This window comes from Nocardioides sp. NPDC004968 (assembly GCF_040608935.1).
Lineage (GTDB): Bacteria > Actinomycetota > Actinomycetes > Propionibacteriales > Nocardioidaceae > Nocardioides.
Window position 1 is genome coordinate 339,610 of sequence record NZ_JBEXJF010000002.1, and the last position, 102,134, is coordinate 441,743.

The window sequence follows — 102,134 nt, forward strand, 5'->3', positions numbered from 1 at the left end:
GCGCCACATCCACTGGCGCTCCTCGGCACGCCACGGACAGCTGCTGGTGCGCCAGTTCCTCGACACCCGCCGCTCCCACATCGTCGTCATCGTCGACTCCTCGCCGATGTCCTACGACAGCGAGGACGAGTACGAGACCGCGATGTCGATCGCGGGCTCCCTGCTGCGCCGCGGGATCCTGGACGAGTTCGACGTCTCGTTCGCGACCGGCGACGTGCTGATGGTGCGCGCCACCGCAGCGAGCGGGGGAGGGCGTACGGCCCTGGACGCCTGCTCCCGGGCGAAACCGCAGCAGACCAACCTGATCGAGACCACCGCCGAGGCGGCCCGGCAGGCGCCGGACGCGTCGCTGGTGATGCTGGTGACCGGGCGCTACCCGGAGTTCGTCGCGCTGCAGCGCGCGGCCGGCCAGTTCTCGGTCGATGCCACCACCGTCGCCGTCCGGGTCGACTCCTCGCAGCGTGCCGGCTTCAAGGCCGTCGCCGACCTGCCGATGATCACCCTGCCCGACCTGGACCAGCTGCCGATCGTGCTGTCGAAGGGGTTGTCCGGATGAAGAAGCACCACGCCGTAGACGGCCTCCTCCTGTTCCTTCTCGGCACCATCGCCTTCCTCGGCTTCGACGACACCTACGCCGGCTGGACCTACCTGGTCGCCGGTGTCGCCGGGCTGCTGCTCGGGATCCTCATCGCCTTCGTCGGCCGCGGGCAGCCGGTGGTCGTGCTGGCCGTCGGGCTCCTGGCCGCCTTCTTCGTGCTCGGTGGCGCAGTCGCGCTGCACGGCATCGGCGATCTCTCGTTCCTCCCCGTTCCCGACACGATCGGCACCCTCGCCGACAACTCCGTGCACGGCTGGAAGCGACTGCTGACCACGCTGCCGCCGGTCGACGGCGGGGCGCTGCTGACGATCCCCTACATCCTCGGCCTCGTCGCCGGCTGTGTCGGCTTCGCGCTGGCGGTGCGGACGAAGGCGGCGCTGCCGCCGGTGCTCGTCGCGTTCGCGCTGATGGCCGGCGTGATCCTGCTCGGCGTACAGGACCCGTCCAAGACCGCTCTGCTCGGCGCGCTCTTCGGAGCGATCGCGATCACCTGGCTGTGCATCCGTGGCATGCGGGCCCGTGCCCTCGCCGCCGGCGGCCGCCGTCTCTCGCGGACCGCCATCGGAGCCGGCCTGTGCCTGGGTGCGGCCGGGCTGGCGTTCCTCGCCGGGCCGCTGCTCCCGGGTCTCGCGCCCGAGCGCACCGTGCTGCGCGGCGAGATCGAGCCGCCCTTCAACGTCGGGCAGTACCCATCGCCCCTGGCCGGCTACCGCGTCTACACCAAGGGCTACCAGACGCCGGAGGACGACCGCCGGCTCTACGAGAAGGACCTGTTCACCGTCTCTGGCCTCCCTGAAGGAACCCGGGTCCGGGTCGCCGCGATGGATTCGTACGACGGCACCGTCTGGCGTGCGGCCAACGACTCCGGCGAGACCGAAGGTCCCGACGACACCTTCCAGAAGATCAGCTCGACGCTGCGCAACCCGCTCGCCGACGGCAAGCAGGTGCGCGGCACGATCACGATCGGCGAGGACTTCGGCGGCGTCTGGGTGCCGCTTCCGACCGCGCTCACGCACATCTCGTTCGACGGCCCCGACTCCGACTCGTTCCGCTACAACCTGGCGACGTCCACCGGTGTCCTGCCGTCGGCGCTGAAGCCCGGCGACTCGTACTCCTTCACCGCCTCGGTCGTCGACGAGAAGGTCGGGGAGAAGAGCGAGAACTGGTCGGGCGGGTCGCCGATCGGCGACGAGGCCGCCCAGTTCCAGGCGCTCGCCGCCGAGTACGCCGGCGGTGGTGACTCACCGATCACCAACGCGCTGGCGGTGGCGGAGAAGCTCAAGGAGGAGGGCACCTACACCGACGGGGAGCCGCCCAACCAGCAGTACCCGGCCGGTCACTCCCTGCGTCGTCTCGCCGACTTCACCGCCAAGGGCGGCCAGCTCGCCGGCAACGACGAGCAGTACGCCGCGCTGATGGCGATCCTGGCCAACCAGGTCGGCGTCCCGGCCCGGGTGGTCCTGGGTGCCGTCGTCGGCTCCGACGGCGTCGTCGAGGGCAAGGACATGCACGCCTGGGTCGAGCTGCGGATGTCGGACGGGTCCTGGGCCACCCTGGACTGGTCCGAGTTCATGAACACCGAGAAGCCGCCCGAGCAGAACGCCCCTCAGCCCGAGGAGCTCGTCACCGGCAAGGTCGTCCCGCCGCCGGCGCCCGTACGCCCGCCCGCGACCTCCGGCGACCCGCTGGACGAGTCGGTCAACCAGAAGGCCAACTCGCGGCCCGACGGGTTCACGCTGCCCGGCTGGCTGATCGCCGTCTTCACGTACGTCGGCATCCCGCTGCTGCTCATCGCAGCCGTGTGCGGGGCGATCATCGGCGCCAAGATCTGGCGGCGACATCGCCGGCGGACACGTGGGACCCCGGTCGCGCGTCTCTCCGGTGGCTGGCGCGAGACCCTCGATCACGCCCGTGACTTCGGGGTCGGGGTGCCCGTCGGCGCGACTCGCCGCGAGCAGGCAACCGCGCTGTCCGGGTCCCCGGGCATGGACGGTGCGCCGGGGCTGGCGCTGCTCACCGACACCACCATGTTCGCCGAGGCGGGGCCGCAGGACGACGAGGTCGCCGCCTTCTGGGAGCAGGTCGGGACGCTTCGCTCATCGATCTCCGACTCGCGCACCAGGTGGCAGCGCATCCGGGCGGCGATCAACCCGCTCTCGCTGGTGCCCGCCCGGCTGTTCCGGAAGCGCTGAGTCAGTCACCCAGTCCGTAGTCCCTGATCGAGTCCGCCGTGATCCGGAGGACCTCCCGTGAGGTCCCCGGCATCGGCGGGTCCACGTCCGTGAGTGCCTCGGCCGTGCCGCGGATCTCGACCATCCGCGGCTTCCACGGGTTGGTGGACTCGAGATCGTCGACCACGAAGGCCACCTTGGCGTGCTTCTGGGCGTTCCGGAACTTCCGTGATCGGCCCATCTCGTAGCCGCCGATCACGATCCGGTGCTCCTCGTCGATCGTGAACCCCACGGGGTTGTTCTGGAGGCCCCCGTCGGGGGCGAGGGTCGCGAGCCTGCCCAGCGGCTGGGTGCGGAGGTAGCGGAGCTGCGTGTCGGTGAACTTCATGCCCCCAGCCTCGCGGCTCAAGTCGAGTTGAGGTCAAGGAGAGGCGTAAGCGGAAGGCGTACGTCCGGAACCCGGCCTAGCGTGGCGTCATGACCACCACCGACGTCACCCAGCCGGTCGAGATGACCCCGGTCATGGACGAGACCGGCACGCTGCTCAGCACCCTCGACCGCATCCGGCGTACGTTCGCGTGGAAGTGCGGTGGCCTCACCGACGAGCAGCTGCGCCAACGGCTCGAGCCCTCGAAGATCACGCTCGGCTGGCTCCTCAAGCACCTCGCGTTCTGCGAGGACCACTACTTCACCGCGGTCCTCGCCGACGACGGCTACCCGGACGTCTGGGTGCCCTACGGCCCGGATGAGGAGGGCTGGGACTGGAAGACCGAGGCCGAGGACACCGCCGATGGGCTGATGGAGCTGTGGGAGGGTGCGGTCGCCAGGTCCCGCCGGTCGATCGCCGAGGCCCTCGACAGGAACGGGATGGACACGCTGGCGCCCAACCCTGAGTGGCAGCTCGAGGCCAACGCCCGCCGCTACGTCGCCGACATGATCGAGGAGTACGCCCGCCACACCGGCCACGCCGACCTCATCCGCGAGTCCATCGACGGTCTCGTCGGCGAGGACCCCGGGGACGGTGAATGAGATGGCCGGGATCAGGGGCGCCACCGGATGGATCGGTGTCAACGTCGCCTGTACCGACCCGCTCGCACTCGCCACCTTCTATGCGGACCTGTTCGGCTGGGAGGTCAGCAGCTCCGAACCGACGTACGCCACCGTTCTCATCCGTGATCCGTCGGGCAACGCAACTCACAGCAACCTCGCCTTCGAGTTCGACCGCCGCTACCGGCCGCCGGTCTGGCCGAGCGAGCCCAACGCCCAGCAGCAGATGGTCCACCTGGACATCGGAGTGACCGACCTGGCCGCGGCAGTCAACGACGCCGCCGACCTGGGTGCGCAGCTCGCGGACTTCCAACCCCAGGACGACGTACGCGTCATGTTCGACCCCGACGGCCACCCTTTCTGCCTCTACCTCGATCAAGGCTGAACGACGCGGAAACGTGACGCCGAGCGAGCATGCTGTCGCAGACTCGAGTGACGCCCTGGGCTGACCCTGCTGATCAGCCCAGGGCGACGGTGAGGGCGAGGAGCATCGCGGGATCGTCCAACCGGTCCCCGTACACGTCGCGCAGCTGCCCCATCCGGTAGCGGACGGTCTGGGGGTGGATGAAGAGGTCGGCGGCAACCTCGTCGCGCCGGCCCTGGTGGAGGAGCCAGGAGCGGAGGGTCTCGGTGAGCTTCTCGGCGGTGGCGGGGCGCATGTCGGCCAAGGGGGCGAGGACCTGGGCGCGCAGGTCCTCGCGGGCGTCGGTGTCGGCGGAGAGGACCAGCTCGACCAGGTGCTGCTCGGTGTCGGAGCCGAGACCCGCGTCCTGGGCGCGGCGGGCGCGCTCGTACGAGACCCGAGCCTCACGCCAGGGCTTGGCGGGACCGGCGACCGACCGGCGACCCTCCAACGCCTTCATCAGCGCCCGGCGCCGGCGACCGTGCGCGTCGGGGACCAGCAGAAGAGTGTGGTCGTCGAGGTCGCGCAGGTCGTCGTGCTCCAGGGTGCCCTGGTTGACCTTGGCGAGAATGGTGCCGACCTGGGAGTTGGGGACGAGCACGGCGGTCAGCGTGCTCGGCGGGGTCCATTCGGCCCGTACGGCCGCGTCGTCGAGCTCCTCCGGGGTCGTCTCGGCCAGCAGCTTGCGGGCGAGCCGTTCGCGCAGCTGTCGGCGTACGCGTCCGGTCGTGGCGCGCTCGTCGGCATGCCCGGCCGCCGAGGCCTCCGAGATCTCGTCGATCCAGGCGAAGACCAGTGCGGAGAACTCCACCAGCATCGCCGGTGCCATGCCGCCCTCGACGGCCTTGCCTGCGAGCTCACGCCAGGCCACGCGGGCGCCTATGCGGTAGGCGGCCAGCAGGGCCTCCATGGTGCGCCCGCTCCTGGCCTCGCCTCGCCCCAGGTCATAGGCGCCCTGGACCGCAGGCGGCGTCGCGGCCGACACGTCGGAGGCCAGGCCCGCCCCGGAGGCGAGCGACAGGAAGCCGCCCAGTGCTACGCCCACGGCGTTCCGGATGGTCTCGCCCATGTGTCCCGAGAGCGCGTCCTGATACGGCGGCACCTCGGCGATGATCGCCGCGACCACGTCCTCGCCGACCTGGGGGAGCACGGCACGGATCGAGGCGACGACCTCGGGCGTCAGGTGGACGTCATAGGACGAAAGATCGGGCACATCTCGGGAACTTTTGTTCGTCACGTATAAATCCGCCTATCAGATTCACGTCGCTAACACAGGAGTTTACCTCGCATAAGTAGCACTATGGATACATGGCTGAGATCTCTACATCCCCCGCCCTGTTCGCCCCGGGCGAGGCCAGGCGACCCGCGCTGCGGGAGAGGCTCTCCCGCAAGGTGTGGGGAGTCGCCGAGAAGATCGCCACGCCCTTGGCGCCGGCCGACTACCTGGACATGTTCAACCCCCTCCGACCCGGCGCTGACCTGCGCGGACGCGTCGTCAAGGTCACCCCGGAGACCGCCGACGCGGCCACCATCGAGATCAAGCCGGGCGCCGACTGGAACGGCCACACCCCGGGTCAGTACGTCCGTGTGGGCGTCGACGTCAACGGCGTACGCCACTGGCGGGCCTACTCACTGACCCACGGCCCCCGCAAGGACGGCCTCATCTCGATCACCGTCAAGGCCGTGCCCGACGGCAAGGTCTCCAGCCACCTGGTGCGCCGCCTGAGCCCCGGCAAGATCGTCCACCTCGAGCAGGCAGCCGGCGACTTCGTCCTGCCCAGCGACCTGCGCGGCCACAAGTTTCTGATGGTCACCGCCGGCTCCGGAGTGACCCCTGTCATCGGGATGCTGCGCAACCTCTTCCCGGTCACCGACGAGGGCGTCGTCGAGCACCAGCGGCTCGACGTCACCGTCGTCCACGTCGCCCCCAGCCGCCCCGACTCGATCTTCATCCGCAACCTCGAGTCACTCGCCGAGGCCGGCGCGATCCGCCTCGTCACCCGCTACACCGGCTCCGAGGGCCGCATCGACATCGACACCCTCACCGAGCTCGTCCCCGACCTGAGGGAGCGCAAGGCGTACGCCTGCGGTCCCGCCGGTCTCCTCGACAACCTCCAGGCCTGGTACGACGAGGCGGGCCTGCCGCTCCAGACCGAGCAGTTCCGGCTGGCCACCGTGGTGACCAGCGAGGGCGGCACCGTCGCCTTCACCGGCAAGACCGTCGACGCACCTGGTGACAGGCCGATCCTCGACGCCGCCGAAGAGGCCGGCGTCCTCATGCCGAGCGGTTGCCGTATGGGCATCTGCTTCGGCTGTGTGCTTCCGATGAAGGAGGGCGCCGTCCGCGACCTCCGCAACGGCGAGCTCACCGTCGCCCGCCCGGGTGAGACCGGCCCCGAAGGGGTACCCATCCAGACCTGCATCTCCGCCGCCGCCGGCGAGTGCGTCATCGACCACCCTGCCTCCTGAGGCAGCCCCCACAAGACGAGAGCGAGACAGCCATGACCATCGCACCCGATGCCCCGGCCTACACCGGCCCGATCGCCCACCTGACCCGCGACGACATCGAGCAGCTCGGCCGCGAGCTCGACGCCATCCGCCAAGAGGTCATCGACACCCGCGGTGAGCGCGACGCTGCCTACATCCACAAGGTCATCAAGGTCCAGCGCTCGCTGGAGCTCGGCTCCCGTGCCGTCCTGCTCGCGAGCATCTTCCCGCCGGCGTTCGTCGTCGGCACCGTCGGTCTCTCGATCGCCAAGATCCTGGACAACATGGAGATCGGCCACAACATCATGCACGGCCAGTGGGACTGGATGCGTGACCCGAAGATCCACTCCACCGTGTGGGAGTGGGACAACGCCTCGACGAGCGAGGGGTGGAAGCACTCCCACAACGAGCTGCACCACACCTACACGAACATCGTCGGCAAGGACAACGACCTCGGCTGGGGCATCATGCGCGTCGCCGAGGATCAGCGCTGGACCCCGTCGAGCCTGTTCCAGCCCGCGATGAACTTCATCAACATGTGCATCTTCGAGTATGGCATCGCGATGTACGACCTCGAGCTCGGCCGGGTGATCCGGCAGAAGAAGAAGGGTCGCCGCCCGTCCGCCGAGTGGCAGATGTCGGCGAAGCGTACGCTCGCCAAGATCCGCCGCCAGGCGTTCAAGGACTACGTCGCCCACCCGCTCGTCTCAATGGTGACCCTCTCCGGTCCGACCACGCTGCTGGCCAACGTGATCGCCAACTTCACGCGCAACGTCTGGACCCACTCGGTGATCATGTGCGGCCACTTCCCCGAGGGCGTCGAGACCTTCGAGCTCAAGGACATCCCGGAGAACGAGACCCGCGGTGAGTGGTACGTCCGGCAGATGCTCGGCTCGGCCAACATCTCCGGCTCGAAGTTCCTGCACGTCATGTCCGGCAACCTGTCCCACCAGATCGAGCACCACATCTTCCCGGACCTGCCCTCGAACCGCTACGCCGAGATCGCGCCGAAGGTCCGCGCGCTCTTCGAGAAGTACGACCTCAACTACCACTCCGCGCCGATGCCGCAGCAGGTCGCTTCCGCCTGGCACAAGGTCCTGCGACTCTCGCTGCCCAACGGCTTCCTCGAGTCCACCAACGTACGCAACGCCCCCTCGCAGGCCGTCAAGCTCGTCAAGGCGGTCCGCGGCGACACCCGCACCCGTCGCCGCCTGCTCAAGGAGTTCGAGGCGGCCGGCGCTGCCTCCATCGGCAAGGCACTCTGACCAGCTGATACGACGGGACGTTCTCGTCGGTTACCTACGGGTAGACCGACGAGAACGTCCCGTCCTATCTGTCAGGCGTCGTAGGCGCCCGAGTGCCGCTGGTGAACACCTCGGCCACACCTGGACCACGGTGACGAATGTCGTATGGACATCACCCGCCAGGACCGGTAGACAACTAGCCACTATGGAGAACGAGTTGATTCCCGGAACCGGGTCGCCGACCGCGGTGCGCAGCTATGTGACCGCCAACAAGCCGAACCCGTCGGCGCTCGCCGAGGGTCTGTGGGTGCTTCCTCCCGACGTGCTCTCCAGCGGTGACCGCGCGGTCCTCTTCGACCAGTACAAGCTCTATGTCGCCGAGGCCGAGCGGCTCAGCGTGCGGCGTACGCTGACCAGCGCGTTCCTGCTGGTCCTCAACGTCGGGCTCCTGGTCGCGGGCACGGCTCTCGTGGCCAGCTCGCCCGAGCGGCCTTGGATCTTCACGGTCGCCCTGATCGCCGCCCTCGGCTCGTGCCTCGGCTGGTTCTGGATCATCCGCTCCTACCGGCAGATGGCGAGCGGGAAGTACTCCGTCATCTCCCACCTCGAGAAGCAGCTCCCCGCGGCTCCCGGCGTCGCGGAGTGGTCGGCCGTCGGCCTCGGTCGCGACAGCTCGCGCTACCTGCCGATGAGCAACATCGAGGTGTGGGCGCCCGCGCTCTTCGGGTTCTGCCACCTCGCGACGTACGCCCTGCTCTACCTGCCGTAGAACCTGCCCTAGTCGAGCACTCTGACCTCGAGCGGGGTCTCCCCGTCCGGCCCGACGGCGAAGGCCACTGCATCGGGCCGCTCACTGATCGCTTCGACCAGCTCGCCGTCGCGCCACAGCAGGGCGACGCCGTCATCGGCCGCGTAGCCCGACGGCAGCGCCCCGGAGCCGACGAACCGGACGTACGTCTCGCGCCGGTCCTCCTCGCCGAGGTAGTGCGGGCAGAACGAACCGGGGAGGAAGCCCAGTCCGTCGGGGAGCGGCGCGGTGGGGCCGAAGGAGTCGGTCGAGGACGCCTCGTACCAGCAGTTCGCCCCGGCCGAGATCCCGGCCAGGATCGTCCCGCCGGCGGCGGCCTTCTCGAGCAGGGCGGGCAGCCCGTGCAGGCGCCACACCGCGAGCAGGTTGGCCGTCGACCCGCCGCCGACGTAGACGATGTCCTGGTCGAGCAGCTGCTCGAGGTCGTTGATCGGAAGCTCGTGCCCCTCGGGCGCCTTGTTGAACAGCGACAGCACCTTCGCCTCGGAACGGCCGGCGTACGCAGCGAGGAACCTGTCGTGGTAGCTGTCCGCGTCCCCGCTCGCGGTGCCGATGAAGCAGACCTTGGGCCGCGGCTTCCCGCTCAGCCGGTTCAGCTCTGCATCGAGGGGAGAGACCTCCCGCCCGTGCACCTCCGGCATCGAGAAGCCGCCACCGCCCATGGTCAGGATCGTTCCGCGCATGGCGTGAGTGTAGGGACACAGAGGGCCCCGCCGAACTGGATTGTTCGGCGGGGCCCTTGAAGGTGTGACGGCTACTTGACCCTGACGGTCACCGTCTCGGTGATCGCCTCGTTGTTCCGGTCACCCGAGTAGACCACCTTGTAGGTGTGGGTGCCTCGGAACGCCCGGAAGGTCGCCTCCTCCTTCTTCAGCCGGAAGCGGCCGACGCGGATGCCCTTCTCACTGACGACGATCTCGCCGGAGGCGCGCTCGCCGTCGACGGTGATCTCGACCTTGCCCCACTTGGGCGAGGTGGCGGAGATCTCCGGGACCGCCTTCTCGGTGCAGTAGCTCACCGAGACGTTGTCGACGGCCCAGCCCTCGACGCCGTTGCAGCCGTCGCGACCGAGGTCGAAGCGGAACTTCACGGTGTCACCGGCGTCGGCGATCGCATCGAGGTCAACGATCGTCGTGCCCCACTGGCCGGTGAACTTGCCACCGTCGGTGCCCGTCCAGGCGGGCTCGCTGGCGAGGTAGCCGCTGTCGGGGTCCATCGTCGCGCCCGGCGCGTTGAACAGGTACGCAGCCTGGTCGACGAGCGTGAAGTCGCCACCGTTGACCGACACCTTGACGTTGCCGCCGTCCCAGCTCGACTCGGTGCGCACCGAGTGGTCGAACGTGAGGCGAGGCGTCTGGCCCGCGGGCACGGTGATCTCCGGGGAGATCAGGCCGTTGCGGCTGGTGATGTCACCAGTCGCGTCACCGCACTGGCCCTCGACGGGGTCGGGGCCCCACGCCGCCTTGGTCTCGTTGCCCTCGACGCCGCTCAGGGTCTCCCAGGGGTAGTCGTTGCCGGGGACCAGGGACTCGGCGTCCTGGGTCCAACCGGTCAGACCGTCCTCGAAGTCCTCGGTGTAGGTGGTGACCTCGTTGGTGCCCTCGCCACACAGGGCGGGGGTGTTCGGGTCGAGCATCGGGCCGAAGTTGCACTGAACCGGCTCGTCGGCGAGCTCGGTGGCCGTGTTGGCCGCCGCGACCGCCGCACAGTCAGCGGCCGTGATCGGCTCCAGAGCCGGAGCCGCCGCCTCGCCACCCGGAGTCTCGCCGCCGCCGGTCTGCGGCGTCGAGGTGCCCAGGGTGAGCTTCTTGAGCGAGTTCACGCCGGTCAGATCGGCGCACGAGGAGACCATCGCCTGGGCGTACTCGGGGAAGCCCGAGGTCGGCGTCAGGTAGTTGGTCTGGGCGTGCCAGATCAGGTTGGCCGCCTTGTCCAGGCCGATGCCGGCCACGGTGACGTCGTTGTAGGCGCCGCCGTCCACGAGCAGGGCGTAGTGGTGGTTGATGACACCCGAGTTGGAGTGCACGCCGCCGGAGTCGTCGGTGGTGCAGTGGTACTCCTCGTCGGAGACCTTGCCCGGGTCGCCGTAACAGGTCGGGTTCCACATGTCGCGGATCGCGCCGCCGAAGGCGGTGGAGTCCTCACCCATCAGCCAGCGTACGGACTCGTCCTTGGACTCGGCCGAGGCGTCCTTGATGGTGATGTTGACCGCGCCGGTGGCGTTCTTGATCTTCTGACCGGTGGCGTAGTCGGTGGTGGCACCGTAGATGTCGGAGTTGCCGGCGATGCTGCCGAGCGGCTGGCCCTCCAGGAACGCGATCACGACGCCCTTGGCGCCGGCGTTCTTGGCGTTCGCGACCTTCTGGGTGAACGGGCAGGTGCCCCGGTCGACGAGCACGAACTTCCCGTTGACCGCAGCGGCGTTCTCCAGCGGCGAGCAACCGTCGGTGGTCGTCGGGCCACCGGCGTCGGCAGCGTCGAGGCCGACCACGATGTCGCTGGTCACTCCGGCGGTCGGGAACACCGGACCGAAGCTGGCAGCCGCGGCCGGACAGTCTCCGGCCACGTCGGCCGGCGAGTTGATCGTCAGCGTGATGGCGCCGCGGGTGGAGGAGGAGCAGTGCCCATCCGTACGGGCCACGTCGTCGGTGGTGTTCTCACGAGTGTTGAGGAAGTCGAGCGTGTTGCCCCACATGTCGGAGTACGCCTCGTTGAGCGCACCCGGCTGCCACTGGTAGATGAGGCCGGAGGTGTGCTCGGTGTAGGCGTGGCCCCACTCGTGCGCCACCACGTCGTCGGAGGTGACCCCGGAGCAGTAGTTGGTGGTCGCGCCGTTCCAGTTGGCGTTCGGGCACGAGATCGCCGGGTCGTTGTTGACCGTGACCATCTTCGAGCCGGAGCCGTCGTAGGAGTCGCGGCCGAAGGTGTTCTTGAAGAGCCAGTAGGACTCGCCGGTGGTGGCGACCTCGTTCTGCTGGTCCTGGTCGAGGGTGCCCGGGAAAGCGTCGTTCTCGACCCAGACGGTCGCGTCGTCGCCGGTGTCGGGCGTGTTGTGCTTCTCGACCAGCTCTCGCTCGTTCGCCGAGTGGATCATCGAGTAGCGGTTGACCGGCTTGCCGCTGGCGGCGTCGATCACGACGGTCTCGCGCACGGTGGACCGGTTGGACACCTCGATGACCCAGGCGAGCAGGCTCTTGCCGCTCACGCCCTGGGCGGCGCCCATGCGGTAGATGTTGAGGTCGGCCTTGACGACCTCGACGCCGGCGGTGTCGACCTTGCTGTCGGTGTGGGCCTCGGCCGGCTTCGCCTTCACCAGCTCGAGCGCCTTGGCGCTGGCCTTCTCCTTCGACCACTTCGGGGTCGTGCTGAGGTCGAGGTTCGGGGCGGCGAAACCGTTGACCGAGGTCAGGTCTCCGGCCTTGTCGACGTGGGCCTTCAGGACGCCGCCGAAGACCGGCACGTCCTTGTAGGCCTGCTCGAACTCGACCGTCCACCCCGCCGGGGTGGTGCTGACCTTCGACTGGTCGAGCTGGCCGGCCTCGGCGCCGAAGACCGGGGCGTACTTGTCGAGATACTCGCGTGCCTTCGCGGCCGCCTCCGACTTGCTGTCAGCGGCGACGCCGGGCAGCAGGTCGCCCTTGGTGGACGCGTAGCCGATCAGGCCGGTGGCGCCCTCCTTCTTGAGCGTGACGGTCTGATCGGCCGCGGCCTTCAGTTGGTCGATGCCGCTTGGATCCGGTTCCGCGGCGAAGGCGGCGATCGGTGTGGCCACCAGGCCTGCCGCGACGAGCGCAAGGCTGATTCCTTGCTTTCCGAGCTTCACGGGTTGCTCCTCTCGGGGTTCCGCCGCGTCGAGTCGCGGCGATTTCGCATCGTAGAGAGATTTGCGATGAAGAAGGGTGCAAACGCGAAACACGAGTCCGAAACGATTCGCCCTCGGGAGATTCTCAGTGGAAGCTCCTCAGGGGAGATCTAAGGTAGTTTCCCGATGTGCGGGCCTACCTCAGGCGCAGATTCTCAAGGGGTGCCCTTGGAGATCATCCCGCCTTTGTACGCCGCCGGCCTTCCGTGCCACGGAGACGACTCTGCGTTGTGGTTCTCAGAGTCCCCTGCCGCCCTCGAGGTGGCGAAAGATCGCTGCCTCGACTGCCCGGTGATGCGTGAGTGTCTCTCCGGTGCTCTGGCCCGCTCCGAACCCTGGGGCGTCTGGGGCGGCGAGATCGTCGAACGCGGCCAGGTGGTCACCCACAAGCGTGGCCGCGGCCGACCCCGCCGCCAGGCCGCCTAGGCCTGGCCGTGCGCTGACTCCAGCCCCAGGCTCGCGGCGAGCTTCGCGACCTGGGCAGGGGCGGCGTACGCCTCGATCTCGGTGATCCGCCCGTCGACCACGGTGAACGCCATGACGCTGTAGAGCTTCCCGTGGAAGGTGATCGCGACGCCGGCGGAGCCGTTGACGAGGGCGGAGTGGGTGACGCGGTCGGCGTGGGCGTACATGACGGCGTTGCCCGCGACCTTGGCCGCGCCGCGGTAGGTGGTGATCCCGGAGCCGAGATCGGCGTGCAGGACGACGTCGGGGTGGAGCGCACCGATCAGCCGGTCCAGGTCGCCGTCCTGGGCGGCCGCGAAGAAGGCGTCGACGACCTCGCGCTGCGTCGTGACCTCGCGGTCCGGCCCACTCCCTTCAGCACTGCGTCCTCGGACCCTGCGTCGCGCGCGGCTGGCGAGCTGGCGGGTCGAGTCTGACGAGCGGTCGAGCATCGTCGCGATCTCGTCGAAGGGGACGGCGAAGAGATCATGGAGTACGAAGGCAAGCCGCTCGTCCGGGGAGAGCTGGTCGAGCACGACGAGGAGGGCGATGCTGACCGAGTCGGCGAGCATCGCGCGCTCGGCCGGGTCCTGGGTGGTGCCGTCGTCGAGGACGACCGTTGGGTCTGGCAGCCGGCTCCCGAGTGGCTCGGCATCGAGGGACAGCTCGCCGCGGGTCTTGCGTGAGCGGAGCATGTTGAGCGAGACCCGTGCCACCACGGTCGTCAGCCAGCCGCCGATGTTGTCGATCTCGTCGGTGTCGCTCCGGCTCAGCCGGAGCCAGGCGTCCTGGACCGCGTCCTCGGCCTCGGAAGTCGATCCGAGCATCCGGTACGCCACCCCGAACAGGTGCCGCCGCTCCTCCTCGAAGCGCTCGGCCAGCCACTCCTGCTGCATCGTCGGTCCTCTCGTCGTCGGCCCGTACAGTCCGGACCCCTATGGACCCGACCCGCGAAGCAGACCAGATGTGACCGCTTCCGTGAAAGAAATTTTTCTTTCACCGACCTGTCACATCGATGCGGCGGGGCGGGTCAGGGATGGCATGAGCAACCGAATGAAGAACCCCGCAGAAGTCATCCCGCAGGCATTCAAGGGCATCGGCAACCTCTTGGCCGCCGTGGCCGAGGGTGGCCTTCCCGAGACCACGACCGAGCTCGTCGCCATCCGGGTGAGTCAGCTCAACGGCTGTGCCGCCTGCCTCCAGGGGCATGCCGTACGTCTCGCCGAGGTCGGCCTGCCGATCGAGAAGGTCGTCGGCCTGGCCGCCTTCCGTGAGTCGCCGTTCTTCGACGAGGCCGAGAAGGCAGCCCTCTCTCTCGCCGATGCCCTCACCCGCCTTGCCGACTCCGAGGACGCCGTGCCGGACGAACTCTGGCGTGAGGTCACCAAGCACTACGACGAGAAGCAGACCGCTGCCCTGGTCCTCTGCATCGCCACCCACAACCTCTTCAACCGGGTCAACGTGACGGTGCGCGAGGACGCCGAGCGCCCGTTCTGGATGCGTTGATCAGGCCAGGGCGGCGGAGACGACCGCCTTGGCCTCCTCCTGGACCTTTGCCAGGTGGTCGGGTCCACGGAACGACTCGGCGTAGATCTTGTAGACGTCCTCGGTCCCCGACGGCCGGGCCGCGAACCAGGCCGACTCGGTGGTCACCTTCAGGCCGCCGATGGCCGCGCCGTTGCCCGGCGCCTCGGTGAGCTTGGCGGTGATCTCCTCACCGGCCAGGGTCGTCGCGGTCACCGCCTCGGGGGAGAGGGCGGCGAGCTTCGCCTTCTCCTCGCGCGAGGCCGGGGCGTCGATCCGGGCGTACGCCGGCTCGCCATGGTCCGCGACCAGCTCCGCGTACCGCTGGGACGGGCTTTTCCCGGTGCGCGCCAGGATCTCGGAGGCGAGCAGGGCGAGGATGATGCCGTCCTTGTCGGTGGTCCACACGGTGCCGTCGAAGCGCAGGAACGAGGCGCCCGCCGACTCCTCGCCACCGAAGCCGAACGAGCCGTCGATCAGTCCCGGCACGAACCATTTGAACCCGACCGGAACCTCGACCAAGGGCTTGTCGAGCGCACCCGCGACCCGGTCGATCATCGAGGACGAGACCAGCGTCTTGCCGATGCGCGCGGTCGCCGGCCAGTCGGGGCGCGCGCCGCCGAAGAGGTGGTCGATCGCGACCGCGAGGAAGTGGTTGGGGTTCATCAGCCCGGCGTCGCGGGTGACGATCCCGTGCCGGTCGGAGTCGGCGTCGTTGCCGGTGGCGATGTCGAACTCCGGGGTGCTCTCCACGAAGCGCACCAGCTCGGCCATCGCACTGGGGGAGGAGCAGTCCATCCGGATCTTGCCGTCCCAGTCCAGCGGCATGAAGCGCCAGGTCGGGTCGACCAGCTCGTTGACCACGTTGAGGTCGATCTTGTGCCGCTCGGCGATCTCGCCCCAGTAGGCGACCGAGGCCCCACCCAGCGGATCGGCGGCGATCTTCACCCCGGCATCGCGGATGGCGGCCAGGTCGACCACGTTGGGCAGGTCGTCGACGTAGGAGCCGAGGAAGTCGTACGCCTCGGCCTTGCGCCGCGCGGCGGCGAACGGCACCCGCTTGACGCCGGAGAGCCCGGCGCGGATCAGGTCGTTGGCGCGGGCGGCGATGACCTTGGTGGCATCGGAGTCGGCGGGACCGCCGTGGGGCGGGTTGTACTTGAAGCCGCCGTCGGACGGCGGGTTGTGGGACGGGGTCACGACGATCCCGTCGGCGAGGCCGGACCCTCCGGTGGTCGAGCTTGTCGAGACCCGCCCGGCGTTGGCACGAAGGATCGCGTGCGAGACCGCCGGCGTGGGGGTGTAGCCGTCGCGGTCGTCCACCAGGACGCGTACGTCATTGGCGACCAGGACCTCCAGCGCGCTCGCCCACGCGGGCTCGGAGAGGCCGTGGGTGTCGCGCCCGATGAACAGCGGCCCGTCGATTCCCTGCGAGGTCCGGTAGTCGACGATCGCCTGGGTCGTGGCCAGGATGTGCGTCTCGTTGAAGGCCGATTTGAGCGAGGACCCGCGATGCCCCGAGGTGCCGAAGACGACCTGCTGGGCCGGATCGTCCGGGTCCGGCTGCAGGTTGTAATAGGAGGCGACCAGGTGAGGTACGTCGACCAGGTCGGCGGGCGTAGCGAGCGTTCCAGCGCGTGGGTCAGCCATGTGCCCCATCATGCCTACTGCCCCGTAATGTTCTCCCCATGCCCCTCGTCACCACCGAAATCAACGACGGCATCGCCCAGGTGCGTCTCAACCGCCCGGACAAGCTCAACGCGCTGACGCTCGAGCTGCTCCAGGAGCTGGTCGACACCGCCAAGGTGCTCGGCAAGAACCACGACCTGCGCGCCGTGGTCATCGCCGGTGAGGGGGACGCGTTCACCGCCGGTCTCGACTTCGCCTCGGTCCTGCGTGACCCGAAGAAGATCGTCGGCGCCTTCCTGCCCAGGCCCTTCCGTGGCACCAACCTCTTCCAGGAGTCGGTGTGGGCCTGGCGCCGGCTGCCGGTCCCGGTGATCGCGGCCGTCCACGGTCACTGCCTCGGCGGTGGCGTACAGATCGCCCTCGGCGCCGACTTCCGCATCGCCGAGCCCGACTCGCAGTGGTCGATCCTCGAGGGCAAGTGGGGCATCATCCCCGACATGACCGGCATCCGGTCGCTCTCCGAGGTCGTCGGCATCGACACCGCCAAGAAGCTCACCATGACCGCCGAGCAGTTCTCCGGCGAGCGCGCCTACGAGCTGGGCCTGGTCACCGAGCTCTCCGCCGACCCGGTCGCCACCGCGACAGCCTTCGCCCGCAAGCTCTCCGAGCGTTCGCCCGACCAGCTCGCTGCCGCCAAGCGCCTCTTCAACGACACCTGGTACGCCCCGATCAAGCGCACCTTCTCCCGCGAGCGCATCGAGCAGCTCCGCCTCCTCTTCGGCGAGAACACCAAGATCGCCCGCGAGGCCGCCTTCAAGCGCGAGAAGCCGACCTACAAGCCCCGCCGCTGACCCTCCTCCGCCGAGTCCGCAACCGCGTCGGCCGAGACGTCACCCCCGTCGCCCGAAGCGTCACTCGCGTCGGGCGAGGTGTCATCCTCTGCCTTCTCGGCCAGCGGGCGTGACTTCTCGGCCGACGTAGCTGACGCCTCGGCCTGTGCGGCTGACGCCTCGGCGTGCTTGCGGCGGCGCTTGATCTCGCCCTGGGCCAGGACGAAGGCGAGGACGATGGGCCAGACGTACTTCAGGTGGTTGGCGACCCACTTGACCCATTCGGGGACCTGTACGTTCGGCAGGTCCGGCCACGGGATCGATGGCCACGGGATGCTGGGGAGGTCGGGGAGCGGCAGGTCGGGGAGATCCGGCAGGTTCGGGAGCGGGAGGTCGATGTCCGGGAGCGAGATCCGGGCGACGATCCACGCGACGATCATCGCGGCGACGATGCCGCCGACCACGCCCGCGGCACCGCCGAGGGTCTCGATGAGCGCATAGCGCTTGGGGTGGTCGATCACCCGCTGTTCGTACGCAGCGGCCCGTGATCCCGGCTCCGGGTTGAGGTCGGTGCCGCCGATGCCGGCCATCCCAGCCAGGTCCTCGCCAGGCTCGAAGTAGGTCGCGCGACGCGGCGTACCGAGCCCGGAGTGGATCACGAGCAGGCTCCCGTGCTCCTTGCTCTCAAGACGGGCCCGGTCGTCGGAGGTCTTCCGGGTGAGGACCTCCTCGCCGTCGACGGTCCACACGAACGTACGGATGATCTCCCCGGTCACCTCGAGATGATGGGCATGCCCGGAGATCGTCCGGGACCAGATCTGGACCTTCTTGCTCACCCTGGTGAATCTAGGATCCGAGGCACCTTCGGGGCATCGGCCGGAGGTAGCGATCGGGGCCAGACTTTGGTCTGGGCCGGTCAGGGGTAGGCGATGCCCGTGGTCTGCTCGGAGAGCTCCCACAGCGCCCGAGCAGCCTCGGGGTCGCGGGCGAGGCGCGAGGCGTTGACCGGCTTCGGCACACCGCGACCCTCGAAGGCGTCGCTCGGCCCGACGTACGTCCCGGGCTCCAGCCCGGGGAAGGTCGCCGCCATCAGGGCCGGCCAGGCGCCGGCCTCCGGGGTCTGCGCCATGGCCCGGACGGCGGCCTCGCCGATGCTCGCGATCGGCGCGATCATGGTCCGGGAAGCGCCGTTGGCCATCAGCCGGGTCGAGGCGAGCCCCGGGTGGGCGGCGTACGCACCGACCGGCAGCCCCGCCTTCTCCAAGCGCCGCTGGAGCTCGAAGGTGAAGAGCAGGTTGGCGAGCTTCGACTGGGAGTAGACGCCCCACGGCGAATAGCGCCCGACCTGCACCGTCGGGAACCCGAGCGGCGCCTTGCGGGCCACCTTGTGCGCCACGCTCGCCATGGTCACGATCCGCCCCCCGCCGCTCTCGGCCAGCGGCTCGAGCAGCAGCCCGGTCAGCAGGAACGGCCCGAAGTGGTTGGTCGCCATCTGCAGGTCGAGGTCGTCCACCGTCCGCGACTGCGGCGTCGCCATCACGCCCGCGTTGTTGACCAGCAGGTGCAGCGGCCCGCCGCCGTCGAAGGTCGCCGCCGCGATCGCCTCGGCCCCCGCCCGTACCGCCTGGAGCGAGGAGAGATCGAGCGCGACCCGGTCGAGGCTCGCGCCGGGAACCTCCTCGGTCAGTGCCTCCGCGGCCGCGTCGAGCTTCTCCCAGGACCGCCCCGCCAGGATCACCCGTGCCCCAGCAGCCGCGAGGCCGCGCGCGACGAAGTAGCCGATCCCGCCCAGCGTCGGTCCGGTCACCACGGCGTTCTTGCCGGTCAGGTCAGGAATATCGGAGGTCGTCCACGGCATGCGGCCACACTAGGCGGCTGGTCAACACATTGGCCGGATTTGACTATGGCCGGATTTGAAGGGCGGCCCGCCCGGTCAGCCCAGCCCGCCCAGCGCGAGCCCGCCGGCGATCGCGAGCATCATGCACCCGATGAGACTGTCGAGCACCTGCCAGGCACGTCGGCTGGCGAGCAGCGGCGCGAGGAGCCGAGCGCCGTAGCCGAGACCGGCGAACCAGATGATGCTGGCCAGGCATCCGCCGATGGCGAACCCCCAACGTGTCGAGCCGTAGGTCGCCGCGATCGACCCGTGGAGCACAAGTGTGTCGATGTAAACATGCGGGTTGAGCCAGGTGAAGGCGGCGGCTTTGGCGATCACCCGGGGGAGTGTCTCCCGGGGCGCGTCCGCGGCATCCATCCCCGAGGGCCGCAGCGCCCGCCGGAACGACCCGATGCCGTACCAACCGAGGAACACGACCCCGAACCAGCGCAGTACCTCCACCGCCCACCCGGCGCTCTGGACGACCGCTCCCATGCCGGCGACCCCGGCACAGATGAGGAGGAGGTCGGAGACCGCACACACGGCCACCACGGCGAGCACGTGCGAGCGCAGGATGCCCTGCCGCAGGACGTACGCGTTCTGGGACCCGATGGCGATGATGAGGCTGAGCCCGGTGAGGAGCCCGGCGAGGCTGGCGTTGATCACATCAGCGACGCTAAGCCGCCACGTGTCTACAGACCAGCGAAAGAATCTAACCGAAGATGAGCCACACTTAAGACATGCCCGCCCTCGACCCGACCCAGCTCGAGACGCTCGTCGTGATCGCCGAGGAAGGCACCTTCGACGCCGCGGCGAGACGCCTCCATATCACCCCGAGCGCCGTCAGCCAGCGGATCCGGGCGCTCGAGCGCGCGGCCGGGCAGGTGCTGGTGCGGCGTACGACTCCCTGCACCCCCACCGAGGCCGGCGAGCCCCTGATCAGGCACGGCCGACAGCTCCGCCTGCTGCTCGACGAGGCCGCCGCGACCCTGAGCGCTGACAAGACCGGCGACGCCACTGTCGTCGACCTCTCCGTCGTGGTCAACGCGGACACCCTCGCAACCTGGTTCCGTCCGGTGCTCGACGAGGTGGCGACCTGGGATCGGACGGCGCTGCGGATCACCGTGGAGGACCAGGGCTACTCGGCCGACGCGCTGCGCCGTGGCGAGGTCCTCGCCGCGGTCACCAGCGAGCCGAAGCCGGTCCAGGGGTGCACGGTCGAGCCGCTCGGCCGGCTCCGCTACACCCCGGGCGCGGCCCCGACGCTCATCGAGCGCCACCGCAAGGGCCGAGGCATCGACTGGGGCGCGATCCCGATGATCGTCTTCAACGAGAAGGACCATCTCCAGGACGAGGTGCTGGCGGCGCACGGCGCGACCCGGCCACCGGTCGTCCACCGGGTCCCGAGCAGCCACGACTTCCACGAGGCCATCAGGCGCGGTCTCGGCTGGGGGATGCTCCTCGACGCGCAGGCCGAGGCCGACCTCGAGTCAGGCGCGACGGTCCCGCTCCCGGGCGCGAAGCCGATCGACATCCAGCTCTTCTGGCAGCGCTGGCGCCTCGACTCGATCGCTCTCGACGACCTGAGCGAAGCGGTACGCCGCGCCGCCCGCGACCAGCTACGCCCGACGCGTCGTCGCTGATCGGGTCAGGCCCGGCCGCCGGGGTGGCCGGAGCCGAACTGCTGACCGTGAGGGGCGCCCTGCATGGGCTGGCCGGCCGGCGGGTAGTGCCCCTGCGACGGAGGGCCAGGAGGGTAAGCCCCCTGGGGGCTGCCGCCATAGGGGCTGGGGTCGTACTGCCGGTGCTCGACGGCGGTGGTGTGCTGGGACCGGTTCACCGACAGCAGCACGCCGATCACGATCGCGAGGCCGCCGGCGATCACGAAGATCCAGCCGAGTGGCTCGCTGGCGATCGCGTTGGCGAGCTCGTCGGGCAGATCCACCGCGCTGGTGAGCAGGATGAGTCCGAGGACCAGCAGGATGATCCCTAGGCCGATGGTCATGGCAGAACTCCAGAGGTTGGGGGTGGCGCGCCACGCTACCCAGCCGGTTCAGGCCTCCATACCGTCCCCCGCATCACGGCCTGCCGCAGATCAGGCCGTACGCCGCGCCCCCGCCACCCCACGAGCCGCGACCCCGAGCAGCACCAGCAGCAGCGCGCCGAAGGCGAGCATGGCGGGTTCGGTCGCGACGTACTGCACCAGGATCCCCAGCAGCACCACCGGCACCGTGATCCCGAGATAGGCCATCAGGAAGAGCCCGGCCAGCGCCTCGCCACGGCTGTTCGCCGGCGCCACCGAGATCACGGTGGCGACCGCCGCCTTGAACGACATCCCCGACCCGGCCCCGGTGACGACGGCCCCGACGACCAGCACCCAGAACGTGCCGGCCAGCAGGGCGCCGACGACCAGGAGCAGTCCGGCGGTCAGCGCGACAAGCCCCGTGGCGTACAGGCGATGGCGGGGCCAGCGCCCGGCCAGCACCTGGAAGAGCGCCGCGGCCCCGAAGATGGAGAACCCGACCATGCCCGCGACGGCGTGCGAGTGCATGCCCAGATCCTCGGCGAGGAACGACGGCACCAGCGAGGTGAAGAAGCCGAACATCGCGAACGCCACGAAGCTCGCCATCCCCGCGGCGAAGTAGGCGCCGCGCGCGTCGGCCGGGACCCGCACCCGCTGCGGCCGGTAGGTCCACCCCGGCTGGTCGGTGTCGACCGTCTCCGGCGCCGCCACGACCGCGAGCAGCCCGAGCACCATGAGGAACGCGAAGACCGCGTACGGCGTGTAGAGCGGTCGCGGCGCCCACTCGGCCAGCGCGCCCGCGACCAGCGGGCCCAGGCCCAGTCCGCCGATGTTGGCCGCGGTCGCGACCACCTCGGCCCGGGTCGCCGGAGCCTCCGGCCGGCTGCGCCGGTGCAGCTCGGCGAGATGGGCCGTCGCGGTCGCGGTCAGCATCCCGACGCCCAGTCCGGACAGCAGCCGCGCCAGCAGCAGCCAGCCCAGCTCATGGGTCGAGAGGAAGATCAGCGCGGAGAGCACGTTGAGCAGCACCGCCGGCGCCACCACCCGCCGCCGCCCGAACCGGTCCGAGAGGTGGCCGGCGAGGAAGAGCGAGATCGCCACCCCCGCGCCGTACGTCGCGAACACCACCGTGATCACGAACGAGCTCCAGCCCTGCTCGTCCACGTAGAAGACGTAGAGCGGCGCCGGCGCGGCCGCGAAGCCCATCGTCACCGCGAACAGGAACGCCACCGACCAGAAACCGCGGGTGTGTTGCGCGGAGTTCGTACGCAGCCGGGGTTCGGTCACAGAGGTCACGTGACTTCTCAACCACCGAGCGTGCCCGAGGAATTCCGCCGGACGCACAGCGGCCCGCCCGGAGAACCGGGCGGGCCGCAGCGTACGAGCGGATCAGAGTCAGAAAGCAGACTCGGGCAGATCCATGATCGAGTTGTCGATCGCCTCGGCGATGGCCCGCTCAGCGGTCAGCTTCGGCAGGTTGTAGGAGGCGAAGAACTTCGCGGCGGCGACCTTGCCGGTGTAGAAGTCCTTGTCCTTGCCCGGGTCACCCGCGAGGGCGGCGAGGGCGATCTCGGCCTGGCGCAGCAGCAGCCACGCGACCACGACGTCGCCGACGGCGAGCAGCAGGCGCGAGGTGTTCTGGGCGACCTTGTAGATGTTGGTGATCTCCTCCTGGGAGGCCATCAGGTCGTTGAACATGTGCCCGACGATCGCGTTGACATCCTCGAGAGCGGTCCCGAGCAGCGCACGCGATTCCTTGAGCTCGGCGGAGCCCTCGGCGTCGAGGAAGGCCTGGATCTCGCCGGCGATCTGGCCGAGCGCGGCGCCCTGGTTCTTCACGATCTTGCGGAAGAAGAAGTCCTGGCCCTGGATCGCGGTGGTGCCCTCGTAGATCGAGTCGATCTTGGCGTCGCGGACGTACTGCTCGATCGGGTACTCCTGGAGGAAGCCCGACCCACCGAAGGTCTGCAGCGACTCGGTGCCGAGCAGCACCCAGGCACGCTCGGAGCCGTAGCCCTTGACGATCGGCAGCAGCAGGTCGTTGACCGCGGCAGCCAGCTTGTTCTCGTCGGAGCCGTCCTCGGTGAGGACGACCTTCTCCTGCCACGCGGTCGTGTAGTAGACCAGCGCGCGCATGCCCTCGGCGAACGACTTCTGCACCAGCAGCGAGCGGCGTACGTCGGGGTGGTGGGTGATCGTGACGCGCGGGTCCGTCTTCGCGGCGGCGACGAGGTCGGCGCCCTGGACGCGGGTCTTGGCGTACTCCAGAGCGTTCAGGTAGCCGGTCGAGAGGGTGGCGATCGCCTTGGTGCCGACCATCATCCGAGCGTTCTCGATGACGTCGAACATCTGGCGGATGCCGTCGTGCACCTCGCCGAGCAGCCAGCCCTTGGCGGCCTCGCCGCCGCCGACCTGCGGGTCGCCGAAGGTGAGCTCGCAGGTGTTGGACACCTTGATGCCCATCTTGTGCTCGACGTTGGTGACGTACGCACCGTTGCGCTCGCCGGTGAGCTCACCGGTCTCGTGGTCGAAGTGGTACTTCGGCACGAGGAAGAGCGAGAGGCCCTTGGTGCCCGGGCCGCCGACGCCCTCGACGCCCTTCGGGCGGGCGAGGACGAGGTGCATGATGTTCTCCTGCAGGTCCGACTCGGCGCTGGTGATGAAGCGCTTGACGCCGGTGATGTTCCAGGAGCCGTCCTCGTTGGGCGTGGCGAAGGTCTTGCCGGCGCCGACGTCGGAGCCCGCGTCGGGCTCGGTCAGCACCATGGTGGAGCCCCACAGCTTCTCGACCATGAACTTGGCGATGCGCTTGTCGCGCTCGTTGCCGTTCTCGAAGACGACCTTCGAGAAGAACGGGCCGGCGGCGTACATCCAGATCGCCGGGTTGGCCCCGAGCAGCATCTCGGCGGTCGCCCACACGAGCGAGTTCGGGGCCACCTGGCCGCCGATCTCCTCGGGAGTGTGCAGGCTCCAGAAGCCCGACTCCATCCACGCGTCGTACGACTTCTTGAACGCGGCCGGGACCGGCGCGGTGTTGGTCTTGGGGTCGAAGACCGGCGGGTTGCGGTCGGCCTCGACGAACGACTCGGCGAGATCCTCGCGCGAGAGACGCTCGACCTCGGCGAGGATCTCCTTCGCGGTGTCGACGTCCAGGTCCGCGAAGGGACCGGTGCCGAGGACCTTGTCGGTGCCGAAGACCTCGAACAGGTTGAACTCGATGTCGCGGAGATTGCTCTTGTAGTGGCTCACTGATCCACCTTCATAACCTTTGTCGGATTTACCAGTTGCGGGAGCGCCGGTCGGCACGCACTACTGGCGGGTAACATTAAGAATAGGCTTGCCCTCGAGGGGTGGCAAGCCCGGGGCTACTCACAGGTAGGGTTCTTCGTCACAACGGTGCGCCAGGGAAGCAGTCCGGAGGAGAGCAGAAGTACGCCTCCGGCCACCGCGATCGCGGTCCGAGGGCTCGTCGCCGCGGCCAGTGCGCCGGCCGCCAGGACGCCGACGGGCTGGGCGACCTTCATGGTGATCGACCATGCCGCCTGCACCCGCGCCATGTGATCGTCGGCGGTCTCGCGCATCCGGTAGGTGGCGAAGGTCGGGTTGAAGACGCCGGCGCAGAGGATCAGCCCGAAGTTGGCGGCGGTGAACCACGCGAAGCCGACCGGGCCGCTCGGGGTGAAGGCGATCGGGATGGTCCAGAGGGTGCGCGCGACGCCGGAACCGAGCAGCACCGCCCGCTCGCCGAGCCGGTTCGTGAGGCGAGGTGCGCACATGGCGCCGAGGATGCCGCCGAGGCAGGGTAGACCCATGGCGACGCCGTACATCCACGGCTCCATGCCGAGCACCCGCAGGGTCAGCACGGTCTGCAGCGGGCTGGTCGCGATCACGCACGAGCCGAAGAGGGCCGCGTTCAGGAAGAGTGCGCGCAGATCGCGCCTGGCGAGGATGTAGCGCCAGCCGGCGGTCACCTCGGCCAGCCGGTGCTGCGGCTTCCTCGTCGGTGGTTGCGGTTCCGGCGTACGGATCGAGCGGATGCCGAGCGCGGAGAGCAGGTACGTCACCGCGTCGACGAGCACAGTCAGCGTCGGCCCGAACGCCGAGACGAGTGCGCCGCCGACCGGCGGGCCGGCGGTGAAGATGGTCCAGAACGTCGTCTCCAGCCGGCTGGTGGCGACCAGTCTGGCCTCCGGGGCGACCAGTGCCTTCAGGTGGGCGCCGGCGGCCGCGGTGAAGGCGAGCTCGCAGGTCGCGGCCAGGACACCGACGACGCACAGGTGGGCGTAGGTGAGCAGGTCGAAGATCCCCGCCGCCGGGATGCTGAGCATCGCCGCGAACCGGATCAGATCGGCGCCGATCATCGTCGGCCGCTTGAACCGGTACTCGATCCACGGCCCGAGCCGGACTCCCGCCGCCGCGGCCGCGAACCCGGACAGCGCCGCCAGCAGCGACACCTGGAACGTCGAGGAGCCGAGCACCAGCACCGCGACCAGCGGCAGGGCGCCGTACGCGATGGTCGACCCGGCCTGGCTCGTCGCCGTCGCCAGCCAGAGCCGATCGAAGTCCCGCCCCGGTGTCGCGGTCCCGCGAGCGGTCTCCGAGACGGTCACCCGGTGACCCTATCCGGGCGGGACTCCACGATCAGGTAGAACACGTTCCAGTTTCGGCGTACGATCTGCCGCATGATCTCCTCCGACGCCATCACCTGGAACGCCCCCGACGACGAACACCCCGCACGTACGGCCGGGCAGCGCTCCTATGCCGCCGTCGCCAAGGGCGATCTCGACGAGTGGCTGACGATCTACGCCGAGGACTGCGTGCTCGAGGACCCCGTCGGGCCGTCGATGTTCGACCCCGAGGGCAAGGGCCACCACGGTCACGAGGGCCTCAAGGCGTTCTGGGAGAAGGCGATCGCCTCGGTCCACAAGTTCGAGTTCGAGATCAACGACTCCTTCGCCAACCCCGCCGGCAACACCTGCGCCAACATCGGCAAGATCAAGACGTCGTTCCCCGACGGCAGTTACACCACCACCGAGCTGATCATGGTCTACACCGTCAACGACGAGGGCCGCATCGCCTCCATGAAGGCCTTCTGGGAGCCCGAGCGAACGATGGCGAGCTTCACCAAGCCCTGACGCCAGATAGTCCGGGACGTTCGAGCCCATCTACCGACTGGTAATGGGCTGAAACGTCCCGGACTATCTCGTATCGGTCCTGTCACGCAGGAGTTCACGCCACGGCGTGCTCGGCGATCCACTCGACCAGGGGACGTACGGCCCGCCAGTCCTTCTTCACCTCGCCGACGAGGTCGGGGGTGTGGATGATCGGCTCGAAGCCGATGGTGCGGCCGAGGTGGATCGACTTGTAGCGGAGGAGCTCGATCTTGGGGTGGTCCTTGTCGAAGCCGCGCGGGGCGGTCTTGAGGCGGTCACCGGTGACCTCGTAGCCCTTCTTCTCCGAGACCGCGAGGCGTTTCTCCAGGTCAGCGCCGTAGTGGTCGTGGACGATGGCGTCGCGGAAGGCCGCCAGCCGGGGCGGCTCGAACCAGTAGCAGCCGCCGCCGGTGCGGATGCCGCGCGGTGAGACCTCGACGTAGTAGCCGGTCTGCGGCGCCACGGCCACGAAGGCACCCTGGTGGGTCTTGTAGGGGAGCTTGTCCTTCGAGAAACGTACGTCGCGGTAGGGCCGGAAGATCTTGGCGCTGCCGAACTCCTCGGCGAGCTCGTCGGTGAGCGCCTTCATCGGCGCGTGGACCGACTCCTTGTAGACGTGCTTGTGGGCTTCCCAGAACGACTTGGTGTTGTCGACCTCGAGGTCGTCGTAGAAGTCGAGCGCTGCCACGGGAAAACCTTCGAAAGACACGTACGCAGCCTATCGACGTCCGTGCAACGCCAGCCTCAGACGGCAGGAATCTGGATGTCGTCGGCCACCCGGCGGGCGTGCTCGGCCATGGCGCGGGCGATGTTGGCGGACTCGCCGAGGTGGCGGCACGGGTCGAGCAGGTCGGCGATCTCGCTGCGGGTGAAGTGCTCGGAGACCTCGGGCGAATCGGCGAGGAGCGAGGCGAAGTCGATGTCGTCGACCGCGGAGCGCTGGGCGAGCTCGAAGACGACGTCGTGGGCGACCTGGCGGCCGATCCGCTCGCCGAGCTCGAGCATCAGCGACTCGGAGCCGATGAGGCCGCCGGAGAGAGCCAGGTTGGCGCGCATCCGCTCCTCGTCGAAGGTCAAGCCGGTGAAGATGACCACGAGCCTGGCGAGTACGTCGCCGGCCAGGCGAGAGGCCTGCGCGACCGCGTCCTCGAGGATGCCGGTCATGGCGCCGTTCGCCTCGTGGTCGTGGAGCATCGACTCCATCGCCGGGGCGACGAGCCCGCGCAGCTGGGTGGCGGCGGTGATGACGTCGAGGGTGAGCTGCGGGTTGCGCTTGTGGGGCATCGTCGAGGAGCCGATGGTGCCTTCGGGGATCGGCTCGAAGGCCTCCCCGAACTCGGGCTGCATCATCGAGTAGACGTCCTTGCCGATCTTGCCGGCGGTGCCGCCGAGCATCCCCAGGATCGAGACCCACTCGACCATGCCGTCGTTGATCGCGCGCGAGGGGACCGGCATCGAACCCATGTCGAGCCGGGAGGCCGTCTCGGTCTCGATGGCGCGGGCGTGGGAGCCGAAGGAGGCCATGGTGCCGGCCGCGCCGCCCATGAGCAGCCGGAAGACGCGGTCCTCGACCGAGCGGAGCCGGTCGACGTGGGCGGCGATCTCGTCGATCCAGATGGCGACCTTGAAGCCGAAGGTGATCGGGACCGCGTGCTGGGAGTGTGTGCGCCCCGGCATCGGCACCTCGGCGCCGGCCTCGGCGACCTTCGAGAGCGAGCGCAGCAGATCGCCGAGCAGGTCGAGGATCTTGTCGTGTGCCTGGCGCAGCAGGATCAGGTCGGCGGTCTGGGTGATGTTCTGCGTGGTGGCGCCCCAGTGGACCCAGCCACCGTGCTTCGCACCGACGACCCGGCAGAGCTCCTCGACCAGCGGCGTCAGCGGGTGGCTGTGCTCGGCGGTGGCCTTCTCGATCCGGTCCATGTCGAGCTTGCCCAGATCGGCGGCCTCGGCGATCGCCTCGCCGGCCTCCGCGGGGATCACCTTCACGGCCGCCTCGGCCTCGGCCAGGGCCGCTTCGACATCGAGTCGCGCTTGGAGACGCGCCTCGTAGGTGAACAGATCTCCGATGCCGTGGTCGGGGACTCGTCCGTCGGTGAATCGGTTGCTCGAGCCCGCGGGCATGTCGAGTGATCCTTTACGTGTCGTTCACACAATGATTGGAAAACAGAAACCCAATCTTAATGGACGCAAGTCGCAAACACCCGCGATCGTGTGCTGCGTCACTTGGATCGTGCAAGTGAACTGAAACAGGCCGCGCCACATGGCACGGCCCGAATCTATGGAGCGGACGACGAGATTCGAACTCGCGACATCAACCTTGGGAAGGTTGCGCTCTACCAACTGAGCTACGTCCGCAGGTGCGACCAGGATGTTACCCCACACACCCAGCCAGGTGTGAAACCGGTCAGGAAAGTCGCGTCATCTGGGGATAGCGGGCCGAGAGCCCGTCGCCCGCGGGGCCGCGGAGCACGCGGCGTACGGCCCAGGGGAGGGCGCGGGCAGCCAGCCGCCGGACCTCGCGGATGGGCCCGCCGATGCTCGGCTCCTCGATGACGACCAGGGGTTTCGGGGTGGGCAGGTGGTGGCGTACGCCGAGGGTGTCGAGGACCTTGATCGCCATCAACTGGTGGCCGGGGGCGCCCAGGAAGCCGTGGCCGTCCCAGTAGCCGGCGTCGTCGTACTCGGTCATCCGCCAGAAGTCGACCAGCGTCGCACCGCGCCGTTGAGCGATCTCGCGCACGGCCTCGTTGTAGACCGCGAAGCGTCCGCGGAGCAGGCGCCCGACGGTCGACGCCCGCGCGCCGTACGCGGTGAAGACGAGCACCTTCGCGCCGCTGTCGACGAGCTGCTCGATCGCCGACTCGTAGGTCGCGAGCAGGGCGTCGATGTCGACGTGCGGCCACATCAGGTCGACCGACCCGCCGTAGATCGTCACCACGTCCGGCTCGAGCGCGATCGCCGCCTCGACCTGCTCCTTGACGATCCGGTCGATCCCGCGGCCGCGGACGGCGAGGTTGGCGTAGGTGAACTCGGGAGTCCGCTCGGCCATCACCTCGGCGACCCGATCGGCCCAGCCGCGTACGCCGTTCGGGCGGCGGGCATCGGCGTCACCGACGCCCTCGGTGAAGGAGTCGCCCAGCGCGACGTACCGGCGATATCCGCCGGGGATCAGCGCATCCAGTGCCATGGCCCTGATTCAACCGGATTTGGACTAGATTTGCCCCGTGCTGCTCAGCGACAAGGACATCCTGACCGAGATCCACGACGGAAGGATCGTCATCGACCCCTGGGACGAGTCGATGCTGCAGCCGTCGTCCGTCGACGTACGTCTGGACCGGTTCTTCCGGGTCTTCGACAACCACAAGTACGCCACGATCGACCCGGCCGTGGACCAGTCGGAGCTCACTCGGCAGATCGAGACCGAGGGCGACGAGCCGTTCATCCTGCACCCGGGCGAGTTCGTGCTCGGGTCGACGTACGAGACCGTCAGCCTGCCCGACGACATCGCCGCGCGGGTCGAGGGGAAGTCGTCGCTGGGGCGTCTCGGACTGCTCACCCACGCCACCGCCGGCTTCGTCGACCCGGGCTTCTCCGGCCATGTGACGCTCGAGCTGGCCAACGTCGCGACCCTGCCGATCAAGCTCTACCCGGGGATGAAGATCGGTCAGTACTGCTTCTTCAGGCTCACCTCGCCGGCTCAGAACCCCTACGGCAGCGAGAAGTACGGGAGCCGCTACCAGGGCCAGCGCGGCCCAACCGCCTCGCGCAGCTTCCAGAGCTTCCACCGCACCAAGATCTGAGCGGCCGGTGGGCGAGGTCTTCGCGGGGCGCTACGAGCTGCTGGAGCCCATCGCGGAGGGAGGGATGGGCGCGGTCTGGCAGGTCCAGGACCGTCGCGAGGGCGACATCAAGGCCGCCAAGCTGCTGCGTCAGCGCGATGCCGCCTCGTTGCTCCGGTTCATCCGCGAGCAGGCCACCCGGATCCACCACCCGCACGTCGTGACCCCGCTCGGCTGGGCCGGCGAGGACGACAACGTGCTGTTCACGATGCCGCTGCTGCGCGGTGGCTCGGTCGCCATGTTGCTGGGTGACTACGGCGGGCTCTCCGAGCAGTGGGTCGACGCGGTCCTCGACCAGACGCTGGCGGGTCTCGAGGCGGTGCACGCCGCCGGCGTGGTGCACCGCGACGTGAAGCCGGGCAACCTGCTGCTGGAGGTGACCGGCGCGGGCGTCCCGCACGTGCGGCTCTCCGACTTCGGCGTCGCTGTGCCCGCCGACCAGCCGCGGCTCACCGAGGCGAACGTGATGATCGGTACGCCGGGCTACATGGCACCTGACCAGGGGTTCGACCCGGACCCCCGTGACGACCTCTACGCCACCGCGGTCACCGGCCTGCATCTGCTCACCGGGATGAGGCCGCCGCACGATGCCGCGTACGTGCCACCGACGCCGCTGGGGCGGCTGCTGCTGCGCGCGGTCGGCGAGGATCGCGCCGCCCGGCCGCAGTCCGCGGGGGAGTTCCGGCAACTGCTTGCCGAGGCCGTGCCGTCGAGGCCGTGGGAGCCGGGCGAAATCGAGGTCCTGGACCAGTACGCCGCCGGGCGCATGTCGCCTCCGCCCCCTCCGCCTCCGCCGACGCCCCGGGACACTCGGGAGAAGACCGCGATCCGGCGTACGAATCAGCACGACGACCGGCCGGTGTGGCCGATCGTCGTGCTGGCGCTCGCCGGGGTCCTGCTGCTGGCGGGCAGTGCGTTCCTGTTGAGCTAGGCGCGCCGCCTCCGGATCAGCAGCACGGCCGCCGCCGCGAGCGCGGCGATCCCGAGCCCGGCACCGCCGATGCCGGCGACCAGCTTGACCGTGTCGCCGGACGCCTTGGCGTCGTCGTCCGTGCCGGTCCCGTTGCTCGCCTCGTTCTTGCCGGAGCCACCCGAGCCGTCCGGGTCCTCGGCGCCGTCCGCCGAGTTCAGGTTGAGGTCGGCGGTCGGCGGCGTGAGCCCGGAGACTTTCTCGTAGTCGGGTTCACCGGCGCCGTCCTCGCCGACGGTCTCGATGGTGAGGGTGTAGGGCACGTTGATGTTCTCGTCGAGCTGGTACTGCACCCGTACGTAGTGGACACCCGGCAGGCCGGTCGAGGCCTCCGCGTCGGCGTAGTCGAATCGGTTGCGGTAGGCGATGACGTTGGAGAGGGTGCCGGTGCGCCAGGCGTCCGGGCAGTTCTGGAGCAGTCCCGTGGTGCACCAGCTCTCCGGCGACTTGCTGCCGAGGTCGACCGTGGCCTCGCCGCCGAGCGGCCCGATGACGTCGAGTTCCACGCCCGCTCCGAGTCCCCACTCGCGGCGGAGTGCGTCGGTCATCCTGGCGTCGAACTGGGCCTGTAGGTGCTGGCCCCAGCCGACGGGGACGCCGATGACCTGGTTCTCACCAGGATTGATGTCGAAGGAGTATGTGCCGTCCTCGAGGATCGGCGCGTTGGCGATCGCGCTGCCCGGGACGATGTCGCTGGTCGGCTCGACCGGCGACAGGTCCGTCCAGGTCGGCTCCTCGGTCTGAGGAGGCAGGGCGTCGAGCGCGGCCGCACTGACCGGCGGCTCCTCGTAGACCATCAGCTGGACCGGCTTCCCGGCGATCGCACCGGTGTCCTTGCCGCCTGACTCGGTGTCGAAGAACAGCTCGTCCGCGGTGTTGCACGGCGCCTCCGGGTCGGTGTCCGCGCTGTGGGTCGAGCCGAAGATGAGCCGGCTTCCGTCGCCGTGAGTCGTGCTCTGCACGACCGCCCGTCGGCACTGCCTGAGGTCGCCGTTCTCGTCCTCGATGCTGATCTGCGCGTTCAGGTTGCTGACCAGATCCTCGGACTCGCCCTCGAAGATCAGGCCGAAGTGCACGGTGGTGCCCGGCGCGGTGCGCTCGAAGCGGTAGTAGCGCTCGCCGCGGGTCTGGATCGTGTCCAGGTACTGTCCCGCTTTCACGACGGGTGCGGCGGCGGCGTCCGGCGTGCCCTTCACCGGCGTGCCGGTGAACTCGAACGGCCGCAGCGCCCGCTGCGAGGCGCCCGAGATCGACTCGCCGATGCCCTCGGCGTCGTCGGCGTCGTAGTAGGTGCCGTTGCCCTTCTCGGCGATGCACTCCAGCTGCCTGCGGGCCTTGCCGGAGACCGAGAGGCCGACGACGTCGATCTGCAGGTCGATGCCCTGACCGGCGATAGCCTGCGCTGCCGGGCACGGGTCGCCACAGGTCGACTCGCCGTCGGAGACGAGGATGATCGACCGCTTGCCCTCGGCGCCGATGTCCTCGGCGGCGCGCTCGAGGGCAACCGGGATCGGGGTCTCGCCAAATGGTTTGTAGCCGCTCACCGCCGACCTCAGGTCGTCGCGGTTGCCGGTGCCGGGCTCGACGACCAGCTGGGTGTCCTCACAGGCGCCCTTCTGCTTGCGTCCGAACACCTTCGCGCCGAACACCCGCATGCCGACGTCGGCGTCCTCCGGCAGGTCGTCGATCACGGTGTTGAGCGCCTGCTTGGCCGCCTCGATCTTGGTGCTGCCTCCGCCGGCCGGCTCCTTCATCGAGCCGGAGGAGTCGAGCACCAGGATCATCCGGCCGTACGTCCCCTGGGTCTGCTCCTCGGCGGCGGCAGCGGGGGCGACGCCGGTGCCGGCCACGGCTAGGGCGAGGACCCCGGCGAGGCCGGCGGCGATGACACGTCCTGTTCGCATGGGCAGCACCCTAGATTCACTAACGTATACGCCGCAAGTACGTTTGCAAACTTCTTGTCTACTTGTGTAGATTGCTGGCATGGGCGTCGAGGAGAACATCCGGCAGCAGCGCGAGCTGTACGGAGAGCCGCTCGGTGAGCTGGTGCGGCGCGCGACCTCTCCGCTGGGTCTCACCCAGGCGACGACCGCCAAGGTGCTCGGCCTGAGCCCGGCGATGCTGTCGCACCTGATGACCGGGCAGCGGGTCAAGATCGCCAACCCGATAGCGCTGGCACGTCTGCACGCGCTGATCGACCTCGGCGCCGAAGCGGGTGGCCTCACCACCTCCCAGATCAACGAGCGGCTCGACGAGATCCGTGAGCTCTCCTCGGAGCTGACCACCGGCTCCCGTGCCGCGGCCGTCGAGGGCGGTGCGGCGGTGCGCGGCGTACTGCGCGCGGTGGCGTCCGGCCGGGAGCTCCAGCAGGCCGTCGACGCCCTGCGCGATGTCGCACCCGGCCTGGCCGAGGTCCTCCAGATCTACGGCTCCGGGACCGACGACGAGATCCGGGCTCACTTCGCCTCGATCCGCCATCTGCTTTGAGAAAGGTGGATGTCGGTGGTCGCGGCTAGGGTCGGGTGGATGAGTGAAGCACCATTCCTGGCCCCCGACGGCCAGACGCGTTGCGCGTGGGCCGGAGGGGCGCCGGAGTTCCTCGGCTACCACGACACCGAGTGGGGATTTCCGGCCGGCGGTGACGTACGGCTCTTCGAGAAGATCTGCCTGGAGGGATTCCAGAGCGGGCTGTCCTGGCGCACGATCCTGAACAAGCGCCCCGCGTTCCGGGAGGTCTTCGCCGGCTTCGACTACCACTTGGTGGCCGAGTTCGACGAGGGTGACGTCGAACGGCTCCTGCAGGACGCGAGGATCATCCGCCACCGCGGCAAGATCGAGGCGGCGATCAACAACGCCCGCCGCGCGGTCGAGCTCATCGAGGAGCGCGGGTCGCTGGCTGCGTACGTCTGGGGGTTCGAGCCTGAGCCGCTCGAGGTCCCGGAGGTGGTGGCCACCTCCGCCGCCTCGATCAGCCTCTCCAAGGACCTCAAGAAGAGAGGCTGGAAGTTCGTCGGGCCGACGACGATGTACGCGTTCATGCAGTCGATGGGGATCGTCAACGACCACTCGCTCGACTGCGTGATCCGGGATCGGGTCGAGGCTGAGCGGGTGGCGTTCGTCAGGCCCTGACCGCCCGCTGCGTCGTCCCAAACTCTGGGGGCCGATATCTCGTGGAAACCAGAATGTGTTTAGGCTGTCCTAACTAAGCATTGCCTAACCCGAGGTGGTTCCCCACGTGATCCGTCGTCCCGTACTCATCGCAGTGAGCACCGCGCTTGCTGTCTCTGGCCTGGCTGCCTGCAGCACGGGCTCCACCGACTCCGCCGACTCCGGCCAGGAGTCCACCTCGAAGGCCGACTCGGGTGCCTTCCCGGTGACCATCGAGCACGCCTTCGGCGAGACCAAGATCGAGGAGGAGCCGAAGCGCATCTCCGTCGTCGGTGTCAACGACGCCGACATGCTCCTCTCGCTGGGCGTCGTGCCCGTCAGCATCCCCAAGGTCACCTGGGGCGGCGACGAGGATGGCACCACGCCTTGGTTCGACGAGAAGCTCGAGGAACTCGACGCCGACATGCCGGCGATCCTCGACCAGACCGACGCCATTCCGGTCGACGAGGTCGCCAAGCAGACCCCCGACCTGATCCTGGCGACCTACTCGGGCATCACCGAGGAGGAGTACAAGAAGCTCTCCGAGATCGCGCCGGTCGTCGCCTACCCGGACCAGCCGTGGGCGACCGCGTGGGAGGACTCCCTCGACATGGTCGGCAAGGCCACCGGTCGCAACGAGCTGGCCGACGAGGTCGAGGCCGACACCCAGAAGCTCTACGAGGACGTCAAGAAGGACACCCCGGAGATCCAGGGCAAGACCTTCGTCTGGGCGGCGCTGTCGACCGCCGACCTCTCCCAGATCCCGTTCTACACGACCGAGGACGCCCGCCCGGACTTCCTCTCCGACCTGGGCATGAAGAACGCGCCGGTCGTCGAGGAGAACACCAAGAAGGGCGAGTTCTTCGCCCAGGTCTCCGCGGAGAGGGCCAGCGAGCTCGAGTCCGACTTCCTGTTCACCTATGCGGTGGAGGACGCGGACGCCGAGACGTACGCCAACGACAAGCTGATCGGCCAGATCCCCGCGATCAAGGCCGGCCACATGTGGGCCTCGACCGACAACGTCGCCTCGCTCGCCGCGGGCACCCCGACGCCGCTGTCGGTGCCCTACGCCATCGATGAGTTCGTCCCGGGCATCGTCAAGGCACTCGAGGGTCAGTGACCCTCACGACGACGCTCGACCGAGCCCCGGCCGCGGATCCGCGCGGCCGGGGTCGGTCGTCGATGCTGCGGGTCGTGATCCTGCTCGCCGGCGTCCTCCTGGTCGCCGTCGTCGCCTCGATGCTGATCGGCGCGAAGCTCGTCTCCCCGCTGGACCTGTGGCGTGAGGGCAGCGTCGGTCAGGGCATCTTGGAGACCCGGATGCCGCGTACGGTCCTCGGGCTGATGGTCGGCGCCGCGCTGGCGCTCTCCGGCGCCTGTCTGCAGGGTCTGACCCGCAACCCGCTGGCCGACCCGGGGCTCCTCGGGCTCAACTCCGGTGCCACGTTCGCGATGGTGCTGGCGGTCTCGGTCTTCGGCATCGGCTCGCTCAACGCCTACCTCTGGTTCGGCTTCGCCGGCGCCGCGGTCGCCGCGGTGCTCGTTCACACGGTCGCCTCCTTCGGCACCGGTGGTGCGACCCCGGCCAAGCTGGTCCTAGCGGGAGCCGCCGTGGCCGCCGGGGTCACCTCGTGGACCACCGCCGTCCTGCTCACCGACAAGGCCACCTTCGACGTGATCCGGCTGTGGCAGGTCGGCACCATCGGCGGCCGCGGCTGGGACATCGTCCTGACCGGGCTGCCCTTCCTCGCCGTCGGTGCGCTGCTGACCCTGGGTGGTGCCCGCACCCTCGACACGCTCGCCCTCGGCGACGACCTCGCGCGCGGGCTCGGACGGCGCACCGGCATCGACCGCGCCGTCATCGGCCTCGGCGTCGTGCTCCTCACCGGCACCGCCACCGCGCTGTGCGGCCCGATCGGCTTCGTCGGCCTGATCGTCCCCCACATGGTCCGGGTCATGGTCGGCTCGGCCTACACCCGCGTGCTCCCCCTCTCGGCGGGCTTCGGCGCCGCCCTCACCCTCCTGGCGGACGTGGTCGGCCGGGTCATCTGGCCGCCCTCGGAGATCCAGGTCGGTGTGATGACAGCCGTCGTCGGCGTACCCGTCTTCGTCTTCTTCCTGCGCCGCGGACGGATGGCCGGACTATGAGCGAGCGTCAGCGAGCGAACAGATGAGCGTTCAGTCGATCAACCCCACCGCAGTCGTACGCAGCGCCCGGCGCATCCCGCAGCGGCGGCTCGTCCTGGTGGCCGGTGGCCTGGGGTCGGCCCTGTTCGGGCTGTTCGCGCTCCGGGTGCTCGCCGGCGACTACATCATCACGCTGCCGGACTTCTTCCGGATCCTCGGCGGGGAGGAGATCCCCGGCGCGACCTTCATCCTGATGGAGTCGAAGCTGCCGCGGGCGGTCCTGGGTGTGCTGGCGGGAGTCGCCTTCGGCGCCGCCGGCGCGATCTTCCAGTCGACGTTGCGCAACCCGCTCGCCAGCCCCGACATGCTCGGCATCTCGCTCGGGGCGAGCGCGTCGGCGGTCTTCGCGATCGTGGTCCTCTCGCTGAACGGATCGGCGCTCTCGGTCGCCGGGATCATCGGTGCGGTGCTCACCGCCGTCACGATCCGGCTGGTGGCCGGCAGCGACGGTGGTTACCGGCTGGTGCTCGTCGGCGTCACCGCTGCCGCCGGACTGGTCGCCGTGATCCAGTACCTCTTCACCCGCGCCAACGAGTACGACGCCCAGCTCGCGCTGCGCTGGATGACCGGCAGCCTCAACTCGGCCTCCTGGCCGACGATCCGGATCCTGCTCGTCGCCCTGGTGATCCTGCTCCCGCTGGTCGCGTGGACGGTGAAGTCGCAGCGGGTGCTCGAGCTCGGTCCGGACGTGGCCAACGCGCTCGGCGTCACCCACCGCTACGCCGACCTGCTGCTCCTCCTCGCCGTGCTGCTGTGTGCGCTGGCGGTCGCCGCGACCGGCCCGGTCGCGTTCGTCGCCTTCGTCGCCGGGCCGATCGCCCGAGTCCTCAACGGCGGGCGTACGACGATCCTCGGTGCGGCGCTGGTCGGCGCCGTCGTGATGGTCGGGGCCGACTACGTCGCGGCCTACGGATTCCCCGGCACCAACCTCCCGGTCGGTGTCGTCACAGGTGCGTTCGGGGCGCCGTTCCTGTTGTGGTTGCTCGCCAGCGGGCGGGCTGGACGAGCTGGAAGGAAGTCATGAGACTCGCTGCGGAGAGTGTGAGCCTCGGCTACGGCGCTGATCCCATCGTCGACGAGGTCTCGCTGGAGATCCCCGATGGCCTGACCACCGTGATCGTCGGCGCCAACGGTTGTGGGAAGTCGACCCTGCTACGCGGGATGGCGCGGCTGCTCCGGCCCATCTCCGGGCAGGTGGTCCTGGACGGCAAAGCCGTGCACAAGCAGCCCACCCGGGCGGTGGCCAAGACGCTCGGCCTGATGCCGCAGTCGCCGATCGCACCCGAGGGGATCACCGTCGTCGACCTGGTCGGCCGCGGTCGCCAGCCCCACCGGGGCGCGCTGCAGCGCTGGTCGCCCGAGGACGACGCGGCGGTCGCCGAGGCGCTCGAGCTGACCAACACGCTCGACCTCGCCGACCGGATCGTCGACGAGCTCTCCGGTGGCCAGCGGCAGCGGGTCTGGGTGGCGATGGCGCTGGCTCAGCAGACCGACCTGCTGCTCCTCGACGAGCCGACCACGTTCCTCGACGTCGCCCATCAGATCGACCTCCTCGACCTGCTCCACGGGCTCCGCTCCTCGCGAGGCACCACCGTCGTGATGGTGCTCCACGACCTCAACCTGGCCGCCCGCTACGCCGACCACCTGATCGCGATGAGCGGCGGAAAGATCGCCGCCACCGGCACGCCCGCCGAGGTGGTCACCGCCGACCGCGTCGAGCAGGTCTTCGGTCTGGAGTCCCAGGTCATCGTCGACCCCGTCTCGGGCACACCGATGGTCGTCCCCATCGGACGTCACCACCGACCGACCGCTCACCCCCACGCACAAGGAGCCTGACATGCCCATCCTCGCCCGCGTCTCGGTGCGCTCCGTCGAGCGCCTCTCCCCGTCCTTCGCCCGGATCGAGCTGGCCGGCGACGACCTGGCCGACTTCGGCAACGACGGCCCGACCCTCGACCAGCGCATCAAGCTCCTGTTCCCGGCCACCCCGGGCGTGCTGCCCGCGCTCACCGCCGAGGACTGGTACACCGAATGGCTCGCCCTCCCCGAGGAGGAGCGCCCGCGGATGCGCACCTACACGATCCGCTCGATCGAGGGGGAAGGCATCGAGAAGCGTCTGTACGTCGACTTCGTGCTGCACCCCGGCGCGCACGGTCCCGGCTCCGACTGGGCCGGCGCGGCCAAGCCGGGCGACGAGATCCTGGTCGCCGGACCCAAGCTCGGCGAGCCCTACGGCGGGATCGAGTGGCTTCCTGGCGACGCGACCCGGCTGCTGCTGGTCGGCGACGAGACCGCCGTCCCGGCGATCGTCTCGATCCTCGAGTCGCTGCCGGCGGACGCCACCGGATCGGCCTTCCTGGAGGTGCCGGTAGCTGATGACGTACAGAAGGTTTCTGCGCCTGAGGGGCTGCAGGTCAGCTGGCTGCCGCGCGAGGGCACGCCCGTGGGCGGCTCGGCCCTGGCCGCCGTCGGTGGGCTGCTCGGCTTCGAGGCGACGCCCGAGGACGTGACCTCGGTCGAGGTCGAGGACCCGGACCTGTGGGAGACCCCGGACTACTCGTCCTCGGGCGAGGAGGTCGCCGGCCCGGAGAGCGGCGCTGGGGACGGTGCTGGGGACGGTGCTGAGAACGGTGAGGACGGGCGCTACGCCTGGATCGCCGGGGAGTCCCGGATGGTCACCGCGCTGCGCCGTCATCTGGTCAACGAGCTCGAGATGCCCCGCAAGCAGGTCGCCTTCATGGGCTACTGGCGAGAAGGCGTGTCGATGAAGGGGTGACCCAGCGCATTTTTGAGGCGTACGCGTGGTTAAGTTTGGTGCGCCCAATCAAATAGAAGGGTCTCGGAATGCAAGCAAGCATCCTGGCCGCGGACACCCTGATCCAGGCCAACGCGGTCGACTATCTCCTCATCGCGATCTACTTCGCGTTCGTTCTCGGCATCGGCTTCCTGGCCAGCCGCGGCATGTCGAGCTCGGTCGACTTCTTCCTCTCGGGTAGGTCCCTGCCCGCGTGGGTCACCGGTCTCGCCTTCATCTCAGCAAACCTCGGCGCTGTCGAGATCATGGGGATGTCGGCTACGGGGGCGCAGGTCGGGCTCCCCACCGTCCATTACTTCTGGATCGGTGCCATCCCGGCCATGCTGTTCCTGGGCGTCGTGATGATGCCCTTCTACTACGGCTCGAAGGTGCGCTCGGTCCCCGAGTTCATGAAGCGCCGTTTCGGCACCGGCGCCCACCTGGTCAACGCGCTCTCGTTCGCGGTGGCGCAGCTGCTCATCGCCGGCATCAACCTCTACCTGCTCGGCTCCATCGTGCACGCGCTGCTCGGCTGGCCGCTGTGGGTGGCCCTGATCGTCGCCGCGGTGATCGTGCTGTCCTACATCACCCTCGGTGGTCTGAAGGCCGCGATCTACAACGAGGTGCTGCAGTTCTTCGTGATCGTCGCCGGGCTGCTGCCACTGACCATCCTGGGCCTCCACCGGGTGGGCGGCTGGGACGGCCTGACCTCGCAGATCGAGAAGGCCGCGGCCGCCAACCCCGACACCATCGCACCGGCCGCCGACCAGCTCAACTCCTGGCCCGGCACCGCCCTGACCGGATTCTCCTCCGACTTCCTCTCGGTCGTCGGCATCGTGTTCGGTCTCGGCTTCGTGCTCTCCTTCGGCTACTGGACGACCAACTTCGTCGAGGTCCAGCGAGCGATGGCCGCCGACTCGATCAGTGCGGCCCGCAAGACACCGATCATCGGTGCGTACCCGAAGATGTTCATCCCGTTCATCACCATCCTCCCCGGCATGATCGCGGCGGTCCTGGTCACCGAGATCGCCCAGACGAAGGCGGGGGAGTCGGTCGCCGGCGGTGCCTCGGGTGAGGGCGTGACCTATAACGACTCGCTGCTCTATCTGATGGCAGAGGTGCTGCCCAACGGTCTGCTCGGCCTGGCGATCACCGGTCTGCTGGCAGCGTTCATGGCCGGTATGGCGGCCAACGTCTCCGCGTTCAACACGGTGGTGTCCTTCGACATCATCCAGGAGTACATCATCAAGGACCGCCCCGACGACTTCTACGTGAAGCTCGGCCGCTGGGCGACCGTCGCGGCGACGGCCATCGCGATCTTCACCGCTGTCCTGGCGTCCAGCTTCTCCAACATCATGGACTACCTGCAGACGCTGTTCGGGTTCTTCAACGCGCCGCTGTTCGCGACGTTCATCCTGGGTATGTTCTGGAAGCGGATGACCGCGACCGCCGGTTGGGCGGGTCTCGTCTCCGGCACCTTGGCCGCGGTGGGCGTCGGCATCCTCGCCGACGGCACGCTTGGCGGGCTCTCCGTCGGCGTCCTGCCGCTGTCGGGCCAGGGTGCGTCGTTCGTGGCTGCCGGTGTGGCCTTCGGCGTCGACATCATCGTCAGCGTGCTCGTCTCGCTGGTGACCGCGCCGAAGCCGGAAGGCTCTCTGAAGGGTCTGGTCTACTCCGAGACCCCGAGGGAGGATCTGGTGGACCCCGAGGACGCCGGTCGCCCGTGGTGGCAGCGTCCGGTGCCCCTCGCGGGTCTCGCGCTGGTCATGGTCACCATCCTGAACGCGATCTTCTGAGGAGACTGAGATGTCCAGCGAATCGAACACAGCCAAGACCAACAAGGGTTTCCTCGGCACGCTGCTGTCGCTCTTCGACATCCGCAACGTGATCGGGTCCCTGCTCGCGGTCTACGGCGTCATCCTGCTGCTGATGGGCCTGTTCGGCGACCCCGAGGTCGACAAGACCGGCGGGCCCAACGCCAACCTCTGGGCGGGCATCGTCCTGCTCGTCGTCGGGGCCGCCTTCATCGCCTGGGGTGTGCTCCGGCCGGTCGTGCCGGACGCGCCTCATCCCACCAAGGAGAAGTAGCCCGCCCTCCCGGGCTCAGAGCCCGATGAGGGTGATGTCACCACTCACGGTGGTGGTGCGGAGCTCGACGTAGGGCTCACCCGCGGCCGGTGCACCAGCGCTCTCGACAGTGCTGGTGCACCGGCCGGTCACCGTGTTGACGTCGGTCCACACCGGGGTGCCGTTCGGGATCCCGATGCGTACGTCGGAGGAGGCTCCCTTCACCGAGATCCGGCCCGCACTGACCGAGTGGATCGCGAAGTCGCCCGCGCCGGTCGAGTGGCTCACGTCGCCCTCGACCTCATCGATCTCCACACTGCCTGCGCCGGTCTTGGTCTGCAGGTCGTGGACCGTACCGATCCGGATGTCGCCGGATCCGGACTTGATCGAGGCGCGCCCGTCGAGGGTGTCCGCCTCGACGTCCCCCGAGCCGGACTCGACCTGGAACTCCTCGGTGACCCGGTCGATCCGAATGTCGCCCGACCCGGTCTGGAGCCAGGCTGCCCGCAGGACGCCCTGCGTGGCGATGTCGGCGGTTCCGGTGCGGGCTCGCAGCTGGCTGCGGGCGGGAACCGTCACGCTGATGTCGTATCGCCGCGAGCGGCTGAACGGGCCCTTGTGCGGGTCGATGATGTTGATCGTGTCGCCGCTCTGCTCGACGACCAGATTCTCGGCGTCGTCGCCGTCGATCTCGACGACGGTCTCGTCGGTATCTGTCGCCTGGACCTCGAGATTGCCCTTGCCGAACTCGACGAACAGCTTGGCGGGGGCGGTGGACATGAAGGTGTACGTGCTCATGATGGTGCTCCTCAGGGTGTGCGGATCTACCGGACCGGCCGGGCGGCCGTCCGTGGTCGTGCCTAGAGCTCAGGTCAGAGCCAGCCGGTCATCCGGCGGTCGGACCTGCCGCGGTTGCTCCCGCGGAACGGATCGAGGCTGCTCATCGCCTCGCTGACGATGTGTGGGATCGCGGAGAGGTCGACGTCGACGTTGACCGCGTTCTCGCGGGTCGCCGCGCGGACCGCTCCGACGAGCCAGGTGTTGAGGGACTGGCCGGCCTCGGCCGCAGCCTCCTCGGCCTTCGCCTTGAGCGACTCCGGGATGCGGAGGGTCACTCGGGCGAGGGCGTCGTCGCCCTCGGGCTCCGGCGGGGCTGGTGGGGCCGGGGGTGCGGGCGGTGTCGGCGGCGTAGGCGGCGTCGGGGGAACCGGCTCGGCGAGCTCGGGAAGCGTGACCCCGAACTCCAGGTCGCGCCCTCGCAGACGTACGTCCACATTGCCCGCCGGCAGCTCCGCCGTGATCTCCGCGGCCGCCTGGCTCACCGCCTCCATCACCGCCAGCCGAGCGGCCGGGTCGAGGGCGTAGGTGAGCCGCTCCGCGGTCTCCCGCGCCTCCGGTCCCGATGCCTCGGCCGCGGCCAGGAGGTCCCGTCGCAGGCTGTCGATGTACGGCGTGATGTCCATACGCACCACTATGACATCATCATGACGTCATAACAACCCCAATCTGACGCCACGTGATGTCAGGCCCTTCGCTGAGGCGTCACCCCGGTCGGCCGAGACGTCGGGTACGTCGGTCGAGTGGGCACGCTGGTGCCGTCTCGGCCGACGCGAGCGACGTCTCGGTCGACGTCTCGGCTAAATGACGATGACACCTTGTGAATCACTCACAAGGTGTCATCGTCTGGTGCAGCGGACCGCGGTGGGTCAGAGGTCGAAGAGCGACCCTGCCTCGTGGATGTCGACGTCCGTACGCGGCGCGTGCGCGTCTCCGCTCACGGCCGGTGCCGGCTTGGGCTCCGGTGCGGGGGCGGCCTTCTCGGGCTCCGGCTCGGGCTCGGGCTCGGGCTCGGCCGGCGTCTCCACCTCGACCGCCGCTTCGTCGGCGGGTGCGGCGGGTGCCTCGTCGACCACGGTCTCCGGGGCAGCCTCGGCCACAGGTGCGGCCTCAGCGGGAGCAGCCGGAGCCGCAGCTGCGACCGCGCCCTCCGGGGCCTCGATGTCGAAGAGCGAGCCGAGGCTGTCGAAGTCGACGTCGGTCTTCGGGTCCGAGGTCACTCCTGAACCTGCCACAGGCGCGGCCGGAGTCGCGGCCTCGACCGGAGCAGCAGGCTCGGCGGCCTTGGCCGTCGTCGGCTCGGGCTCGCTGGCCGGGATGTCGAAGAGCGAACCACCTGCGCTGAGGTCGACGCTCGGCTCCTCGGTGGCCGGCGGCGCAGCCGGAGCCGCGGGCTCGGCTGCCGGAGCAGCCTTCGCCTCCTCGGCCGGTGCGGCCGGGATGTCGAAGAGCGAGCCGCCTCCACCGAGGTCGACAGCAGGCTCCTCGGCGGGCGCCGGAGCGGCCGGAGCTGCCTTCGCCTCTGGCGCGGCAGCAGGCTCCGCATCCTGAGCCGGTACGTCGAAGAGCGACCCGCCAGTTCCGAGATCCGCAGCAGGCTTGTAGGCAGGCTTCTCGGCAGGTGCCTCCGCAGGCGTGTCGAAGAGCGACCCGCCGTCGTCGAACAGCGAGCCACCGGAGGCCGGCTTCTCCGGCTCAGCGGCTGGAGCGGGGGTGTCGAAGAGCGAGCCGCCACCCGACGTACCTCCCGAGGCCGGCTCGGCCGGGGCAGGGGTGTCGAAGAGCGAGGACGCGTCGGCCGGAGCCTTCGCGGTCTCGGTGGTCTCAGCAGCCTCGGCGGGGGAGTCGAAGAGCGACGAACCCGCAGCGGCGGTGGCAGCACCGGCGGCCGGAGCGGCTTCCTCGACTGCCGGAGCAGCCTTGGCGGCGGCACCGACCTTCGCACCCTCGCCCGGGGCCAGCTTGGTCGCCTGCTCGCCCTTCACGGACGCGAGCAGCATCTGCGCGACGTCGAGCACCTCGACCTCTTCGCGTGCGGCGCCGTTGGCCTGGGCCTTGGTCAGACCGTCGGAGAGCATGACGCGGCAGAACGGGCAGCCGACGGCGATCTGGTCGGCACCGGTGGCGACGGCCTCATCGGTGCGGTTCTCGTTGATCCGCGACCCGATCTTCTCCTCCATCCACATCCGGGCGCCACCGGCACCACAGCAGAAGGAGCGCTCGGAGTTGCGGGGCATCTCCTTGTATTCGGCGCCCGGCATGATCTGCAGCAGCTCGCGCGGCGGCTCGTAGACGCCGTTGTGGCGGCCGATGTAGCACGGGTCGTGGTAGGTGATCGAGCGCTTCTGGGCGCCCGCACCCTCCGCGACTGGGGTCAGCTTGCCCTCGCGGACGAGGCGGTTGAGCAGCTGGGTGTGGTGGACGACCTCGAGCTCGATGCCGAACTCCTTGTACTCGTTCTTCAACGTGTTGAAGCAGTGAGCACAGGTGGTGACGGCCTTCTTGACCTTGAACTCCTTGAACGTCTCGACGTTCTGCTGAGCCAGGCCCTGGAAGACGAACTCGTTGCCGGCCCGGCGGGCGGAGTCGCCGGTGCAGGTCTCGCCGTTGCCGAGTACGCCGAAGGAGACCCCGGCCATGTCGAGCAGCTCGGCCACGGCGCGGGTGGTCTTCTTGGCCCGGTCCTCGTAGGCGCCGGCACAGCCGACCCAGAACAGCCAGTCGACCTCCTCCAGCGACTCGATGTCCTTGCCGACCTCCTTGACGTCGAAGGGCAGGTCCTTGGCCCAGTCCATGCGCGCGTTGGCGTTCATGTTCCAGGGGTTGCCCTTGCCCTCGAGGCCCTTGAAGAGGCCGTTGAGCTCGGAGGGGAAGTTGGACTCGACGAGCACCTGGTAGCGGCGCATGTCCATGATGTGGTCGACGTGCTCGATGTCGACGGGGCACTGCTGGACGCAGGCACCGCAGGACGTGCAGGACCAGAGGACGTCCTCGTCGATGACGAAGCCGCCGTCCTCTGGGTTGTAGAACCAGTCGAGGACCTCGGCGTTGCTCTCGGCACCGGCCGGGGCGCCGTCGGCCTTGCCGATCAGCGGCTTCTCCTTGAGGTCGGAGTCACCGGCGGCGGCGTACGCGTGCTCACGCAGGCCCATCATCAGCAGCTTGGGCGAGAGCGGCTTCTCGGTGTTCCAGGCGGGGCACTGCGACTGGCAGCGACCACACTCGGTGCAGGTGGTGAAGTCGAGGATGCCCTTCCAGGAGAAGTCCTGGATCGAGCCGACACCGAGGATGGCGTCCTCGGGGATCCGGTCCTCCTCGACGTCCTCGAGGGTGACCGGCTTGCCGTCGATGAGCATCGGCTTGATCGCGCCGAGCGCGGTGCCGAGCGGGCGGGCGCCGTCAACGGCAGAGGTACGCGACCCCGGCTCGCGCTTGAACCAGATGTTGAACCAGGCGGTGAAGCGGTGCCAGGCGACACCCATCGTCAGGTTGGACGAGATCACCATGAGCCAGATCAGCGCGGAGAGGATCTTGAAGGCCGCGATGAGGTAGATGATGTTCTCCAGCGACCCGATCGCGTCGGGACCGGTCGGGTAGAGCGCACCGAAGAACTGCGAGATCGGGAAGTGGAAGCCGGTGGCGTGCTCGGCGTGCTCGCCCCCGTGGGCCAGAGCCAGGTTGTACTCCGCGCCGCGGATGAACAGGATCGCGATCGACTCCAGCAGCACCATCGCCTCGACGAAGAACGCCTGCCACATGACCGAGCCGTAGAACCGGGTCCCGCGACCCAGCTTCTTCGGCTGGTGCAGCAGCCGGTAGATGATCAGGGGGATGATGCCCAGGGCGCCCAGCAGGCCGAGGCCCTCGGCCACCCACTCGTAGAGGAAGAACTTCCCGATGAAGGGGATCGTCCAGTCGGCTGAGAAGAGCTGGAAGTACGCCGAGCCGACGGCGGTCGAGAGCACGATGAACGCCGCGAAGGCGAACCAGTGCAGGATGCCGACCCAGGTCCACTGCAGCATGCGCGTGTGGAGGACGGTCTCTTTCAGCATCGTCAGGGTGCGGGCCAGCGGCTGGTCGACGCGGCTGATCGGCGTACCGATCTTGATGACCGCGAGCATCGACCTGACCGCCTTGGTGGTCAGATAGACGGCGGCCACCGTTGTCGCGAGGCACACGACGATGGTGATGATCTGCAACATGCCTAGGCGCTCCTCATCAGGGGGCAGGACTGCCGGAATGAACCGAGCCTAATGCTTGGCGCCGGTTCGAGTGCGTACGGGTGGGTTGATACTACCCGTGAGTAACTTCAGGATGAAGAAACGGCCCGCGACCTGGTCAGGACGCGGGCCGTTTCTTAGGACAGCCTCAGTGGATCAAGGCCTCACTTGTTGGCGTTCACCTTGAACTTCGCGTGACCGATGTTGACGACCGTCTTGGTGCCCTCGGTCGCGTCGAGGAGCGTCAGCCGCAGGGCGACGACCTCGACCAGGTTCTTGCTGCGCTCGACGACGACCTTGGTCTCGATCTTGGCCAGGCCGGGGATGTCGACGCGGGAGAGCGCCGACTCGAGCTGGGCGAGGGAGACCTTCTGCTTGCCGATGTAGATGTCACCGAACTTGGTGCCCGAGATGGACGTCGTCGAGCCCTTGCCCTTGACGAAGTTCGCGTTCGCCTGGGCGCGGATGGCCTCGATGCGGATCGCGCCGTCGCCGATGTTGACGTTGGCGACCTCACCGAAGGTGTAACCCCCGGCGGTGGTGCTGGTCTGGTTCGAACGCTGACCGCTCGTGAGGCCCTTGACGTCCACGATGTCGCCGACCTCGCCCAGCGGGACGTGGCCGATGGACTTGGTCTTCAGCTTGCCCTTGGTGCCGGCGCAGCCGGCATTGGTCAGCGGGTTCTTGCCGACCTGGACGGCACCGCCGAGAGCGGAGGCGTCGACGGAGTTGGAGAAGCCGGAGAAGACGCCGGAGAACGCCTGGCCGTTGATCTCGGCGCGGGAGCGACCGACGATGACCTCGGAGTCGGTGCCGTGGAGCTTGATCCAGATGCCGTTGGCGTAAGCCTCGGCGCCGTCGGCGTTGGTCTTCTCGACGGTGTTGCCCAGACCGATGGTGGCAATGCCCGGGATGACGAGCGGCTTGTCGCGGCCGGGGATCGGAAGGTCGATCTTCTGGCCGGGGCCGGCCGGGTCGAGGACCACGTGAGCGATCTTGGCCTTGGAGTCGGCCTTGTAGCCCTTGCCGTCCCACCAAGCCTGGGACACCGAGCTGAGACCCTCGACGGTGACCTTGCCCAGCGGGCTCTTGTCGAGCACGACGTCGGCGATCTTGTGCTCCGAGATGGACTTGACCGTCGAGCCGGACTTGACGGTGCGCTGCTTGGTGGTGGTCGCGCCGATCGTGCCGAGGCCGGGCACCTTGGCGCCGGCGGTGTTGTTGTTGACGTCGTAACCAGCCTTACGGGTGCACCCGATGGTCTGGTATCCGAGGTCTCCCGAGTTGGCCGGGATGCTTCCACCGGTCACGCGGCTGCCGAATCCGGCGGCGAACATCCCGAAGGAGGTGTTCGTCAGCGCGGCCTGTGAGGGCGCCGGCACAACCAGGACTGCGCCGACGACGGCGGCAGCGGCTGCGGACAGCGCGAACGTACGGATGTTACGCATTGTTGGTTGGACTCCGATTCTGCGGTGGGGATCCCCCAAGATCCCCGCAACGGGGCCGTGCCACCTGCCAGATCCGGGGGAACCTGGCGCACTCCCGAGTTAAGGGGTGGCACATCGCTCAAACGAGAGAAAACCACGGAAGTTATCGGGACGGAGGTCCTATTTCTAGATGGCCCGTCCTTGTCATGGGTAACCCACCCGGGCATACGCAAACGGGGCCGTGACCTCGGATGAGGTCACGGCCCCGTTCTGGGCCACTCGATGACTACGGGGTCAGGTCGAGCTTGATTCCGGTGAGACCGTCGATGACGCCCGTCACCGTGTCGAGCACCGGGGCGACCACGTTCTCGCCCAGCGACGGCTGCGTCGGCACGGGGGTCGGTTCGGGTTCGGGCTCCGGCTCGGGCTGCGGAGCGGGCTCCGGGGCCGGCTGCGGGGCCGGTTCGGGAGCGGGCGCCGGGTCCTTGTCGGACAAGGTGTCCCCGCTGCGCGGGGTGGAGACCGCCCCGCTGGAGGAGTGAGCGCCACCGTAGGTCTCGGCGCTGGAGGGCGCGTCGTAGTCGCCGTTGGAGTGCTTGCCGCCGGAGGTGGTGCCTGGGGCTGCGGGGGAGAACGGGGACGTCTTCTCCGGGGCGATCACGCCGGGGGCGTCGATGACCTTCTGGTCGGCGATGTCGACCACGGGTACGGCGTCGTACTGGCCGGCGTGGGCTTTGGCCTGCGTGGTCTCGAGGTCCGGTCCGACGTTGGCCTGGGCGAAGGCGCCGATGCCGGCCGAGGCGATCGCCATCGCGGCGAGCGGCAGCAGCACGGCCTTCTTGTTGCGGGCGCGGCTCTTCGGAATCCGCTGTTCCTCGACCACGCCGTTCCTGGTCGGCACCTGCGCGGCGGCGTACGACGGCATCGCCGGGTTGGCGAATGTCACCGGCCCGGCAGGGTGGAACTGCTGTGCCGTGTAGGGGCTCGGCTGGTAGGCGTACTGCGGCAGCTGGGGGTGCGGAGGCACTGGGCGCTGGTAGGTGGCCCGCGGCGGCTGGGGGTAGCCGGCATCGGAATGTCGCAGGACGAGCGCCGTGCCGGGCTGCGGCTGTGGTGCGTACGGCGTGTGATGCGGTCGCACTCGCTCCACGGCTGAGTTCGTCTTGGGATTGGTGAACCACGACTCGTCCGCCGGCGACAACCCCTCGAGAGCGCGGCGGGCGATCTCGAGGGGTTCGGGCGCGGTGTCGTTCGTGGGGAGCATCGGTGTGGCGGGGTGTCGAGCCGGCGTGGGTGGGACGTTCGAGTGGTCCCCCGTCGCGGGCCGACGATTCGCTTCAGTCATCTGACGCTGTCTCCTGAGCGCGTAGCGAGTGTCGGTTGTGTCGCGCAGCACGTAACGGAACCAGAATCTCGACCGCTTGTCACCTTCTTCTCAGAAAAAAGTTACTGACAAGGCCAAATGGGCTCAGGAGGTAACGAGGGAGATACACCTAGGGGTATATCTCCCTGTGGATTACAACGCTGCGATGGCCTCGGCGATGCTCAGCGTGCGCCGCGCGGACTCGACGTGGAGGTTCTCCACCATCTTGCCGTTGTAGGTCACCACGCCACCGTCGCTCGCCTCCCAGGTCTCGATGAGGCCCTTGGCGTCGGCCGCCGCCTGCTCGCTGGGCGCGAAGCCTGCGTTGGCGCCCTCGACCTGGGCGGGGTGGATCAGGGTCTTGCCGTCGAACCCGAAGATCCGGCCCTGCTCGACCTCGGCCGCGTAGCCCTCGGCATCCTTCACGTTGTTGTAGACGCCGTCGAGGATGACCTTGCCGCTCGCGCGCGCGGCGAGCACGGCCAGCTGGAGGCTGGTGACCAGGTTGGCGCGGGCCGGGACGTGTTCGACGTACAGCTCCTTGACCAGGTCGTTGGTGCCCATGACGAGCACCGTCAGCCGCTCAGAGGCGGAGGCGATCTCCTCGGCGTGGAGGATGGCGTACGGGCTCTCGATCATCGCCCAGAGCTTGGTCTGCTCCGGGACGCCGGCCTGCTCGAAGGCCGCGACGAGGTCGTGCACCTGCTGGGCGCTGTTGACCTTGGGGACCACGATCGCGTCGGGTCCTGCCTTGGCTGCGGCGGCCAGGTCGTCGGCGTGCCACTCGGTGTCGGCGCCGTTGATGCGGATGGTGAGGTACTTGTTGCCGTACTCGCCCGATGTCACGGCCGCGGCCGCGTTCTCGCGCGCCTCCGGCTTGGCGTCGGGGGCGACGGCGTCCTCGAGGTCGAGGATCAGCGCGTCGGCGGTGATCGTCTTGGCCTTCTCGAGGGCACGCGTGTTGGAGCTCGGCATGTAGAGAACCGAGCGCAGGGGGCGGAGGGTGGTCTCGGTCATCTCAGTCCTCGATCTCGATGGCGGCGTAGAGCTCCTTGAGCTTCGGGTCGATGGCGGCCAGCTCCTCGGCGAGGTCGACGAGCACGAGGCACTGCTTGAGGCTGGCGTCGTCCTCCATCTTGCCGTCGAGCATGACCGCGCCGGTGCCGTCGCCCATGGCGGCGACCACGCGACGCGCGTGCTTGATGTCCTCGACGCTGGGGGAGAAGACGCGGTTGGCGATCTCGATCTGCTTGGGGTGCAGGCTCCAGGTGCCGACGCAGCCGAGCAGGAACGCGTTGCGGAACTGGTCCTCGGCCGCGACCACGTCGGTGATGTCGCCGAACGGGCCGTAGTAGGGGTAGATCCCCGCCGCGGCGCAGGCGTCGACCATCTTCGCGATCGTGTAGTGCCACAGGTCCTGCTGGAAGACCGCGCGGGTGCCGTGGATGTCAGGCCCTCCATCAGGCCCAGTGACCGGGTCCTGGCGGACCAGGTAGCCCGGGTGGCCGCCACCGACGCGGGTGGTCTTCATCTTGCGGTCGGCCGCGAGGTCGGCCGGGCCGAGGCTGATGCCCTGCATGCGCGGGGAGGCGAGCGCGATCTCCTCGACGTTGGCCACGCCGCGCGCGGTCTCGAGGATGGCGTGGATGAGGATCGGCTTCTGTACGCCGCCCTTGGCCTCGAGCTGCGCGAGCAGCCGGTCCACGTAGTGGATGTCCTCGGGGCCCTGCACCTTCGGCACCATCACGACGTCGAGCTTGTCGCCGATCTCGGTGACCAGGGTGACCAGGTCGTCGAGCACCCACGGGGAGTCGAGCGAGTTGATCCGGGTCCACAGCTGGGTCTTGCCGAAGTCAGTCTCGGAGGCGATCTTCACCAGACCCTCGCGCGCGGCGACCTTGTTGTCGGCCTTGACGGCGTCCTCCAGGTTGCCGAGGAGCACGTCGACGGTGCCGACCATGGCGGGCACCTTGGCCGCCATCTTCGGGTTCGACGGGTCGAAGAAATGGATCGCACGACTCGGCCGTGCCGGGATCTCCCGCAGTGGTGCGGGAGCGCCCACCGCCAACGGTGCGAAGAAGTCCTTGGGGCTCTTGTGACTCATGCCGGTCACCCTAACGGCCGGCGGTTACCGGCCGGTAGGCGTCTCGGCTTGTAACGATCACGACCGACGTCGGGAGGGATGGTCCTTCGGAACCTGGGCGCCGTGACGGATCCGGGCGCCGGCGTCGAATCCGGCGAGGACGGAGCGGACGGTGGCGCGGACCTTGCTGGGGTTCTTCTTGTAGTTGGTCATGACTCCAGCGTGCTCTCGCGGAGCGCTGAGGAGGAGTGGCAGGATTGACTAAGAGTGATAGATTCTTGCCATGCCTGTGAAGCCGTCCATCGCCATCCCGATCGTCGACGGGATGACCCTGTTCGAGATCGGGATGCCGCTCGAGGCGCTCGGCTACGACTGGGACCACGACGCCAGCCCGCTCTACGACGTGGTGCTGTGCGGCGACCTGCGTGGGGTGCGCGTCCACGGTGGACCGCGGCTGACGCCGCAGCGGCCGATGGCCGCGCTGGCCGAGGCCGGAACGGTCCTGGTCCCGGCGATCCGACCGGGCGAGCCGGTCAGTCCGACGCTGGTCCGGGAGCTGCGCCGCGCCGCCGCGGGCGGTGCCCGGATGGTCTCGCTGTGCACCGGCGCCTTCGCCCTGGCCGAGGCGGGGCTGCTCGACGGTCGCCGCGCCACGACCCACTGGCGGTGGGCGGAGCTGTTCCGGCGTACGTTTCCGCAGGTCGACCTCGACCCGCGGGCGATCTACGTCGACGACGGCGTGCTGACGAGCGCGGGCTCGGCCGCAGGTCTGGACCTGTGCCTCCACCTGATCCGTACCGACCACGGCCAGCATGCCGCCAACACGATCGCCCGGAACCTGGTCATCGCCTCGCACCGCGACGGCGACCAGGCACAGTACGTCGCTGCCGACCCGCTCACCGAGCAGGCCCACTGGCTCGACGAGCTGCGCACCTGGCTCCGGGCCAACCTGCACGAGGACATCACCCTCGAGCGACTGGCGGCGGCTGCCGCGGTCTCCCCGCGCACCCTCGCCCGGCGCTTCGAGCGCGACCTCGCCACCACCCCGATGCGCTGGGTCACCGCCGAGCGCATCGCGGTCGCCAAGACCCTCCTCGAGACCACCGACCTGCCGATCGAGCGGATCAGCCACGAGTCCGGCTACTACTCACCGGTGACCTTCCGGGCGGGCTTCACCGCGGAGGTCGGCGTGACCCCAGCCCGCTACCGGCAGCGGTTCTCGCACCGCCGAGAGGTCAGAATCTGACGTCGAAGCGTCGATTTCTGACGTCGAGTGGTCCATTCACCGTCAGAAATCGACTTCTCGGGGATTGAGTGCTCAGTGGCGGCGCCACCAGGGTCGTTTTCGGGGCTGCCGGCTGCGTACTTCCTTGGCGGCTGCCACTCGGGCGGCCCGGCGGTCGCGCCAGGCATCGAGCGTGGCGTCGACGTCGCGGGGCATGGTGATCAGCGGCGGGCCCTCGGGCGCGCCATAGCGGGCCGCGATGACGCGCTCGTTGAACTCCTCGACGATCCTGCGGGCGCCGTCCTCGGTGGTCTGGGTGTCGAGGAGATCGTTGAGCTCGGCGTCGTCCTTGCGGAGCTGGACGGACCGGGGGAGCACGACGATCTGCTCGCGCTCGATGAGCTGCTTGACCCACCAGTCGGGATCGTGGTCGCGGTCGAGGTTCTTGATCGGCTTGCCGGCGCCGGGCAGGTCGTCGAACTCGCCGCGCTGGATCGACTGCTGCACCTGGAGGTCGACCCACTTGGTCTGGTTCTCGATCCGGGCGGCTGCCGCCGCCTTGCTTGCAGCGTCCGAGAGAGGGGGCACCTCAGTCTCCGGGCGCTCCTCGGGCCGGTCCTCGCTCGTGTGCACGTGATCACCTCCAGCGCGGGGAAGTTTACCCAGCGCTGGTTGTGCGGCGGGGCAGCAGGAGCAGCAGCCCGGCGACGAGAGCGGTGACGCCGCACACCGCCCACACCGTGAGGTAGCCCGAGAGCGGCGCGTGCGCCTCGCCGGTGATCGATCCGTCCGCAGCGAGCGCGATCGCGAAGACCGCGGAGGCGATGGCGCCGCCGACGGTCTTGGTGGCGTTGGTCATGCCGGTCGCGAACGCGGTGCGGGAGGACGGCGCGGCCGCGGCGGCGGCCGCCGGCAGCGAGGCGACCAGGGCACCCGAGCCGAGCCCGACGACGGCCATGTTGAGGAGTCCCTGGCCGGTGGAGTCATGGAACGGGAGCCACATCAGATAGCCGGTGGCGACCAGGAAGCAGGCGACCGCCTGGGCCCGCACCGGCCCGAGGAACCGCGCCCACAGCGGCAGGGTGAAGGCGGAGATCGCCATCGCGATGACGTACTCCGCGATCAGCAGCGACACGAACGCCGCGTCCGCGCCCAGCCCGAAGCCGGCCTCGGCGGGATCGGTGCGCGCGAAGGTCGACAGCGGGATCTGCGCTCCCAGCACCGACATCCCGAACAGGAACGCGGTCAGCTGGATCGGCCACTGCCCGCGCGAGACCAGCAGACGTACGTCGATCAACGGCTCGGGCCCGCCGGCATCGTCCAGCGCGGTCTCGATGCGCCAGAACGGGACCAGCGTGAGCAGCCCCAGGACCACGAGGGCCCAGGCGAGGAGAGACCCGGCCCCGAGGACGCGTACGCCGACCAGGCCGGCCATGACCAGGCCGAGCACGAGGGTCAGCACCGTCAGCCCGAGCCAGTCGAAGGCGCCGCCGCTGGTGCCGGAGTCGGGCTCGATGCCGACAGCGATGACGACGAAGACAGCGGTCACGGCCACGGCCGGGAAGGAGAGGATCGCCCACATCGGGAGCACCCCGACGAGGGCGCCGGCGGCGATCGCGCCGATGATCACCGAGAGCTGCAGCGCGCCGACCAGGACACCGGCGGCCCGGCGGGTCAGGGCGGTGTCGCCGCCCGTGCGCTTGTGGACGATGGCGACCTCGAGCGGCAGCCAGATGACGTAGGCGCCCTGGATCGACCAGGCGACCAGGAACGAGCCGAAGTCGGGAGCGACCACGGTCCACCAGGTGGCGAGCGCGGTGATGCCGGTCGCGAGCAGCAGCACCTTCTTGTGGCCGATCAGGTCGCCGAGCCGGGCGAGCGGCGGCACGCACAGCGCGGAGACGATCAGCTGCCCGGCCTCGAGCCAGTTGAGGTCGGCGTCGGAGACGCCGAGATGGTCGGCGAGATCGGAGAAGATCGGGGTGTAGTAGCCCTGCAGGATGCCGCTGGCGAACTCGACGGCCACCAGGAAGCCGACGATCACCCAGATTCCGCGGGCGGCCTTCTCGACGCCGGTGCGCTGACGTTCGGTGGTCACAGTGACTCGATCAACCTTCGGTAGAAGCGGATCCCGTCGAGGTAGTCATCGACCCTGATGTTCTCGTCGGCGGCGTGGATGGTGGCACGCTGGGCAGCGGTCATCCGGAACGGCGCGAACCGGTAGACCCGGTCGCTGATCTCGTAGAAGAAGCGGGAGTCGGTCGCGGCCATGACCGTGTAGGGAGCCGGTACGGCCTCCGGGAAGATCTCCGCGATGGTGTCGGTGACCAGCAAGAACGCCTCGTCGCGAGGGGAGACCGGCGACGGCTCCCCGGCCCGGACGACCTCGATCTCGACCTGCTTGTCGCCGATCGCGGCACGCAGCCGCTCGACGACCTCGGCGACCGTCTCGCCGACCATGATCCGCAGATTGACCCCGGCCGAGGCGGCCGAGGCGATGACGTTGGCCGCCGGGCTGCCCTCGAGCGTCGTGATCGCGACGGTGGTACGGGTCAGCGCGGCCGGCTCGGGTCCGAGCCGGGTCAGCAGCCGAGCCAGAGCCGGCGCCAGCCGGCCGGCGTTGGCCAGCACGGGTCGCATGGGCTTGGCTGCGTACGGGGCGATCTGCTCGAACATCTCGACCGTCGGAGCCGGCAGCCGGACCGGCATCGACATCCGGTCGAGCCGGGTGATCGCGCGGGCCAGCCGCGCGGTCGGACCGTTCTGGCGTGGGGTGGAGGAGTGGCCGCCGTCGCCGGTCACCTTGAGGCGTACGTCGGTGGTGCCCTTCTCGGCGACGCCGACGACCCCGATCGGCGCCGCGACGCCCGGGAACGCGTCGAAGGCGACCGCGCCGCCCTCGTCGAGCACGAACCACGGCTCGACCCCCTGGTTCCGGAGCTCCTGGACCGCCGCCCGCGCGGCCGCGCCGGTCGTCTCCTCGTCGGAGCCGAACGACAACCACACGTCGTACGCCGGCTCGAACCCGTCCGTGAGCAGCCCCTCGACCGCGGCGCAGATCGCAACCAGCTGCCCCTTGTCGTCGAGGGTGCCGCGCCCGTGGATCACCCCGTCGACGATCTCGCCGCCGAACGGGTCGTGGGTCCAAACGCCGGCGATCGGGACGACGTCCTGGTGGGCCATCAGCACGACCGGCTTCTCGGCCGAGGCGCCGGGCCAGCGGAAGAGGAGCCCGTGCTCGCCGACCGGGGTGAGGTCGAGGGTCGCGTGCAGCAGCGGGAAGTGCTCGCGCAGCGCCTCGTGGAGCTGCTCGAATGCCTGGGTCTCTGCGCCGGAGCCGTCGTTGACGGTCGGGGCTCGAAGTGCGGCCTGAAGAGCGGCGACGGCATCGAGTGTCATGGCCGCAACCTAGTCGGCGACGGTGGCGTGGATCACCGTGGTGGCGTCTCCGTCACCAGTTTGTAGCCTTCTGTGCGCCGGGCAGCCGCACGTCGCGCGGGTGGATGACGTAGGTGATCCCGTCGGTCGAGGTCTGCCAGACCCGCTCGAAGTTCTCGCGGGTGTAGACGTTGCGCACCTCGTCGTTGGAGGAGTGGTTGGGGTCGTAGACGATCGGGTCGCCCTCGGCGGTGAAGCCGCCGATGACCAGCAGGTGGCCGTCGGTGCCGTAGCCCGACTCCGGCATCTCCTCGAGCTCCCAGTTGGCGGAGACGACCAGCGGGAAGCCGGCCGCCACCAAGGCCTCGGCCTCGGCCAGCGAACGCAGCCGGGTCACCAACCCGTCCAGGCCCCAGCGGCCGGCGTAGGCGGTGTTGAACGGCCAGTTGCCCGCGCCCTCGTAGGCGTAGTCCCAGGTGTTGATCGCGGCGTAGGCGACCTGCGGGTCGCCGTTGGGCGCCTCGATGTCCGTCAGCTCGCCCGCCGGGACCTCGTGACCCCAGTGGTACTGCACCATCGTCGTCGAGGTCGGTGAGCACCAGACCTGGCCGCCGCCACCGAAGTCCGGGTATTCGCCGCGGTGGATGTTCTGGCTGAACGGCGGGACACGGAGGTCGATCGCGTCGTCGAGGGTCGGTGTGCTGGTGCCGGGGTAGGCGGAGTCGGGCAGGTATTCGTTGGTCAGCGTCGAGACCGTTCGCAGGCTGGGGGAGACGGTCGCGCCCTCGGGGCGCAGCAGGGTGACCCTGGTCTGGAACGCCTCGGGCTCCTTGCCGGTCCTGGCGACGTACGTGTCGGTGTAGAGCGCCGCGTCGGTGTCGCTCTGTCCCTCGACGGAGGTGCGGTGGATGTCGCCGGCCGCGAAGTCGTCGCCGGCCGTCCAGCGACCCATCACGAACCACTTCGTCCAGGTGCCGTCCGCCTTCCGGCCGCGGAACCGGATCTCGGCCCAGGTGCCGGTCGGGGTGTCGACGTCCCACGAGGTGACCGACTCGTCGATCGGGTATCCGGTCTTCACCACGGGCGAGGTCCAGGTGCCGTACTCGTACGTCTTCGCCGAGCCGTCGCCGAACGGGTCGGCGTAGGTCGTCGTCTCGCTGCCGCGGCCGATCCGGAGGGTGCCGTGCCGGTCGGGGCGCAGGTTGCTCGACCTGCCCTTCGCGAAGTCGTCGAGACTGTTCCACCGGGTGAGGGTGATATCGGTGGGCTGGGTCCCCGGCTCGGCCGCGTGGACCGGAGTCGTGGGCGCGACCAGGACGACTGCGGCGGCGAGGGCGGCAACGTACGCGAGGCGAGACCGTGGGCTCATGCCCGGCACGCTATTCCTCCTCGGAGGCCCCTGCCATGACAATTCAGATGTCCGACTCCCCGGAAACTTCGCTGCGGGCTGGCATCCTTGGTCGACGTGAACAACTTCGCATCCGACGGCTGGTTCAAGGACGAGTTCCACAAGAGGTATTCCGAGTCGGCCAAGGAGATCGGCCGGTTCAACCTCGCCGTCTTCGGCAAGACCGGGGTCGGCAAGTCGACGCTGGTCAACGCCGTCTTCGGGGCGGAGGTGGCGAAGACCGGGATCGGCGAGCCGGTGACGAAGGAGTCGACGCTCTACCTACACACCAGCGGCTTCTTCGGGCTGCTCGACACCCAGGGCCTGGAGATCGGCATCGAGGGCGACCGGGTGATCAAGGATCTCGCCAAGCTGATCCAGGAGCGACGCCGCAAGCCGCAGTCCGAGCAGATCCACGTCGCCTGGTACGCCGTACGTTTCGCCGACCGCCGCTTCGAGGACACCGAGGCCGCGTTCATCCAGAAGCTCGCCGACCTGGGGCTGCCGGTCGTGCTGGTGATGACCCAGGTGCCGACCTCGCCGACCGGTGCCTTCCACCCGGACGCGGTCGAGTTCGCCCAGCAGATCGACGCGCGTGGACTGCCCGTGCACGGGGCGCGGGTCTACCTGACCAACGCCAAGGCCGACGACTTCTCCGGCCAGCAGGTCCACGGGCTGCAGGAACTCGTTGATGCCACCTTTCGATGCGCGCCTGCAGGGGTCGAGGAGGCCCTCACCGCGGCGCAGAGGGTGGATCTCAAGCGTAAGCAGGAGCAGGCGAACACCGTGATCGCGGGTGCCGCGACGGCGGCCGGGGCGGCCGGCGCCACTCCGATCCCGTTCTCCGACGCGGTCGTCCTGGTGCCGATCCAGCTCGGGATGATGGCGCGCATCTCGGCGATCTACGGCATCGAGGTGGACAAGGCCGCGATGGCCTCGATCGCGGCCACCGCGGCCGCCACCCAGGCCGGCCGCACCGTGGCCGGCAACCTGCTCAAGATGATCCCCGGGTTCGGCACCGTCGGCGGTGGGGCGATCAACGCCACCGTCGCGGCGGGCTTCACCGGCGCGATCGGCGCCGCCTGGTCGGCCGTCTGCGTCAAGCTCGGCGAGGGCAAGCTGCGCGGGGTCAACGGGGCCCTGGACACCGAGAGCATCAGGACGCTCTTCCTCGACGAGCTGAAGAACCAGATCTCGAGGCTGAAGCTCCACGGCAAGGAGAAGTGAGGCCTCGGCTCACTCCGCCATGGCCGCCTCGTACGCCGCGGCGAGCTGCTCGCTCGCCCGCGGGGCGTCCGGGTCGGGCCGCGGCGTCCCCAGGTGGAGCTCGCGCAGCTCGTCCATGAACGACGCCACCATCTCGGGGCCGGCATCGCGCAGCAGCTCGGCACGGACCCGGAGCTGCCGGGTGCCGTCGCGGTGGGCGAGCCCCCAGTTGCCGAGGGCGACCATGATCGGCAGCGTCTGGATGCCTGCCTCGGTCAGCGCGTAGGCGGCCTTCTGGCCGCGGCCGGCCTCTTCCTTGGTGAGCAGGCCGCCGTCGACGAGCTTCTTCAGCCGGCTGCTGAGGATGTTGGACGCGATGCCCTCCTCGGAGCTGCCGAGCAGCTCGCGGAAGTGGCGACGGTTTCCGAACATCACGTCGCGCAGCACGATCACCGACCAGGGGTCCCCGAAGACCTCCACGGCTGCGTTGATCGGGCACCCCGATCTGGGCTGGCTCACTCGGTGTCTCCTGCACTCGGAAATAGTGGTTGCAATCTGCAATCGGAAAGTCTACCCTCGACGCCAGTGATTGCAAAGTGCAATCACTCTTGATTCGAGGGAGATCGACATGTCACGCGTACGTGCTCACAACATCGGCATCTCGCTGGACGGCTTCGCCACCGGCGAGGGCCAGAGCCTGGAGGCTCCGTTCGGTCACGCCGGCCACCGGCTGTTGGAGTGGTTCTTCCCGACCGCGACGTTCCAGGCCGCCACCGGCGTTCGGGAGCGCGTCGAGGTAGACCCGGCCGCCGAACCCGACGACGTCTTCGCCAGGCGGTCCTGGGAAGGCATCGGTGCCGAGATCATGGGTGCCGGCAAGTTCGGCCCTCCCGGATGGCAGGACGACGCCGACTGGACCGGCTGGTGGGGAGTGGAGCCGCCGTTCCACACACCCACCTACGTCCTGACGCATCAGCCCCGCGAGTCGATCGAGAAGAAGGGCGGCACCGTCTTCCACTTCCGCGACGCGCCCATCGAAGAGGTGCTGGCCGAGGCGCAGGAGGCAGCCGCCGGCCAGGACGTACGCATCGGCGGCGGGCCGTCCTCGCTCCGGGACTTCCTGGCAGCCGGTCTCGTCGACCACCTGCACGTCGCCGTCGTCCCGATCATCCTGGGCCGTGGCGTACGGCTGTGGGAGGGGTTGGAGGCGCTGGAGGACGGCTACGAGGTGGCCTCGACCACCACGCCGAGCGGCGTCACCCACGTCACCTTCGACCGGAAGCAGGCCATGTGATGGGCGGCAAGGTGCTGTGGCACTTCTCGATGTCGCTCGACGGGTTCGTCGACGGACGCGAGCCGGGGATGGCGTGGCTGAGCGACGTCACCGGCCCACCCGGTGTCGAGGAGGCGTACTCCTCGCAGCTCGGCGCCGTCCTGGGTGGGCGCAACGGTCACGACGCCTACCCCGACGCGATGCCGTACGGCGACTGGGAGGGGCCGGTCTTCATCCTGACCCACCACCCCGAGGACGCCCGGCCGCAGGAGCACGTCACCTTCCTCAGCTGCGACGTCGGGGAGGCACTGCGGATCGCGGTCGAGGCGGCCGATGGGAAGAACGTCGAGGTCCATTCCGCGGACATCGGCCGCCAGCTCCTCGAACGCGGCCTGATCGACCAGATCGACCTGCACGTCGCGCCGGTCCTCCTGGGCGACGGCATCCGCCTCTACGAGAACCCCGGCGGCGAGCCGATCCGGCTGCACAACCTCATCGGCGACGATCCGCACCTGGAGGTCGACCTCCGCTACGCGCCGGTGCGCCCGTGACGCCCTGGGGTCGGCGGTCTCAGACCCGGCAACCGGCTGCTCGAGCGACGGCGAAGGGGTAGGACTGCGCCGGACCGGTGCCGTAGTAGTACGGCGAGCACAGGTAGGCCCAGGTCCTGGGGCCGACGACGCCGTCCACCACCACCGAGGAGTCCCAGTAGCGCCACGACGTCTGACGCGCGACCACGGCCTGCCGCGTCAGGTTGCCGTACGCTCCGTCGACCGCCAGGTCGATGCCGGGCTGCCAGTTGAGCAGCGTCTGGATGTAGCTGACACACGTGCCGTTGCCGCCGTAGGAGTAGTTGTACGACGTGCAGGTCGCGGCGTGGGCCGGTGTCGGGGCGGCCACGCCGGCGACGGCTGCGCCGGTGATCGCGATGAGGGTCGCAGAGACGATCCCGGCGATCCGCCGCTTCCACGTACGCGGGACGATGCTGGTGGTTGACATGTTCTCTCCTGGGATCGTGCGGTGGTGTCGGCTTCGGGCCGACATCTCGACGCGTCACGCTAAACGCCTCATACCTGGGCCGGCACCCAACGAATCCGCGGAAACGAACCCCAGTCGAGGTCGCTAGGGTGCGGGAGTGGTCAGCCTGTTCTCGCTTCCGCTCCTGCAGACGCCGCGCGCCCGGGTGGCGCGCACGATCCGGGCCGTGACCGGTGCTCCCGGCCCTCTCGCGGGCCGCACGGTGCTGATCACCGGCGCCAGCTCCGGTATCGGTGAGGCGACGTCGTACGCCGCGGCTCGACGTGGCGCGCACGTGCTCCTCGCCGCCCGCCGGGCCGAGGAGCTCGAGCGGGTGCGGAAGACCATCGAGGAGAGCGGCGGGCGGGCGTCGACCTACCTCGTCGACATGGCCGACGGTGACTCGATCGACGCGCTGGTGGAGCAGCTGCTCGCCGAGCACGGGGCGGTCGACTACCTGGTCAACAACGCCGGCCGGTCGATCCGGCGGTCGCTGGAGCTGACCCACGACCGCTTCCACGACTTCGAGCGGATGATGGCGGTGAACTACTTCGGCGCGGTGCGGCTCACGATGGGCCTGCTGCCGGCGATGCGCGCCCAGCGGTTCGGCCACGTGGTCAACATCGTCACCTGGGGCAACCAGATCAAGGCCCCGAAGTTCGCGGCCTACATCGCCGCGAAGTCGGCACTCGACGTGTTCGGTCGGATCCTGAGCCGCGAGGCCTACTTCGAGAACGTGACCTGCACCAACATGCGCGTCGCGATCGTGCGTACGCCGATGATCACCCCGACCGCCGAGTACGAGGGCCGAGGCGAGAGCCCCGAGGAGTGCGCCGAGCGCGTCGTCCGGGCCCTCGAGGACCGGCCGGTGACGGTCGACGGCGCCTTCGGCTCGGTCTACGAGGTCCTCAACATCGTCACGCCGCGGCTGGCCGATCTCGCGATGGCGGTCTCGCATGTTCGTGGGTCGGACTCCGTTGCCGCCCGCGGGGCGGCTCGGACCACGGACTGAGTCACCAGCGACCGCGGTGGACGACGTCCTCCAGCGGGGTGCGCTTGCGGCGGGTGGGGGAGCCCTTGGCGCCGCCGGAGGCGGGGTGGCCGATGGTGACGGCGCCGATCGGGTCGAAGGCGTCGGGGATGTCGAACGCCTTGCGGACCGCGGCGTCGGACTCCGGCGGGATGCCGAAGTAGAGGGCGCCGAGGCCCTCGTCGACCACGGTCTGCAGGATCAGCATGGTCGCCATCGCGGTGTCCATGTGCCAGAACGGCATCGGCCAGTGGGCCTCGTCGCGGTCGGTCCAGCCCTTGTCGGGCTGCGCGTACCGGTCGAGGTAGGCCGCCTTGGAGGAGCACGGGATCACGATCACCGGGGCCTGCATCATCCCGGTCAGCCAATTGTCGGGGTTGTCGACGTCGGCCGTCGCCTCCCAGTAGCGGCGTACGTCCTCGGGGTTGTCGAGCACGAGGAACCCCCAGCCCTGGGAGAAGCCGGCCGACGGCGCCCGGGTGGCGTTGTGCAGGATCTTGTCGATCACCGCCGGGTCCACCGGATCGCCGGTGTAGTTGCGGACCATCTTGCGGCGACGTACGACCTCGGAGAACTCCATAGGCCCAGTGTCCCGTCTAAGGCGCGGAGCGCCTGCCCTAGGTCGGAAAGTAAGGCGCCCGGGTCGGTAAGTAGGGCGCGCGACCGATTCGGGTGCCTACCTCAGCGGAGGAGTGTTCTCGATGTCAGCAGGACATCCCAGCAGGACAACTCACCAGGAGATCGAGATGTACAGCACCGTAGGTTACGAAGCAGAGGTCAAGTACCGCCGCCAGCAGATCCAGAAGGACCTGGCCAAGCGCCAGCGGGCCAGCGAGGCTCGTCAGGCGCGACGCAACCGCACCCGCTGAGATGCGGGCGCGGGACCATCAACGCCGAGCAGGAGAGATCCCGCTCGGCGTTGCTTCATGTCCGGGGCACGGCAGTCTCGACCCCTGGGCCGACCCCTGGGCCGAGCCGGTGTTGTCGGAAGGCGCGATGATTGCGCCCATGGCGCAGAGTGCCGAGAGGCTGGTCGGACGTGATGCCGACCTGGAGACACTGGCGGGGCTGGTGGGGCTGGACGGCACCGCACAGCCGGGCGGACGTAGGCATGTCCTCCTCGCGGGCGACGCCGGTATCGGAAAGACCCGGATCCTGCGCGAGCTCCGCGGCCGTGCCGCCGCCGCCGACGGCAGGCAGGTGCTGGTCGGCCACTGCCTCGACTTCGGCGACAGCGCCGAGGCCTACCTGCCCTTCACCGAGATCCTCGACAACATCACCACCGCGCTGCCCGACGTGGTCGCGCAGGTCGCCGACGTACATCCGGCGCTCCTGCGGATGGCGCCCGTCGCTCGTGCGCTCGGCGGGGCTGACACCGCCGTCCAGGAGGCGCTCGACCGGGGCAACCTCTTCGCCGCGATCCACTCACTCCTGGAGCGCGCGGCCGAGAAGGCGCCGCTGCTGGTCATGGTCGAGGACACCCACTGGGCAGACCAGTCCACCCGTGACCTGCTGACCTTCCTCTTCACCCGGCCGTTCGACGGCCCGGTCACGATCCTCGCCTCCTACCGCGCCGACGATCTCCACCGCCGTCACCCGCTGCGCCGCCAGCTCGCCGAGTGGACCCGGCTGCCGTCCGTCGAGCGGTTCCACCTCGGCCGGCTCTCGGACGATGACGTACGCATCCTGGTCGGTGAGCTCGCCGGTGACCTCACCGACTGGGTCGACGTCGAGAGCGTCGTACGCCGCGCCGACGGCAACGCCTTCTTCGTCGAGGAGCTGGTGCAGGCCGCCGGTGCCGACGAGCTGCCCTGGGACCTCGCCGACCTGCTCCTGATCAGGCTGGACCAGCTCGACGCGACCGCGCGCGAGGTGGTCGACACCGCCAGCGCCGCCGGGCGCGACGTCAGCGACGAGCTCCTCGAGGCCGTCGCCGGTCTCGACCGCGCCACCCTCGACGCCGGGCTGAGGCAGGCGATCGAGCGCGCGATCCTGGTGCCGCGCGAGGACGGCTACTACGTCTTCCGGCACGCGCTGCTCGGCGAGGCCGTCTATGACGACCTGCTGCCGGGCGAGCGGGTCCGGCTCCATCAGCGGTACGTCGAGGCGCTGAGCAGCGACCTCACGACCGGCAGCGCGGCCGGTCTCGCCCGTCACGCCCGTCTTGCCGGCGACCACGAGACCGCGCTCGCGGCCGGGATCGCCGCCGGTGACGAGGCGGCCGCCGCCGGTGGTCCCGACGAGGCCTCACAGCACTATCAGCAGGCGATCGCCCAGCTCGCCGGTCGTGCCGACTCCGACCACGACACCCAGCGCCTCGTCGATCTGGTGGTCAAGGCCAGCGACGCGATGGTGGCCGCCGGGCACGCGGACCGGGCCGGGAAACTGGCCCGTGAGCAGCGGGAATCGCTCCCGGCCGACGCCCCCGGCCTATGGCGCGCGCAGCTGATGACGGTCGAGATCGAGACCAGCTTCGCCTACGTCAACGACGTCCGGGTGGGGGCGCTCGCGGAGAAGGCGATGGCCGAGCTGCCCGAGGACGCCCCGCCGTTGGTGCGGGCGCGACTGCTCGCGGCGTACGCCCGGTCGCTGATGATCTACCGCCGTCACGAAGACGCCGAACGAGCCGGCCGGGAGGCGCTGGCGCTGGCCGAGGAGCTCGGCCGGACCGGCCTCGCCGCGGAGGTCGCGGCGACGCTGGCCGGGTCGTGGGGGCGTCCGCCTCAGCTGTGGATCGAGCCGCTCCGTGAGGCGGTGGCGCGGGCCGCCAAGGTCGGCGCGCTGCACCCGGAGTTCCGCGCCCGGCTCCAGCTCGCCTTCGCCCTCGACGCGGCCGACCGTCGCGACGAGGCCGGCGAGAGCTACCGCAGCGCCTTCGAGCTCAGCGTGGAGCGGGGCGTCCCCTGGGCGCCGTACGCCTTCGACGCCCGGATCGCCTGGCTCGACTACCTCCACACCGCCGGCCGCTGGGACGAGGCGCTCGCGCTGACCGACGCGTACGGCATCCCGCCGGTGCTGTGGCCGTGGCTGGAGTCCAAGCGGCTGATGATCGAGCAGGCCCGCGGAGCCGACGTCGGCACCGAGGCGCGGCGGCTGCGGCCGTCGTGGAAGCAGGAGGTGGCCACCGCGAGCGAGTCGGCACCCGTGGAGATCCGGGCCGCCGCAGGTCGTGGAGACATCGACGGTGCGATCGAGGCCTACGACGCCGGCGTCGCGGCACTCACCACCGGCTGGGGAGAGTGGTTCGGCGCCCATGCCCGGCTCTCGGCGATCGCCGTCGGTGCGATCGGCTCCGCAGTCCCGGCCGTCCCCGTCGGTGCGCGCCCGCAGGTGATGGCGCAGGTCGACCGCATCCTCGAGGCCGGCACGCGGCCCGTCGAGACCGAGCAGCCCTGGGGGCTGGAGGGGCAGGCGTGGTCGGCGCGGCTGCGGGCCGAAGGGCTCCGTGCCCACTGGCTGGCCGGCATCTCCGTGCCCGAGCAGGCCGACCTCGTCGAGGCGTGGCGCGAGACCGTGGCCGCCTTCGAAGCCTTCCCGCACGTCCACGAGCTCGCCTGGTCTCGGGTCCGGCTCGCCGAGATCCTTCGCGCCGGTGGCGACACCGCCGGAGCTCGTGACCTGGCTGACCAGGCCAGGGAAGCGGCGAAGCGGCTCGGCGCTAGACCGCTCCTCGACCACCTGCTCACCCTCGGCACCACGCCACAGCGGTCGGCTGCCGGTCCCTCCGGCCAGCTGACCGCCCGGGAGAGCGAGATCCTCGCTCTGGTCGCCGCCGGGCGCAGCAACGGCGAGATCGGCAAGCAGCTGTTCATCTCGACCAAGACCGTCTCGGTCCACGTCTCCAACATCCTGGCCAAGCTCGGCGCCTCCGGCCGCACCGAGGCAGCGGCCATCGGCCGCCGCCGGGGGCTCGTGGAGTGACGCTGATCACGCCCGAATGAGGCACCCCTGACGTACGCCTAAGGCAGGCGCCTCATGCGTGGCGCTACCTCAGGAGCCGAGTCTGGATGCATGACTTACACCAACCAGATCAGCTACGACGCCGAGCTGGCGTACCGCCAGCAGAGCATTCGCCGCGCGACCGCGGCCGACCGTCTCGCCCGCCAGGTGAGGCGCCGCCGTCCCCGCCGGATGGACTCGATACACAACTGAGTCCCCGGAGGTCGGTAATGCGGGAGAATCCCGGGCCCGGAGGCGCGATGATGGGGGACATGGCGCAGAGTGCTCGGTCCTTCGTAGGTCGCGACTTCGAGTTGCAGACCGTCAGTGGGCTGCTCGGAGTCGCCTCGACAGGCTCGACCCCCGATGCCCGACGGCAGCACGTCCTCCTCGCCGGCGACGCCGGCGTCGGCAAGACGCGCCTGCTCACCGCGCTGCGCGACAGTGCCGTCTCCGACGGCTGGCAGGTGCACGCGGGACACTGCGTCGACTTCGGCGAGAGCGCCGTGGCGTACATGCCGTTCTCGGAGATCCTCGACCGCATCGTCGCGGACCTGCCCGACGTCGTCGAGCGGGTGGCGGCCGACTACCCGGCGCTGGCCAGGCTGAGGCCCGTACGCCGCGTGATGGGCGCCAACCAGGGAGCCGCCCCGACCGGCACCGACCGTGGGCAGCTCTTCGATGCCGTCCACACCCTCTTCGAGGCGGCCGCTGAGAAGGCGCCGTTGCTGGTCGTGGTCGAGGACACCCATTGGGCCGACCAGTCCACCCGCGACCTGCTGACCTACCTCTTCACCCGGCCCTACGTCGGCCCGGTCGCGATGGTCGCGTCCTACCGCGCCGACGACATCCACCGCCGGCACCCGCTGCGCCGCCAGGTCGGCGAGTGGGGCCGGCTGCCCGACGTCGAGCGGATCGTCCTCGAGCCGCTCTCCGACGACTCGGTGCGACTGCTGGTCCACGAGCTGGCCCCCGGCAAGGTCGACGCCGAACGAGTCGTACGCCGCGCCGAGGGCAACGCCTTCTTCGTCGAGGAGCTGGTGCAGGCCGGCTGCGACGAGGACCTCCCGGTCGACCTCGCCGACCTGCTGCTGGTGCGGCTCGACCGGCTCGACGGCTCGGCCCGGAGCGTGGTCCGCACGGCGAGCATCGCCGGTCGCCGGGTCACCCACGAGCTGCTCGCCGCGGTGACCGAGATGAAGACCGACGAGCTCGACGACGCGCTGCGCACCGCGGTCGAGCAGAAGGTGCTCGAGCCGACCGGCTCGCGCTACACGTTCCGCCACGCGCTGCTCGCCGAGGCGGTCTATGACGATCTGCTTCCCGGCGAGCGGGTTCGCCTGCACGCCCGGTTCGCCGAGGTGCTGAAGGAGGCACCTGGTCTGGGTGCGGCCGCGGAGCTCGCGCTGCACGCCAAGCACGCCGGGGACCTCGCGACCGCGCTACGGGCTCGCATCGCCGCGGCCGAGGAGGCTCGCAGCGTCAGTGGCGTGGGCGAGGCGGCCCACCACTACGAGAGCGCGCTGGGTCTCGCCGCGGACCCGAAGGTCGCCCACGCGGCCGCGGTCAACCTGGACCGGGTCTACGAGCGTGCCGCCGACACGCTCATCCTCGCCGGGCTGCCCTCACGGGCCGACGCGATCCTGGCCGAGCGTCTCGACGCCATCCCGGCCGGCCCGTCGGTGGGCCGCGCGCTGCTGCTGGCGACCCGGGCCGAGGCGGCCATCGCCATGGAGAACGGCGACCCGCTCACCCACTCCCACGACGCGATGGTCGCGCTCCCCGCCGACGCCGAGCCGAAGGCGCGGTGCGCGGTTCTCGCCGTGCGCACCCGGACGCTGGTCGCCTATCGCCGCAGCGAGGAGGCCGAGGCGGTCGGGCTGGAGGGCATCGAGATCGCCGAGCGGCACAGTCTCTCCAAGCTCGCCTCCGACATGGCCACCAGCCTGTCGATGCTCAAGGTCCGCACCCGCCGGGGTGGCGGCGACAAGGTCGAGGGCTTCCGCCAGGTGCTGCGCGAGACCATCGAGCAGGCGCGGCAGGTCGGTTCGACGTACGCCGTCAGCCGGGGATTGTTCGCGCTCGGCCGCTCCTATGACGAGGCCGGTGACTACGCGGAGGCGCTGAAGTGGTTCCGGGCGGTGCTCGATGACGCCGGCGGGGAGTCGCTGCAGTGGTCCATGTACCTCGCCGCGGCCCGAGCCGACATCGTCCGGATCCAGATGGTCCTGGGGGAGTGGGACGAGGCGCTCGCGCTGGCCGGCGGCAACCTGCCCGATGCGCCGCCGGTCCCGGTCGCGCTCCTCGACGTGCTCCGGATGATGATGGAGCAGGCACGGGGCGCGTCGGTCGGTGACGCCGCCGCGGAGCTGCGTCCGTTCTGGACCCAGGAGGGCCTGATCGCCCTCTACGGCTCGATCGTGGAGATGACCGCGTCGGCCCGTGGCGGCGACCCCGAGGGAGTGCTCGGGGTCTACGCGGACGCGGTAGAGACGCTCTCCCAGTTCTGGACCGAGTGGTTCGGCGGCCGGGTGCGGCTGGCGGTCGTGGCCGCCTCCGGGATCGCGCAGATGCTGCCCTCGCTGCCGGCCGCGCGCTGGCCCGCGTTGGTGGAGGCCGTCGACGGGCTGCACAGCGACGGCGAGCAGGTGGTCGCGCAGTACGAACCCGGAGAATGGGGTCCCGAGGGCCGCTCCTGGGCCGCCCGGCTGGAGGCGGAGGTGCTCCGCGTCCACTGGCTGGCCGGCATCGACGCCCCGCCTCAGGAGTCGCTGCTGGCGGCATGGGAGCGCGCCGAGCAGCAGGTCGAGGCCTACGGCGATGTCCCAGGTCTGGCCGCCGTCCGGACGACGTACGCCACCATCCAGCGGGCCACGGGCGACGTGGCCGGCTCGCGGGTGACCGCCGACAAGGCCCGGACGACCGCGAAGCGGCTCGGGCTGCAGCCGTTGCTCGACGAGCTGAGGTCGCTCGGTGCGACGGCGGTCAAGCAGCAGCAGGCGACGTCGACGTCCCTGACGCCGCGGGAGAGCGAGATCCTGACGCTGGTGGCCGCGGGACGCAGCAACGGCGAGATCGGCAAGCAGCTGTTCATCTCGACGAAGACGGTCTCAGTGCACGTCTCCAACATCCTCGGAAAGCTGGGCGCCGGGAGTCGCACGGAAGCGGCCGCCATCGCGCGCCGCCAGCAGCTGATCAGCTGAACCTGTGGTGCTCGACAGGAACGTGTGGCTCAATTGTCACCATCACCACGGGCGGGTCGAGGAGCAGATGTGAAGCAGGGCGGGCAGCACCCGATCGCAGCCGGAGTCACGGCGCTCGTCGCGGTCGCGGTCGGGGTGGGGCTGATCATCGGGATCGGGATGTTCGTCGGTGCCAACATCCTGGGCTTCGGTGGCGGCGGTGCCGCCGACGACCAGGCCACCGACCCGGACGCGGGTGCCTCGCTCTACGCCCCGTCGCCCAAGCCGACCAAGACCGCGAGCGGGCCGGCGATCACGCTCAACGCCTCGCCCACGAGCGCTCCGGAGAAGCAGGCGGCCTCCACGAGCCCGTCGCCGTCCAAGACCGTCGAGGAGAAGCCGGCGAAGAAGGAGATCACCCTCCAGGCCGGAATCGTCCAGGCGGAGCCGATGGAGCGGATCGACCTCAGCGGGATCTACCCGCGCGGCGAGGGCGCCATCCTCCGCCTGGAGCGCAACGACGGCCAGGGCTGGGAGGAGTTCGGGATCCCGGACGTACGAGTCACCGGCGAGCAGTTCTCCACCCCGATCCAGTCCGGCCGGATCGGGAAGCACAAGTTCCGGATGAAGGACATCGACACCGGCACGTACTCCAACGTGGTGACCGTGACGATCGGCTGAGATCGAACCGGGGATGGAATAGGCCATCGCACGCTTGGTTGTATGGGGATATGACGGTTCCCACGATCAAGCTCAATGACGGCACTTCGATCCCGCAGTTCGGTCTCGGCGTCTGGCAGGTTCCGCTGGACGAGACCGAGCAGGTGGTGAGCCAGGCTCTCGAGGTCGGCTACCGCCACATCGACACCGCGCAGATGTACCAGAACGAGGCCGGAGTCGGCGCCGCGCTGAAGAGCGCCGGACTCGCCCGCGAGGACGTCTACGTCACCACCAAGCTCAACAACTCCCAGCACGACCCGGTCAACGCGAAGGCATCGCTGGAGAGGTCCCTGGAGCTGCTCGGCCTGGACCGCGTCGACCTGTTCCTGATCCACTGGCCGCTGCCGACGCAGTACGACGGGACGTACGCGAAGACGTGGGAGGCCCTCGTCGGCCTCCGCGAGGAGGGCCTGACCACCTCCGTCGGCGTCTCCAACTTCCAGCCCGACCACCTCGACAAGATCGTCGCCGAGACCGGCGTCGCGCCCGCGGTCAACCAGATCGAGGTCCACCCCTACTTCGCCAACGAGGCCGCGCGCTCCGCCACCCTGGCCCACGGCGCGAAGGTCGAGTCGTGGTCCCCGCTCGGGCAGGGCGGCGGCGAGCTCGCCGACCCGGTGGTCGCCGAGATCGCCTCCGCCCACGGCAAGTCGCCCGCCCAGGTCCTGCTCCGTTGGCAGATCGACCGTGGCGACATCGTCTTCCCCAAGTCCGTACGCCGCGAGCGGCTCGAGGAGAACCTCGCGATCTTCGACTTCGAGCTGAGCGCCGACCAGGTCACCGCCCTCGCCGCCCTCGACAAGGGCGAGTCCGGCCGCTCCGGCCCCAACCCCGACACCTTCGACTGGATCCCGTCCTTCTGAGGATGCCCCGGCCGAGTCGGCCCGTCCTGACCCAAGCACACGCCGAGTCGGCTCGTCATGACGAGCCGACTCGGCATGATTTTGGCCGGCGCTGGAATAGGGGGCGTAGGGTCTTCGTTGTGGACAGTGAACGAAGTTGAGTTGATTCGACTCAACTTGTTTGCAACACTCGGCGGCAGCAGCCGCCAGGGCGGCGCAGACCACAGTCTTCCGGGGCTCCCCGGATTCCACATACACACAGCTTCAACAAGCGGAGGTAGCAAAGATGGCACGTGCCGTCGGTATCGACCTCGGGACCACCAACTCGGTCGTCTCGGTTCTGGAGGGTGGCGAGGCCACCGTCATCGCGAATGCCGAAGGCGCCCGTACGACGCCTTCTGTGGTCGCGTTCAGCAAGTCCGGTGAGGTGCTGGTCGGCGAGGTCGCCAAGCGCCAGGCCGTCACCAACGTGGACCGCACGATCCGTTCGGTCAAGCGTCACATGGGCACCGACTGGAAGGTGTCCATCGACGACAAGGACTTCACGCCGCAGCAGATCAGCGCGTTCGTCCTGCAGAAGCTCAAGCGCGACGCCGAGGCCTACCTCGGTGAGACGGTGACCGACGCGGTCATCACCGTCCCGGCCTACTTCTCCGACGCGCAGCGCCAGGCCACCAAGGAGGCCGGTGAGATCGCGGGCCTCAACGTCTCCCGCATCGTGAACGAGCCCACCGCCGCGGCGCTGGCCTACGGCCTCGACAAGGGCGACGACCAGACCATCCTCGTCTTCGACCTCGGTGGCGGCACGTTCGACGTGTCCCTGCTCGAGATCGGTGAGGGTGTCGTCGAGGTCAAGGCGACCTCCGGTGACAACCACCTCGGTGGTGACGACTGGGACAACGCGATCGTCAAGTGGATGGTCGAGAAGTTCAAGGCCGCCAACGGCGTCGACCTGGCCGCCGACAAGATCGCCGCTCAGCGCCTCCAGGAGGCCGCCGAGAAGGCGAAGATCGAGCTCTCCTCGAGCCAGAACACCTCGATCCACCTGCCCTACATCACCCACGGTGAGTCCGGCCCCCTCCACTTCGAGGAGACCATGACCCGGGCGGAGTTCCAGAAGATCACCGCCGACCTGCTCGACCGCACCAAGAAGCCGTTCGAGTCCGTCCTCAAGGACGCCGGCGTCGCCCTCAAGGACATCGACCACGTCGTCCTGGTCGGCGGCTCGACCCGGATGCCGGCCGTGACCGACCTGGTCAAGAGCCTGCTCGGTGGCAAGGAGCCCAACAAGGGCGTCAACCCCGATGAGGTCGTCGCCGTCGGTGCCGCGCTGCAGGCCGGCGTGCTGAAGGGCGAGGTCAAGGACGTACTGCTCCTCGACGTCACCCCGCTGAGCCTCGGCATCGAGACCAAGGGCGGTGTCTTCACCACCCTGATCGAGCGCAACACCACCATCCCGACCAAGCGCTCCGAGATCTTCACCACGGCTGACGACAACCAGCCGAGCGTCGAGATCAAGGTCGCCCAGGGCGAGCGCCCGATGTGGTCGGAGAACCAGCCGCTGGGCAACTTCGAGCTCACCGGCCTCCCGCCGGCGCCGCGTGGCGTGCCGAAGATCGAGGTCGCCTTCGACATCGACGCCAACGGCATCGTGCACGTCTCCGCCAAGGACCAGGCCTCGGGCCGCGAGCAGTCCATGACGATCTCCGGCGGCTCCGCGCTGTCGAAGGACGACATCGACCGCATGGTCAAGGAGGCGGAGCAGTACGCCGAGGAGGACGCCAAGCGTCGCGAGTCCATCGAGATCCGCAACCAGGGTGACAGCCTCGTCTACACCACCGAGAAGTTCATCACCGACTCCGGCGACAAGGTCCCGGACGACGTGAAGACCGAGGTGCAGGCCGACCTGGACGCCCTGAAGAAGGTCCTCGAGGACACCGAGGCCGACAAGGACGCCATCCAGACCGCGATCACCAAGCTCGGTGAGTCCTCGCAGAAGATGGGTGCGGCCATGTACGCCGCGGCCGAGGCCGAGCAGTCCGCTGCCGGTGGTGCCACCGGTGCGACCGGTGAGGCCGACGACGACGTCGTCGACGCCGAGATCGTCGACGAGCCCGTCGAGGGTGAAGAGGGCGACAAGAAGTGACGAAGCGCCGCCCCGGCGGGGCGGAGGAGGCCGTCGAGGAGACGACCTCCGAGGCCCCGCCGCCCGAGACCGACGAGGAGTCGACCGAGGGCTCCGAGGTGGACGCTCCTGAGGGCGACGCCTTGGACTCGGACGACGCCGCCGACGCTGCATCCGACGAGGATGGCTCCGCCGAAGAGGCGGAGGACAAGGCGGACGAGGCAGACGACGAGGAGGACGTGATCGAGGACGACAGCGAGGTGGACTTCATGGGCGATGCCGCCGACGAGGTCGACAAGCGGGTCGCCGAGCTGACCACGGACCTGCAGCGTCTCCAGGCCGAGTACGTCAACTACAAGAGGCGGGTCGACCGTGACCGCGAGCTGGTCTCGCAGAACGCGACCTACAAGGTGCTCGCTCCGATCGTCGAGGTGCTCGACACCATCGACCGTGCCCGCGAGCACGACGAGGTCGACGGCGGCTTCAAGGCCGTCGCCGACCAGCTCGAGAAGATCGTGACCAACCTGGGTCTGAAGAAGTTCGGCGAGCCGGGCGACGTCTTCGATCCCAACCGTCACGAGGCGCTCAGCCACATGGGCACCGACCCGGAGGTCGAGGAGACCTCGGTCAAGCTGGTCGCCAAGGCCGGTTACATGATCGGCGACCGGGTGGTCAGGGCCGCGCAGGTCCTGGTCGTCGACCCGGAGTGACCCGGAGTGACAACCATGGGTGGCCGGGGCTGTCGAGAGATCGACAGCCCCGGCCACCGAGAAGAAGGGAGGAGGGGCTAGGTGGCTGAGAACGACGGGATCCGGCCGGACTGGATCAACAAGGACTACTACGCCGAGCTGGGTGTCAAGAAGGACGCCTCGGGCGACGACATCAAGAAGGCCTATCGCAAGCTCGCGCGGGCCAACCACCCCGACTCCAACCCGGGCGACGACGCCAAGCACGAGAAGTTCAAGAAGGTCGCCGAGGCCTACGACGTCATCGGCGACACCGAGAAGCGCAAGAAGTACGACGAGGTACGCACCCTCGGCGCCTCGGGCGGGTTCCCTGGTGGCTTCGGCGGCACGGGTGGCGGTCGCGGCTACAACTTCGACGACCTCTTCGGCGCCGGTGGTGCCCAGGGCGGTGGCCTCGGCGACATGTTCGGCGACCTCTTCGGTGGTGCCGGTGGTGCCGGTGGGGGCTTCGGTGGGCGGCGTACGACCCCGAGGGCTCGGCCGCTCAAGGGCGCCGACGTCGAGACCAGCGCCACGATCGGGTTCACCGACGCGCTCGACGGCGTGACCATCTCGCTGCGGCTGACCTCGGACGCCGCCTGTCCCGACTGCAACGGCACCGGAGGCAAGCCCGGCACCAAGCCGCGGGTCTGCCCCGAGTGTGAGGGCGCAGGCTACGTCGTCAACTCCGTCGGCGGCGCGTTCTCGATGAACGAGACCTGCCCGCGCTGCGGTGGCCGCCAGCTGATCTACGACGAGGCCTGCCCGACCTGCCACGGCTCCGGCCGCGGCACCTCCGCGCGCACCATCCAGGCGCGCATCCCGGCCGGCGTCAAGGACCGTCAGCGGATCCGGCTCAAGGGCAAGGGTGCCGCCGGTGAGAACGGCGGCCCGGCCGGTGACCTCTACGTCACCGTGCACGTCACGCCCCACCGCGTCTTCGGTCGCAAGGACGACAACCTCACCATCGACGTACCGGTCGGGTTCGACGAGCTCGCCCTCGGCGCCGAGGCCAAGCTGCCGACGCTGTCCGGCTCGCCGGTGACGCTGCGGATCCCCGCCGGGACCCCCAACGGGCGTACGTTCCGGGTCCGCGGCAAGGGGTTCCGTCGCTCGGACGGCACCGTGGGCGACCTGCTCGCGACCGTCGAGGTGCAGATCCCGGCCGTGCTCGACGCCGACGCAAAGGCCGCCGTCGAGGCTTATCGGTCCGCGATGGCCGGCAAGCCCCTGCGTACGTCTCTTCTCGAGGAGTGATGATGAGTGACGGATTCGGCAGCCCGGCGCCGGATGCGGCGGTCTACGTGATCAGCGTCGCCGCGGAGCTGACTGGGCTGCATCCGCAGACGCTGCGTACCTATGAGCGGATGGGCCTGATCACCCCCGGTCGCACCGGGGGCGGCGGGCGGCGCTACTCCTTCCACGACATCGAGCTGCTGCGCTCGATCGCGGACCTGACCGCGGCCGGCATCGGCATCGAGGGGGTGCGTCGCATCCTCGCTCTCGAGCAGCACGTCGACGCCCTGCGCCGACGCAACGAGGAACTGCTGCACGAGCTGGCCGCGACCCGCGAGGCGCTCGCCCAGGCGAGGGCGGCGGCGCCCGAACCGAAGGGGCCCACCAACAGGCTTCCTGCGGTTCGCCAGGCCCCGCCAGGACAGGCGATCGTGGTCTGGCGGCGCCAGCAGCAGGGCTAAACGGCCCTACTGATCGCTTGACAGATTTGTTGGGGAGTTGTGGATTTCGGGTAAAACCGATGTTGGTGCGATGCCCGCATACTGATGAGTAAGCCGCGGGTGTCGGACCAACCCCCATATGGTCGGGGCACACGCGGCGGACCCGGTGGAGCCGACCCGAGACGGACCCACCGGGTCCTTCCAATTTTCAAGGTCGGTGGTCGTTGGAATACCCGGTTAACCGGGTATTCCTGCACTTCTCTGGCAATGCAACACCTGAGAAGTGCAGGAATTGCCTGTTTCCTGTGACAGATGTGGCGCCCGGTGCGAGCGTCGCCCTGGACCGAACCCAGGTGATCGGGCAGGATCTGAAGTGACGCCTGCGCGCAGCGCGGGCGAGATATCTCCCAGCTCGGTGACTCTCGGCGCGCCTCTGTGTTGATCGGTGCAGTCTCCGGATAGCGGGAGACTCACTGACCGAAATACGAGGGGTCCCGTGTCTAGCGTCGTCGACGTGCTCTCCGGGTGGGACATCGACTGGTTCGAGTTCTGGTCGGTCCCGATCTTCACCGCTGTGATCGGCTGGCTCATCAACTGGTCGGGGCTGTGGATGCTCTTCTCCCCGATCCATTTCCACGGGATCACCGTGCCGGGGCTCAAGCAGATCGCCGGCTCGCTGCCGCGCAAGGTCCAGGAGATCCCGGGCATCCTGCGCGGCGGGCTCGGCTGGCAGGGGATCGTGCCGGCACGGGCCGCGAAGATGGGCTCGATCGCCGTCGACCGGGCGCTGTCGCAGATGGCGACCGCCCGCGACTTCTACGAGCAGCTCGAGCCGGACAAGATCGCCGCCCACATCGTCGACGTCTTCCGTCCCGAGATCCCGCTGCTCGTCGACGAGATCATGTGGCGTGAGCATCCCCGGTTCTGGCGCGATCTGCCGCGCCCGCTGCGTACGGTCGTGATCCAGCGGGTCCAGGACCGGCTCCCCGAAGTCGTCGGTGCCGTGACCGTCGAGATCGGCAACCACATCGACCAGATCTTCGACCCGAAGATCATGGTGATCGAGAACTTCGAGAAGGATCCCTCGATCATCGTGCGGATCTTCAAGGACTTCGGGGCCCGTGAGCTGCGGATGATGGTCGTCTTCGGGGCGATCTTCGGCTTCCTGCTCGGCATCCCGGTCGCCGTCGTCGACCAGGCCTTCCACATCTGGTGGCTGCTGCCGATCCTCGGTGTACTGGTCGGCTGGACGACCAACCTGCTCGGCATGCTGCTCATCTTCGAGCCCGCCGAGCCCAGGCGGATCGGGCCGTTCAAGATCCAGGCGCTCTTCGCCCGGCGGCAGTGGCAGGCCTCCGACGTCTACGGCAAGCACATCGCCCAGGACGTGATCACGCTCGAGCACATCGGGGAGCACCTCCTCAACGGGCCATCCGGCGACCGCACCCGGCAGATGCTCGCGGCGGCCCTCGAGCCGGCGGTCAACGCCGCGGTCGGACCGGCGTACGGCGCGGTCCGGGTCGCGGTCGGGACCAGGAGGTTCGACGCGATCCGGTCCTCGGTCGCCGAGCAGGCCGTCGACTACACGCTCACCCCGCTGCGCGACGCCGCCTTCAGCCAGCAGCAGTCGTGCAACATCCGCCGGCTGATCGCCGACCGGTGCCGTGCGCTGCCCCCGAAGACCTTCGTTGAGATGATGAGAGCCGCGATCAAGGAGGACGAGTGGCTGCTCTACGCCCATGGGGCGATCATGGGGCTGGCGGGCGGGTTTCTGCACGTCGCAGTCTTCGAATGGTGGAACGTGTTGTGAGCGCCCTCCACATCAACACCGAGCCGGAGGCCCGTCGACCACGCTCGATCGAGCCGCCCGAAGAGCTCGTCGAGGGCCGGGAGGGGATGCACCGCATGCCCACGCCGGCCCCGAGCGGCGGTCTCGTCGACGATGCGATGGAGGCCCTCCCGGGCCTGCTTCGGATCTCCGCGGTCACGGTCGTCCACACCGCGGGCTGGGGGCTGAGGACGTACGCCCGAGGGGTGGGGCGGGTCGCGAAGGCGGTCGTCGATCCCGACGAGGCGGTCCGGCTCACCGAGGACGTGGCGACCAACGCCCGCCAGGTGACCGCCCTCGCGAAACGGGTCGCCACGGGCAACCCGGTCACGGGTCTGCTGGAGCGGTTCGCGCTGCCGGCCGCCGAGAGCGCGCGGGCTGCGATGGAGGGTCGCGCCGCGCGGGTCAACGGAGTCGCCCCGGGCACGGAACCCGACCGACTGCGGCGGACCGGCGAGGAGCTGCTGCGCCGCTCGCGTGACGTATGGGACGAGAACGAGCGCCATCCGGCCTTCGTGTCGATCCTCAACGAGCTGGCCCCCGACGAGGCCCGCATCCTGGTGCTGATGCTCAAGGACGGCCCACAGCCGGCCGTCGACGTGGTCGAGGGCGGCCTGATCGGACACCTTCGCGGGGCTCGGATGATCGCCCGGGGACTGACCATGATCGGAGCGCAAGCCAGCGTGCGCTACCCGTCGCTGGTGCCGCAGTACCTCAACAACCTGACCCGGCTCGGTCTGGTCTGGCAGTCCGAGGACCCGGTCAGCGAGCTGATCCGCTACCAGGTGGTCGAGGCGCAACCCGACGTACTCGCGGCTCTGCACGCCAAGGGTGGTGCCCGGATCAAGCGGCGCTCGATCCACCTGACCCCGTTCGGGCAGGACTTCGCCCGGGCTTGCTTCGCCGACGTCGAGGATCTCGACCGGCTGCCGAGCCATGAGATCCCGCCCGGCGCCGCGACGGAGGCCTCAACCGAATAGCAGACGCTTCAGGGTGTTTGCGTTCGCCTGTGGGTAGGGTACGCATACTGACGGTCTGTAACTCTGGCGGAAGGAGCTCGGATGTCGCCGGAGTGGCAGGACTCGCTGGTCAGCTGGTTCGAGGACTGGGCTGCCCACGTCCACTGGCTCTCGCTGATCACCATCCCGATCTTCACCGGGGTGATCGGCTGGCTGATCAACTGGTCGGGCCTCTACATGCTCTTCTCCCCGCTCTCCTTCAAGGGGTTCCAGGTGCCCGGGCTGCGCGAGCTGACCAGGGTGCTGCCGCACAAGCTGCAAGAGGTCCCGGGCTTCGCCCAGGGCGGGATCGGCTGGCAGGGCATCATCCCCGCACGGGCCGCGAAGATGGGCTCGATCGCCGTCGACAAGGCGATCGCCAAGCTCGGCACGCCCAGCGACTTCTACCAGCAGCTCGGCCCCTCGGAGATCGCCACGCACATCGTGGAGACCTTCCGCCCGGAGGTGCCCGAGCTGGTCGAACAGATCATGATGCGCGAGCACCCCCGGCTCTGGCGCGACCTGCCGCGGCCGGTCAAGGACGCGATCGCCGTCCGGGTGCAGGCGCAGCTCCCCTCGATCGTGCACAAGGTCACCGACGACATCGGCGTACACATCGACCAGCTGCTCGACCCGAAGCTGATGGTCATCGACCACTTCCGCAAGAACCCCGCCCTGGTGGTCAGGATCTTCCGTGACTTCGGGCAGCGCGAGCTCAACCTGATGGTCGCCTTCGGGTTCATCTTCGGCTTCCTGCTCGGTATCCCGGTGGCGCTGATCGACCAGACCTTCCACGTCTGGTGGCTGCTTCCCGTGCTCGGCGTGGTCGTCGGCTGGGTGACCAACCTGCTCGGCATGTGGCTGATCTTCGAGCCCGCCGAGCCGCGACGAATCCTGGGGATCAAGGTGCAGGGTCTCTTCCCGCGCCGCCAGGAGCAGGCCGCGGAGGTCTACGCCGACATCATCGCCACCGACGTGATCACGCTCGAGCGGATCGGCGACTTCCTGCTCGACGGCCCCCGCGGCGACGCCACCCGCAAGCTGCTGATCAACGCGCTGATGCCCGCGGTGGACCGGGCGGCCGGTCCCTACCGCGGTGCGGTGCGGATAGCGCTCGGCTCGGAGCGGTTCGACCGGATCAGCACCTCGGTGGCCAACGAGGCGGCGGATCGTACGCTGGTGCCGTTCCGCGATCCCGGCTTCAGCCGTCACCAGGCGGACAAGATCCGTGACCTGGTCGCGCGGCGCACCAAGGAGCTCCCGCCGGGCGACTTCGTGGACATGATGAGGTCAGCGATCAAGGAGGACGAATGGATGCTCTACGCCCACGGCGCGATCATGGGACTCGCGGGCGGCTTCCTTCACCTTCTAATCTTTCCGACATGAGTCTCCTCGGCAAGGTCATCCCGACCGCCTCCGCCGTGGCCGGCACCGCTCCCGGTCTGGCGAGGGTGGCCGCGGGGGCTGCCTGGCACACGGCCGGGTGGGGACTGCGCACCTCCGGCCGCGCCGGGATCCGGGTCGCCCGGGCGATGGTCGACCAGGACGTACGCGTGGGGCTGGTGCGGGAGACGGCCGAGGCGGTGGGCATCGTCGCCGGCACCGCGGCCCGGATCATCATGCCCGGCACCAACCAGGTGATGGAGCTCTCCGATGCCGACTACGAGGCCGCCGGTCGCGATGTCGTGCTCGCCCGCACGCGGGAGGCCGAGGCGTCCCAGGACTCCCTGCCGGTCCTGCGCCGACGAGGGGCCGAGCTGCTCGACCGCTCCCGCGACGTCTGGGCCGATGAGCAGGGGCACCCGGCGTATGGCCGGATCCTCGACGAGCTCGCGCCTGACGAGGCGCGGATGCTGCTCTACCTGCTTCAGGCCGGGCCGCAGCCCTCGGTCGACATTCGCACCGGTGGGCCGGCAGGGCTCGTCGGCAGCGCCATGATCGCGCCCGGTCTCAACATGATCGCGGGGCGCAGCGGCGTGCGTTATCCCGACCGGGTGCCGGCCTATCTCAACAACCTGTTCCGGCTCGGGCTGGTGTGGTTCTCCAAGGAGCCGCTGCCAGACCCGTTGGAGTACCAGGTCCTCGAGGCCCAGCCCGACGTGCTCGGCGCGCTGCACTCGGTGAAGTTCGCCAAGATCGTGCGCCGCTCGGTGCACCTGACGCCGTTCGGCGAGGCCTTCTGTCGCACCACGCTGGTGGACGAGGTCTCGGCCGAGGCCACCTTCCCGCAGCATCAGGCTCCGGTCACAGGCGGGGCGGATCTGCCGAAGGCGTAGCGATCGCCTCGGCGAGCTTCGTGAACTCAGGGTCGACGGTCTGCGGTGACACATCAGCGTCGCGTTCGAGCATGACCCCGGGGAGCCGGCGCCCGGCGTACGCCTCGACCGCGGTCGCGAGCAGCGACAGCACCGGCGCAGGCATCGGGTGGGCGTGGGTGTCGATGTAGAGGCCCTCGCGCTCGGTGCCGCCGGCGACGTGCATGTATGCGACCGCGTCGAGCGGGAAGCGGGCCAGATCGGCGACGGGGTCGGAGCCACGGGCGACCGCGGAGGCGTAGAGGTTGGCGACATCGAGGACGAGGTGTACGCCGGTGCGCTCGACTAGCTCGGTGAGGAAGTCGGGCTCGCTGATGGTGTCCTCGGGCCAGGTGAAGGTGGCGGCGATGTTCTCGACCGCGAGCGGCACCGGCAGCTGGCCCTGCGCGATCCGGACGTTGTCGATCAGCACGTCGAGCGAGTCCTTCGTGCGCGGTGGCGGCAGCAGGTGGCCCGCTTCCAGGACGTCGCCGTGCAGCGGGTCGGCGGAGTCGCTCGCCCGCACGAACGCGACGTGCTCGGAGACGAACGGGCTGTCCAGGACCTCGGCGAGCTCGGCCAGCCGGGTGAGGCGGTCCGCCGCCGGGTGGGCGGCGCCGGCCAGGCCGAGGGTGACGCCGTGCGCGATGACCGGGACGCCGAGATCCAGGACGGCCTGCGGGACCCGCGCCGGTGCGGTGTTCTCCGCGACCACCTCGGTGAACCCGAGACGGCCGGAGGCGGCGTACGTCTGGAGGAGCTCGGCGATCGCGGGGTGCCATGCCACTGCGATGCCGGAGACCGATGGGTTCACAGGGTGAAGTGTGGCGGATCGAACGCGGCCGGTGTGGGCCCTTCCGGTATTCTGAACACCTGTTCTCCGATCTTCAAGCAACCCTCGCCGGTCCTGGCTCGAGGCCCGGGTAGGAGCCCCCATCTTGGCGCGCAAAGTCGTTCGTTCCCTCCCCTTTCATCGCGTCGTGATGCGGTTCGCGGCTCTCATCGGCGTCGCCGCGGTGACCGGGCTGGTCGCCTCCGGCATGGCGGTCCCGTTCATCCACCTGACCGGCGTCGCGGCCAAGTCCGGCGCCCAGGCGATCGACGAGCTGCCCCTCGACATCGACATGGGCGAGCTGTCGCAGACGACCCGCATCCTGGATGTGCACGGCAAGGTGATCACGACCCTCTACGACCAGAACCGGTCCTACAAGGCGCTCGACCAGATCTCGCCCAACATGCCGAAGGCGCTGCTCGCGATCGAGGACAGCCGCTTCTACGAGCACGGCGCGATGGACCTCAAGGGCACGCTTCGGGCGCTGCTGCGCAACTCGGCCTCCGAGTCGGGCTCGGTGCAGGGCGGCTCGTCGATCACCCAGCAGCTGGTCAAGACGACTCTCGTCTACAGGGCCGACACCGACGAGGAGCGGGCCGCCGCGACCGAGAAGTCCACGGCCCGCAAGATCCGCGAGCTCCGCTACGCGATCTGGCTCGAGGAGAACCACGACAAGGACTGGATCCTCGAGCGCTACCTCAACGCGGCCTACTTCGGTGACTCCGCCTACGGGGTCCAGGCTGCCGCGAAGCACTACTTCGGCGTCGACGCCGCCGACCTGACCTGGGGCCAGGCCTCGATGCTGGCCGGGATGGTGAAGAACCCGACCGGCTACGACCCGACCGACTACCCAGACGCCACGGTGGCGCGCCGCAACCTGGTGCTCGAGCGGCTGGCCCAGGTCGGCGACTTGCCGCGGGCCGACGCGGAGAAGCTCAAGGAGAGCGAGCTGGGGCTCAACGTCCAGGACAGCCGAAACGGCTGCTTCGGATCCTCGGCTGAGTTCTTCTGCGACTACGCGCTGCAGTGGCTGCTCGCCGACAAGTCGCTGGGCGAGACCGAGGCCGAGCGCTGGCGGCTGCTCCAGACCGGCGGCCTGACCATCAGGACGACCCTCGACGCGAGCTTCCAGAAGGCGGCGCAGCGGTCGGTGAGCGGCCGCGTCTCGCCCACCGACAACGCCGTCGGCGCCCTGGCGATGGTCGAGCCCGGCACCGGCAACGTCAAGGCGCTCGCGCAGTCGCGGCCGATGGGCGAGAACCGGAAGAAGGGCGAGTCCTACCTGAACTACCTGGTGCCCAAGGAGTACGGCGACGCCAACGGCTTCCAGGCAGGCTCGACCTTCAAGGTCTTCGTCGGCGCCGCGGCGATCGAGAAGGGCTTCCCGCTCAGGCAGGAGATCCCGTCGCCGGCCAAGAGGACGTTCAACCAGGGGTCCTTCGCCAACTGCCCCGGCGAGGGCAACTTCAGCTCCAACCCCTACCCAGTCGGCAACTCGACCACCTCGGGCAACAAGAACCTCTACACCGGCACCCGCGAGTCGGTGAACACCTTCTACGTCCGGCTCGAGCAGTTCACCGGCGTCTGCGCCCCCTACGCGCTCGCGAAGAAGATGGGTGTCAGCCTGACCGATCCCGCCCACGAGCGGGTGCCGTCCTTCACCCTCGGCCCGGTCGATGTCAGCCCGCTGGAGATGGCCGAGGCGTACGCGACGTTCGGTGCTCGCGGCAAGCACTGCGACTCGCGTCCGGTGACCGAGATCGTCGGCCCCGACGGGAAGACGATGAAGGAGTACGCCTCCTCGTGCGAGCAGGTGATGCGTACTGGCACCGCCGATGCGATGAACGACATCCTCCGCGGCGTGCTGCAGCCGGGAGGGTTCGGGCAGCGGCTCGCGCTGGGCGTGCCGTCCGCAGGCAAGACCGGGACCACCAACAGCAACCGCGCGGTGTGGTTCAACGGCTACACGCCCAAGCTGGCGACCGCTTCGATGATCGCCGGCGCCAACTACGAGGGCAAGTGGGTCTCCCTCAACGGGCAGCGCCTGCGCGGCGGGTACGTCGCCTCGGCGTCGGGCTCGACCGTCGCCGGCCCGATGTGGGCCGACGCGATGCGGGCGATCGACGGCAAGCTGGGCTCCGCGAGCTTCGTACGTCCCGGAGCCAGCGTCGTCAACGGCAAGGGTGTCAAGATCCCGAAGGTCGAGGGGCTCTCCGTCGCCCGGGCCACCGCCCGGCTCAAGGCGGCCGGGTTCAAGCCGGTCGTCGGCAAGCGGGTCAAGTCACGCTGGAAGGCGGGCACGGTCGTCGGGACGGTTCCCGGAAGCCGGGCGATCAAGGGCGCGACGGTCGAGATGCTCGTGTCGAAGTGGCGCGGGTGACGGTGGGATGTTCACCGAGGTAGCTCGGTGAACATTCAGGCGGCCACGCGTGCCCGAGCTGCCTCGACCGCCTCGCGGAAGGCGCGGGTGACGTAGTCGGGGACGGGTAGGCCGCGGTCGCGGGCCCAGAGGAGCTCCTGCTCGACCCTGGCCACGTCGGCGGCGAGGTCGCGGCCTTCGTGATCGACACCCAGGGTCTCCATGACGTCGCCGAAGTCGGCGAGCTGGGTGACGTTGTTGACCCCGACGGGGGCGAAGGAGATCCGGCGCAGGCGTCGGACCAGCCACTTCTGCCAGGCGGCGAGCGTGGCCCAGTGGGCGCGGGCGGAGAGCTGGTAGAAGGCGTAGTGGCCCGGCTCCTGGCGCTTGATCGGCGCGATGACGGTGTCGGCGACGGCGTGCTCGCCGGTCTCGATGACCCCGTCGTGGAGCAGGTTGTAGGCGATCACCGCGGAGCGTTCGGTGGCCATGCCGGTCAGGTAGTAGAGCATCCGGCAGACGTCCTGGAACGGCTCCAGGTGAGCCAGCAGGCCGAGCACCTTCAGCTTCAGGCCGACGTGGTCCAGGTCGGTGGTCGCCGGCGGGCGGCCGAGGATCTGCTGGAGGCGGTCGAGGATCAGTCCGTGCTGGATCTCCTGCGGCTGCCACACCTCGGCGTAGAACTGCTTGTCGACCTCGGGTGGGTTGGGGAGCATGGTCGAGATCTCGAGTACGTTGCGGTCGACCTCGAGCTCGACCCGCGCCATGTAGTCGAGCACATGGCCGAAGCGAGCCCCGAAGCCTGCCGGGTCGTTCACGGTGAAGTCGACCGAGTCCATCGGGATCGGTGGGTGCTCCTCGCCGAGGCGCGCGACATGAGCAACGAGACGGTCGGTATCGGTCAGCATCGAGGCGGCTCCCGGTGGGGTGTCAGCAGCGTCTCCCAGTGTGCCCGCACTGAGTGGCCTTGTAACGCGATTTACCGTGAACGAGGGGTGTTGGCCCCGACACTTTTCGTGCGCCGGCTCGACCAGCGGGGGAGAGCGATGGTCGAGAGGGTGCGAGGGGAGGGCGCGCCGAGGCCAACACGGTTGGGGCCGAGTCTCAGGACGTGCTCGCGGAAGCCTCCGGGCCGGCGGACTCGGTGGCCGTCTCGGTCGCGGTCGGGGTCTCCGACGGAGCCTCGGTCGGGGTCTCGGTGGGTGTCGGCTCCTCGGTGGGTGTTTCGGAGGGTGTTTCGGTCGGTGTCTCCGTGGGCGTCTCGGTGGGCGTCTCGGTCGGTGACCCCGTGGGGGAGCCGCTCGGGTCCGGGCCCGAGGTGGGCGACGGGACGACGGACCCGTCATCGCCGGGGGAGCCCGACGGCGAGGGGGAGGAGGGCGTGGTCGAGCCGCCGCTGGGCGTACCGGTGTCCGTCCCGCCCGAGGGTGAGCCGCCCGAGCGCCGGGGCGGCTGGGCGCTGGGCGAGGCGCCGGAGAGCGGCTCGAGGTCGGAGGCGGAGGTGACCGGGATCTGCGCGGCAGGCAGGACGACATCGGTCGGTGCCTCGAAGGTCCCGAGCCGATAGCCGTCGGCGATCTGCAGGACCGCCGAGACGTACGCCTCGCTGTGGTTGTAGCGCAGCACCGCCGAGCGCTGCCCGGCCTCGGTGGACAGGTCGGCGGAGCCGGAGCACAGGTAGACCGCGGCGGCGAGCGCGGCGTCGTCGACGTCCTGCGGGTCGCGGCGCCCGTCGCCGTCGGCGTCGACCCCGACGTCGGACCAGGTCGACGGGATGAACTGCATCGGCCCGACCGCGCGGTCGTAGACGAGGTCGCGATCGTAGGTGCCGCCGTCGGTGTCGAGGATGCGTGCGGTCCCGGCGGCCCCGGTGAGAGGTACGCCGAAGATCCCGGGCGTCGCGACCCCGGAAGCGGACAGCGTGTTACCCCCGGCACGGCCGTGGTCGGACTCGACCCGCCCGATGGCGGCGATCAGCGACCAGTCGAGATGACAGCCCGGGTCGGCGTCGGCCAGCACCGTCGCGGCGCGCTGGTAGGCGGAGAGCGCGGTCTCGGGGATGACGCCGGCGGCCGCCTCGGCGGCGAACCCGGCAGGCTTGGCTGCGAGGGTGGGACTGACCTTGGGGATGGGCTTGACCGCGGAGACGCTCACCGGTGGCAGCAGCTCATGAGTCGGCACCTCGACCGGCACCTGGCGCACGCTGGCCGTGGCGTCGATGGGCCGGCCCTCCTGGATCGCATGGATCGTCCAGGCGGCGGTGGCGGCGGCGACGGGCAGCGCAGCTGCCTTGAACAGCAGACCGGGTCGTGGGGTCATCCTCGGTCACATCCTCGGGTCGGGCGGGGTGGGGCGATGTCACCGATCCAGCCATCATGTGAGCCCCGCCACAACGGGCTGGGCGCGATCCGGGCCGAGAATCCCCGAAACTACTCACGTACGTGACAAGTTTCCGGTCCTCGACACCGGAATCGCCGCGGCCACGGCCGCGGTCACCAGGCAGAGCAGCGCGCACCCCGCGGCGAGCAGGACCGAGCCGGCGCCCAGGATCGTCAGCACCGCCCCGACCACCGCAGGCACCAGTGCGACGGGCCCGGCCCAACGGCGCCCCACGACAGCCCCGCGAGCGAGCGAGATCAGCTCGGCGACGCGCCGGACGTCGAGATCCGCCAGCCGTACGCCGGAGCTCCCGCCCACGGCCAGGTCGGCCGCCGCCTGGGCCTCGGCGTCCTCGGGGCGAGCGCTCACGAAGGCGACCACCCGTCCCTGCTCCTGCAGCTCGGCGACGAGCCGCTCCCGCTTCTCGGGGGCGATCTCGGAGTGCCACCGCTCGATCCCGCAGGTCTCGGCGAGGTGCTCGGTCTCGCGGTCGGTGTCGTCGGAGACCAGCACCGGCGTCACGCCCGCCGCCGTCAGCCGTGACACCGACGCGCCCGCGTCTTCGCGCGGCTGGTCGCCGACCACGACATAGCCCAGCGGCCGACCGTCGAGCTCGACGCCGAGGACGGTGCCGCGGTCGGTGCGCTCGGCCATGCCGACCCAGGACGGCCGCCCGACGCGTACCGGATGCCGGTCCACCGACCCCCGCACCCCTGATCCGGAAACGACACCGAAGTCGGTCACCTTGCCCCGCGGCGAGAGCCGGGCGACCGCGCGGGCGAGCGGGCCCTCGGCCTCGTGCTCCAGCGCTCCCGCGAACCAGCGCAGGTTGCGCAGGTGGTCGGGGTCGAGCGGGTCGACGGTGGTCACCACGAGCCGCCCGGTGGTCACCGTCCCCCACCGGTCGAGCACCACGGTGTCGACTCTGGCAGCGAGCGCCCAGGAGGACCGCGGCACCGACTCGATCCCGTGCCGGCGCCCGGCCCAGCCCGCGACGATGTGCGGGAAGGCCGACCCCAGGACGTACGCGACGACAGCACCGGCCATGAGAACGATCACTTCCACCATGAGCGGCTCCAAGTCAGCCGGTCTGCTGCTGGTAGCGGTCGAAGTCGCTCTGGTCGCCGGCGACCCACAGCGGCACGCTCGCCTTGAGCAGCAGCAGGAGCTGGGTGACGAACTCGGGGTCGCGCAGGGACTCCCCGAAGAGCTCGTTGATCCGCTTCCAGCGGTAGCGGATCGTCTGCGGGTGTACGCCGAGGACCGCCGCGATCGCCGGGGCGCTCTCCCGGGTCTCGAGCCAGACCAGCAGGGTCTCGGTGAGGATCTCGCGGGAGTTGGCCGACTCGGCCAGCAGCGGCTCGAGCAGCTCCTGGGCGAGCTGGCGGCGCATCACCGGCTCGGCGTGGAGCCAGATCTCGGTGCGGTAGGCGAGGCAGTCGATGACCGGCTTGGCCGGGATCACCCGGGCGTTGACCAGCGCCAGGGCGCGGTTGGCCCAGCGCCAGGCGGCGGGTACGTCCTCGGGTGGCACGGGCCAGCAGATCGAGACCCGCGCCTTGGGGGCCGCCGCCCGGACCTCCTTGGTCACCGCCTCGGTGTCGCGAGGCGGGCACATCACCACCTGGGTCGGCTCGCGGCGACGGGTGAGGGCGGTGGCGGACAGAGCGTCGGACGGGATCCGGCCGCCGTCTCGCAGCTCGACCGCCATCACGGTCACCTTCTCGGGCAGTGCCCAGTCGCCCAACGCTGCCTGCACCTCGATCTCGTCGGCGGAGGCCCCCGACAGCATCCGGTCGATCAGCCGCGCCCGGGCGACGTCGTTGTCCTGGTCCCGAGCCTCGGTGCCGGCCTCGAAGCCCTTGCTGACCTGCGAGGTCAGGTGGTCGACGTACGTCGTCATCATCTCGTTGAGCGCGTTCAGGGCCGCGGCGGAGAGCTCGTTCTCGACCGCCCGGCGCCGCAGCTCGTCCCAGAGCTCGGTCGTGGCCATGTCGATGCCCTGGTCGACGATGGCCCGGTCCTGGCCCAGTGCGGCGACCTTGAAACCGACCTTGCGGAAGTGGTCGTCGATCGCGATGTAGGGCGCCGAACGCCCGAGGCCCAGGTCGATGAAGTGCGACATCGCGCCGTGCACAGCGGTGAAGATGAGCTCCTCGAAGCCCTCGGTCTCAGCCGGCAGCCCCTCGCGCAGGTGACGGGTGATCTTGCGCGCGATCGGCCGCACCTCGCTCTCGAGGCTCTTCAGCATCCACACGGCGGAACCGGGTAGACCGGGGGACTGCTGGGTCTGCGTCATCTCGTGCTCCGTCGCACGTCAAACTCCTTCGTCCAACATGCCCGAGAAGGTGTCGACCACCATGGCACGTCTTTGCCAAGCCTGCCCCCGAATTGCGGTACGACTGTTCCACCAAGCGGGCCGAACGGCGTGAGTGCGCCAGATCCAGTCGGCCGATTTGTCATGCGCGTGACAAATCAGGGCACTCATTTGATGCCTGAGCGAATTTACTCTCCCGTGTGATCAGTGCCACACGTACTGTCCCGATCGTCGACGCACCCCACAACGGCAGAACAGGGAGGTCCCGCGATGGGCGGAACCGTGGAGGTCACCGGGCTCACCAAGAGCTTCGGGTCCCAGAACATCTGGAGCGACGTGACCCTCACGTTGCCGCAGGGCGAGATCACCGCGCTGCTGGGGCCCTCAGGCACCGGGAAGTCGGTGTTCCTGAAGTCGCTGATGGGGCTGCTGCGGCCGGAGGCCGGCGCCTGCCTGGTCGACGGGGTCGACATGGTGAAGGCGCGCGAGTCGCAGCGGCAGGAGCTGCGCAAGCGGTTCGGGGTGCTCTTCCAGGACGGTGCGCTCTTCGGCTCGATGAGCGTCTTCGACAACGTCGCCTTCCCGCTGCGTGCGCACACCAAGAAGCGCGAGTCGGAGATCCGGCAGATCACCAACGACAAGCTCGACCTGGTCGGGCTGCTCGGCCAGGAGCACAAGCTGCCAGGCGAGATCTCCGGCGGGATGCGCAAGCGCGCCGGCCTGGCCCGCTCGCTGGTCACCGAGCCCTCGATCATCCTGTGCGACGAGCCCGACTCGGGGCTCGACCCGGTGCGTACGGCCAACCTGGCCCAGCTGCTGGTCGACGTCAACGCGGCCACCGACGCCACGATGCTGGTGGTCACCCACAACATCGAGCTGGCACGTACGCTGCCGGACAACCTCGGCATGCTCTACCGCCGCCGCCTGGTGATGTACGGCCCGCGCGAGGAGTTCCTGCTCACCGACCACCCGGTCGTCTCCCAGTTCATGAGCGGCGACCCGATCGGGCCGATCGGGATGAGCGAGGAGACCGACCACGGGGTCAACGACGACTACGTCGAGGGCGAGGCCTACTACCCGTCGGGCGGCGTGGCGACCGTACGCGCCGGCGCTCGCGCCATCGAGGTGCTGCCGCGCCAGCTCGCCCCCGCCAACGGCTCCCCGCGGGCCGCGGTCGAGCGGCACGGCGCTCGGGTCGCGAGCGGTGCGGCGACGCTCTACACCGCTGATGACGACGACGTTGACCGAGCACCGAGGACGAAGGTCAAGGACCCGGTCAGCCGGGGGCTCGACCAGGTCGGGGCGCTCTTCGCGCTGGGTCTGGACACCTTCCGGGCGGCGTTCCGCAGGCCGTTCGCGGCCCGCGAGCTGCTCGACCAGTTCTGGTTCGTCACCTCGATCTCCTGGATCCCGGCGATGCTGGTCGCTATCCCGTTCGGAGCGGTGATCGCGCTGCAGCTCGGCACGCTGACGGTGCAGATCGGGGCGCAGTCGTTCACCGGCGCCGCCTCGGTGCTCGCCGTCGTGCAGCAGGCAGCCCCGATCGTGACCTCGCTGGTGATCGCGGGGGCCGGCGGAGCGGCGATCTGCGCCGATCTGGGATCCCGGACGATCCGCGACGAGATCGACGCGATGCGGGTGATCGCGGTCGATCCGATCCAGGCGCTCGTGGTGCCACGCGTGCTCGCCTGCGTGCTCGCGGCGGTGCTGCTCAACGGCCTGGTCAGCGTCGTCGGCGTCCTGGGCGGCTACTTCTTCAACGTCATCATCCAGGGCGGGACGCCCGGGGCGTACCTCTCCTCCTTCACCGCCCTCGCCCAGCTCTCCGACCTGTGGGTGGGCGAGCTCAAGGCGGTGCTCTTCGGGCTCATCGCCGGCCTCGTCGCCGCCTACCAGGGGCTCAACACCAAGCCCGGGCCGAAGGGGGTGGGGGAGGCGGTCAACCAGTCGGTCGTCGTCACCTTCCTGCTCCTCTTCTTCGTCAACTTCGTGATCACGACGCTCTATCTCGAGCTCGTCCCCGGGAAGGGGGCCTGACATGGCCACCGTTGATGTGGTCAAGAAGCGGTCGAGGCTCGATCGCTCCCTGGACGGGCTCGTGCAGACCGGGAAGGACATCCGGTTCTACGGGAAGGTGCTGGTCGGGATCCCGACGGCGATCCGGCACTACCCGCGCGAGATCCTCCGGATCCTCTCCGAGGTCTCCTTCGGCACCGGCGCGCTCGCGGTCATCGGCGGCACCATCGGCGTGATGACGGGGATGAGCATCTTCGTCGGCACGGTCGTCGGCATGCAGGGGTACGCAGCGCTCGACCAGATCGGCACCTCGACGCTCAACGGCTTCATCTCCGCCTACTTCAACACCCGCGAGATCGCGCCGTTGGTGGCTGCCCTGGCGATGTCGGCGACCGTCGGCGCCGGGTTCACCGCGCAGCTCGGCGCGATGCGGATCAACGAGGAGATCGACGCGGTCAAGGTGATGGGGCTGGGCACGATCCCCTACCTGGTCTCGACCCGCGTGGTCGCCGGCTTCGTGGCGATCATCCCGCTCTACGTCGTCGGGCTGCTGACCTCCTATGCCGGCTCGCGGATGGTGACGGTCTACTTCCACGGGCAGTCGGCCGGGACGTACGACCACTACTTCCAGCTCTTCCTGCCGCCCATCGACATCCTGCTGAGCTTCGGGAAGGTGCTGATCTTCTCGATCCTGATCATCCTGATCCACTGCCGGCTGGGCTTCTACGCCAGCGGCGGGCCGTCGGGGGTCGGGATCGCGGTCGGGCGCTCGGTGCGGCGGACCATCGTGGTCGTCGCGCTGCTCGACCTCGCCCTCTCGATGGCGATGTGGGGCGCGACCACGACGGTGAGGATCGCGGGATGAGGCCCCCGAAAATTGAGCTCAGCAGGCTTCGCGATGCCTTCCTCGGCCTGTGCTACCTGGCCGTGGTCGCGGCGGTGGCGCTCGGCGCCTGGCTCGCCTACGACCAGACCTTCGTCGACCGTTCCGAGGTCACGCTGACGACCGGCACCCTCGGCAACGCCCTCCAGGAGGGCTCCGACGTCAAGCTGCGTGGGGTGCCGGTCGGCACCGTCCGCACCGTCTCTGCCCGCGAGGGTGGCGCCGAGCTGACCCTGGCGTTGGAGCCGGACGTACTCTCCGATCTCTCGGCCGACACCACCGCGCGGCTGCTGCCCAAGACCCTCTTTGGGGAGCGGTACGTGGCGCTGCAACCGGCCTCGGGGCCGGAGCTGTCGGCCGGCGACACCATCGAGCAGGACCGCTCCGACGAGGCGGTCGAGCTGGAGGAGGTGCTCGACGAGCTGCTCCCGGTGCTCAAGGCGATCCAGCCCCACAAGCTCAACGCGACGCTGAGCGAGCTGGCCACGATGCTGCGAGACAACGGCGACGACATCGGCCAGGTCTTCTCGGCGTGGGCGGACTACCTGAGGAAGCTCAACCCGCTGGTCCCGCAGCTGGCCGACGACCTCGCCTCGCTCGGCCGGGTCGCGGGCCACTACGAGGAGGCCGCGCCGGATCTGCTGGACGCGCTGGACACCATGACCGTGACCGCCGAGACCCTGGTTGACCAGCAGAGACAGCTCGCCGACACATTCCGGTCGGTGACCACGACGGCGGCCGACACCGACCGCTGGCTCGAGCGCAACCGGGAGACGATCGTGGTGCTCTCCGACACCTCGCGCGACGCGCTCCGCGCGGTCAGCCCGTACGCCTCCTCCTTCCCGTGCCTCTTCAGCGCCCTGCGCGACTACGCGCCGGCGATGGCCAAGAACCTCGGCAAGGGCACCGACGAGCCCGGCTTCCATGCGCTGGTCAGCGTCTCCGACATCCGGCAGCCCTACCCCTCCGGCTACGTCCCGAAGCTGCGCACCGGCGGCCCCCGATGCCCGTACGTCACCGGCCGGACCGGCAGCCAGCCCGCCGTCACCGGGACGGCCGACACCGCCGACCAGATCGAGGCACCACCGACGGACCGGGTGCGCACCTTCGGCGCGACCACGGGCCTGGGCGAGCAGAACTCCAAGAGCGAGAACCAGCTGATCGCCGAGGTGATGGCACCAGCGGAAGGCCTGGCACCTGATGAGTATCCGACCTGGTCGAGCCTGCTGCTCGGCCCGACCCTGCGAGGCACGGAGGTGATCGTCCGATGAGACTGAACAGCGGCGGCTCGGTCGCGGTGACGCTCACCAAGTCGGTGGTCTTCGCGCTGGTGACAGTCCTGGCGATGGCGGCCCTGGCGACGACGATCTCCAACGGATCGACCTCGTCGGGGCGTACGTTCACGGCGCTCTTCACCGACGTGACCAGCCTCAACAAGGGCGACGACGTGCGGATGGCGGGGGTGAAGATCGGCACCGTCCAGTCCATCGGGCTGCACCACAACGACACCGCCGAGGTGGTCTTCACTGCGGCCGACTCGGCGCCGATGGTCGAGGGGACCCGCGCCGAGCTGCGGTTCCGCAACCTGATCGGGCAGCGCTACATCGCTCTCGAACCGGGGTCGCCCGGAGGCGAGCCGCTGCGCGCCGGCTACACGTTCTCGCTCGACGAGACCCAGCCCGCGTTGGACCTGACGATGCTGTTCAACGGCTTCCAGCCGCTGTTCAAGTTCCTCGACCCGGAGGACGTCAACAACCTCAGCGCCCAGATCATCGCGGTCTTCCAGGGCGAGGGCGCGACCGTGGAGTCGCTGCTCTCCTCGACGGCCTCGCTGACCTCGACCCTCGCCGACCGGGACCAGGTGATCGGCGATCTGATCACCAACCTCAACTCGGTCCTGGAGGTGGTCAGCCAGCGCACCGGGATGCTCGACACCACCCTGGTGACGCTGCAGCGGCTAGTCTCCGGGCTGGCCGCTGACCGCAAGACGCTCGGCTCGACCATCGAGGGGATGGGGGAACTCTCCCAGAGCGTCTCCGGGCTGCTGGAGGAGGGCCGCGAGCCGCTGCGCGACTCGATCGACTCCCTCGGCGACGTATCGGAGAACCTCGCCGAGAACGACGAGGCCCTAACCGAGTTCCTGACCACCATGCCGCAGAAGACCGACCAGATCGGCCGGATGGCCACCTACGGAGGCTGGCTCAACTTCTACATCTGCTCCATCGACGGGCGGATCCCGAAACCCGAGGGCTACTACGGCGACCTCGGCGTGGACTCGCCGGCAGGAAGGTGCCAATGATGGCCCGCTATCCGAAGTCGTTCGCCGAACGCAACAAGATCGTCATCGCCGTGGTCGGGATCCTGGCCATGACCGGCGTCTTCTTCGCCACCTTCTACGCCGAGGACCTCCCCGTCATCGGCGGTGGCGACACCTACGAGGCCTACTTCGCCGAGGCCGCCGGGATACGTCCCGGTGACGAGGCGCGGGTCGCCGGGGTGAAGGTCGGCGAGGTCTCCGAGCTCGAGCTCGACGGCGACAAGGTGCTGATCAGGTTCCGGGCCAAGGACGTCTCGCTCGGCTCGCAGACCACCGCGTCGATCAAGGTGAAGACGCTGCTCGGGCGCAAGTTCCTCGCCCTGGACCCGGGCGGCTCGGGCCGTCTCCGCGAGCCGATCCCGGTCTCCCGGACCACGACCCCCTACGACGTCAGCGCCGCCTTCTCCGACCTCTCCACCACCGTCGGGGAGATCGACATGGCGCAGGTCGAGGAGTCGATGAACGCCCTCTCGGAGGTCTTCGAGGACACCCCCGAGGACGTACGCGGCATGGTCTCCGGCCTCACCCGGCTCTCCCGCACGATCTCCTCGCGGGACCAGGAGCTGGCCGAGCTGATGAGGACGACGACCGAGGTCACCGGCACCCTCGCCGAACGCAACGATGAGATCGGGCTCCTGATCGAGGACGGCGACAAGCTGCTCGAGGAGCTCGCCGCCCGCCGGCAGGCGATCCACCAGATGCTCACCTACACCGACGACCTCGCCAAACAGGTCACCGGCCTGGTCGAGGACAACCAGAAGCGGCTCCAGCCGGCGCTGAAGAAGCTCGACCAGGTCTCTCAGATCCTGCAGCGCAACCAGGACCACCTCGACAAGGCGCTCTCCCAGATCGGCGCCTACTACCGGGTGGTCGGCGCCTCGATGAGCAACGGGCCGTGGATCGACGTCTACGGCTGCGGCCTCTTCGACGAGAACAACGCGCCGGTGCTCGACAACGACGTCCAGCGCGACTGCAAGCCGGGAGGGACGAGATGAGAAGGCTCATCGCTGGGCTCCTCGTGATCGCCGTCGTCGGCGCGATCGGGTGGGGTGCTGCGTACGGGATCCGGGAGGGGCGGAAGGGCACCACGTTCTCCGCGCTCTTCGAGGCCTCCGTCGGCCTCTATCCCGGCTCCGACGTGCAGATTCTCGGAGTGCCGGTCGGCGAGGTGACCTCGGTGACCCCGGCCGGCGAGCACGTGAAGGTCTCGATGATGCTCGACCCCGGCCAGACCGCCGCGGCCGACACCGAGGCGGTGATCGTCGCTCCGACGCTGGTCTCGGACCGCTTCGTCCAGCTCACCGAGCCGTACGTCGACGGGCCCGAGCTCCGCGCCGGCACCGTCATCGAGGAGACCGCGGTGCCGGTCGAGATCGACGACCTCTACGCCTCGCTGACCGAGGCCGGCGATCAGCTCGGTCCCAACGGCGCCAACAAGAACGGTGCGCTCTCGCGGTTCCTGGAGGTTGTGGCGGCCAACCTCGACGGCCAGGGTGCCGACATCAACCAGGTGATCCGGGAAGGTGCCGATGCGTCGGCGACCCTGGCCGACATCGACCAGGACTTCTTCGCCACCGTCGAGAACCTCGACACCTTCAACAAGACCTTGCTCGAGCACGACGACGGGGTCGAGGACGCCAACCGCCGGTTCGCGCAGGTCACCGAGTACCTCGCCGAGGACCGCGACGACCTGGCCTCCGCGGTCAGCAACCTCGGCGAGGCGCTCGCGCTGCTGGAGTCCTTCATCAAGGACAACCGCGGCGAGATGCGCACCAGCGTCGAGAACCTGCAGGGCCCGACACAGGTCCTCGTCGACCAGAACGAGTCGCTCGAGGAGGCGGTCGCCACGATCCCGCTGGTGCTGCAGAAGTTCGTCAACGCCTACGACCCGGACTCCAACACCCTGGTCGGCCGCACCAACCTGAACGAGCTGAGTGTCTGGTCCGGCGACGGCCTCACCGGCCAGACCTCCGAGGACGCGCCACCGGTCCTGCTTCCCGGTGTCGGAGAGGAGCAGTGATGTCGCGCTTGTCGAGACCGCTCGTGGCCCTACTGGCTACGGCCACCCTGACCCTCTCCGGCTGCGGCCTCGGTGCCGTCAGCGGGGGCGTCTATGAGGCCCCGCTGCCCGGCGGCGCCGACGTGGGGAAGGACCCGATCACGCTGAGCGCCGAGTTCAGCGACGTACTCGATCTGGTTCCTCAGTCCAGCGTCAAGATCGACAACGTCGCGGTGGGCCGGGTCTCCAAGATCCGGCTGACCGAGGACGGCCGCAGCGCGCGGGTGTCGCTGGTGGTCAACGACGACGTAGAGCTCCCCGCCGGCACCACGGCGCGACTGCAGCAGACCTCCCTGCTCGGAGAGAAGTACGTCGCGCTGCTCCGCCCCGCCGCGCCGGTCGCGGGCGCGCCCCTGGGTGATGGTGCGGTCCTCGGGAGGGGGGACACCGCGGCGGCCGCGCAGGTCGAGGAGGTGCTCGGGGCCCTGTCGATGGTGCTCAACAGCGGCGGCATCGCGCAGTTCCAGGAGATCTCCCGTGAGCTGCAGAAGGTCTCCGACGGCCGGCCCGAGGAGATCAAGGCCTTCCTGACGGAGATGGACCGGTTCGTCTCGGTCCTCGACTCGCGCTCGGCCTCGATCACCTCCGCGATCGAGTCGCTCAACGAGCTCGCGGTCACGCTGGAGAAGGACAAGACCAAGATCTCGAACGCGTTGGAGGGTCTCTCACCAGGCATGCAGGTGCTCGTCGACCAGCGTCCGCAGCTGGTGGCGATGCTGGAGGCGCTCGACAAGCTCTCCAAGGTCACCATCAGGACACTGGATGAGGCCCAGGACGACATCGTCGCCGACCTGAAGCTGCTCGACCCGATCCTCGACCAGCTCGCCAAGGCCGGCTCCGACCTGCCCTACGCGCTCGAGATCCTCTTCACCTACCCGTTCCCCGACGAGGTGCTCAACGCGCTCCGCGGCGACTACATGAACCTGTTCATGATCACGAACTTCCGTACTCCTGCCGGTTGCCAGGCCAAGGGGTGTGAGTGGCTGCAGCCGGCGGTCGCAGGCGGGTCCGGCGGCTCGGTCTCCTCCCAGTCCGGGTCGTCGGACGCACCGCCGGGGCTGTTGCCCTCGACCACCTCACCGGTGCCGGGCTCGTCCTCGCCGTCGATCCCGGGGGAGTCGATCCTGCCCTCCGATCCCGGCTCGTCCTCGTCCTCCTCGGATCCGTCGGAGTCCGGGTCGCCCTCGTCGTCTCCGTCCGATCCCTCCGAGTCGCCCGCGGAGTCCCCGACCGAGTCGGGCTCGGCGACCTCTGAGACCTCGCCGGAAGGCGCGGCGGGCGACGCCGGCTCCGTGGAAGGGAGCGAATGATGCAACGGCTCACCGGAGGCGTACGCGTCAAGCTCGGGCTCTTCGTCGCTCTCGCGCTCGTGGGCACCAGCTATGTCGGGGCTCGATACGTCGGCCTGGACCTGTTCGACGAGCCCTACCGCGTCGACGTCTCGCTGCCCGAGGGCGGCGGCCTCTTCGTGAACTCGGAGGTGACCTACCGCGGGGTGCCCGTGGGCGAGGTGACCTCCCTGGAAGCAGGCTCCGACGGCGTACGCGCGGTGCTGGAGATCGAGGGCGACGCGCCCGCGATCCCCGAGGACGTGACCGTGAAGGTCGCCAACCGTTCGGCCATCGGCGAGCAGTACCTGGACCTCCGCGGTGGCGCTGTCGGCTCCGCCCGGCTCACCGACGGCGACCGGCTGAGTGCGGGGGAGGAGGCATTGCCGTACGACGCCTCCCAGGTCATCGAGACCGGCCGCGACTTCGTCGCCTCGGTGCCCGAGGAGGCGCTGGTGACGACGATCGACGAGTCCTACCTGCTGTCCCAGGGAGCCGGGTCCGACCTGCGGAAGCTGGTCGACACCTCGCTCTCGTTCCAGCAGGAGGCCGACCGCAACTTCCTCGTCTCCGCGAGCCTGATCCGCAACTCCGACCAGGTGCTCGCGACCCAGGAGGAGTCGGCGACCAGCATCAAGGCGTGGAGCAACGACCTCGCGCTCTTCTCCTCGACCCTTGCTGATTCCGACAAGGATCTGCGCGACCTGATCGGCGCCGCGCCCGGCTCGGCCACCGAGATCTCGCTGCTGGTCAAGGAGGTCGGTCAGCCGCTCGGAATCCTGATGAGCAACCTGGTCACGCCGGCGACGCTCTTCGGGACGAACGCGGCCGCGCTCGAGTCGACCTTCGTGACCGTCCCGGAGGCGGTCAGCATCGGCTGGGCGATCAACACCTCCAACGGGCCACGGCTGAGCCTGATGCCGTCCTTCTTCAACCCGCCGGCCTGCGTCTCCGGCTATGAGGGCACCGACCTGCGCGCCGGCACCGATGTGAGCAAGGGCAAGCCGTTCAACACCGCGGCCGGCTGCGATGCCGTGCCCGAGCCGAAAACCACGAAGACCGAGACAGCCGAGCCGGGGACGGTTAGCGTCCCCACCACGCTCGCCGGATTGATGGGGGAGCGATGAGCACGACAAGCACGACAACGGAGAGACGTACGGAGGCCTCGGTGGTCGAACAGAAGGCGTCGGTAGTCGAGCTTGTCGAGACCCCGCCGTCGAGGCGCGATCGGATACTCACCTGGGCCCTCCCGCTGGTGGCGCTGTGTGTGCTGGTCGCGGGCGCACTGACCTGGTGGCGCGCGACCGGCCACGACCAGGAGATGGTCGACGAGGCCGCCCTGCGCGACCGGGTGCTGATCGTTGCGACCAGCCACATCGAGACCCTCAACTCGCTCGACTACCGGAAGGTGGACGAAGGGCTGAAGGGGTGGGCCGCGGTCACCACCGGGACCCTGCACGACCAGCTGACCAGCGTCTCCGAGGAGGACCGCAAGGTCCTCGCCGAGCAGGAGAAGATCTCGACCGGCTCGGTGATGGACGCCGCCGTGACCGAGCTCGACGACGACAGCGCGACCGTGATCGCGGCGGTCGAGATCACGGTCCGCGACGGCTCTGCTTCCGGTGAGGACGCCGAGTCGACGGTCAAGCGCAACAGGTTCGCGGCCGACCTGGTCAAGGTCGGCGACGACTGGCTCCTGGAGAGCCTCGAGCAGGTAGCGGTGAACATGTCATGAGTCTTCTCGTACGCCGTTGGGCCCCGTTCCTCGCCGCGCTCGCCCTGATCCTGGGGCTGGGAGCGTTCTGGCAGGCCGACCTGGAACGGAAGACCGACCACGTCGGCAACCGTGCCGTCGTCGACGCCGAGGCGACCACCGAGGTGCAGTCGGCCGTCACCACCGGCCTGCTCCAGGTCTTCTCCTACGACTTCTCCGACCCTGGTCCGACCGCTGCCGCCGCCGATGAGTTCCTCGCCGGCGACGCCCGCAAGGAGTACGACCTCCTCTTCAAGCAGCTCCAGGAGAAGGCCCCCGGTCAGAAGCTCGTGCTCAGTGCCGAGGTCCAGGTCGCCGCGGTCAAGTCCCTCGACGCCGACTCCGCCGAGCTCCTCGTCTTCCTGGACCAGGCCTCCCAGCGTTCCACCGACAAGGAGTCGTCCATCTCCGCCGCCCAGATCGCCGTCGAGGCCGCCAAGGTCGACGGCCAGTGGAAGGTAACCGCCCTGGACCTCTTCTGATGCCGAGTCGGCTCGTCATGACGAGCCGACTCGGCGGGGAAGGGGTCAGTCGCCGCCGCCTCCACCGCCGCAGCTCGAGCCGCAGGAGGAGCTGTTGCACGAGCTGGTGTGGTTGTCGCCGGAGTCGTAGGTGGAGCCACACGAGCTCGACCCGGAGCTGCCGCCGCCGCGCCTGCGGGGACCTCGCCGGCGGTTGCGACGTCCTCTCTTGAGCGCGGGCTCGATCAGTAGGTACATGACCAGGCCGAGGACCCCGAGGATGATCAGGATTTCCACGTGAAGCTCCGTTTCCAGGTGCGGCGGGTGAGGTGCCAGATCTGTGAGCCGAGACCGATGGTGAGCACCCGGCGCCCGGCGATCCGGGTGAGCGCCAACCGACGCCGGCCCTCGTAGACCTCGTGCAGGCGGAGCCAGTCGGCGCCGATGGTGGTCAGGAAGTCGCGTACGTCATCGTGGGCGCAGCCCTGCTGTGGATGCTGCGCGGCCCAGGTGTGGAAGCGGTCGCGCCAGTCCGGGAGCAGGTCGAGCTCGGGGGCGGCGTGCTCGGCGGCCGAGGAGCGCTTGTGGTGGAGCACCCGCGTCGTCGCGGTCGTCCCGGCGGGCTCGAACCCCGGCGGCGTACGTCCCGCCAGCAGGTCGTCGAGGACCTCGCGCTGCCGCGCGGCGAGCTGCTCGCGTACCGCGCCTCGGGAGTCCACGGGAGGAGTGTGCCCGATCGTTTGGTCCGCCGCCGCAATATATGTAAAAGTCAAAGTTGAGTGGAACAGACTCAACTTTGGTTGTGTTGAGATAGATGCGGGTGACAGGCACTCGCGGCAGACTCAGGTGCGTCCCCAGGAGGAGAGCAGAAACAGATGAGCCAGTTTTCGGCAGACAAGTTCACCACCAAGGCTCGCGAGGCGATCGAGGCCGCGCAGCTTGCCGCCACGACGGCGGGCAACACCACGACCGAGCCGATCCACCTGCTCGTCGCGCTGCTGCAGCAGGACGAGGGCACCGCGACGTCGATGGTCACCAAGTCCGGTGTGGACGCCGAGGAGCTGTCGCGGGCGGCGGCCGCCGATCTCGCCGGGCTCCCGCGCGCCAGCGGGTCCACGGTGCAGCAGCCCGCCGCCTCGGGCGGACTGACCCGTGTCCTGGCCGGGGCGATCACCCTGGCCACGTCCCTGAAGGACGACTACGCGGCCACCGAGCACCTGCTGATCTCGCTGGCCACGGTCGAGTCGTCGGCGCAGAAGGTGCTCAAGAAGGCCGGGCTCACCGAGAAGGGGTTGCGCGAGACGCTGAAGGCGGTCCGCGGCAACCGCCGGGTGACGAGCCAGGACGCCGAGGACTCCTACGAGGCGCTCGAGAAGTACTCCCAGGACCTCACCGAGGCCGCCGAGCGCGGCAAGCTCGATCCGGTCATCGGCCGTGACTCCGAGATCCGCCGTGTCATCCAGGTGCTGTCGCGGCGTACGAAGAACAACCCGGTCCTCATCGGTGAGCCGGGCGTCGGAAAGACGGCCGTCGTCGAGGGGCTGGCTCAGCGGATCATCGCGGGTGACGTACCGGACTCGCTGAAGGGTCGCCGTCTCCTGTCGCTCGACCTGGCGGCGATGGTCGCCGGTGCGCAGTACCGAGGCCAGTTCGAGGAGCGGCTCAAGGCCGTCCTGGAGGAGATCAAGGCCGCTGAGGGGCAGGTCATCACCTTCATCGACGAGCTTCACACCGTCGTCGGCGCGGGCGCCGGTGGCGACTCCGCGATGGACGCCGGCAACATGCTCAAGCCGATGCTCGCGCGCGGTGAGCTGCACATGATCGGTGCGACCACGCTCGACGAATACCGCGAGCGCATCGAGAAGGACCCGGCCCTGGAGCGCCGCTTCCAGCAGGTCTTCGTCGGTGAGCCGTCGGTCGAGGACACCGTGCAGATCCTGCGCGGCATCCAGGAGAAGTACGAGGCGCACCACGGTGTCCGCATCACCGATGCCGCTCTGGTGGCCGCCGCGACCCTGTCCGACCGCTACATCACCGGCCGTCAGCTGCCCGACAAGGCGATCGACCTCATCGACGAGGCCGCGTCCCGGCTGCGGATGGAGATCGAGTCGTCTCCCGAGGAGATCGACCAGCTCCGCCGCGCCGTCGACCGGCTGAAGATGGAGGAGTTCGCGCTCTCCAAGGAGTCCGACGACGCCTCGCTGGAGCGTCACGCGGCGCTGCGCAAGGAGCTCGCCGACAAGGAGGAGGAGCTGCGCGGGCTGGAGGCGCGCTGGGAGCAGGAGAAGGCCTCTCTCGAGGGCGAAGGTGCCCTGCGCAAGCAGCTCGACGCGCTGCGCAGCGAGGCCGAGCGGCTCCAGCGAGAGGGTTCGCTGGGGGAGGCCTCGGAGATCCTCTACGGCCGCATCCCGGAGCTGGAGCGGCAGATCGCCGAAGCCGCCGAGGCCGAGGACGAGGACAACGTCACCGACCGGCTGGTCGGTGAGGAGGTCGCTGCCCAGCAGATCGCCGAGGTCGTCGAGGCCTGGACCGGCATCCCGACCGGCAAGATGCTCCAGGGCGAGCAGGCCAAGCTGCTCGAGATGGAGACCGAGATCGGTCGCCGGCTGATCGGGCAGAGGTCCGCCGTGACCGCGGTCGCCGACGCGGTGCGCCGCTCGCGAGCCGGGATCGCCGACCCCAACCGCCCCACCGGCTCGTTCCTCTTCCTGGGCCCGACCGGCACCGGTAAGACCGAGCTCGCCAAGTCGCTCGCCGACTTCCTCTTCGACGACGAGCGCGCGATCGTACGCATCGACATGTCCGAGTACTCCGAGAAGCACTCGGTCGCCCGGCTGGTCGGAGCGCCTCCGGGCTACGTCGGCTACGACGAGGGTGGCCAGCTGACCGAGGCGGTGCGACGCCGTCCCTACTCGGTGGTGCTGCTCGACGAGGTCGAGAAGGCTCACCCCGAGGTCTTCGACATCCTGCTGCAGGTGCTCGACGACGGGCGGCTGACCGACGGTCAGGGCCGTACGGTCGACTTCCGCAACACGCTCCTCATCCTCACCTCCAACCTCGGCTCGGCCTTCCTGGTCGACCCGGTCATGGACGAGCACGAGAAGCGCGAGTCGGTCATGGCGGTGGTCCGGGCGTCGTTCAAGCCCGAGTTCCTCAACCGCCTCGACGAGGTCGTCATGTTCGACGCCCTCTCGCTCGCAGACCTCACCAAGATCGTCGACATCCAGCTCGGTCTGCTCGAGAAGCGTCTGGCTGCCCGCCGCATCTCGATCTCCGTCACTCCCGAGGCTCGGGAGTGGCTGGCCGAGACCGGCTACGACCCGGCGTACGGCGCCCGGCCGCTCCGCCGCCTCATCCAGTCCGCCATCGGCGACCCGCTGGCGCGGATGCTCATCGGCGGCGAGGTCTCCGACGGTGGCCAGGTCACCGTCGACCGCGACGGCGACGGTCTCACCCTGAAGTCCTGACCGGGGCGTCACCCCGGTCGGCCGAGTGCGCGGCTCTTCTCGGCGTCGCGCTGCGCCTTGAGCTTCTCGGTCAGGTCCTCGCCGG

93 protein-coding genes, 1 tRNA gene and 1 pseudogene (1 of these 95 running past the window's edge) are annotated in these 102,134 nt (G+C 69.3%); 55 read left to right on the plus strand and 40 right to left on the minus strand.

Annotation, left to right across the window (positions count from 1 at the left end; genetic code table 11):
- Both ABZU72_RS04140 and ABZU72_RS04145 read left to right on the plus strand, forming a co-directional pair.
- Positions 1-556, plus strand: the 3' portion of a protein-coding gene (locus ABZU72_RS04140; RefSeq protein ID WP_355017640.1) for a DUF58 domain-containing protein. 716 nt of this gene lie to the left of the window's left edge; 556 of the gene's 1,272 nt are visible here — the last part of the coding sequence; its start codon lies beyond the left edge, outside the window; it ends in the stop codon at positions 554-556.
- The gene (locus ABZU72_RS04145; protein ID WP_355017641.1) at positions 553-2,790 is read left to right on the plus strand and encodes a transglutaminaseTgpA domain-containing protein; all 2,238 of its coding nucleotides are present in this window, start codon (positions 553-555) and stop codon (positions 2,788-2,790) included. Before ABZU72_RS04140 ends, ABZU72_RS04145 begins: the two co-directional genes overlap by 4 nt.
- A 1-nt stretch (position 2,791) precedes the next feature.
- Here the strand turns inward: ABZU72_RS04145 and ABZU72_RS04150 are convergent, their stop codons facing one another.
- Complete coding sequence (locus tag ABZU72_RS04150) at positions 2,792-3,157, minus strand: PPOX class F420-dependent oxidoreductase (protein WP_355017642.1); 366 nt, start codon at positions 3,155-3,157, stop codon at positions 2,792-2,794.
- Positions 3,158-3,246: 89 nt separating this feature from the next.
- Between ABZU72_RS04150 and ABZU72_RS04155 the strand changes: the two genes are divergently transcribed.
- Positions 3,247-3,798, plus strand: a complete 552-nt coding sequence (locus ABZU72_RS04155; RefSeq protein WP_355017643.1) for a DinB family protein — start codon at positions 3,247-3,249, stop codon at positions 3,796-3,798.
- A gap of 1 nt (position 3,799) precedes the next feature.
- A complete protein-coding gene (locus ABZU72_RS04160; protein WP_355017644.1) occupies positions 3,800-4,201 on the plus strand; it encodes a VOC family protein in 402 nt (133 codons plus the stop codon).
- A gap of 73 nt (positions 4,202-4,274) precedes the next feature.
- Here the strand turns inward: ABZU72_RS04160 and ABZU72_RS04165 are convergent, their stop codons facing one another.
- A complete protein-coding gene (locus tag ABZU72_RS04165) occupies positions 4,275-5,432 on the minus strand; it encodes a helix-turn-helix domain-containing protein (protein WP_355017645.1) in 1,158 nt (385 codons plus the stop codon).
- A gap of 95 nt (positions 5,433-5,527) precedes the next feature.
- On the opposite strand from ABZU72_RS04165, the gene ABZU72_RS04170 reads away from it, so the two are divergent.
- From ABZU72_RS04170 to ABZU72_RS04180, 3 genes are all read left to right on the plus strand, one after another.
- Positions 5,528-6,688, plus strand: coding sequence for a ferredoxin reductase (locus ABZU72_RS04170; protein WP_355017646.1), 1,161 nt, complete (start codon positions 5,528-5,530; stop codon positions 6,686-6,688).
- Positions 6,689-6,720: 32 nt separating this feature from the next.
- Positions 6,721-7,971, plus strand: coding sequence for an acyl-CoA desaturase (locus ABZU72_RS04175; protein ID WP_355017647.1), 1,251 nt, complete (start codon positions 6,721-6,723; stop codon positions 7,969-7,971).
- A gap of 196 nt (positions 7,972-8,167) precedes the next feature.
- Complete coding sequence (locus ABZU72_RS04180) at positions 8,168-8,719, plus strand: hypothetical protein (RefSeq protein WP_355017648.1); 552 nt, start codon at positions 8,168-8,170, stop codon at positions 8,717-8,719.
- A gap of 8 nt (positions 8,720-8,727) precedes the next feature.
- Here ABZU72_RS04180 and ABZU72_RS04185 read toward each other — a convergent pair whose 3' ends face one another.
- Positions 8,728-9,441 (minus strand): peptidase E, encoded by a 714-nt coding sequence (locus tag ABZU72_RS04185; protein ID WP_355017649.1) that lies wholly within the window; start codon positions 9,439-9,441, stop codon positions 8,728-8,730.
- A gap of 71 nt (positions 9,442-9,512) precedes the next feature.
- On the minus strand, positions 9,513-12,581 hold the full coding sequence (locus tag ABZU72_RS04190) for a M4 family metallopeptidase (protein ID WP_355017650.1): 3,069 nt from the start codon (positions 12,579-12,581) through the stop codon (positions 9,513-9,515).
- A 165-nt stretch (positions 12,582-12,746) separates the two neighbouring features.
- On the opposite strand from ABZU72_RS04190, the gene ABZU72_RS04195 reads away from it, so the two are divergent.
- On the plus strand, positions 12,747-13,046 hold the full coding sequence (locus tag ABZU72_RS04195; RefSeq protein WP_350660001.1) for a WhiB family transcriptional regulator: 300 nt from the start codon (positions 12,747-12,749) through the stop codon (positions 13,044-13,046).
- Here the strand turns inward: ABZU72_RS04195 and ABZU72_RS04200 are convergent.
- A complete protein-coding gene (locus tag ABZU72_RS04200; RefSeq protein WP_355017651.1) occupies positions 13,043-13,960 on the minus strand; it encodes a sigma-70 family RNA polymerase sigma factor in 918 nt (305 codons plus the stop codon). The two genes, ABZU72_RS04195 and ABZU72_RS04200, sit on opposite strands and share 4 nt — an antisense overlap.
- A 145-nt stretch (positions 13,961-14,105) precedes the next feature.
- Between ABZU72_RS04200 and ABZU72_RS04205 the strand changes: the two genes are divergently transcribed.
- Positions 14,106-14,570: a carboxymuconolactone decarboxylase family protein gene (locus ABZU72_RS04205; protein ID WP_355017652.1), complete on the plus strand. Its 465-nt coding sequence runs from the start codon at positions 14,106-14,108 to the stop codon at positions 14,568-14,570.
- Here ABZU72_RS04205 and pgm read toward each other — a convergent pair whose 3' ends face one another.
- Positions 14,571-16,238, minus strand: a complete 1,668-nt coding sequence (pgm, locus tag ABZU72_RS04210; RefSeq protein ID WP_355017653.1) for a phosphoglucomutase (alpha-D-glucose-1,6-bisphosphate-dependent) — start codon at positions 16,236-16,238, stop codon at positions 14,571-14,573.
- A gap of 38 nt (positions 16,239-16,276) precedes the next feature.
- Between pgm and ABZU72_RS04215 the strand changes: the two genes are divergently transcribed.
- Positions 16,277-17,068 (plus strand): crotonase/enoyl-CoA hydratase family protein, encoded by a 792-nt coding sequence (locus tag ABZU72_RS04215; protein WP_355017654.1) that lies wholly within the window; start codon positions 16,277-16,279, stop codon positions 17,066-17,068.
- On the opposite strand, the gene ABZU72_RS04220 is transcribed toward ABZU72_RS04215, so the two are convergent.
- The 3 genes from ABZU72_RS04220 to ABZU72_RS04230 all read right to left on the minus strand — a co-directional run bounded on the left by ABZU72_RS04220 (position 17,050) and on the right by ABZU72_RS04230 (position 19,589).
- The gene (locus tag ABZU72_RS04220) at positions 17,050-17,883 is read right to left on the minus strand and encodes a hypothetical protein (RefSeq protein WP_355017655.1); all 834 of its coding nucleotides are present in this window, start codon (positions 17,881-17,883) and stop codon (positions 17,050-17,052) included. The two genes, ABZU72_RS04215 and ABZU72_RS04220, sit on opposite strands and share 19 nt — an antisense overlap.
- 80 nt (positions 17,884-17,963) lie before the next feature.
- Positions 17,964-18,905: an oxidoreductase gene (locus tag ABZU72_RS04225; protein WP_355017656.1), complete on the minus strand. Its 942-nt coding sequence runs from the start codon at positions 18,903-18,905 to the stop codon at positions 17,964-17,966.
- 75 nt (positions 18,906-18,980) lie between these two features.
- On the minus strand, positions 18,981-19,589 hold the full coding sequence (locus ABZU72_RS04230; protein ID WP_355017657.1) for a LysE/ArgO family amino acid transporter: 609 nt from the start codon (positions 19,587-19,589) through the stop codon (positions 18,981-18,983).
- A gap of 74 nt (positions 19,590-19,663) precedes the next feature.
- On the opposite strand from ABZU72_RS04230, the gene ABZU72_RS04235 reads away from it, so the two are divergent.
- Positions 19,664-20,566 (plus strand): LysR family transcriptional regulator ArgP, encoded by a 903-nt coding sequence (locus ABZU72_RS04235; RefSeq protein WP_355017658.1) that lies wholly within the window; start codon positions 19,664-19,666, stop codon positions 20,564-20,566.
- 5 nt (positions 20,567-20,571) lie between these two features.
- Here ABZU72_RS04235 and ABZU72_RS04240 read toward each other — a convergent pair whose 3' ends face one another.
- The 4 genes from ABZU72_RS04240 to ABZU72_RS04255 form a co-directional block, all read right to left on the minus strand.
- Complete coding sequence (locus ABZU72_RS04240; RefSeq protein ID WP_355017659.1) at positions 20,572-20,928, minus strand: hypothetical protein; 357 nt, start codon at positions 20,926-20,928, stop codon at positions 20,572-20,574.
- 90 nt (positions 20,929-21,018) lie between these two features.
- Positions 21,019-22,242: an MFS transporter gene (locus ABZU72_RS04245; protein WP_355017660.1), complete on the minus strand. Its 1,224-nt coding sequence runs from the start codon at positions 22,240-22,242 to the stop codon at positions 21,019-21,021.
- A gap of 99 nt (positions 22,243-22,341) precedes the next feature.
- Positions 22,342-24,195, minus strand: a complete 1,854-nt coding sequence (locus ABZU72_RS04250) for an acyl-CoA dehydrogenase (RefSeq protein WP_355017661.1) — start codon at positions 24,193-24,195, stop codon at positions 22,342-22,344.
- 116 nt (positions 24,196-24,311) lie between these two features.
- Entirely contained in the window at positions 24,312-25,556 is a 1,245-nt protein-coding gene (locus ABZU72_RS04255; RefSeq protein WP_355017662.1) for an MFS transporter, read from the minus strand.
- A 72-nt stretch (positions 25,557-25,628) separates the two neighbouring features.
- Between ABZU72_RS04255 and ABZU72_RS04260 the strand changes: the two genes are divergently transcribed.
- A complete protein-coding gene (locus tag ABZU72_RS04260) occupies positions 25,629-26,081 on the plus strand; it encodes a nuclear transport factor 2 family protein (protein ID WP_355017663.1) in 453 nt (150 codons plus the stop codon).
- Positions 26,082-26,175: 94 nt separating this feature from the next.
- Here the strand turns inward: ABZU72_RS04260 and ABZU72_RS04265 are convergent, their stop codons facing one another.
- The 4 genes from ABZU72_RS04265 to ABZU72_RS04280 form a co-directional block, all read right to left on the minus strand.
- The gene (locus ABZU72_RS04265; RefSeq protein WP_355017664.1) at positions 26,176-26,808 is read right to left on the minus strand and encodes a DUF2461 domain-containing protein; all 633 of its coding nucleotides are present in this window, start codon (positions 26,806-26,808) and stop codon (positions 26,176-26,178) included.
- 35 nt (positions 26,809-26,843) lie between these two features.
- Positions 26,844-28,220 carry an adenylosuccinate lyase family protein gene (locus tag ABZU72_RS04270; protein ID WP_355017665.1) on the minus strand — a complete coding sequence of 459 codons (1,377 nt, stop codon included), beginning with the start codon at positions 28,218-28,220 and terminating at the stop codon, positions 26,844-26,846.
- 158 nt (positions 28,221-28,378) lie between these two features.
- Positions 28,379-28,454, minus strand: a tRNA-Gly gene (locus tag ABZU72_RS04275).
- A gap of 49 nt (positions 28,455-28,503) precedes the next feature.
- A complete protein-coding gene (locus tag ABZU72_RS04280; RefSeq protein WP_355017666.1) occupies positions 28,504-29,286 on the minus strand; it encodes an SGNH/GDSL hydrolase family protein in 783 nt (260 codons plus the stop codon).
- Positions 29,287-29,323: 37 nt separating this feature from the next.
- Here ABZU72_RS04280 and dcd point away from each other — a divergent pair, with 37 nt between their 5' ends.
- Together dcd and ABZU72_RS04290 are read left to right on the plus strand one after the other, a co-directional pair.
- The gene (gene dcd / locus ABZU72_RS04285) at positions 29,324-29,899 is read left to right on the plus strand and encodes a dCTP deaminase (protein ID WP_141794788.1); all 576 of its coding nucleotides are present in this window, start codon (positions 29,324-29,326) and stop codon (positions 29,897-29,899) included.
- Between the two features lie 7 nt (positions 29,900-29,906).
- On the plus strand, positions 29,907-30,869 hold the full coding sequence (locus tag ABZU72_RS04290; RefSeq protein ID WP_355017667.1) for a serine/threonine-protein kinase: 963 nt from the start codon (positions 29,907-29,909) through the stop codon (positions 30,867-30,869).
- Here ABZU72_RS04290 and ABZU72_RS04295 read toward each other — a convergent pair.
- Entirely contained in the window at positions 30,866-32,812 is a 1,947-nt protein-coding gene (locus ABZU72_RS04295) for a VWA domain-containing protein (RefSeq protein ID WP_355017668.1), read from the minus strand. The two genes, ABZU72_RS04290 and ABZU72_RS04295, sit on opposite strands and share 4 nt — an antisense overlap.
- Positions 32,813-32,891: 79 nt before the next feature.
- Here ABZU72_RS04295 and ABZU72_RS04300 point away from each other — a divergent pair, with 79 nt between their 5' ends.
- The 9 genes from ABZU72_RS04300 to ABZU72_RS04340 all read left to right on the plus strand — a co-directional run bounded on the left by ABZU72_RS04300 (position 32,892) and on the right by ABZU72_RS04340 (position 41,124).
- The gene (locus tag ABZU72_RS04300) at positions 32,892-33,395 is read left to right on the plus strand and encodes a DNA-binding protein (protein WP_355017669.1); all 504 of its coding nucleotides are present in this window, start codon (positions 32,892-32,894) and stop codon (positions 33,393-33,395) included.
- Between the two features lie 39 nt (positions 33,396-33,434).
- A complete protein-coding gene (locus ABZU72_RS04305) occupies positions 33,435-34,037 on the plus strand; it encodes a DNA-3-methyladenine glycosylase I (RefSeq protein ID WP_355017670.1) in 603 nt (200 codons plus the stop codon).
- Positions 34,038-34,143: 106 nt separating this feature from the next.
- Entirely contained in the window at positions 34,144-35,175 is a 1,032-nt protein-coding gene (locus tag ABZU72_RS04310; protein ID WP_355017671.1) for an iron-siderophore ABC transporter substrate-binding protein, read from the plus strand.
- Positions 35,172-36,203 carry an iron ABC transporter permease gene (locus ABZU72_RS04315; protein ID WP_355017672.1) on the plus strand — a complete coding sequence of 344 codons (1,032 nt, stop codon included), beginning with the start codon at positions 35,172-35,174 and terminating at the stop codon, positions 36,201-36,203. The genes ABZU72_RS04310 and ABZU72_RS04315 overlap by 4 nt, the downstream gene beginning before the upstream one ends.
- A gap of 22 nt (positions 36,204-36,225) precedes the next feature.
- Positions 36,226-37,266 carry an iron chelate uptake ABC transporter family permease subunit gene (locus tag ABZU72_RS04320; RefSeq protein WP_355017673.1) on the plus strand — a complete coding sequence of 347 codons (1,041 nt, stop codon included), beginning with the start codon at positions 36,226-36,228 and terminating at the stop codon, positions 37,264-37,266.
- Positions 37,263-38,078 (plus strand): ABC transporter ATP-binding protein, encoded by an 816-nt coding sequence (locus ABZU72_RS04325; protein ID WP_355017674.1) that lies wholly within the window; start codon positions 37,263-37,265, stop codon positions 38,076-38,078. Before ABZU72_RS04320 ends, ABZU72_RS04325 begins: the two co-directional genes overlap by 4 nt.
- A gap of 1 nt (position 38,079) precedes the next feature.
- Positions 38,080-39,018, plus strand: coding sequence for a siderophore-interacting protein (locus ABZU72_RS04330; RefSeq protein ID WP_355017675.1), 939 nt, complete (start codon positions 38,080-38,082; stop codon positions 39,016-39,018).
- 83 nt (positions 39,019-39,101) lie between these two features.
- On the plus strand, positions 39,102-40,832 hold the full coding sequence (locus tag ABZU72_RS04335) for a sodium:solute symporter family protein (RefSeq protein ID WP_355017728.1): 1,731 nt from the start codon (positions 39,102-39,104) through the stop codon (positions 40,830-40,832).
- A 10-nt stretch (positions 40,833-40,842) separates the two neighbouring features.
- Positions 40,843-41,124: a hypothetical protein gene (locus tag ABZU72_RS04340; RefSeq protein WP_355017676.1), complete on the plus strand. Its 282-nt coding sequence runs from the start codon at positions 40,843-40,845 to the stop codon at positions 41,122-41,124.
- Between the two features lie 15 nt (positions 41,125-41,139).
- Here ABZU72_RS04340 and ABZU72_RS04345 read toward each other — a convergent pair whose 3' ends face one another.
- The 8 genes from ABZU72_RS04345 to ABZU72_RS04380 all read right to left on the minus strand — a co-directional run bounded on the left by ABZU72_RS04345 (position 41,140) and on the right by ABZU72_RS04380 (position 51,246).
- Positions 41,140-41,901 (minus strand): DUF4097 family beta strand repeat-containing protein, encoded by a 762-nt coding sequence (locus tag ABZU72_RS04345; protein WP_355017677.1) that lies wholly within the window; start codon positions 41,899-41,901, stop codon positions 41,140-41,142.
- Positions 41,902-41,975: 74 nt separating this feature from the next.
- Positions 41,976-42,566: a toxin-antitoxin system HicB family antitoxin gene (locus tag ABZU72_RS04350; RefSeq protein ID WP_355017678.1), complete on the minus strand. Its 591-nt coding sequence runs from the start codon at positions 42,564-42,566 to the stop codon at positions 41,976-41,978.
- Positions 42,567-42,809: 243 nt separating this feature from the next.
- On the minus strand, positions 42,810-46,142 hold the full coding sequence (locus tag ABZU72_RS04355; protein WP_355017679.1) for a (Fe-S)-binding protein: 3,333 nt from the start codon (positions 46,140-46,142) through the stop codon (positions 42,810-42,812).
- Between the two features lie 182 nt (positions 46,143-46,324).
- On the minus strand, positions 46,325-47,608 hold the full coding sequence (locus ABZU72_RS04360; RefSeq protein ID WP_355017680.1) for a choice-of-anchor P family protein: 1,284 nt from the start codon (positions 47,606-47,608) through the stop codon (positions 46,325-46,327).
- Positions 47,609-47,873: 265 nt separating this feature from the next.
- Positions 47,874-48,932, minus strand: a complete 1,059-nt coding sequence (locus ABZU72_RS04365) for a hypothetical protein (protein WP_355017681.1) — start codon at positions 48,930-48,932, stop codon at positions 47,874-47,876.
- A 171-nt stretch (positions 48,933-49,103) separates the two neighbouring features.
- Positions 49,104-49,967: a CoA ester lyase gene (locus ABZU72_RS04370; protein WP_355017682.1), complete on the minus strand. Its 864-nt coding sequence runs from the start codon at positions 49,965-49,967 to the stop codon at positions 49,104-49,106.
- 1 nt (position 49,968) lies between these two features.
- Positions 49,969-51,054: a CoA ester lyase gene (locus ABZU72_RS04375; protein WP_355017683.1), complete on the minus strand. Its 1,086-nt coding sequence runs from the start codon at positions 51,052-51,054 to the stop codon at positions 49,969-49,971.
- A gap of 57 nt (positions 51,055-51,111) precedes the next feature.
- Positions 51,112-51,246 (minus strand): hypothetical protein, encoded by a 135-nt coding sequence (locus ABZU72_RS04380; protein ID WP_355017684.1) that lies wholly within the window; start codon positions 51,244-51,246, stop codon positions 51,112-51,114.
- A gap of 70 nt (positions 51,247-51,316) precedes the next feature.
- Between ABZU72_RS04380 and ABZU72_RS04385 the strand changes: the two genes are divergently transcribed.
- On the plus strand, positions 51,317-52,279 hold the full coding sequence (locus tag ABZU72_RS04385; RefSeq protein WP_355017685.1) for a helix-turn-helix domain-containing protein: 963 nt from the start codon (positions 51,317-51,319) through the stop codon (positions 52,277-52,279).
- Between the two features lie 72 nt (positions 52,280-52,351).
- Here the strand turns inward: ABZU72_RS04385 and ABZU72_RS04390 are convergent, their stop codons facing one another.
- From ABZU72_RS04390 to ABZU72_RS04405, 4 genes are read right to left on the minus strand one after another with little or no spacing between them, the layout of a single operon-like run.
- Entirely contained in the window at positions 52,352-52,891 is a 540-nt protein-coding gene (locus ABZU72_RS04390; protein WP_355017686.1) for a DUF1992 domain-containing protein, read from the minus strand.
- Between the two features lie 25 nt (positions 52,892-52,916).
- The gene (locus ABZU72_RS04395) at positions 52,917-54,356 is read right to left on the minus strand and encodes an MFS transporter (protein WP_355017687.1); all 1,440 of its coding nucleotides are present in this window, start codon (positions 54,354-54,356) and stop codon (positions 52,917-52,919) included.
- On the minus strand, positions 54,353-55,657 hold the full coding sequence (locus ABZU72_RS04400; RefSeq protein ID WP_355017688.1) for a M20/M25/M40 family metallo-hydrolase: 1,305 nt from the start codon (positions 55,655-55,657) through the stop codon (positions 54,353-54,355). Before ABZU72_RS04400 ends, ABZU72_RS04395 begins: the two co-directional genes overlap by 4 nt.
- A 52-nt stretch (positions 55,658-55,709) precedes the next feature.
- Positions 55,710-57,005, minus strand: coding sequence for a C39 family peptidase (locus ABZU72_RS04405; protein WP_355017689.1), 1,296 nt, complete (start codon positions 57,003-57,005; stop codon positions 55,710-55,712).
- A 96-nt stretch (positions 57,006-57,101) separates the two neighbouring features.
- Here ABZU72_RS04405 and ABZU72_RS04410 point away from each other — a divergent pair, with 96 nt between their 5' ends.
- Complete coding sequence (locus ABZU72_RS04410) at positions 57,102-58,250, plus strand: GTPase (RefSeq protein WP_355017690.1); 1,149 nt, start codon at positions 57,102-57,104, stop codon at positions 58,248-58,250.
- A 9-nt stretch (positions 58,251-58,259) separates the two neighbouring features.
- Here ABZU72_RS04410 and ABZU72_RS04415 read toward each other — a convergent pair whose 3' ends face one another.
- Positions 58,260-58,748 carry a helix-turn-helix domain-containing protein gene (locus ABZU72_RS04415; protein WP_355017691.1) on the minus strand — a complete coding sequence of 163 codons (489 nt, stop codon included), beginning with the start codon at positions 58,746-58,748 and terminating at the stop codon, positions 58,260-58,262.
- 109 nt (positions 58,749-58,857) lie between these two features.
- Here ABZU72_RS04415 and ABZU72_RS04420 point away from each other — a divergent pair, with 109 nt between their 5' ends.
- Positions 58,858-59,523 (plus strand): dihydrofolate reductase family protein, encoded by a 666-nt coding sequence (locus tag ABZU72_RS04420; RefSeq protein ID WP_355017692.1) that lies wholly within the window; start codon positions 58,858-58,860, stop codon positions 59,521-59,523.
- Positions 59,523-60,053: a dihydrofolate reductase family protein gene (locus tag ABZU72_RS04425; protein ID WP_355017693.1), complete on the plus strand. Its 531-nt coding sequence runs from the start codon at positions 59,523-59,525 to the stop codon at positions 60,051-60,053. The genes ABZU72_RS04420 and ABZU72_RS04425 overlap by 1 nt, the downstream gene beginning before the upstream one ends.
- A 19-nt stretch (positions 60,054-60,072) precedes the next feature.
- Here ABZU72_RS04425 and ABZU72_RS04430 read toward each other — a convergent pair whose 3' ends face one another.
- Entirely contained in the window at positions 60,073-60,501 is a 429-nt protein-coding gene (locus tag ABZU72_RS04430; protein ID WP_355017694.1) for a peptidoglycan-binding protein, read from the minus strand.
- A gap of 136 nt (positions 60,502-60,637) precedes the next feature.
- Here ABZU72_RS04430 and ABZU72_RS04435 point away from each other — a divergent pair, with 136 nt between their 5' ends.
- Positions 60,638-61,531, plus strand: coding sequence for an SDR family NAD(P)-dependent oxidoreductase (locus ABZU72_RS04435; protein WP_355017695.1), 894 nt, complete (start codon positions 60,638-60,640; stop codon positions 61,529-61,531).
- Between the two features lies 1 nt (position 61,532).
- Here the strand turns inward: ABZU72_RS04435 and ABZU72_RS04440 are convergent, their stop codons facing one another.
- The gene (locus tag ABZU72_RS04440) at positions 61,533-62,129 is read right to left on the minus strand and encodes a nitroreductase family protein (protein WP_355017696.1); all 597 of its coding nucleotides are present in this window, start codon (positions 62,127-62,129) and stop codon (positions 61,533-61,535) included.
- 166 nt (positions 62,130-62,295) lie between these two features.
- On the opposite strand from ABZU72_RS04440, the gene ABZU72_RS04445 reads away from it, so the two are divergent.
- From ABZU72_RS04445 to ABZU72_RS04510, 14 genes are all read left to right on the plus strand, one after another.
- Positions 62,296-62,418: a hypothetical protein gene (locus ABZU72_RS04445; protein ID WP_350659950.1), complete on the plus strand. Its 123-nt coding sequence runs from the start codon at positions 62,296-62,298 to the stop codon at positions 62,416-62,418.
- Positions 62,419-62,557: 139 nt separating this feature from the next.
- On the plus strand, positions 62,558-65,470 hold the full coding sequence (locus tag ABZU72_RS04450) for an AAA family ATPase (RefSeq protein WP_355017697.1): 2,913 nt from the start codon (positions 62,558-62,560) through the stop codon (positions 65,468-65,470).
- 90 nt (positions 65,471-65,560) lie between these two features.
- Positions 65,561-65,701 (plus strand): hypothetical protein, encoded by a 141-nt coding sequence (locus ABZU72_RS04455; protein ID WP_176883792.1) that lies wholly within the window; start codon positions 65,561-65,563, stop codon positions 65,699-65,701.
- 59 nt (positions 65,702-65,760) lie between these two features.
- Positions 65,761-68,691, plus strand: a complete 2,931-nt coding sequence (locus ABZU72_RS04460) for an AAA family ATPase (RefSeq protein WP_355017698.1) — start codon at positions 65,761-65,763, stop codon at positions 68,689-68,691.
- A 69-nt stretch (positions 68,692-68,760) separates the two neighbouring features.
- Entirely contained in the window at positions 68,761-69,351 is a 591-nt protein-coding gene (locus tag ABZU72_RS04465) for a hypothetical protein (RefSeq protein ID WP_355017699.1), read from the plus strand.
- A 50-nt stretch (positions 69,352-69,401) separates the two neighbouring features.
- Entirely contained in the window at positions 69,402-70,253 is an 852-nt protein-coding gene (locus tag ABZU72_RS04470) for an aldo/keto reductase (protein WP_355017700.1), read from the plus strand.
- Positions 70,254-70,518: 265 nt separating this feature from the next.
- On the plus strand, positions 70,519-72,378 hold the full coding sequence (gene dnaK / locus ABZU72_RS04475) for a molecular chaperone DnaK (protein ID WP_355017701.1): 1,860 nt from the start codon (positions 70,519-70,521) through the stop codon (positions 72,376-72,378).
- Positions 72,375-73,067, plus strand: coding sequence for a nucleotide exchange factor GrpE (gene grpE, locus ABZU72_RS04480; protein ID WP_355017702.1), 693 nt, complete (start codon positions 72,375-72,377; stop codon positions 73,065-73,067). The genes dnaK and grpE overlap by 4 nt, the downstream gene beginning before the upstream one ends.
- Positions 73,068-73,148: 81 nt before the next feature.
- On the plus strand, positions 73,149-74,339 hold the full coding sequence (locus ABZU72_RS04485) for a DnaJ C-terminal domain-containing protein (protein ID WP_355017703.1): 1,191 nt from the start codon (positions 73,149-73,151) through the stop codon (positions 74,337-74,339).
- A gap of 2 nt (positions 74,340-74,341) precedes the next feature.
- Positions 74,342-74,779 (plus strand): MerR family transcriptional regulator, encoded by a 438-nt coding sequence (locus ABZU72_RS04490; RefSeq protein WP_355017704.1) that lies wholly within the window; start codon positions 74,342-74,344, stop codon positions 74,777-74,779.
- A 475-nt stretch (positions 74,780-75,254) separates the two neighbouring features.
- A complete protein-coding gene (locus ABZU72_RS04495) occupies positions 75,255-76,568 on the plus strand; it encodes a hypothetical protein (RefSeq protein ID WP_355017705.1) in 1,314 nt (437 codons plus the stop codon).
- Complete coding sequence (locus ABZU72_RS04500; protein WP_355017706.1) at positions 76,565-77,566, plus strand: Abi-alpha family protein; 1,002 nt, start codon at positions 76,565-76,567, stop codon at positions 77,564-77,566. Before ABZU72_RS04495 ends, ABZU72_RS04500 begins: the two co-directional genes overlap by 4 nt.
- Before the next feature lie 81 nt (positions 77,567-77,647).
- Complete coding sequence (locus tag ABZU72_RS04505) at positions 77,648-78,970, plus strand: hypothetical protein (protein WP_355017707.1); 1,323 nt, start codon at positions 77,648-77,650, stop codon at positions 78,968-78,970.
- Entirely contained in the window at positions 78,967-79,860 is an 894-nt protein-coding gene (locus ABZU72_RS04510; RefSeq protein ID WP_355017708.1) for an Abi-alpha family protein, read from the plus strand. The genes ABZU72_RS04505 and ABZU72_RS04510 overlap by 4 nt, the downstream gene beginning before the upstream one ends.
- Here the strand turns inward: ABZU72_RS04510 and ABZU72_RS04515 are convergent.
- The gene (locus ABZU72_RS04515; RefSeq protein WP_355017709.1) at positions 79,829-80,692 is read right to left on the minus strand and encodes a DUF692 family multinuclear iron-containing protein; all 864 of its coding nucleotides are present in this window, start codon (positions 80,690-80,692) and stop codon (positions 79,829-79,831) included. The genes ABZU72_RS04510 and ABZU72_RS04515 overlap by 32 nt on opposite strands.
- A 169-nt stretch (positions 80,693-80,861) precedes the next feature.
- Here ABZU72_RS04515 and ABZU72_RS04520 point away from each other — a divergent pair, with 169 nt between their 5' ends.
- Entirely contained in the window at positions 80,862-83,090 is a 2,229-nt protein-coding gene (locus tag ABZU72_RS04520) for a transglycosylase domain-containing protein (RefSeq protein WP_355017729.1), read from the plus strand.
- A 35-nt stretch (positions 83,091-83,125) separates the two neighbouring features.
- Here ABZU72_RS04520 and ABZU72_RS04525 read toward each other — a convergent pair whose 3' ends face one another.
- From ABZU72_RS04525 to ABZU72_RS04540, 4 genes are all read right to left on the minus strand, one after another.
- Positions 83,126-83,977: a GTP-binding protein LepA gene (locus tag ABZU72_RS04525; RefSeq protein WP_355017710.1), complete on the minus strand. Its 852-nt coding sequence runs from the start codon at positions 83,975-83,977 to the stop codon at positions 83,126-83,128.
- Positions 83,978-84,173: 196 nt separating this feature from the next.
- The gene (locus tag ABZU72_RS04530) at positions 84,174-85,388 is read right to left on the minus strand and encodes a lytic murein transglycosylase (RefSeq protein ID WP_355017711.1); all 1,215 of its coding nucleotides are present in this window, start codon (positions 85,386-85,388) and stop codon (positions 84,174-84,176) included.
- A 114-nt stretch (positions 85,389-85,502) separates the two neighbouring features.
- Positions 85,503-86,516 carry an HAD family hydrolase gene (locus ABZU72_RS04535; RefSeq protein ID WP_355017712.1) on the minus strand — a complete coding sequence of 338 codons (1,014 nt, stop codon included), beginning with the start codon at positions 86,514-86,516 and terminating at the stop codon, positions 85,503-85,505.
- A 13-nt stretch (positions 86,517-86,529) separates the two neighbouring features.
- The gene (locus tag ABZU72_RS04540; RefSeq protein WP_355017713.1) at positions 86,530-87,747 is read right to left on the minus strand and encodes a helix-turn-helix domain-containing protein; all 1,218 of its coding nucleotides are present in this window, start codon (positions 87,745-87,747) and stop codon (positions 86,530-86,532) included.
- Positions 87,748-88,035: 288 nt separating this feature from the next.
- Between ABZU72_RS04540 and ABZU72_RS04545 the strand changes: the two are divergent.
- From ABZU72_RS04545 to ABZU72_RS04595, 11 genes and pseudogenes are all read left to right on the plus strand, one after another.
- Positions 88,036-88,524: pseudogene (locus ABZU72_RS04545) on the plus strand (ATP-binding cassette domain-containing protein); the annotation flags it as partial.
- Positions 88,525-89,079: 555 nt separating this feature from the next.
- A complete protein-coding gene (locus ABZU72_RS04550; RefSeq protein ID WP_355017730.1) occupies positions 89,080-89,802 on the plus strand; it encodes an ABC transporter permease in 723 nt (240 codons plus the stop codon).
- Between the two features lies 1 nt (position 89,803).
- Positions 89,804-90,646: an ABC transporter permease gene (locus ABZU72_RS04555; protein WP_355017714.1), complete on the plus strand. Its 843-nt coding sequence runs from the start codon at positions 89,804-89,806 to the stop codon at positions 90,644-90,646.
- Positions 90,643-91,935, plus strand: a complete 1,293-nt coding sequence (locus ABZU72_RS04560) for an MCE family protein (protein ID WP_355017715.1) — start codon at positions 90,643-90,645, stop codon at positions 91,933-91,935. The genes ABZU72_RS04555 and ABZU72_RS04560 overlap by 4 nt, the downstream gene beginning before the upstream one ends.
- Complete coding sequence (locus tag ABZU72_RS04565; protein WP_355017716.1) at positions 91,932-92,963, plus strand: MlaD family protein; 1,032 nt, start codon at positions 91,932-91,934, stop codon at positions 92,961-92,963. Before ABZU72_RS04560 ends, ABZU72_RS04565 begins: the two co-directional genes overlap by 4 nt.
- Entirely contained in the window at positions 92,963-93,976 is a 1,014-nt protein-coding gene (locus ABZU72_RS04570; RefSeq protein WP_355017717.1) for an MCE family protein, read from the plus strand. Before ABZU72_RS04565 ends, ABZU72_RS04570 begins: the two co-directional genes overlap by 1 nt.
- Positions 93,973-95,001, plus strand: a complete 1,029-nt coding sequence (locus ABZU72_RS04575) for an MCE family protein (protein WP_355017718.1) — start codon at positions 93,973-93,975, stop codon at positions 94,999-95,001. Before ABZU72_RS04570 ends, ABZU72_RS04575 begins: the two co-directional genes overlap by 4 nt.
- Positions 95,001-96,350: an MCE family protein gene (locus ABZU72_RS04580; RefSeq protein ID WP_355017719.1), complete on the plus strand. Its 1,350-nt coding sequence runs from the start codon at positions 95,001-95,003 to the stop codon at positions 96,348-96,350. The genes ABZU72_RS04575 and ABZU72_RS04580 overlap by 1 nt, the downstream gene beginning before the upstream one ends.
- Positions 96,350-97,495, plus strand: coding sequence for an MlaD family protein (locus ABZU72_RS04585; RefSeq protein ID WP_355017720.1), 1,146 nt, complete (start codon positions 96,350-96,352; stop codon positions 97,493-97,495). The genes ABZU72_RS04580 and ABZU72_RS04585 overlap by 1 nt, the downstream gene beginning before the upstream one ends.
- On the plus strand, positions 97,492-98,103 hold the full coding sequence (locus ABZU72_RS04590; protein WP_355017721.1) for a hypothetical protein: 612 nt from the start codon (positions 97,492-97,494) through the stop codon (positions 98,101-98,103). Before ABZU72_RS04585 ends, ABZU72_RS04590 begins: the two co-directional genes overlap by 4 nt.
- Complete coding sequence (locus ABZU72_RS04595) at positions 98,100-98,603, plus strand: hypothetical protein (protein ID WP_355017722.1); 504 nt, start codon at positions 98,100-98,102, stop codon at positions 98,601-98,603. Before ABZU72_RS04590 ends, ABZU72_RS04595 begins: the two co-directional genes overlap by 4 nt.
- Before the next feature lie 45 nt (positions 98,604-98,648).
- On the opposite strand, the gene ABZU72_RS04600 is transcribed toward ABZU72_RS04595, so the two are convergent.
- Positions 98,649-98,879 carry a hypothetical protein gene (locus ABZU72_RS04600; RefSeq protein ID WP_355017723.1) on the minus strand — a complete coding sequence of 77 codons (231 nt, stop codon included), beginning with the start codon at positions 98,877-98,879 and terminating at the stop codon, positions 98,649-98,651.
- Entirely contained in the window at positions 98,867-99,301 is a 435-nt protein-coding gene (locus ABZU72_RS04605) for a hypothetical protein (RefSeq protein WP_355017724.1), read from the minus strand. The genes ABZU72_RS04600 and ABZU72_RS04605 overlap by 13 nt, the downstream gene beginning before the upstream one ends.
- A gap of 156 nt (positions 99,302-99,457) precedes the next feature.
- Between ABZU72_RS04605 and clpB the strand changes: the two genes are divergently transcribed.
- Positions 99,458-102,049 carry an ATP-dependent chaperone ClpB gene (gene clpB / locus ABZU72_RS04610; protein WP_355017725.1) on the plus strand — a complete coding sequence of 864 codons (2,592 nt, stop codon included), beginning with the start codon at positions 99,458-99,460 and terminating at the stop codon, positions 102,047-102,049.
- The last annotated feature ends 85 nt before the right edge of the window (positions 102,050-102,134 follow it).

Bases quoted from the DNA above. Each gene is read 5' to 3' on its own strand.
- ABZU72_RS04510 (WP_355017708.1), top strand. From the start codon at position 78,967: ATGAGTCTCCTCGGCAAGGTCATCCCGACCGCCTCCGCCGTGGCCGGC.
- ABZU72_RS04460 (WP_355017698.1), top strand. From the start codon at position 65,761: ATGGCGCAGAGTGCTCGGTCCTTCGTAGGTCGCGACTTCGAGTTGCAG.
- ABZU72_RS04215 (WP_355017654.1), top strand. From the start codon at position 16,277: ATGCCCCTCGTCACCACCGAAATCAACGACGGCATCGCCCAGGTGCGT.
- ABZU72_RS04565 (WP_355017716.1), top strand. From the start codon at position 91,932: ATGAGACTGAACAGCGGCGGCTCGGTCGCGGTGACGCTCACCAAGTCG.
- ABZU72_RS04160 (WP_355017644.1), top strand. From the start codon at position 3,800: ATGGCCGGGATCAGGGGCGCCACCGGATGGATCGGTGTCAACGTCGCC.
- ABZU72_RS04385 (WP_355017685.1), top strand. From the start codon at position 51,317: ATGCCTGTGAAGCCGTCCATCGCCATCCCGATCGTCGACGGGATGACC.
- clpB (WP_355017725.1), top strand. From the start codon at position 99,458: ATGAGCCAGTTTTCGGCAGACAAGTTCACCACCAAGGCTCGCGAGGCG.
- ABZU72_RS04535 (WP_355017712.1), bottom strand. From the start codon at position 86,516: ATGGTGGAAGTGATCGTTCTCATGGCCGGTGCTGTCGTCGCGTACGTC.
- ABZU72_RS04575 (WP_355017718.1), top strand. From the start codon at position 93,973: ATGAGAAGGCTCATCGCTGGGCTCCTCGTGATCGCCGTCGTCGGCGCG.
- ABZU72_RS04530 (WP_355017711.1), bottom strand. From the start codon at position 85,388: ATGACCCCACGACCCGGTCTGCTGTTCAAGGCAGCTGCGCTGCCCGTC.
- ABZU72_RS04355 (WP_355017679.1), bottom strand. From the start codon at position 46,142: ATGTTGCAGATCATCACCATCGTCGTGTGCCTCGCGACAACGGTGGCC.
- ABZU72_RS04320 (WP_355017673.1), top strand. From the start codon at position 36,226: ATGAGCGTTCAGTCGATCAACCCCACCGCAGTCGTACGCAGCGCCCGG.
- ABZU72_RS04570 (WP_355017717.1), top strand. From the start codon at position 92,963: ATGGCCCGCTATCCGAAGTCGTTCGCCGAACGCAACAAGATCGTCATC.
- ABZU72_RS04350 (WP_355017678.1), bottom strand. From the start codon at position 42,566: ATGGACATCACGCCGTACATCGACAGCCTGCGACGGGACCTCCTGGCC.
- pgm (WP_355017653.1), bottom strand. From the start codon at position 16,238: ATGGCTGACCCACGCGCTGGAACGCTCGCTACGCCCGCCGACCTGGTC.
- ABZU72_RS04200 (WP_355017651.1), bottom strand. From the start codon at position 13,960: ATGCAGCAGGAGTGGCTGGCCGAGCGCTTCGAGGAGGAGCGGCGGCAC.
- ABZU72_RS04345 (WP_355017677.1), bottom strand. From the start codon at position 41,901: ATGAGCACGTACACCTTCATGTCCACCGCCCCCGCCAAGCTGTTCGTC.
- ABZU72_RS04305 (WP_355017670.1), top strand. From the start codon at position 33,435: ATGAGTGAAGCACCATTCCTGGCCCCCGACGGCCAGACGCGTTGCGCG.
- ABZU72_RS04440 (WP_355017696.1), bottom strand. From the start codon at position 62,129: ATGGAGTTCTCCGAGGTCGTACGTCGCCGCAAGATGGTCCGCAACTAC.
- ABZU72_RS04360 (WP_355017680.1), bottom strand. From the start codon at position 47,608: ATGCGTAACATCCGTACGTTCGCGCTGTCCGCAGCCGCTGCCGCCGTC.
- ABZU72_RS04450 (WP_355017697.1), top strand. From the start codon at position 62,558: ATGGCGCAGAGTGCCGAGAGGCTGGTCGGACGTGATGCCGACCTGGAG.
- ABZU72_RS04520 (WP_355017729.1), top strand. From the start codon at position 80,862: ATGCGGTTCGCGGCTCTCATCGGCGTCGCCGCGGTGACCGGGCTGGTC.
- ABZU72_RS04585 (WP_355017720.1), top strand. From the start codon at position 96,350: ATGCAACGGCTCACCGGAGGCGTACGCGTCAAGCTCGGGCTCTTCGTC.
- dnaK (WP_355017701.1), top strand. From the start codon at position 70,519: ATGGCACGTGCCGTCGGTATCGACCTCGGGACCACCAACTCGGTCGTC.
- ABZU72_RS04380 (WP_355017684.1), bottom strand. From the start codon at position 51,246: ATGACCAACTACAAGAAGAACCCCAGCAAGGTCCGCGCCACCGTCCGC.
- ABZU72_RS04170 (WP_355017646.1), top strand. From the start codon at position 5,528: ATGGCTGAGATCTCTACATCCCCCGCCCTGTTCGCCCCGGGCGAGGCC.
- ABZU72_RS04425 (WP_355017693.1), top strand. From the start codon at position 59,523: ATGGGCGGCAAGGTGCTGTGGCACTTCTCGATGTCGCTCGACGGGTTC.
- ABZU72_RS04470 (WP_355017700.1), top strand. From the start codon at position 69,402: ATGACGGTTCCCACGATCAAGCTCAATGACGGCACTTCGATCCCGCAG.
- ABZU72_RS04455 (WP_176883792.1), top strand. From the start codon at position 65,561: ATGACTTACACCAACCAGATCAGCTACGACGCCGAGCTGGCGTACCGC.
- ABZU72_RS04540 (WP_355017713.1), bottom strand. From the start codon at position 87,747: ATGACGCAGACCCAGCAGTCCCCCGGTCTACCCGGTTCCGCCGTGTGG.
- ABZU72_RS04430 (WP_355017694.1), bottom strand. From the start codon at position 60,501: ATGTCAACCACCAGCATCGTCCCGCGTACGTGGAAGCGGCGGATCGCC.
- ABZU72_RS04595 (WP_355017722.1), top strand. From the start codon at position 98,100: ATGAGTCTTCTCGTACGCCGTTGGGCCCCGTTCCTCGCCGCGCTCGCC.
- ABZU72_RS04505 (WP_355017707.1), top strand. From the start codon at position 77,648: ATGTCGCCGGAGTGGCAGGACTCGCTGGTCAGCTGGTTCGAGGACTGG.
- ABZU72_RS04330 (WP_355017675.1), top strand. From the start codon at position 38,080: ATGCCCATCCTCGCCCGCGTCTCGGTGCGCTCCGTCGAGCGCCTCTCC.
- ABZU72_RS04325 (WP_355017674.1), top strand. From the start codon at position 37,263: ATGAGACTCGCTGCGGAGAGTGTGAGCCTCGGCTACGGCGCTGATCCC.
- ABZU72_RS04155 (WP_355017643.1), top strand. From the start codon at position 3,247: ATGACCACCACCGACGTCACCCAGCCGGTCGAGATGACCCCGGTCATG.
- ABZU72_RS04375 (WP_355017683.1), bottom strand. From the start codon at position 51,054: ATGAGTCACAAGAGCCCCAAGGACTTCTTCGCACCGTTGGCGGTGGGC.
- ABZU72_RS04235 (WP_355017658.1), top strand. From the start codon at position 19,664: ATGCCCGCCCTCGACCCGACCCAGCTCGAGACGCTCGTCGTGATCGCC.
- ABZU72_RS04195 (WP_350660001.1), top strand. From the start codon at position 12,747: ATGTGCGGGCCTACCTCAGGCGCAGATTCTCAAGGGGTGCCCTTGGAG.
- ABZU72_RS04580 (WP_355017719.1), top strand. From the start codon at position 95,001: ATGTCGCGCTTGTCGAGACCGCTCGTGGCCCTACTGGCTACGGCCACC.
- ABZU72_RS04400 (WP_355017688.1), bottom strand. From the start codon at position 55,657: ATGACACTCGATGCCGTCGCCGCTCTTCAGGCCGCACTTCGAGCCCCG.
- ABZU72_RS04445 (WP_350659950.1), top strand. From the start codon at position 62,296: ATGTACAGCACCGTAGGTTACGAAGCAGAGGTCAAGTACCGCCGCCAG.
- ABZU72_RS04555 (WP_355017714.1), top strand. From the start codon at position 89,804: ATGGCCACCGTTGATGTGGTCAAGAAGCGGTCGAGGCTCGATCGCTCC.
- ABZU72_RS04270 (WP_355017665.1), bottom strand. From the start codon at position 28,220: ATGCCCGCGGGCTCGAGCAACCGATTCACCGACGGACGAGTCCCCGAC.
- ABZU72_RS04590 (WP_355017721.1), top strand. From the start codon at position 97,492: ATGAGCACGACAAGCACGACAACGGAGAGACGTACGGAGGCCTCGGTG.
- ABZU72_RS04145 (WP_355017641.1), top strand. From the start codon at position 553: ATGAAGAAGCACCACGCCGTAGACGGCCTCCTCCTGTTCCTTCTCGGC.
- ABZU72_RS04295 (WP_355017668.1), bottom strand. From the start codon at position 32,812: ATGCGAACAGGACGTGTCATCGCCGCCGGCCTCGCCGGGGTCCTCGCC.
- ABZU72_RS04300 (WP_355017669.1), top strand. From the start codon at position 32,892: ATGGGCGTCGAGGAGAACATCCGGCAGCAGCGCGAGCTGTACGGAGAG.
- ABZU72_RS04185 (WP_355017649.1), bottom strand. From the start codon at position 9,441: ATGCGCGGAACGATCCTGACCATGGGCGGTGGCGGCTTCTCGATGCCG.
- ABZU72_RS04240 (WP_355017659.1), bottom strand. From the start codon at position 20,928: ATGACCATCGGCCTAGGGATCATCCTGCTGGTCCTCGGACTCATCCTG.
- ABZU72_RS04560 (WP_355017715.1), top strand. From the start codon at position 90,643: ATGAGGCCCCCGAAAATTGAGCTCAGCAGGCTTCGCGATGCCTTCCTC.
- ABZU72_RS04150 (WP_355017642.1), bottom strand. From the start codon at position 3,157: ATGAAGTTCACCGACACGCAGCTCCGCTACCTCCGCACCCAGCCGCTG.
- ABZU72_RS04490 (WP_355017704.1), top strand. From the start codon at position 74,342: ATGAGTGACGGATTCGGCAGCCCGGCGCCGGATGCGGCGGTCTACGTG.
- ABZU72_RS04205 (WP_355017652.1), top strand. From the start codon at position 14,106: ATGAGCAACCGAATGAAGAACCCCGCAGAAGTCATCCCGCAGGCATTC.
- ABZU72_RS04175 (WP_355017647.1), top strand. From the start codon at position 6,721: ATGACCATCGCACCCGATGCCCCGGCCTACACCGGCCCGATCGCCCAC.
- ABZU72_RS04260 (WP_355017663.1), top strand. From the start codon at position 25,629: ATGATCTCCTCCGACGCCATCACCTGGAACGCCCCCGACGACGAACAC.
- ABZU72_RS04405 (WP_355017689.1), bottom strand. From the start codon at position 57,005: ATGAGCCCACGGTCTCGCCTCGCGTACGTTGCCGCCCTCGCCGCCGCA.
- ABZU72_RS04525 (WP_355017710.1), bottom strand. From the start codon at position 83,977: ATGCTGACCGATACCGACCGTCTCGTTGCTCATGTCGCGCGCCTCGGC.
- ABZU72_RS04370 (WP_355017682.1), bottom strand. From the start codon at position 49,967: ATGACCGAGACCACCCTCCGCCCCCTGCGCTCGGTTCTCTACATGCCG.
- ABZU72_RS04420 (WP_355017692.1), top strand. From the start codon at position 58,858: ATGTCACGCGTACGTGCTCACAACATCGGCATCTCGCTGGACGGCTTC.
- ABZU72_RS04280 (WP_355017666.1), bottom strand. From the start codon at position 29,286: ATGGCACTGGATGCGCTGATCCCCGGCGGATATCGCCGGTACGTCGCG.
- ABZU72_RS04225 (WP_355017656.1), bottom strand. From the start codon at position 18,905: ATGCCGTGGACGACCTCCGATATTCCTGACCTGACCGGCAAGAACGCC.
- ABZU72_RS04340 (WP_355017676.1), top strand. From the start codon at position 40,843: ATGTCCAGCGAATCGAACACAGCCAAGACCAACAAGGGTTTCCTCGGC.
- ABZU72_RS04365 (WP_355017681.1), bottom strand. From the start codon at position 48,932: ATGACTGAAGCGAATCGTCGGCCCGCGACGGGGGACCACTCGAACGTC.